The sequence below is a fragment of the Bacillus sp. MM09(2025) genome, assembly GCF_050496725.1.
In the GTDB taxonomy this organism is placed as follows: domain Bacteria; phylum Bacillota; class Bacilli; order Bacillales; family Bacillaceae; genus Bacillus; species Bacillus pumilus.
Map to the genome: position 1 here is coordinate 1 of NZ_JBNWEN010000003.1, position 115343 is coordinate 115343.

Annotated in this window: 120 protein-coding genes, 1 pseudogene and 1 other annotated feature (1 of these 122 running past the window's edge); of the genes and pseudogenes, 100 read left to right on the forward strand and 21 right to left on the reverse strand. The window is 40.9% G+C overall.

The features are described from left to right. The 5 genes and pseudogenes from ACQYAC_RS04125 to ACQYAC_RS04145 all read left to right on the forward strand — a co-directional run. Positions 1-227 (forward strand): annotated as a pseudogene (locus ACQYAC_RS04125) (dTDP-glucose 4,6-dehydratase); the annotation flags it as partial. Positions 228-268: 41 nt separating this feature from the next. Continuing rightward, on the forward strand, positions 269-1168 hold the full coding sequence (gene rfbD, locus ACQYAC_RS04130) for a dTDP-4-dehydrorhamnose reductase (RefSeq protein ID WP_429942789.1): 900 nt from the start codon (positions 269-271) through the stop codon (positions 1166-1168). Further along, complete coding sequence (locus tag ACQYAC_RS04135) at positions 1131-2069, forward strand: ABC transporter ATP-binding protein (RefSeq protein ID WP_429942790.1); 939 nt, start codon at positions 1131-1133, stop codon at positions 2067-2069. Before rfbD ends, ACQYAC_RS04135 begins: the two co-directional genes overlap by 38 nt. 19 nt (positions 2070-2088) lie before the next feature. Then, entirely contained in the window at positions 2089-3255 is a 1167-nt protein-coding gene (locus ACQYAC_RS04140; RefSeq protein ID WP_429942791.1) for an ABC transporter permease, read from the forward strand. Next, positions 3248-4369 (forward strand): ABC transporter permease, encoded by a 1122-nt coding sequence (locus ACQYAC_RS04145; RefSeq protein ID WP_429942792.1) that lies wholly within the window; start codon positions 3248-3250, stop codon positions 4367-4369. The genes ACQYAC_RS04140 and ACQYAC_RS04145 overlap by 8 nt, the downstream gene beginning before the upstream one ends. Before the next feature lie 132 nt (positions 4370-4501). Here the strand turns inward: ACQYAC_RS04145 and ACQYAC_RS04150 are convergent, their stop codons facing one another. Next, positions 4502-5395 carry a LysR family transcriptional regulator gene (locus ACQYAC_RS04150; protein WP_429942793.1) on the reverse strand — a complete coding sequence of 298 codons (894 nt, stop codon included), beginning with the start codon at positions 5393-5395 and terminating at the stop codon, positions 4502-4504. A gap of 138 nt (positions 5396-5533) precedes the next feature. Here ACQYAC_RS04150 and ACQYAC_RS04155 point away from each other — a divergent pair, with 138 nt between their 5' ends. The 6 genes from ACQYAC_RS04155 to ACQYAC_RS04180 all read left to right on the forward strand — a co-directional run bounded on the left by ACQYAC_RS04155 (position 5534) and on the right by ACQYAC_RS04180 (position 12691). Next, on the forward strand, positions 5534-6985 hold the full coding sequence (locus ACQYAC_RS04155) for an alanine/glycine:cation symporter family protein (RefSeq protein ID WP_429942794.1): 1452 nt from the start codon (positions 5534-5536) through the stop codon (positions 6983-6985). Then, entirely contained in the window at positions 6982-8145 is a 1164-nt protein-coding gene (locus ACQYAC_RS04160) for an iron-containing alcohol dehydrogenase (RefSeq protein WP_429942795.1), read from the forward strand. The genes ACQYAC_RS04155 and ACQYAC_RS04160 overlap by 4 nt, the downstream gene beginning before the upstream one ends. Positions 8146-8278: 133 nt before the next feature. Further along, positions 8279-9028, forward strand: a complete 750-nt coding sequence (locus ACQYAC_RS04165) for an SDR family oxidoreductase (RefSeq protein ID WP_429942796.1) — start codon at positions 8279-8281, stop codon at positions 9026-9028. Positions 9029-9400: 372 nt separating this feature from the next. Then, on the forward strand, positions 9401-10621 hold the full coding sequence (locus tag ACQYAC_RS04170; protein ID WP_426971612.1) for an MFS transporter: 1221 nt from the start codon (positions 9401-9403) through the stop codon (positions 10619-10621). Positions 10622-10691: 70 nt separating this feature from the next. Continuing rightward, the gene (locus ACQYAC_RS04175; RefSeq protein WP_058014595.1) at positions 10692-11732 is read left to right on the forward strand and encodes a 2,3-butanediol dehydrogenase; all 1041 of its coding nucleotides are present in this window, start codon (positions 10692-10694) and stop codon (positions 11730-11732) included. 128 nt (positions 11733-11860) lie between these two features. Next, positions 11861-12691 (forward strand): manganese catalase family protein, encoded by an 831-nt coding sequence (locus ACQYAC_RS04180; RefSeq protein WP_058014596.1) that lies wholly within the window; start codon positions 11861-11863, stop codon positions 12689-12691. A 36-nt stretch (positions 12692-12727) separates the two neighbouring features. Here the strand turns inward: ACQYAC_RS04180 and ACQYAC_RS04185 are convergent, their stop codons facing one another. Genes ACQYAC_RS04185 through ACQYAC_RS04200 form a run of 4 tightly spaced genes read right to left on the reverse strand, consistent with a single transcriptional unit; the run spans position 12728 to position 15770 of the window. Continuing rightward, positions 12728-13441 carry an amino acid ABC transporter permease gene (locus ACQYAC_RS04185; protein WP_268496821.1) on the reverse strand — a complete coding sequence of 238 codons (714 nt, stop codon included), beginning with the start codon at positions 13439-13441 and terminating at the stop codon, positions 12728-12730. Positions 13442-13453: 12 nt separating this feature from the next. Then, complete coding sequence (locus ACQYAC_RS04190) at positions 13454-14152, reverse strand: amino acid ABC transporter permease (RefSeq protein WP_058014598.1); 699 nt, start codon at positions 14150-14152, stop codon at positions 13454-13456. Further along, the gene (locus ACQYAC_RS04195; RefSeq protein ID WP_058014599.1) at positions 14149-15009 is read right to left on the reverse strand and encodes an amino acid ABC transporter substrate-binding protein; all 861 of its coding nucleotides are present in this window, start codon (positions 15007-15009) and stop codon (positions 14149-14151) included. The genes ACQYAC_RS04190 and ACQYAC_RS04195 overlap by 4 nt, the downstream gene beginning before the upstream one ends. Further along, positions 15006-15770, reverse strand: a complete 765-nt coding sequence (locus ACQYAC_RS04200) for an amino acid ABC transporter ATP-binding protein (protein WP_429942797.1) — start codon at positions 15768-15770, stop codon at positions 15006-15008. Before ACQYAC_RS04200 ends, ACQYAC_RS04195 begins: the two co-directional genes overlap by 4 nt. Before the next feature lie 144 nt (positions 15771-15914). On the opposite strand from ACQYAC_RS04200, the gene ACQYAC_RS04205 reads away from it, so the two are divergent. From ACQYAC_RS04205 to ACQYAC_RS04250, 10 genes are all read left to right on the forward strand, one after another. Then, positions 15915-17078, forward strand: a complete 1164-nt coding sequence (locus tag ACQYAC_RS04205) for an acyl-CoA dehydrogenase family protein (RefSeq protein WP_323641142.1) — start codon at positions 15915-15917, stop codon at positions 17076-17078. 126 nt (positions 17079-17204) lie between these two features. Continuing rightward, positions 17205-17993, forward strand: a complete 789-nt coding sequence (blaBPU, locus tag ACQYAC_RS04210) for a BPU family class D beta-lactamase (protein WP_429942798.1) — start codon at positions 17205-17207, stop codon at positions 17991-17993. A 168-nt stretch (positions 17994-18161) separates the two neighbouring features. Next, complete coding sequence (locus tag ACQYAC_RS04215; RefSeq protein ID WP_429942799.1) at positions 18162-25166, forward strand: DNRLRE domain-containing protein; 7005 nt, start codon at positions 18162-18164, stop codon at positions 25164-25166. A 13-nt stretch (positions 25167-25179) separates the two neighbouring features. Then, on the forward strand, positions 25180-25572 hold the full coding sequence (locus ACQYAC_RS04220; protein ID WP_429942800.1) for a YxiG family protein: 393 nt from the start codon (positions 25180-25182) through the stop codon (positions 25570-25572). A 476-nt stretch (positions 25573-26048) separates the two neighbouring features. Further along, complete coding sequence (locus tag ACQYAC_RS04225; protein ID WP_429942801.1) at positions 26049-26426, forward strand: hypothetical protein; 378 nt, start codon at positions 26049-26051, stop codon at positions 26424-26426. Positions 26427-26479: 53 nt separating this feature from the next. Next, on the forward strand, positions 26480-27349 hold the full coding sequence (locus tag ACQYAC_RS04230) for an alpha/beta hydrolase (protein ID WP_429942802.1): 870 nt from the start codon (positions 26480-26482) through the stop codon (positions 27347-27349). Between the two features lie 76 nt (positions 27350-27425). Next, positions 27426-27782, forward strand: a complete 357-nt coding sequence (locus ACQYAC_RS04235; protein WP_029708013.1) for a winged helix-turn-helix transcriptional regulator — start codon at positions 27426-27428, stop codon at positions 27780-27782. A gap of 338 nt (positions 27783-28120) precedes the next feature. After that, a complete protein-coding gene (hxlA, locus tag ACQYAC_RS04240; RefSeq protein ID WP_003216301.1) occupies positions 28121-28753 on the forward strand; it encodes a 3-hexulose-6-phosphate synthase in 633 nt (210 codons plus the stop codon). Further along, positions 28750-29307: a 6-phospho-3-hexuloisomerase gene (gene hxlB, locus ACQYAC_RS04245; RefSeq protein ID WP_429942803.1), complete on the forward strand. Its 558-nt coding sequence runs from the start codon at positions 28750-28752 to the stop codon at positions 29305-29307. The genes hxlA and hxlB overlap by 4 nt, the downstream gene beginning before the upstream one ends. 140 nt (positions 29308-29447) lie before the next feature. Next, positions 29448-30173: a DsbA family oxidoreductase gene (locus ACQYAC_RS04250; RefSeq protein WP_061408689.1), complete on the forward strand. Its 726-nt coding sequence runs from the start codon at positions 29448-29450 to the stop codon at positions 30171-30173. Positions 30174-30206: 33 nt separating this feature from the next. Here ACQYAC_RS04250 and ACQYAC_RS04255 read toward each other — a convergent pair whose 3' ends face one another. Next, positions 30207-31307: a substrate-binding domain-containing protein gene (locus ACQYAC_RS04255; RefSeq protein WP_429942804.1), complete on the reverse strand. Its 1101-nt coding sequence runs from the start codon at positions 31305-31307 to the stop codon at positions 30207-30209. 273 nt (positions 31308-31580) lie between these two features. Between ACQYAC_RS04255 and ACQYAC_RS04260 the strand changes: the two genes are divergently transcribed. From ACQYAC_RS04260 to ACQYAC_RS04275, 4 genes are all read left to right on the forward strand, one after another. After that, positions 31581-33206 (forward strand): xylulokinase, encoded by a 1626-nt coding sequence (locus ACQYAC_RS04260; RefSeq protein WP_429942805.1) that lies wholly within the window; start codon positions 31581-31583, stop codon positions 33204-33206. Beyond that, the gene (locus tag ACQYAC_RS04265) at positions 33200-33904 is read left to right on the forward strand and encodes an L-ribulose-5-phosphate 4-epimerase (RefSeq protein ID WP_429942806.1); all 705 of its coding nucleotides are present in this window, start codon (positions 33200-33202) and stop codon (positions 33902-33904) included. The genes ACQYAC_RS04260 and ACQYAC_RS04265 overlap by 7 nt, the downstream gene beginning before the upstream one ends. Before the next feature lie 17 nt (positions 33905-33921). Then, positions 33922-35343 carry an L-arabinose isomerase gene (araA, locus tag ACQYAC_RS04270; protein ID WP_429942807.1) on the forward strand — a complete coding sequence of 474 codons (1422 nt, stop codon included), beginning with the start codon at positions 33922-33924 and terminating at the stop codon, positions 35341-35343. Positions 35344-35424: 81 nt separating this feature from the next. Further along, positions 35425-36765, forward strand: coding sequence for a sugar porter family MFS transporter (locus ACQYAC_RS04275; protein ID WP_061408677.1), 1341 nt, complete (start codon positions 35425-35427; stop codon positions 36763-36765). 35 nt (positions 36766-36800) lie between these two features. Here the strand turns inward: ACQYAC_RS04275 and ACQYAC_RS04280 are convergent, their stop codons facing one another. After that, the gene (locus ACQYAC_RS04280) at positions 36801-37013 is read right to left on the reverse strand and encodes a hypothetical protein (RefSeq protein ID WP_044139544.1); all 213 of its coding nucleotides are present in this window, start codon (positions 37011-37013) and stop codon (positions 36801-36803) included. Positions 37014-37235: 222 nt separating this feature from the next. Between ACQYAC_RS04280 and ACQYAC_RS04285 the strand changes: the two genes are divergently transcribed. From ACQYAC_RS04285 to ACQYAC_RS04305, 5 genes are all read left to right on the forward strand, one after another. Next, a complete protein-coding gene (locus tag ACQYAC_RS04285; RefSeq protein ID WP_044139542.1) occupies positions 37236-37529 on the forward strand; it encodes a CotD family spore coat protein in 294 nt (97 codons plus the stop codon). Positions 37530-37629: 100 nt separating this feature from the next. Beyond that, the gene (locus tag ACQYAC_RS04290; protein WP_429942808.1) at positions 37630-38151 is read left to right on the forward strand and encodes an N-acetyltransferase family protein; all 522 of its coding nucleotides are present in this window, start codon (positions 37630-37632) and stop codon (positions 38149-38151) included. A 16-nt stretch (positions 38152-38167) separates the two neighbouring features. Then, positions 38168-38722: a delta-aminolevulinic acid dehydratase gene (locus ACQYAC_RS04295; RefSeq protein WP_429942809.1), complete on the forward strand. Its 555-nt coding sequence runs from the start codon at positions 38168-38170 to the stop codon at positions 38720-38722. Positions 38723-38881: 159 nt separating this feature from the next. After that, positions 38882-40294 carry a polysaccharide deacetylase family protein gene (locus tag ACQYAC_RS04300; RefSeq protein WP_429942810.1) on the forward strand — a complete coding sequence of 471 codons (1413 nt, stop codon included), beginning with the start codon at positions 38882-38884 and terminating at the stop codon, positions 40292-40294. Between the two features lie 93 nt (positions 40295-40387). Further along, on the forward strand, positions 40388-40579 hold the full coding sequence (locus tag ACQYAC_RS04305) for a hypothetical protein (protein WP_003217441.1): 192 nt from the start codon (positions 40388-40390) through the stop codon (positions 40577-40579). Positions 40580-40626: 47 nt separating this feature from the next. Here the strand turns inward: ACQYAC_RS04305 and ACQYAC_RS04310 are convergent, their stop codons facing one another. Continuing rightward, entirely contained in the window at positions 40627-40758 is a 132-nt protein-coding gene (locus ACQYAC_RS04310) for a hypothetical protein (protein WP_260850340.1), read from the reverse strand. 151 nt (positions 40759-40909) lie between these two features. Here ACQYAC_RS04310 and ACQYAC_RS04315 point away from each other — a divergent pair, with 151 nt between their 5' ends. The 3 genes from ACQYAC_RS04315 to ACQYAC_RS04325 are packed head-to-tail and all read left to right on the forward strand — an operon-like array spanning position 40910 to position 42090. After that, positions 40910-41335 carry an NUDIX hydrolase gene (locus ACQYAC_RS04315; RefSeq protein WP_429942811.1) on the forward strand — a complete coding sequence of 142 codons (426 nt, stop codon included), beginning with the start codon at positions 40910-40912 and terminating at the stop codon, positions 41333-41335. Positions 41336-41367: 32 nt separating this feature from the next. After that, complete coding sequence (locus ACQYAC_RS04320; protein WP_429942812.1) at positions 41368-41784, forward strand: hypothetical protein; 417 nt, start codon at positions 41368-41370, stop codon at positions 41782-41784. A gap of 15 nt (positions 41785-41799) precedes the next feature. Further along, complete coding sequence (locus ACQYAC_RS04325) at positions 41800-42090, forward strand: DUF3986 family protein (protein WP_429942813.1); 291 nt, start codon at positions 41800-41802, stop codon at positions 42088-42090. Between the two features lie 117 nt (positions 42091-42207). On the opposite strand, the gene sigK is transcribed toward ACQYAC_RS04325, so the two are convergent. Then, positions 42208-42936 carry an RNA polymerase sporulation sigma factor SigK gene (gene sigK / locus ACQYAC_RS04330; RefSeq protein WP_058014952.1) on the reverse strand — a complete coding sequence of 243 codons (729 nt, stop codon included), beginning with the start codon at positions 42934-42936 and terminating at the stop codon, positions 42208-42210. A 231-nt stretch (positions 42937-43167) separates the two neighbouring features. Between sigK and ACQYAC_RS04335 the strand changes: the two genes are divergently transcribed. The 4 genes from ACQYAC_RS04335 to ACQYAC_RS04350 all read left to right on the forward strand — a co-directional run bounded on the left by ACQYAC_RS04335 (position 43168) and on the right by ACQYAC_RS04350 (position 46246). Beyond that, the gene (locus tag ACQYAC_RS04335) at positions 43168-44289 is read left to right on the forward strand and encodes an aspartate phosphatase (protein ID WP_429942814.1); all 1122 of its coding nucleotides are present in this window, start codon (positions 43168-43170) and stop codon (positions 44287-44289) included. 175 nt (positions 44290-44464) lie between these two features. After that, entirely contained in the window at positions 44465-45205 is a 741-nt protein-coding gene (locus ACQYAC_RS04340; RefSeq protein WP_180310489.1) for a polysaccharide deacetylase family protein, read from the forward strand. Between the two features lie 84 nt (positions 45206-45289). Continuing rightward, complete coding sequence (locus ACQYAC_RS04345; RefSeq protein ID WP_429942815.1) at positions 45290-46018, forward strand: SGNH/GDSL hydrolase family protein; 729 nt, start codon at positions 45290-45292, stop codon at positions 46016-46018. Between the two features lie 78 nt (positions 46019-46096). Continuing rightward, complete coding sequence (locus tag ACQYAC_RS04350) at positions 46097-46246, forward strand: hypothetical protein (protein WP_003217499.1); 150 nt, start codon at positions 46097-46099, stop codon at positions 46244-46246. A 135-nt stretch (positions 46247-46381) separates the two neighbouring features. Here ACQYAC_RS04350 and ACQYAC_RS04355 read toward each other — a convergent pair whose 3' ends face one another. Further along, positions 46382-46522, reverse strand: a complete 141-nt coding sequence (locus tag ACQYAC_RS04355) for a sporulation histidine kinase inhibitor Sda (protein WP_003217327.1) — start codon at positions 46520-46522, stop codon at positions 46382-46384. Between the two features lie 362 nt (positions 46523-46884). Here ACQYAC_RS04355 and ACQYAC_RS04360 point away from each other — a divergent pair, with 362 nt between their 5' ends. The 8 genes from ACQYAC_RS04360 to ACQYAC_RS04395 are packed head-to-tail and all read left to right on the forward strand — an operon-like array spanning position 46885 to position 51902. After that, a complete protein-coding gene (locus tag ACQYAC_RS04360) occupies positions 46885-47406 on the forward strand; it encodes a YqeG family HAD IIIA-type phosphatase (protein WP_044139602.1) in 522 nt (173 codons plus the stop codon). A 2-nt stretch (positions 47407-47408) separates the two neighbouring features. Further along, positions 47409-48509 carry a ribosome biogenesis GTPase YqeH gene (gene yqeH / locus ACQYAC_RS04365; protein ID WP_065098458.1) on the forward strand — a complete coding sequence of 367 codons (1101 nt, stop codon included), beginning with the start codon at positions 47409-47411 and terminating at the stop codon, positions 48507-48509. Positions 48510-48530: 21 nt separating this feature from the next. Further along, positions 48531-49373: a shikimate dehydrogenase gene (gene aroE / locus ACQYAC_RS04370; protein ID WP_058014627.1), complete on the forward strand. Its 843-nt coding sequence runs from the start codon at positions 48531-48533 to the stop codon at positions 49371-49373. Continuing rightward, positions 49367-49657: a ribosome assembly RNA-binding protein YhbY gene (gene yhbY, locus ACQYAC_RS04375; protein WP_034661378.1), complete on the forward strand. Its 291-nt coding sequence runs from the start codon at positions 49367-49369 to the stop codon at positions 49655-49657. The genes aroE and yhbY overlap by 7 nt, the downstream gene beginning before the upstream one ends. A 13-nt stretch (positions 49658-49670) precedes the next feature. Further along, a complete protein-coding gene (locus tag ACQYAC_RS04380; protein ID WP_429942816.1) occupies positions 49671-50240 on the forward strand; it encodes a nicotinate-nucleotide adenylyltransferase in 570 nt (189 codons plus the stop codon). Beyond that, the gene (gene yqeK, locus ACQYAC_RS04385) at positions 50230-50793 is read left to right on the forward strand and encodes a bis(5'-nucleosyl)-tetraphosphatase (symmetrical) YqeK (protein ID WP_429942817.1); all 564 of its coding nucleotides are present in this window, start codon (positions 50230-50232) and stop codon (positions 50791-50793) included. Before ACQYAC_RS04380 ends, yqeK begins: the two co-directional genes overlap by 11 nt. A 12-nt stretch (positions 50794-50805) precedes the next feature. After that, entirely contained in the window at positions 50806-51162 is a 357-nt protein-coding gene (rsfS, locus tag ACQYAC_RS04390; protein ID WP_003217467.1) for a ribosome silencing factor, read from the forward strand. Then, the gene (locus tag ACQYAC_RS04395; RefSeq protein WP_429942818.1) at positions 51159-51902 is read left to right on the forward strand and encodes a class I SAM-dependent DNA methyltransferase; all 744 of its coding nucleotides are present in this window, start codon (positions 51159-51161) and stop codon (positions 51900-51902) included. The genes rsfS and ACQYAC_RS04395 overlap by 4 nt, the downstream gene beginning before the upstream one ends. Before the next feature lie 48 nt (positions 51903-51950). Here ACQYAC_RS04395 and comER read toward each other — a convergent pair whose 3' ends face one another. Then, complete coding sequence (gene comER / locus ACQYAC_RS04400) at positions 51951-52799, reverse strand: late competence protein ComER (RefSeq protein ID WP_429942819.1); 849 nt, start codon at positions 52797-52799, stop codon at positions 51951-51953. Between the two features lie 90 nt (positions 52800-52889). Here comER and ACQYAC_RS04405 point away from each other — a divergent pair, with 90 nt between their 5' ends. From ACQYAC_RS04405 to ACQYAC_RS04415, 3 genes are all read left to right on the forward strand, one after another. Then, positions 52890-53519 carry a helix-hairpin-helix domain-containing protein gene (locus ACQYAC_RS04405; RefSeq protein WP_429942820.1) on the forward strand — a complete coding sequence of 210 codons (630 nt, stop codon included), beginning with the start codon at positions 52890-52892 and terminating at the stop codon, positions 53517-53519. 65 nt (positions 53520-53584) lie between these two features. After that, entirely contained in the window at positions 53585-54154 is a 570-nt protein-coding gene (locus tag ACQYAC_RS04410) for a ComE operon protein 2 (protein WP_058014632.1), read from the forward strand. Beyond that, on the forward strand, positions 54147-56474 hold the full coding sequence (locus ACQYAC_RS04415; protein WP_429942939.1) for a DNA internalization-related competence protein ComEC/Rec2: 2328 nt from the start codon (positions 54147-54149) through the stop codon (positions 56472-56474). The genes ACQYAC_RS04410 and ACQYAC_RS04415 overlap by 8 nt, the downstream gene beginning before the upstream one ends. Before the next feature lie 39 nt (positions 56475-56513). Here ACQYAC_RS04415 and ACQYAC_RS04420 read toward each other — a convergent pair whose 3' ends face one another. Beyond that, positions 56514-56648 carry a YqzM family protein gene (locus ACQYAC_RS04420; RefSeq protein ID WP_012010638.1) on the reverse strand — a complete coding sequence of 45 codons (135 nt, stop codon included), beginning with the start codon at positions 56646-56648 and terminating at the stop codon, positions 56514-56516. A gap of 236 nt (positions 56649-56884) precedes the next feature. On the opposite strand from ACQYAC_RS04420, the gene holA reads away from it, so the two are divergent. Then, positions 56885-57904, forward strand: coding sequence for a DNA polymerase III subunit delta (holA, locus tag ACQYAC_RS04425; protein ID WP_180310497.1), 1020 nt, complete (start codon positions 56885-56887; stop codon positions 57902-57904). Between the two features lie 132 nt (positions 57905-58036). On the opposite strand, the gene rpsT is transcribed toward holA, so the two are convergent. Further along, entirely contained in the window at positions 58037-58303 is a 267-nt protein-coding gene (rpsT, locus tag ACQYAC_RS04430; protein WP_003217506.1) for a 30S ribosomal protein S20, read from the reverse strand. 198 nt (positions 58304-58501) lie between these two features. Here rpsT and gpr point away from each other — a divergent pair, with 198 nt between their 5' ends. The 12 genes from gpr to mtaB all read left to right on the forward strand — a co-directional run bounded on the left by gpr (position 58502) and on the right by mtaB (position 72475). Continuing rightward, positions 58502-59617 carry a GPR endopeptidase gene (gpr, locus tag ACQYAC_RS04435; protein WP_058014635.1) on the forward strand — a complete coding sequence of 372 codons (1116 nt, stop codon included), beginning with the start codon at positions 58502-58504 and terminating at the stop codon, positions 59615-59617. Positions 59618-59683: 66 nt separating this feature from the next. After that, positions 59684-60892 carry a stage II sporulation protein P gene (locus ACQYAC_RS04440; RefSeq protein WP_034661367.1) on the forward strand — a complete coding sequence of 403 codons (1209 nt, stop codon included), beginning with the start codon at positions 59684-59686 and terminating at the stop codon, positions 60890-60892. 14 nt (positions 60893-60906) lie between these two features. Next, positions 60907-61239 (forward strand): YqxA family protein, encoded by a 333-nt coding sequence (locus ACQYAC_RS04445; RefSeq protein WP_061408632.1) that lies wholly within the window; start codon positions 60907-60909, stop codon positions 61237-61239. A gap of 131 nt (positions 61240-61370) precedes the next feature. Beyond that, positions 61371-63209, forward strand: coding sequence for a translation elongation factor 4 (lepA, locus tag ACQYAC_RS04450; protein ID WP_169056957.1), 1839 nt, complete (start codon positions 61371-61373; stop codon positions 63207-63209). 117 nt (positions 63210-63326) lie between these two features. Next, positions 63327-64466: a radical SAM family heme chaperone HemW gene (gene hemW, locus ACQYAC_RS04455; protein ID WP_429942821.1), complete on the forward strand. Its 1140-nt coding sequence runs from the start codon at positions 63327-63329 to the stop codon at positions 64464-64466. 81 nt (positions 64467-64547) lie between these two features. After that, a complete protein-coding gene (gene hrcA / locus ACQYAC_RS04460; RefSeq protein ID WP_003217350.1) occupies positions 64548-65579 on the forward strand; it encodes a heat-inducible transcriptional repressor HrcA in 1032 nt (343 codons plus the stop codon). Positions 65580-65642: 63 nt separating this feature from the next. Next, positions 65643-66200 carry a nucleotide exchange factor GrpE gene (gene grpE, locus ACQYAC_RS04465; RefSeq protein ID WP_012010630.1) on the forward strand — a complete coding sequence of 186 codons (558 nt, stop codon included), beginning with the start codon at positions 65643-65645 and terminating at the stop codon, positions 66198-66200. A gap of 24 nt (positions 66201-66224) precedes the next feature. Beyond that, positions 66225-68066 (forward strand): molecular chaperone DnaK, encoded by a 1842-nt coding sequence (dnaK, locus tag ACQYAC_RS04470; RefSeq protein WP_012010629.1) that lies wholly within the window; start codon positions 66225-66227, stop codon positions 68064-68066. A gap of 165 nt (positions 68067-68231) precedes the next feature. Continuing rightward, positions 68232-69365, forward strand: a complete 1134-nt coding sequence (gene dnaJ, locus ACQYAC_RS04475; RefSeq protein WP_429942822.1) for a molecular chaperone DnaJ — start codon at positions 68232-68234, stop codon at positions 69363-69365. Between the two features lie 22 nt (positions 69366-69387). Next, positions 69388-70323, forward strand: coding sequence for a 50S ribosomal protein L11 methyltransferase (prmA, locus tag ACQYAC_RS04480; RefSeq protein ID WP_003217481.1), 936 nt, complete (start codon positions 69388-69390; stop codon positions 70321-70323). A 23-nt stretch (positions 70324-70346) separates the two neighbouring features. After that, complete coding sequence (locus ACQYAC_RS04485; protein WP_429942823.1) at positions 70347-71117, forward strand: 16S rRNA (uracil(1498)-N(3))-methyltransferase; 771 nt, start codon at positions 70347-70349, stop codon at positions 71115-71117. After that, positions 71117-72475, forward strand: a complete 1359-nt coding sequence (mtaB, locus tag ACQYAC_RS04490) for a tRNA (N(6)-L-threonylcarbamoyladenosine(37)-C(2))-methylthiotransferase MtaB (protein ID WP_429942940.1) — start codon at positions 71117-71119, stop codon at positions 72473-72475. Before ACQYAC_RS04485 ends, mtaB begins: the two co-directional genes overlap by 1 nt. Positions 72476-72515: 40 nt before the next feature. Here the strand turns inward: mtaB and ACQYAC_RS04495 are convergent, their stop codons facing one another. Next, the gene (locus ACQYAC_RS04495) at positions 72516-73445 is read right to left on the reverse strand and encodes a Na/Pi symporter (protein WP_180310500.1); all 930 of its coding nucleotides are present in this window, start codon (positions 73443-73445) and stop codon (positions 72516-72518) included. Between the two features lie 182 nt (positions 73446-73627). On the opposite strand from ACQYAC_RS04495, the gene rpsU reads away from it, so the two are divergent. The 25 genes from rpsU (at position 73628) to ACQYAC_RS04620 (ending at position 96969) form a co-directional block, all read left to right on the forward strand. Further along, positions 73628-73801 (forward strand): 30S ribosomal protein S21, encoded by a 174-nt coding sequence (rpsU, locus tag ACQYAC_RS04500; protein WP_003152957.1) that lies wholly within the window; start codon positions 73628-73630, stop codon positions 73799-73801. Positions 73802-73815: 14 nt separating this feature from the next. Beyond that, on the forward strand, positions 73816-74265 hold the full coding sequence (locus tag ACQYAC_RS04505; RefSeq protein ID WP_058014642.1) for a GatB/YqeY domain-containing protein: 450 nt from the start codon (positions 73816-73818) through the stop codon (positions 74263-74265). A 141-nt stretch (positions 74266-74406) separates the two neighbouring features. Beyond that, positions 74407-75720: an NfeD family protein gene (locus tag ACQYAC_RS04510; RefSeq protein WP_429942824.1), complete on the forward strand. Its 1314-nt coding sequence runs from the start codon at positions 74407-74409 to the stop codon at positions 75718-75720. 26 nt (positions 75721-75746) lie between these two features. Continuing rightward, positions 75747-76739 (forward strand): flotillin-like protein FloA, encoded by a 993-nt coding sequence (gene floA, locus ACQYAC_RS04515; RefSeq protein ID WP_034661354.1) that lies wholly within the window; start codon positions 75747-75749, stop codon positions 76737-76739. 31 nt (positions 76740-76770) lie between these two features. Beyond that, positions 76771-77268, forward strand: a complete 498-nt coding sequence (locus ACQYAC_RS04520) for a hypothetical protein (RefSeq protein ID WP_429942825.1) — start codon at positions 76771-76773, stop codon at positions 77266-77268. Positions 77269-77478: 210 nt separating this feature from the next. Continuing rightward, positions 77479-77760, forward strand: a complete 282-nt coding sequence (gene yqfC / locus ACQYAC_RS04525) for a sporulation protein YqfC (protein WP_012010618.1) — start codon at positions 77479-77481, stop codon at positions 77758-77760. A gap of 18 nt (positions 77761-77778) precedes the next feature. After that, the gene (gene yqfD, locus ACQYAC_RS04530; RefSeq protein WP_058014645.1) at positions 77779-78969 is read left to right on the forward strand and encodes a sporulation protein YqfD; all 1191 of its coding nucleotides are present in this window, start codon (positions 77779-77781) and stop codon (positions 78967-78969) included. Positions 78970-78972: 3 nt separating this feature from the next. Beyond that, on the forward strand, positions 78973-79932 hold the full coding sequence (locus ACQYAC_RS04535) for a PhoH family protein (protein ID WP_003217430.1): 960 nt from the start codon (positions 78973-78975) through the stop codon (positions 79930-79932). 114 nt (positions 79933-80046) lie between these two features. Continuing rightward, on the forward strand, positions 80047-82158 hold the full coding sequence (locus ACQYAC_RS04540) for an HD family phosphohydrolase (RefSeq protein WP_429942941.1): 2112 nt from the start codon (positions 80047-80049) through the stop codon (positions 82156-82158). Then, positions 82159-82638, forward strand: coding sequence for an rRNA maturation RNase YbeY (ybeY, locus tag ACQYAC_RS04545; RefSeq protein ID WP_061408615.1), 480 nt, complete (start codon positions 82159-82161; stop codon positions 82636-82638). Continuing rightward, positions 82616-83002 carry a diacylglycerol kinase family protein gene (locus ACQYAC_RS04550; RefSeq protein WP_044139413.1) on the forward strand — a complete coding sequence of 129 codons (387 nt, stop codon included), beginning with the start codon at positions 82616-82618 and terminating at the stop codon, positions 83000-83002. The genes ybeY and ACQYAC_RS04550 overlap by 23 nt, the downstream gene beginning before the upstream one ends. Before the next feature lie 113 nt (positions 83003-83115). Then, the gene (locus tag ACQYAC_RS04555) at positions 83116-83514 is read left to right on the forward strand and encodes a cytidine deaminase (RefSeq protein WP_003217296.1); all 399 of its coding nucleotides are present in this window, start codon (positions 83116-83118) and stop codon (positions 83512-83514) included. Beyond that, the gene (gene era, locus ACQYAC_RS04560; RefSeq protein ID WP_058014648.1) at positions 83507-84412 is read left to right on the forward strand and encodes a GTPase Era; all 906 of its coding nucleotides are present in this window, start codon (positions 83507-83509) and stop codon (positions 84410-84412) included. The genes ACQYAC_RS04555 and era overlap by 8 nt, the downstream gene beginning before the upstream one ends. Before the next feature lie 148 nt (positions 84413-84560). After that, positions 84561-84704, forward strand: coding sequence for a YqzL family protein (locus ACQYAC_RS04565; RefSeq protein ID WP_003217288.1), 144 nt, complete (start codon positions 84561-84563; stop codon positions 84702-84704). A 35-nt stretch (positions 84705-84739) separates the two neighbouring features. Next, the gene (recO, locus tag ACQYAC_RS04570) at positions 84740-85510 is read left to right on the forward strand and encodes a DNA repair protein RecO (protein WP_034661344.1); all 771 of its coding nucleotides are present in this window, start codon (positions 84740-84742) and stop codon (positions 85508-85510) included. 39 nt (positions 85511-85549) lie between these two features. After that, positions 85550-85727 (forward strand) — a binding site (T-box leader). Positions 85728-85839: 112 nt separating this feature from the next. Continuing rightward, a complete protein-coding gene (gene glyQ / locus ACQYAC_RS04575) occupies positions 85840-86727 on the forward strand; it encodes a glycine--tRNA ligase subunit alpha (RefSeq protein WP_012010611.1) in 888 nt (295 codons plus the stop codon). After that, a complete protein-coding gene (gene glyS, locus ACQYAC_RS04580) occupies positions 86720-88765 on the forward strand; it encodes a glycine--tRNA ligase subunit beta (RefSeq protein ID WP_429942826.1) in 2046 nt (681 codons plus the stop codon). Before glyQ ends, glyS begins: the two co-directional genes overlap by 8 nt. Positions 88766-88932: 167 nt before the next feature. Further along, positions 88933-89571 carry a helix-turn-helix transcriptional regulator gene (locus ACQYAC_RS04585; RefSeq protein WP_024423017.1) on the forward strand — a complete coding sequence of 213 codons (639 nt, stop codon included), beginning with the start codon at positions 88933-88935 and terminating at the stop codon, positions 89569-89571. Between the two features lie 25 nt (positions 89572-89596). Next, the gene (locus ACQYAC_RS04590; RefSeq protein ID WP_008342399.1) at positions 89597-90418 is read left to right on the forward strand and encodes a pyruvate, water dikinase regulatory protein; all 822 of its coding nucleotides are present in this window, start codon (positions 89597-89599) and stop codon (positions 90416-90418) included. Positions 90419-90679: 261 nt separating this feature from the next. Then, entirely contained in the window at positions 90680-91180 is a 501-nt protein-coding gene (locus tag ACQYAC_RS04595; protein ID WP_060596665.1) for a YaiI/YqxD family protein, read from the forward strand. Positions 91181-91213: 33 nt separating this feature from the next. After that, positions 91214-93043, forward strand: a complete 1830-nt coding sequence (gene dnaG / locus ACQYAC_RS04600; protein WP_429942827.1) for a DNA primase — start codon at positions 91214-91216, stop codon at positions 93041-93043. A 201-nt stretch (positions 93044-93244) separates the two neighbouring features. After that, on the forward strand, positions 93245-94366 hold the full coding sequence (rpoD, locus tag ACQYAC_RS04605; protein WP_061408609.1) for an RNA polymerase sigma factor RpoD: 1122 nt from the start codon (positions 93245-93247) through the stop codon (positions 94364-94366). A gap of 303 nt (positions 94367-94669) precedes the next feature. After that, positions 94670-95029: a cytochrome c550 gene (gene cccA, locus ACQYAC_RS04610; RefSeq protein ID WP_058014653.1), complete on the forward strand. Its 360-nt coding sequence runs from the start codon at positions 94670-94672 to the stop codon at positions 95027-95029. A 109-nt stretch (positions 95030-95138) separates the two neighbouring features. Further along, positions 95139-95855, forward strand: a complete 717-nt coding sequence (locus ACQYAC_RS04615; protein WP_429942828.1) for a tRNA (adenine(22)-N(1))-methyltransferase — start codon at positions 95139-95141, stop codon at positions 95853-95855. Further along, complete coding sequence (locus ACQYAC_RS04620; RefSeq protein WP_061408604.1) at positions 95848-96969, forward strand: Nif3-like dinuclear metal center hexameric protein; 1122 nt, start codon at positions 95848-95850, stop codon at positions 96967-96969. The genes ACQYAC_RS04615 and ACQYAC_RS04620 overlap by 8 nt, the downstream gene beginning before the upstream one ends. A 38-nt stretch (positions 96970-97007) precedes the next feature. Here the strand turns inward: ACQYAC_RS04620 and ACQYAC_RS04625 are convergent, their stop codons facing one another. Next, on the reverse strand, positions 97008-97952 hold the full coding sequence (locus ACQYAC_RS04625) for a 4-hydroxy-3-methylbut-2-enyl diphosphate reductase (RefSeq protein ID WP_058014656.1): 945 nt from the start codon (positions 97950-97952) through the stop codon (positions 97008-97010). Positions 97953-98110: 158 nt separating this feature from the next. After that, the gene (gene vrrA / locus ACQYAC_RS04630; RefSeq protein ID WP_429942829.1) at positions 98111-98809 is read right to left on the reverse strand and encodes a VrrA/YqfQ family protein; all 699 of its coding nucleotides are present in this window, start codon (positions 98807-98809) and stop codon (positions 98111-98113) included. 155 nt (positions 98810-98964) lie between these two features. Here vrrA and ACQYAC_RS04635 point away from each other — a divergent pair, with 155 nt between their 5' ends. Beyond that, the gene (locus tag ACQYAC_RS04635) at positions 98965-100284 is read left to right on the forward strand and encodes a DEAD/DEAH box helicase (protein WP_058014658.1); all 1320 of its coding nucleotides are present in this window, start codon (positions 98965-98967) and stop codon (positions 100282-100284) included. Positions 100285-100293: 9 nt separating this feature from the next. Further along, positions 100294-101187, forward strand: coding sequence for a deoxyribonuclease IV (locus tag ACQYAC_RS04640; protein WP_429942830.1), 894 nt, complete (start codon positions 100294-100296; stop codon positions 101185-101187). Positions 101188-101234: 47 nt separating this feature from the next. Here ACQYAC_RS04640 and ACQYAC_RS04645 read toward each other — a convergent pair whose 3' ends face one another. Beyond that, positions 101235-101489: a DUF2624 domain-containing protein gene (locus ACQYAC_RS04645; protein ID WP_044139399.1), complete on the reverse strand. Its 255-nt coding sequence runs from the start codon at positions 101487-101489 to the stop codon at positions 101235-101237. Between the two features lie 140 nt (positions 101490-101629). Here ACQYAC_RS04645 and ACQYAC_RS04650 point away from each other — a divergent pair, with 140 nt between their 5' ends. The 5 genes from ACQYAC_RS04650 (at position 101630) to ACQYAC_RS04670 (ending at position 105738) form a co-directional block, all read left to right on the forward strand. Continuing rightward, entirely contained in the window at positions 101630-102511 is an 882-nt protein-coding gene (locus ACQYAC_RS04650) for a YitT family protein (RefSeq protein ID WP_058014660.1), read from the forward strand. 135 nt (positions 102512-102646) lie between these two features. Further along, on the forward strand, positions 102647-103423 hold the full coding sequence (locus ACQYAC_RS04655; RefSeq protein ID WP_061408593.1) for a metal ABC transporter ATP-binding protein: 777 nt from the start codon (positions 102647-102649) through the stop codon (positions 103421-103423). Beyond that, on the forward strand, positions 103423-104283 hold the full coding sequence (locus ACQYAC_RS04660; RefSeq protein ID WP_003217436.1) for a metal ABC transporter permease: 861 nt from the start codon (positions 103423-103425) through the stop codon (positions 104281-104283). The genes ACQYAC_RS04655 and ACQYAC_RS04660 overlap by 1 nt, the downstream gene beginning before the upstream one ends. Next, positions 104261-104689: a Fur family transcriptional regulator gene (locus ACQYAC_RS04665; protein ID WP_169056975.1), complete on the forward strand. Its 429-nt coding sequence runs from the start codon at positions 104261-104263 to the stop codon at positions 104687-104689. The genes ACQYAC_RS04660 and ACQYAC_RS04665 overlap by 23 nt, the downstream gene beginning before the upstream one ends. A gap of 131 nt (positions 104690-104820) precedes the next feature. Next, entirely contained in the window at positions 104821-105738 is a 918-nt protein-coding gene (locus ACQYAC_RS04670) for an ROK family protein (protein WP_268466086.1), read from the forward strand. 18 nt (positions 105739-105756) lie between these two features. Here the strand turns inward: ACQYAC_RS04670 and ACQYAC_RS04675 are convergent, their stop codons facing one another. Next, positions 105757-106335, reverse strand: a complete 579-nt coding sequence (locus ACQYAC_RS04675; protein WP_061408584.1) for a 5' nucleotidase, NT5C type — start codon at positions 106333-106335, stop codon at positions 105757-105759. Positions 106336-106474: 139 nt separating this feature from the next. Here ACQYAC_RS04675 and ACQYAC_RS04680 point away from each other — a divergent pair, with 139 nt between their 5' ends. Continuing rightward, positions 106475-106837 (forward strand): DUF308 domain-containing protein, encoded by a 363-nt coding sequence (locus tag ACQYAC_RS04680; protein WP_003217474.1) that lies wholly within the window; start codon positions 106475-106477, stop codon positions 106835-106837. A 43-nt stretch (positions 106838-106880) separates the two neighbouring features. Here the strand turns inward: ACQYAC_RS04680 and ispG are convergent, their stop codons facing one another. Both ispG and ACQYAC_RS04690 read right to left on the reverse strand, forming a co-directional pair. Beyond that, complete coding sequence (gene ispG / locus ACQYAC_RS04685) at positions 106881-107993, reverse strand: flavodoxin-dependent (E)-4-hydroxy-3-methylbut-2-enyl-diphosphate synthase (protein WP_003217392.1); 1113 nt, start codon at positions 107991-107993, stop codon at positions 106881-106883. Between the two features lie 105 nt (positions 107994-108098). Next, the gene (locus tag ACQYAC_RS04690; protein WP_034661318.1) at positions 108099-108401 is read right to left on the reverse strand and encodes a hypothetical protein; all 303 of its coding nucleotides are present in this window, start codon (positions 108399-108401) and stop codon (positions 108099-108101) included. Positions 108402-108591: 190 nt separating this feature from the next. Here ACQYAC_RS04690 and ACQYAC_RS04695 point away from each other — a divergent pair, with 190 nt between their 5' ends. Continuing rightward, complete coding sequence (locus ACQYAC_RS04695) at positions 108592-109137, forward strand: GNAT family N-acetyltransferase (protein ID WP_058014665.1); 546 nt, start codon at positions 108592-108594, stop codon at positions 109135-109137. Positions 109138-109192: 55 nt separating this feature from the next. Here ACQYAC_RS04695 and ACQYAC_RS04700 read toward each other — a convergent pair whose 3' ends face one another. Next, entirely contained in the window at positions 109193-109963 is a 771-nt protein-coding gene (locus ACQYAC_RS04700; protein ID WP_003217320.1) for a DUF1189 domain-containing protein, read from the reverse strand. A 143-nt stretch (positions 109964-110106) separates the two neighbouring features. On the opposite strand from ACQYAC_RS04700, the gene ACQYAC_RS04705 reads away from it, so the two are divergent. The 5 genes from ACQYAC_RS04705 to ACQYAC_RS04725 form a co-directional block, all read left to right on the forward strand. Continuing rightward, a complete protein-coding gene (locus ACQYAC_RS04705) occupies positions 110107-110592 on the forward strand; it encodes a DUF456 domain-containing protein (protein WP_003217408.1) in 486 nt (161 codons plus the stop codon). 187 nt (positions 110593-110779) lie between these two features. Then, the gene (sodA, locus tag ACQYAC_RS04710; RefSeq protein WP_003217313.1) at positions 110780-111388 is read left to right on the forward strand and encodes a superoxide dismutase SodA; all 609 of its coding nucleotides are present in this window, start codon (positions 110780-110782) and stop codon (positions 111386-111388) included. Between the two features lie 122 nt (positions 111389-111510). Further along, entirely contained in the window at positions 111511-112797 is a 1287-nt protein-coding gene (locus ACQYAC_RS04715) for an MFS transporter (RefSeq protein WP_058014667.1), read from the forward strand. Positions 112798-112919: 122 nt separating this feature from the next. Beyond that, positions 112920-115055, forward strand: coding sequence for a peptidoglycan D,D-transpeptidase FtsI family protein (locus ACQYAC_RS04720; protein WP_429942831.1), 2136 nt, complete (start codon positions 112920-112922; stop codon positions 115053-115055). A gap of 214 nt (positions 115056-115269) precedes the next feature. Then, positions 115270-115343 carry the beginning of a phosphate ABC transporter substrate-binding protein gene (locus tag ACQYAC_RS04725; RefSeq protein WP_034661310.1) on the forward strand. Its footprint extends 844 nt past the window's final position, so only the first 74 of its 918 coding nucleotides appear in the window; it begins with the start codon at positions 115270-115272; its stop codon lies off the right edge, out of view.

The following is a 115343-nucleotide window of genomic DNA, read 5'->3' on the forward strand; positions in this document are numbered from 1 at the left end:
CGGATTTAAACAATGAAAAAAGTAATATTGATATCGTAAAAACTATTTTAGAAATTTTAGAAGAGCCCATTGATAAGATTGAATTCATACCAGATAGACTAGGGCATGATAGACGCTATGCCTTAGATAATTCAAAAATACAAAATGAACTTCAATGGGCTCCATCTTATTCCTTCTATGATTCTTTGAAAAAGACTGTGATGTGGTATGCGAATAATCACAATTAAGATTAACCGACACTTAAATAAAATTTAAGAAAGGTATGACAATGAGAATTCTTTTAATAGGATCAGATGGATCGTTAGGTAGTGAGCTTCTAAGACAATTAAAATTAAACAAACTAAATACTGTTTATCCTTTTAATAAAAAAAAACTTGATATCACTCTAAAAGAAGAAATAGTTAAGGTCTTTAATAAGGTGAAGCCACAAATTGTTATCAACTGCGCAGCGTATACAGATGTTGAAAAAGCTGAAGTTGAACCAGCAAAAGCAATACTTGTTAATGGGACATCTACAAAGTATCTTGCTGAAGCCACTGATAAAATAGGCGCAATTTTTGTACACTTTAGTACAGATTATGTTTTCAATGGAGAGCAAAACATTCCATATACTGAAAAAAATAAACCCAACCCCCTTAATGTTTATGGAGAATCTAAAAGGTTAGGAGAAAAATATATAGAGGAATCAACAACACGTTATTTTATAATTCGTACTTCTTGGCTTTTTGGAAGGGGCGAAAAAAAAAATTTTGTAGATAAGATACTGGATCTTTCTGAAATTCAAAAAGATATTCCTGTAATTACTGATCAAATTGGATCTCCTACATATACAGTGGACCTTGCTTCCGCTACATTGGACCTCATATTAACAAATCATTTTGGGATATATCATATTGTTAATAAAGGTATAGCTTCGAGATATACTTTTGCACAAGAAATACTGAGGCATTCAAAAAGAAACGTATCACAAATCTCAAAAGTAGATTCAAAATCATACCCAAATTCTGCCGAAAGACCAAAATTTTCTGCACTGGATAGTCTGCTGTTTTCGAATGTAATCGGTTATGAATTACCTAGTTGGCGTGTTGGGCTTTTGCAATACTTAAAAGAAAGAAGGAGTGGTGAGACATTTGTTAGAAGTCAATCAAGTAGTAAAAAACTATGGTGATAAACAAATATTAAAAGAAATAAGTTTCAAAGTTGAAAAAGGAGATTCATTCGGCTTTTTAGGGCCAAATGGAGCAGGTAAATCTACTTTAATTAGTATTATCACAGGGCTCTACCAACCAACAGATGGCTACGTATTAATCGAAGGGTATGATATGAACAGGCAACAAAAAAAAGCACAACAAATGATTGGAATTGTTCCGCAAGAAATAGCGTTATACCTCAATATGACGGCAAAAGAAAATTTAATCTTTTGGGGTAGAATGTATGGATTGAAAGGAAAAATTTTAAAAAAAAGAGTGAGAGAAACTCTCCAAATAATAGGACTTGAAGAGCGTGCAAACGATAAAGTCAAGCTTTTCTCTGGTGGGATGAAAAGAAGAGTAAATATCGGTTGTGCTATTTTACATAAGCCAAAAATTTTAATTATGGATGAACCAACAGTTGGAATAGATCCTCAATCAAGAAATCATATTTTAGAAACAGTCAAAAGGTTAAACCAAGATGGAATGACTATTGTTTATACGAGTCACTATATGGAAGAGGTCGAATACTTATGTGACAAAATTGGAATCATTGATCAAGGATCACTTATTGCACTAGGGACAATTGCTGAACTAAGTAAGCTTGTTGAAGAACAAAGAGAAATAATTTTAACGATTAAAAATAATAAAGCAGATATTGAAAAAGTGTGTAATTATATTCGAGAAAGCTATCCTTCTAAAGATTTTAATGTCGATGGTCAAAAATTTAGAATATCAGATCAAAAACCTCAAGAATTTATTAGTAAGTTAATTCAAGTATTAACAGATATGAAAGTGGAAATTATTTCAGCAGAAGTTGTAGAACCAAATTTAGAAAATGTATTCTTATATTTAACAGGTAAGAAATTACGAGACTAGACCGAATAGAGGTGAACACATGAGCATCTGGGTTGTACTAAAAGATCTATTATTGTTTTTTAGAGATAAGAAAAGCTTTTTTACACTTTTTTTTATGCCTATCATATTAATTGCTATTTTAGGTGCAGCATTTGGAGATAACATGAAGAAAGATAGTGAAGTCAAGATCAATTCATTTCGAGTAGGAATAACAGATCAAGATAAGTCCGCTACAAGTAAAATGTTTCTTTCAACATTGTCTAAGAGTGAACTCAGTGACATATTTGAGGTGAAGGTCACCTCGAAAAATCAATTAGAGAAAGATTTAAATAGTAGAGACATTACAATGGGCATAATCATAAAGCCGAATTTTGAAAAAAGCCTATTAAATCTTGATCATGTGCAATTGAATATTTTGAAAGGACCTAATTCAAATTTACAGGAAATGGTTCTACAAAATGTGATTTTGCAGTTCTTTCAAAATTACCATATGAATCGTATTCTGGTGCCGTTGAATCAAGGTAAACAAGTGGAAATCGTGTCTGATCAACTGAAAAAAGAGCTAGTGATCGAGAGGAATATTCATAACAACAGCCAGCCGATTACATCCTTCCAATACTATGCAGGCGGGATGGGTGTGCTTTTTTTATTAATGACTGTTGTTTTTCTAGTTGGAAGTATGATAGAGGAAAAAGAGGAAGATGTTTATAAAAGGCTGATTGTATCAAAATTAAGTAATACTAGTTACATCGTCGGGAAGTTATTGGGTATTGTTTTGATGAGTATGATTCAACTAACAGTCATTATTTTATTTACTAGCTTTGTCTTTAAGGTGAACTGGGGAGAGCCTTTTACTGTTGCTATGATCGGATGTAGTTTTATTTTAAATGCTGCGGGTTTCGGGGTGCTGATTGGTTCTTTTATCAATAGAGAAAAAACGTTTAACAGTGTGGGGATTTTAGGAACACAAGTGTTAGCTGCTTTAGGTGGGAGTATGGTGCCCTTATACTTATTCCCACAATGGATGATTGATATCAGCTTTTTTTTACCTAATTCTCTTGCACTTCAAATGTTTTTGAAAAGTATGGCAGGTGCTAATTTTAGTGAAATTCAAAGTGGATTATTACTTAGCTGTGGGATGGGACTTGCTTTCTTCATCATTGCTTTATTAAGAATGTCTTTTGAAAGGAAGCATCGTTATGCATAAAATATCAGCCATTATTGCTTTAAAGCTAAAAGAAACATTAAAGTCCCCATTGACCCTTATTTTTTTATTTGTTATGCCAATTGTATTTAGTTTTATCTTTGGAAGTACCACATCTGATACAAAGAAACCTACAGTTGCTTTTATTCAAGAGCCCAGCCAAGGTAAACTTGATCAAGAAATTTTTCAAATTCTCGAAAAAAACACCAAATTTCTCTGGGTAAAGGCAACTGAAAGCGACGCAAAAGATTTAGTATCAGAAGAAAAGGTCATTGCGTCTGTGAAAGTCGCAAAGCCATTAAAGTCCCATCTAAAAGAAAATAGAGAGATTTTTAATGTGACAGTATATAAGAAAACTGAGGAATATGCAGTCTTATCTCCCTATTTAAAAGAGACAGCGGCCATCATTTATCAAATCAATCAGGGTGTGAAAGAGCAGAAAAGTGTTTCTCTCACCAATGCTTTGAACAAGTTAAATGAATCTGGCACCATTTCATTGGTTGAAAAAAATCAAGAGGGTGAGACAAGCCAGCAACCAAATTTAATACCGCTTGGCTTTACTATTATGTTTATGATGTTTGCGATTTCAAGCTCTGTGTCATCCATTCATTTAGAGTATAAAGATTATACATGGCAAAGATTGCTTTCGAGTCCAATCCATAAAATATCTGTGTTATTGGGGTATTTCATAGCTTATTTTCTTCTTGGATGGATACAACTGGGTGTCCTTCTGACCATCTTATCAATATTCTTCAATGTATACTTAGGAAACTTTATGCTTATTTTAGTATTTGGTTCATTTGTTATAGGGCTTGTTGTGAGTTTAGGTTTTATGATTGCAACCTTATCTCATACAAAAAAGCAAGCTGAAGTATTTAGTGCAATTATCATTGTGGGAACTTGCATGCTAGGGGGTATTTATTGGCCATTAGATATCGTTCCAGACATTATGAAGAAAATTTCGTTGGCTATACCCCAAACATGGATGATGTCTGGTTTTGGTGAGATGATGAGCGGTACTGTCAATTACTCAATCTTATTATTAGACATAGCAATTTTAGCTGCGTTTACGATTGTTTTTATGGTGATTGGTTTGAAAAATATACGATCCTATTAATCTCTTTGCATGAAATTACTTTTATCATTTAGAAAGCTTAAGCCCTCTATATAGCTATAGAGGGTTTTTATATACAATAACTCTTCAGTATTTTGGAGGCGGGGCAATGAAAGAAATAGAAAAATGCTGATATTACCCGTTTAGAAGGATATAATCCTCTGTTAAATCAACAAATGCCTTTAAAGCAGGGGACATCCATTTGTTTTTATGCCAAAACAGTTGAATTTTCGTTGAGAAACAAGGTTCCATCCAATTGATTTTGATGATATTGCCTTCTGAAACTTCTCTTTTCACAGAAATTTCAGGAAGTACAGCGATTCCTAAGCCTGCCATTACACATTTTTTTATGGCTTCTACATCTGCTAATTCTAGTTTACTTCGCGGTTTTGCTCCCGCCTGTGTTAATGAATGTTCAAAGGCGTAGCGATAATCACAGTCTTCCGTTAACAACAATCTTTGCTCGTTCAAATCAATTGGATATACTTTTTGTTTTTTGCTCAAAGGATTTGTTGGGCAGCATACAATGGCCATCGGTTCATCTTTTAATTCTTTTACAAGTAAATGCGAGGATACTACAGGATTCATGGATAATAAGGCGACATCAATTTGTCCTTCTAGTAATAGATTTAAAACATCTTTTTCCGCTATTCCTGGGCGGAAGATCAGTTCGACTTTTGGATACTTTGTTTGAAAGTCCGTTAAAATGTGAGGAAGCCGGTAGGTGCATTGTGTTTCAGATGCACATATTCTCAAAATGCCGCTTGGCTCATTCATCCCGCCAACAGCCTCTAATGCTTCCCCTGTTAAACCTAAAATTTTATCCGTATAATGTTGAAATTGTTTGCCAGCTTCTGTTAAGATCACCCTTTTTCCAAGCCTTTCAAATAGAGGGGTTCCTAGCTCTTCTTCCAATGCCACAATATTTGCTGTGATGCTAGATTGAGCATAACCAAGCATTTGTGCAGTTTTTGTAAAGTTTAATACTTTTGATGCTGTTTGGAACATCATTAGTTGTTTGATCTCCAACTTCAAGCCTCCCTAAATCGGATGAGCCGATTGATATCATCAGAAAACCTCTATAGATTGATCATAACATTTTTACTATCATAAAAGTAAGCGCTTGCAAGTTATGTTATTTCAAATATTCAGATTCACAAAGGGGAGATGGCTTTGTTTGAAATGATTGTCAATTCAGTGAATGACTTTTTATGGACATATATTTTAGTGGTTATGTTATTAGGCATAGGAATCTACTTTACGGTGAGAATGAAATTCATGCAAATTGTTTTACTAAAAGAGGTCTTTCGTTCTATTTTTGAAAAAGCTTCCAAAACAAAAGAGAATAGGAATGAAATTTCCTCTTTGCAAGCTTTTTTTATTGGAGCTGCTACAAGAATTGGTACTGGAAATATGGCAGGCGTTGCGATTGCTATCACTGTTGGTGGTCCTGGAGCTATTTTCTGGATGTGGTTTGCAGCCGTTTTAGGAGGAGCCTCTGCATTTGTCGAAAGTACACTGGCTCAAATTTATAAGGTGAGAACAAGTGACGGTTTTAAAGGAGGTCCTGGTTACTATATTCAAAAGCAATTCGGATTGAAATGGCCAAGCAGGATTTTTGCTTTTTCTGTCATTCTTAGTTTCGGCTTAATTTTTAATGCAGTACAAACGAATACAATTACAAATGCCTTTCAGTATTCATTTGGTATTAGTCCGATTGGCATAGGTCTATTTGTCACCATTTTAACGGCTTTCATCATTTTTGGTGGAGTCAAGCGAATTGCTAACGTCACTCAAATCGTTGTTCCAGTGATGTCAGTGTTTTATATTATCTTAGCATTCTATGTGATTGTCACAAATATCACTGATGTACCCGCAGCATTAGCAAGTATTATGAAGAGTGCATTTGGATTAGAGCAAATCGTTGGAGGCGGGATTGGTGCTGCGATAATGAACGGTGTCAAACGTGGGCTTTTTTCAAATGAAGCAGGAATGGGAAGTGCCCCAAACGCCGCTGCTGCCGCCAATGTTTCGCATCCAGTAAAACAAGGGTTTGTTCAATTATTAGGTGTGTTTTTTGACACATTAGTTGTTTGCAGCTGTACAGCCTTTATTATTATGCTATCGACAGTAGAAACAACGGGTGAATTATCTGGTATCGAAATTACCCAAGCTGCGATGGCACAGCATTTTGGATCTTGGGCGAGTATCTTTTTAGCATTTGCTATATTTACTTTTGCTTTTAGTTCTATTGTAGGTGGCTACTATTATGGTGAAGCCAATATCGGTTTTATTCATAACAGTGCAACAGCGTTATTGGTGTACCGAATCATGGTATTAATGATGATGATGTTTGGCGCTGTTGCCAACTTACAAATCGTTTGGACTTTGGCGGATTTGTCAATGGCCATCATGGCAATCGTCAATTTGATTGCAATAGCTATCCTAGGAAAATATGCTTTTGCCGCTTTGGATGATTACATGCAACAAAGGCTGTTAGGCAAAAATCCTGTTTTTTATGCATCTAGCATTCCAGGTTTAAAAGAAATAGAGTGGTGGGGAGCAGAAAAACTAACGGCTCACTCAACAAATTTACATGAAGGAGTAGAAAAATCATGATGAATTTTGAATATCATTGCCAAACAAACATAATGATGGGGATTGGTCAGTCAAAAGAAATTGGATCTATAGTAGAGGATCTTGTTTTGCCGGGTGCCACAGTGATGATTGTGACAGATTCTGGTGTGAGAAACGCAGGGCTAGTTCAGCCAATTGAAGTGTATTTGCAGGAAGCCGGTTATTCTGTTTTTATATTTGATCAAGTATCTCCAAACCCTAGAGATAATGAATGTCTAGCTGGTGCAGAGCTCTTTAGAAAAGAACAAGCATCAGCGGTCATTGCGATTGGTGGCGGAAGTCCAATGGATACAGCGAAAGCGATTGCTTTATTAGGGCCAAATGGCGGCATTCCTGAAGATTATATATCAGGGAAGAAGGCGTATGCTAATCTATCTCCATTAATTTGTATCCCAACAACGGCTGGTACTGGTTCTGAGGTGACCCGTTCATCTGTCATTACGTTCGCTGCTTCCCATAAAAAAATCACATTAAAACATGCCTTGCTTCGGCCAACCATTGCGATTTTAGATCCGGCTCTTACATTGACGGTGCCAAAAAGCATAACAGCCGCAACAGGTGTAGATGCATTGGTACATGCTATTGAAGGCTATTCATGTAAAGTAACAAATCCAATTTCGAAAGCAATGGGTGCAAGTGCAATGGAGACAATTGTGAAATACTTACCCAAGGCATACGAGAATGGATCTGATCTAGAAGCGAGATATAAAATGCAGGAAGGTAGTTTACTAGCCGGTTTATGCTTCGGTTCAGCCGATGTCGCAGCCGTTCATTGCTTAGCAGAAGCACTTGGCAGTCTTTATGATACACCTCATGGTATCGCAAACGCGGTATTTTTGCCTTATGTCATGCAATTCAATGCAGTTGAAAACAAGGTACTGCACGCAGAGCTTGCCAAAATAATGAGCTTTGCAGATAAAACGGATTCAGATGATGTGGCGATTCAAAAATTAATTGATGGCATGTATACTTTCACAAAAAATTTAGGTATTCCAGCACTAAAAGATCTATCTTATGTAAAAGAAGAGGATTTTGAAAAAATGGCTGAATTAGCAGAACAAAACGGCTCTACATCAAGCAATGTTCGTACTGTTACGAAAGCCGACTACTTAGACATTTTAAAGGCTGCTTTTGATCAATGAATTCCAAAGAAACACCCTCCTATGACACGATCACTTGGAGGGTGTTCTTTTATGTTTCATGTGGCTAGGTATCGCTTATATAAGAGTGGTATGATAGACGACAACATCTGATAGAGAAAGGATTGGATAAACGATGAACTTTCACAATAAAACGGTCGTCATCACAGGCGCAGCCAATGGAATTGGTGAAATGATCGCATGGGGCTATGCAAAAGAAGGAGCGCGAGTGGTGCTTGCAGATATAGATGAAGAGAAGGGGAAGCGCTTGGAGGAAGAGCTGAAAAAAGAATCGTTAGAAGCTTATTTTAAGAAAACAGATGTGACGCAAGATAAGGATATTCAACACTTAATGTCGTTTGCGGCGGAGCGCTGTAAAACGATTGATATTCTCATTAATAATGCTGGTGTCATGTGCACAGTATCGCCTTATGAATTAACGGTCGATGATTGGGATCGTGTGTTACAGACGAACCTAAGAGGAACTTTTTTATGTGCAAGAGAAGCAGCACGTTATATAAAAGAGAATCCAAAAGGCGGTTCTATTGTGAACATTTCATCCACCCGAGCGACCATGTCAGAGCCAAATACAGAAGCATATGCTGCATCAAAAGGCGGAATATCGACGCTGACTCATGCCTTAGCGGCTTCTTTTAGTCCGGATCATATCACGGTGAATAGCATTTCACCTGGATGGATTGAAACGAAGGATGAGGAGAATCTTCGAGAGATTGACCACAAGCAGCATCTTTCCAATCGAGTGGGCACGCCAAAGGATATTGTGAAGGCTTGCTTTTATTTAACCGATGAGGAGAATCAATTTGTGACCGGCACAGATTTAGTCGTTGATGGCGGCATGACCAGAAAGATGATCTATGCTGATTAACTCGAAAAAAACATTGACGCTTTGATCAAGGCGCAGTACAATATGTAACAATTCAGCTGAAGATCGTGATGAAATAAAGACATGGCGCTCATAGAGAAGAGTACATCATGAGCCGTCCCGCACAGAGAACTCCGTGAAGCTGAGAAGGAGCCGGGCAGCATGATGGAACCAAACCTCTTAGCTCTGCACCGGATTCCTTCGGATGGTGGTGCAGCGACATTCTCCCGTTACAGAGATGGGTTCATGATGACCTGCTAAGGTTCATCTGGCAACAGATGAATAAACTGAGGTGGCAACGCGGAGTAAATCCCGTCCTCAAGACAGAAATGTCTTGGGGGCGGGATTTTTTTATGACAAATAGGGGGAAAAGTGATGAAAAAACATTGGCGGGATATGAGTTTGCTGCTTGGAGCTATCGGAATTGCAAATATAGGAGAATGGATTTATATGATTGCTCTCCATCTGCTCATTTTTCAAGAAACGGGCTCTGTGCTGGCTGTAACAGCTGTCTATATGCTGAGACCGGCTGCGGCTCTTTTGACAAACAGCTGGTCTGGCAGTTTGATTGACAGGCTGAATCAGCGGAAAGTGATGATCAGCTTAGATATTAGCCGGGCTATCTTGATCGCATGTATACCCTTTGCGTTATTTTCAGGACATCTGCTTACCCTGTATGTAATGGTGTTCCTCATTCAAATGGCACAAGCGATGTTTCATCCAGCTTCGATGGTCTATATGACAGCATTGATCCCAGCAGATAACCGAAAAAGGTTTAATGCCATTCGCTCATTATTACAATCGGGTGGATTTTTACTTGGACCCGCTGCAGCAGGTCTGCTTTTTTTAATAGGTACACCTGTTTTTTCCATTTATATAAATGCGATCTGCCTGTTGGTATCTGCTCTGTTCACGATGTGTTTACCGAATTTGCTCAAACAAGATGCTGTCCAAAATGGTTTTACCTTTTCAATGTTAAAAGAGGATGCGAAGCTTGTTCTTCGGTTTAGTTTGACATCACGCCAAATGATGGCGGTGTATTTATTATTTAGTGCCGCTATCACGGTACTTCCTACTGCCATTGACTCTCTTGAAACAGCCTTTGCAAAAGAAGTGCTGCTGCTAACTGATACACAATATGGTCTTCTTGTTAGTATAGCTGGGGCAGGCATTATCGCAGGCGCAAGTCTCAATTCGGTCATTGTGGAGAAGCTGCCTGTTTCGATCATGCTCGGGATTGGCAGTTTATTTGTTGCATGTGGCTATCTCATTTATGCTTTTTCCAGCACATTGTTTGCAGCTGCTGTTGGATTTTTTATACTAGCATTCTTTTTAGCATTTGCGAACACAGGTTTTATGACTTTTTATCAAACGAATATCCCGGTAGAGGTGATGGGGAGGGTAGCCAGTTTTTATGCTTTGGTTGAAGCCATTCTGACGATCATGCTGACAGGGGTCTCTGGTGGACTTGCACATGTTTTATCAATCCGAACCTCTGTTATCATCGGGTGTCTATGTATGCTTATTGTCTGTTTATTGCTATGTTTTGTCATCTTTCGTCCATTGAATGTCAAAAAGATAGTGCATCTTACTTAGAAAATTAAAAAAATTATGTTATGATTATTTAAGTAAGTTAATGAAATTGATGAGAAAAGGAGTCTTACACATGAAAGCACTACGCTGGCACGATCAAAAGGACATTCGACTAGAGGAAATTGATGAACCAAAAGTTGCTCCAGGAAAAGTGAAACTTAAAGTGAAATGGTGCGGCATTTGTGGTAGTGATTTACATGAATATCTAGGAGGACCTATCTTCATTCCAGTGAATGAACCTCATCCACTGACAAAAGAAAAAGCCCCTATTACACTGGGACATGAATTTTCTGGTGAGGTTGTTGAAGTAGGAGAAGACGTCAGCAATTACAAAGTAGGCGACCGAGTGGTTGTTGAGCCTATTTTTGCAACTCACGGACACCAAGGTGCTTACAACTTAGATGAAAACATGGGCTTTTTAGGACTTGCCGGAGGCGGCGGTGGATTCTCTGAATATGTATCTGTCGATGAAGAATTACTTCATTTATTACCAGACGAAATTTCATATGAGCAAGGGGCACTTGTAGAGCCTTCAGCAGTTGCTTTATATGCGGTTCGTTCTAGTAAAGTACAAGCTGGCGATACAGCGGCAGTGTTTGGTTGCGGACCAATTGGCTTGCTTGTTATTGAAGCATTAAAAGCAGCTGGTGCTACTGATATTTACGCAGTAGAATTATCTAAAGAACGCCAAGAAAAAGCGAAAGAGCTTGGAGCGATCATTGTTGATCCTTCTCAATATGAAGATGTGGTTCAAGAAATTGCACGCCGTACAAACGGTGGCGTCGATGTTTCTTTTGAAGTGACAGGTGTACCTGTTGTATTGAAACAAGCAATCCAATCAACTAGAATTTCAGGTGAAACAGTCATTGTGAGTATTTGGGAAAAAGGCGCAGAAATTCTGCCAAATGACATTGTCATTAAAGAACGTACAGTCAAAGGAATTATCGGCTACAGAGACGTATTCCCATCTGTATTAAACTTAATGAGAAAAGGCTATTTCTCTGCTGATACGCTCGTCACAAAGAAAATCAAGTTGGACGATGTGATTGAAGAGGGTTTCCATGCATTAATCAATGAAAAAGATCAAGTGAAAATTCTAGTGAGTGCTGAATAAGTAGGATGATAAAGAGAATGGCAGAGGCCATTCTCTTTTTTTATGCACATGATTGCTCCTTTTCATAAAGAGGCATGCGGTTGAATAGTGATAAATGAAAAGATGTTTTTGATAAGGGAGATGACATCATGTTTTATCACATCAAAGAACTGCAATATGAAGCAAAGCCCTCAAAGCCTGATCCAGTTTATGCAAAAAAATTGCAGGAGGTATTAGGCGGTCAATATGGTGAGATCAGCGTCATGATGCAATATTTATTTCAAGGCTTTAATTGTCGAGCAGATCAAAAATACAGAGATTTATTGTTTGACATAGGGACAGAGGAAATTGGTCATGTGGAAATGCTTGCGACGATGATCGCTCGTTTACTAGATAAAGCACCTGTTAAAGAACAAGAACAGGCGTATGAAAGTGATCCAGCACTTGCAGCAGTTATGGGCGGAATGAATCCTCAGCATGCAATTGTTGCCGGTTTAGGAGCCATGGCAGCGGATAGTCAAGGATATCCGTGGAATGCTAAGTATATCATTGCAAGCGGAAATTTAATGGCTGATTTTAGAGCCAATTTAAATGCAGAATCACAAGGGAGACTTCAGGTCACAAGGCTCTACGAAATGACCGATGATCGAGGCGTGAAGGATATGCTTTCTTTTCTTATTGCTCGAGATACATATCATCAAAATATGTGGATTGCGGCGATTAAAGAATTAGAAGAACGAGAAGGGGATGTCGTCGTACCAACCACCTTTCCGCGCTCACTAGAAAAACAGCAAGTATCCTATGATCTGTTTAACTTCTCAAGAGGGGAAGCAAGTAAGGAAGGCAGATGGGCACATGGCCGAAGCATGGATGGAAAAGGGGAGTTTAGATATATTTCTGCACCAGTCGTGTTTGGTTCTGCACCAAAACTAAAACCCGCACCAAAGGAACTGTTTAACACACCGAAAAAAGGCGAATAAAAAAAGTCGATCAGGATTTGAGCCTGACCGGCTTTTTTAACGTCCGAGAGATCTTCCGTACACACTGACACGTTTCTCTAACAAGGCAAAAGCGAGTTCAAAGAAAATGCTCAGCAGCCAATAGATCATAGCAGAGACGAGATACGTTTCTAAAAACTGATAGCCGTCGTTCGCAATGATTCGGGAAATCCCCATGATTTCAAGTACTCCAATCGTAAACGAAAGAGAGGTGGCTTTTAATAGCTGAATGAGCTGATTGCCTAAGTTCGGCAGGGCTACCACAAATGCCTGCGGCAAAATAATGCGCATCATCGCTTGGCGTGTTGTCATCCCCACAATTTTTGCTGCTTCAAGCTGCCCTTTGTCTACCGCAAGAAGTGCACTCCGAACAACCTCTGTTAAATGGGCAGCTGAATGGAGGCTGAATGTAATAAGAGCAACAGCTAATGGGGAGACCATGTCTGGATGAAAGGTCAGCCCGAATGTACCGCTCATTTTGGTTAGAACAAAAGGAAGTCCATAAAAGAAAGCGAACAACTGAACAATAAGAGGCGTTCCTCTAAAAAAGGAGACATAGAGCGTCACAAGCTGTCTGAGTAAAGGAATGCGGAAGAGACGAATGAAAGCAAAAACAGATCCAATCATCAGACTTACAGCCATGGAAACGAGTGCAATCAATAAAGTAAAAGGAACGCCTTTTAAAATATGAGGTACTTGGTCAATCGCAAATGGAATATCGATGGTTTGCATCAAATCGCCTCCTTAACGTGACAGGCTGGTGCGGCCTTTTACAAATTTTCTTTCAAGCAGCATGGTGATCAGTTCAATACTCATGCAAATAAGCCAATACACAATCGCAATGATCACATACACCTCAAACATACCGATTCCGTAGTTATTTCCTAAAATGATCTTTACCTGTCCCATCATATCAATGAGTCCGATTGTAAAGGCAATTGCTGTGTCTTTCACAAGATCAATGGTGTAATTTCCGAGGTTCGGCAGTGCAATGAGAAAGGCCTGCGGGATAATGATCCTGATCAATGCCTGTGTATCTGTCATCCCAACAATGTAGGCGGCCTCCAGCTGATCCTTCCCGACAGATGAATACGCACTGCGAAAAACTTCAGATAAATAAGCGCCCGTATGTAAAGAAAACGTCATCATCACAAATAACACACGATCCCAATGATTGATTTGAATCCCTGCCACAAGCAAAAGCTGAGGCAGTCCAAAATAAATCAAGAAAAGCTGAACAATTAAAGGCGTACTCCGTGTAAAAGATAAATAAATAACAGCCAATTGCTTCAGCACTGGGATTTGTTTAATACGAATACATGCAAATAGCAAGCCGATGATGATGGCAAAAAACAATGACACGATAATCATGAGAAAAGTAAGTGGCAGGCGTTCAATCACCTGTAAAAAAATGCCCAGCCAATCTCCAGCTGTAAACGTCATGACGCTTCCTTCCTTTCTTCATTTTGATCGCCTTGCTCTGAGATGTCATCAATATCTTGAAAGAAATCAACCCCAAACCACTTTTTCGCCAGTTTAGGCAGTGTTCCATCATCAATCATCTCTTGTGTGATCCGGTCCAAATCTTTTGCAAGTTTCTTCTCGCTTGGCTGTAAGACAAGATAGATAGGCTCCTTTGACACAATGCCTCCAACTTTGACCTTTAGATTTAAATGCTTTTGAATGGTATCAAAGGTTGAAATGTTCATAAATGCTGCATCTGACCGTCCACTTTCAACGCGCTTTAAGTTAAGCTCATTTGAAGGGCTCTCAATAGTCGTCAGCGGAATATCCGGATCATGTTCTTTATTATATTGATTTAAAATCGAACGCAAGCCTCCGCTAGGGCTGACAGGAGCCAGCTTTTTAGATGTCATATCATCAAGCGATCGAATCTCCTTGTCTGATTCATTCACAATTAAACCTGTCATCGAATAGCCATACGGAACCTTAGGGTAAAGGAAACGCTTTTCACGTTCAGGATTACTAAAAAACCAATTAGCCGCCATTTCAAACTTCCCTGCGCCTACACCAATTAAATTCGATTCTTCCTCGCCAAAAATGTAATCAAAATGTACGTGAGGAAGCCTCTTTTCCACTTCATTTAAATAATCAATATTATAGCCAATTGGTTCGTTTCGGTCATTTGTTGCTAAAAAGGGTGGATTGACCTCTGCACTTAGTGCGACTTTTACAATTTTTCTACCATCATCTGTCGTGGTTTTCACACTGCTGCAGCCCATCAGAAAAAGAAATAACAGAAAGACACCGGACATCATGAATGCTGTTCTTTGCTTCATTTGTCTTTCTCCGATTCTTGCCACATGCCGCGATGAATTCTTGATAAAAATTGTTTCGTTCGTTCATGTTGTGGCTTCAATAGGACGTCTTCCGGTGAGCCTTTTTCAACGATTTCGCCATCTGCCATAAAGATCACCGTATCCGCCACGTCCTTTGCAAAAGAAATTTCATGCGTCACAATGACCATTGTCATCCCTTGGCTCGCAATATCTTTGATCATTTCAAGAATTTCTCCTACCATCTCTGGGTCCAGTGCCGACGTAGGTTCATCAAACAAGAGCACTGAAGGATTCATCGCAAGAGCGCGGGCTATGCCAATTCGCTGCTGCTGACCACCAGATAATTCACTCGGAAATGCATCCTTTTTATGAAGCAGTCCAATCCGCGTTAAAAATTGCTCTCCGACCTTTTCTGCTTCTTTTTTAGACATGTTTTGAGACACGATCAATCCTTCTGTAATATTTTCAAGTGTTCGTTTATTCTGAAACAAGTGATAATGCTGAAACACCATGGAAGATTGCTGTCTGAGTTTTAGCAGATCTTTTTTATGATATCGTTCAAATTGAATCGTGGCTTCACCAACTGTCAGCTCTCCTTTGTCTGGAATATCAAGGCTATTTAAGCTGCGAAGAAGTGTAGTTTTTCCTGATCCGCTCGGTCCAATAATGGCGACCACTTCACCTTCTTGTACGGTGAAATCAATGCCTTTTAACACATGGGTTGACCCATAGGATTTATGTAGATTAGTAGCTGAAATCATAAAAGCATCACGTTCCTTTGACATATGTACTTAATATTGATAAAATTTAACACATTAAATCCTATAAGTAAAGTGTGTTTTATTTATTCCGATTGGAAAAATCAGATATGATAGATTGTGAGAAACAGAGGAGTTGGATACGTTTTGTCTAAAGCATTATTTGTCGATACCGATTTTCAAAAAACATGGCTCAATCAGCTGGAATCTCTTCGTGAAACGATCGAACAAGCGGCAAAAGAACATGATGAAGGCGCTTATTTTCCTGAAAAAAATATTGAATCATTAGTAGAGATGGGCTATACGACGTTGTCTCTTCCTGCTGAATACGGAGGCGGAGGTCAATCTGTGAAGGATATGGTTCTGTTTCAAGAAACGCTCGGCAGTATGGACGGAGCGACTGCCTTATCTATCGGCTGGCATCAAGGGGTTGTAGGCGAAATCTTCGAAAAGAAACAATGGAATGAGCAGCAGCTGCAATTCTTTGCGAAAGAAGTGAAGAAGGGCGCCCTTGTCAACCGTGCTGTGAGCGAGGCGCAGACAGGCAGTCCAACAAGAGGCGGGAAGCCTGGGACAACAGCCACTAGATCAGGTAATGAGTGGATCATCAATGGACGTAAAATTTTCACAACGATGTCACCAGCACTTACATACTTTTTAGTCGGCGTATGGATTGAAGAAAAAGAGGCAATGGGCTTCTTCTTAATTCATCGCGAGACAGAAGGTGTTTCAATAGAAGAAACGTGGAATGTTGTGGGGATGAGAGGAACTGAAAGTCATGATTTAATTTTAGATCAGGTGAAGGTTTCAGATGACATGCTTGTTGAGGTGCAAAAAGGGCCGCGTGGTGGTACGCTAAATCCTTGGATTGCACATATTCCATCCTGCTATTTAGGCATTGCGCAAGCAGCAAGAGATTATGCTGTTCAATATGCCATCACCCATTCACCGAACAGCATCAACGGCACAATTAGTGACCTGCCAAATGTCCAAACGCTGATTGGTGAAATCGACTTACTATTAAAGCAAGCACGCCACGTCATCTACTCAACGACCACATTGTATGAAAAGCCAGAAAAAAGAGAGCTGTTAATTAATGAATTTGGTGCTGTGAAGCATACCGTCGTTAATCATAGTTTGCAAGTTGTCGATAAAGCTATGCGTTTAGTCGGTGCGAAAAGCTTAAGCCTAGATTGTCCACTGCAGCGTTACTATCGAGATATTCGTGCTGGGCTCCATAACCCGCCAATGGACGATATGACGATATCAAAAATGGCGAAACAGGCCATTCAAGAGAAAAAAGAGAGCTAATATACAGCAAAAAGCCGGATATAAACCGGCTTTTTTTATTTGAAAGAAAAGAGGACAAGCGTACCTTATGTCCCATCGCTTAAGCATGCTACAATCATGGGAATCATGAGAAAAGGAGCGATTGTTTTGAAGAAAAAGTATATAAAATGGCTGTTTTCTGGCATCATGCTGATGGCACTTTGTATCAGCCAGCCTTCATCAACTGAAGCAAGATCACCAGCGTGGTCAGTAGATGAATTCTTTAAAAATCGGGAAGGAACGTTTGTGGTTCAAGAAGTAAAAGAAAAGTCCTCTTGGGTGTATAACAAAAAAAGAGCGAAAGAGCGCTTTGCACCTCAATCGACATTTAAGGTAGCAAATGCCTTAATCGGACTCCAAACAGGCGAAGTGAGAGATGAATACGACATCAAATATTGGGATGGTGTAAAAAGAGAGATTGACAGCTGGAATAGAGATCATACATTAGGCTCTGGCATGAGAGATTCAGTCGTCTGGTACTATCAAGCCATGGCACGTGACATTGGAGAAGAACGTATGAATCATTGGGTGAAAGCCATTCATTATGGGAACGAAGACATATCTGGCGGAATCGATCAATTTTGGTTAAGCAGCACCCTGCGAATTTCTCCTATCGAACAAGTTCGTTTCCTCAAACAGCTATATGAAGAGACTCTTCCATTTGACCTAAAGAACATGAGAACAGTTAAACGAATGATGGTACAAGAAGAAGAGAAACACGCTACCCTATACGGAAAAACAGGCTCGGGATCAGGTATCGGCTGGTACGTAGGCTTTATCAAACATGAAAATAAAACCTACATTTTCGCCACAAATATCGAAGGCACCGGCATAGAAGCAAAAGACATCACCTATCGCATTTTGAAAAAATATCATTTGATGGAAGCATCCGTTTAGGGTGCTTTTTTATATGCTAAAAAGGGGAAATATTGATAAGTTGATGATATATGGGTTAGTTTGAAAGAATGATATATTTATAGAAATATATTGAAGTATCATTTCAAATGTATTATTATATATGGCGTAATGTTACAAATGTTACAAATATATGATAAGGAGATTAATATGAACCTAAAAAGAAAAGTAAATTGGAAAAGAAATATTGCAGCTCTTCTATCCTTTGTGATGCTTATATCAATGTTACCTTCTGACATTTTTGCAGAAGAACATGTAGAAAATACAAAACCAAGTCATAACAGCTTAGAAACATTCGACAATTCAAAAGTCCTAGAAATGGCAGGAATTGACGAAGATGAAATTGGAAAAGACGGAGAAGTTCTTTCAGAAAGAACAGAAAACAGCAAGCTTTTTTATGAAGGAGAGGGTGTATTTACACAAGAGGTTTATCCTGATCCTATTCATATTAAAGAGGCTCCAGATGCTGAGTGGGAGGACATCTCTCCAGAATTAAAGACGATCTCGAAAAAAGAAATAGAAACAGAAAATGCGAAATTAGAAACTACTTTTCAAAAGCAAATGAAACAAGGACTATATGCGACATTTGAACACAAGAAGCATCAAATTGAATTTTCAATTTTAAAAGCTTCAGGGAAAAACAAATCAGAAATCAATTCCAAAGATACCTCTGCACAATTTAAAGAGAACACCAACGAGCTTACATATGAAGAGGTATTTCCAAATATAGATTTACGATCATTCACCTTTAATGAAAACATCAAGGAAGATATTGTACTCAATCAATATGATGGCTACAATTCATTTACATTTAAAATAAAGACAGATCTAACTGGGGAAATTGAGGAAGACGGTTCTATTACATTTTACGATCAGAAAAAACGGACCATTTTTCAAGTCCCGAAACCGTTTATGACTGATTCTAATTTAGATGAAAAGTCAGGTGAAGTGGCTCGCTCAGAAGATGTGAGCTTTAAATTAGAAAAAGAAGACGATGGCTATTTACTTCATGTGACAGCAGATGAAAAATGGCTCAAAGATCCTGAACGAGTTTATCCTGTGTCTATCGATCCTTCGACTTCTTTATCTGTATCAGCAGACACATTTATCATGAGTAAGTACCCAACAACAAATTATTCATCCTCTACGCAAAAATGGGACGCTAAACTTAAAAGTTATGTACTCAAAACAGGTTATTACGATAAAACAACTGGTACAAACTATGCGTTCATGAAGTTTAACTCATTCAAACCGATTCAACATATGAATGTAACGAAAGCGACGCTCAAAACGTATGTTGCTCATTCATATTACGGGACGAAGGCTACTGGTCTTTGGCTGGATACAGTGAATGCCAACTATGATCATACAAAACTAACGTGGAACAATAAACCAAGCTCCAAAAACATCGGCAAAGCCAATGTATATAAAGGACAATGGGCGAGCTATGATGTGACATCAACCATCAAAGCTTGGGATAGCGGAACAGCTAACTATGGTTTTAAATTACATGCAAATGGAAATGGGCAAGACCATTGGAAAAAAATAATCTCATCAACAAACTCTACCAATAAACCAGTCATTGAAGTAACGTATACCATTCCACAGGCAAATGCACCAACTGTAAAAGGTTTTAGTAATGGAAATGGGACAGGTTACTTAAACTTAAGTTGGAAAAAGGTGTCTGGCGCAAAAGGTTACAAAGTGTGGCTATACAACGGAAAAGAATATGAAGCCATTTCAGTTGGAAATGTAGCATCATGGAGTACAAAAGGGAAGAATATTTGGCCGACAGCGAGCGAGATTGCAGCTAAGAAATATAAACTTCATTTAGACGGAAAAGGGGGGACAGAATTAGCAGTTGATCCTTCCCCAGTTTACAAAAACTCAGGCGGCAATTATGCGACAAGTAAAAATTATTGGGTAGCTGTAAGTGCGATTTTTGACCAAGGTGAAGGCGCAATGTCAGCAAAAGTAAAACCTGTCGTGCCAAATGTAGCTAGAGCGAAAGCACCTAGTACAAAAGGCTTCAATAATAACAACGCAACAGGTTACTTTGATCTTTCTTGGAATTCAGTATCCGGTGCGACCGGTTATAAAATACAAATGTTTAATGGGAAAAACTATGAGACATTGGATCTCGGGAATCAAACATCCTGGTCAACAAAAGGGAAAAAAGTATGGCCGACAGCTGCTGAGATCAAAGCAGGTAAATATGCATTGCACCTCCAAGATGGAAAAGGGGCGGAGCTTCCAATTCATCCTGGTGCGACTTACAAAAATGCTGGAGGAGATGGGGCTCAAAAACATTATTCCTTCAGAGTGATTGCCTATAATAAAGATGGAGAAGCCATTGCTTCACCGCCAGCTGGACCAACTTTACCTGATTTATCTAGACCGAAAGCTTTATCTGGATATGCTTATACCAATACAAAAGAGAGCCAAACGGGTTATATCAATCTACATTGGGATAAGGTAAAAAATGCAAAAGGATATAAAGTTAATATCTATAATGGTAAGACGTATCAAACATTTGATGTTGGCGATGTCGATCATTGGACAACACAAAACAAGAACATTTGGCCGACTCCTACTGAAGTTAAAAGTGGGAAATATGTGCTTCATACAGATGGTAAGGGCGGGGAATTAGCGCTAGACCCATCACCAGTATATGAAAATGCGAATGGAAATTATAAAGGACGCAAGAACTACTCCTTTACTCTTTCCGCCTACGATGCAAATGGAGAAACCATTCCGACACCAGCCTTTAACCCGACATTCCATGAAGGTGCCGAATTCCTTGGAACAGAGGATTACTGGTCGATTATTGATATACCAGACGGCCAGCTAAATGGTGCAACTGGTAATGTGATTGTCAGTGAAGAAGAAATGTCGATTGATGGAAGAGGACCAGGAATTGGAATTGGTCGAACGTACAACAGTTTAGATGCAGCTGACCACCTGTTTGGTCAAGGGTGGTACGCAGATGTAGAAACGAGTATCACGCCAACAAAAGAAGGTGCCATCTATCTTGATGAAGATGCCACAACTCATGTTTTTACAAAAAAAGCAGATGGTACGTATCAACCACCAACAGGTATTTTTCTTGAATTAACGGAATCAAAAGATGAATACATGTTAAAAACGAAGGATCAAACCTTTGCGCACTTTAGTAAAAATGGTGGGAAGATCACCAAGGTTGTAGATGGACATAAAAATACAACGACATACAAATATAACGAAAACAATCAGCTCACTTCAATGGAAGATGCATCTGGCCGAAAAATATCAATCGATTATGATGAAGATGGTCATATCATTTCGGTTCAAGGACCAAAAGGGAAAAAGCTTTCATATGAGTATGATGCAGGTTTACTAACGAAAGTCATTGATTCAGATGGAACAAGTATCTCATATGAATACGATAAAGAAGGCAGATTGATTAAACAATTCTCTCAAAACAGTACAAAAGATCAGCCTGTTTTTACAGAATATCAATATGAAAATCATCGTTTAGTCAAGGCAATTAATGCAAAAAAAGAAACCTTTGAGTATGCATATGATTTGTCTAAAAAGACACTCATGCTAACGCAGCCAAACGGGCGAAAAATACAGTATACGTATAACGAAGCAGCCAATCCAATTCAAGTTGTAGATGATGCGGAAGGGCTTAAAATCACCACTAAAACGAAATATGAAGGCAACCAAATCGTAGAAGAAACTGACCCAAATGATGTAGAGAAAGGAAAAGCTACAGAAAGCTATTCGTATGACAAAAATGGCAACGTCATTCAGGCGAAAGATGCTTATGGGACAGAAACCTACGAGTATAACAAAAATAATGATGTCACTAAAGTGAAAGATACAGAAGGAGATATTACAGATATCGCCTATGATGGATTAGATGCTGTATCTGAAACGGATCAAAGTGGAAATATGTCTTCAGCAAGTATTTATGACTCGTACGGAAATTTGGTACAAACGAGTAAAGAACTTGCTGCAGGTGCGAGTATATTAAAAAATGGCAGTTTTGAAGATACGCTAACTGGCTGGAAGCTTACAGCATCTAAGGATGACGGGAAATTAGCGCAAACAGCTGGGAAAAGTGGTGTGTTATCTGGCGGCCGGGTATTAGAGATCAGTTCACAATCGACAACTGAAGGAACCGAACTTGGCTATTCTTCAGCTACTCAAGAAGTAATACTAGAGCCAAATACGACGTATACACTGAGTGGAAAAATAAAGACAGAGTTAACGAAAGCAAGAGCATTTTTTAACATCGATTTAAGAGATACAAACAACAAGCGAATTCAATGGATCAGCAACGGCTACAGCACATTATCAGGCAACAACGATTGGACAAAACGCCAAGTCACGTTTACGACGCCATCTCATGCAGGCAAAGCTGTGATCTATATGGAAGTGGATCATCGAGATAAGGCTGGAAAAGGAAAAGCCTGGTTCGATGAGATTCAGCTAGAAAAAGGCGAAGTTTCATCAAGTTATAATCCAGTCAAAAATAATTCCTTTACGGATAAAACAACAAGCTGGAGCGGGTCAGGTGGTTCATTAGATAATGAAGAAGGCTTTAACGATGACGTTTCGTTAAAAATGACCAGAACATCTTCATCTCAAGCGAATGCCATCTATAAACAATCTGTACCAATTGAACAAAGTGCAAATGATCAATCTGTGTATTCCACATTGACTGGGATGTCTAAGGCTGAAAAGGTCAAAGCCTCAAATGAAAATGATTACTCACTTCAAGCGTCCGTTACGTATACAGATGGCACAACAGGAACGTTTAATGCGAAATTCCCAACCGGTACACAGGAGTGGAACCGAGCGGCGGTTGTCATACCAAAAACAAAACCATTGAAAAAAGTCGACGTTCAGATTGTTTTCCAAAAAAGCGCGACTGGAACGGTTTGGTTTGATGATATCCGTCTAGTAGAAGGTAGTCTTTTAACGAGAACCACTTACGACGAAAAAGGGAACTATGCAGTTAAAGAAGAGGATGAGCTTGGTTACTCATCTCAATCTGTCTTCGACGAAACAGGCAAAAAACTTTCTGAAACCGATGCGAAAGGCGAAAAAACAACATTCGAATATGACCAGGCTGACCAGCTGAAGAAAATCACTTTATCTAACGGGACATCCATTGTGAGAACGTATGATAAAGAGGGCAATGAACAGTCGAAAACCATTCGTGCAGAGTCAGATCAGACGTATCAGTTTGAATACGACCTGATGGGCAAATTGACAAAAACCATTGATCCATTAGGGAATGTGTTAAAAAGTGAATATGATGCAAATAGCAACTTAATCAAAACCATTTCTGCTAATGGACATGAAGTGTCTCTCACGTATGATGGAACAGACCGAGTGAAATCCAAGTCATACAATGGGACAGAAAAATATCACTTTAGCTATGATAAAAACGGAAACGAAACAACGGTTGTCAACAAAGAACAAAACACAACCAAAAACAGAACGTTCGACCAACAAAACCGCATCACAAAGTTAACAGAGCGTGGCAGCAGCCAAACTTGGACGTATCCAGCCGATTCAGACAAACTGAAATCCTTTGAGTGGACACACGGAAATCAAAAAGGGACGAACCAATTCAGTTACAATAAGCTTGATCAAATGACGCAGATGAAGGATTCGAATTCTACGTATTCGTTTGATTATGATGAAAATGGAAATGTTCAGTCCTTTATTACAGGTAACGGCAGTGGTGCTAGCTTTGCTTATGATGAGCGCAACTTAATCAATGATTTGCACATTGGAACAAGCCAAGGCACGACGATCTTAAACGAAGCTTACGAATATGATCAAAATGGAAACAGAATAACGGTTGATCAAGGAAGCAACGGGAAGATTCGTTATGAATATGGAAAATTAGATCAATTGATCAAAGAAACTCATCCAGATGGCACGGTTATTGAGTACACATATGATGGGTTTGGAAACAGAAAAACCGTCACGGCTGAAAAAAATGGCACTAAAAAAACAATCAACGCATCATTCAACATCATGAACCAACTGACAAAGGTAAATGATGAGACTTTAACTTATGACAAAAATGGCAATCGAACGTCTGACGGGCAATTCCTTTATGAATGGGATGCAGAAGATAATATTACGGCCATCAAGAAAAAAGGGGAAGACAAGCCATTTGTCACTTACAAATATGATGAGCGTGGATACAGAATTCAAAAAACAGTGAATGGAGAAGTCACCAATTACTTTTATGACGGCGACAGCCTGAATGTTTTATACGAAACAGATCAAGACAATGAGGTCACCAAAGCATACACATACGGTGACAGTGGACAACTCCTTGCCTTCACGCAAAGTGGAAATAAGTATTTCTATCACTACAATGCACACGGAGATGTCATAGCCATCACAAATAGTGCAGGAAAAATCGTCGCCGAGTACGAATATGATACATGGGGCGTTCCAACAAAGGTAAAAGAAGATGAAGAAGTAAAAGGAAACCCATATCGCTATGCTGGTTACCGCTTCGACGAAGAAACAGGACTTTACTATTTAATTGCACGCTACTATGAACCGAGAAACGGCGTATTCTTGTCACTAGATCCATATCCAGGAGATGATGGAGGAGCACTAGATCAAAACGGGTATATTTATGGAAATAATAATCCAGTCATGAATGTTGATCCAGATGGTCATTGGGTATGGATGCTAGCTGGAGGAGCTATTGGAGGAGTTTCTAGTTATAAAGCTGCTAAAGCCAGAGGTGCAAAAGGATGGAAGTTAGTAGGTGCTACAGTTATTGGAGTAGCTGGAGGAGCTATCGGAGGAGGGGCTCTACGAATTGGCAGTTCTCTATATAAAGCCGGGAAACTATCTAAAACCTATTGGAATGCTAAAAAAGTTGCTAAAGCGAAAAATGGGAGTATAAAAAGAGCAAAAAATAAAAAAGGATGGGTAGTAACGACTAAAAAGCATACAGTAAGATTAATGGGAAGGAATTCTGGTGAAAGAAAAAAACCTTATTACAGAATGAGTCATAAAACGAAGGGAGCTATGAATAAAAAGGGGGAATTCAGTGGACTTAGAGAACATACTCATATTAAATTGAAATGGCGCTCATATAAAAATATAAATAAGAGAATACGTTAGGAGAGTGAATGAGTTGTTTAGTAGTGTAGAAAAATGGATCGATTATCTAGATGGGGGTTGTAATGTACTTGGAGTCACATTTGATTTGTTTCATAAAGAATTAGTACTGAGCGTAAAAGTATCAGAATTAAATAAAGTTACTCAACATGAAATACGATTTATGAATGTGGCAAGTCTTTATTATAATGGGGGTGAAGGTAATTATAGATTTGAAGAATTGATAGAAGAAGAGATGAATTGGCAGATTTTTGAATGCAGTTACCACCCTAATGGAATAGGGAACCTTAAAAATGAACTTCTTGAAGAATTTGATTCAAATGCAAATTTTCTATTTGACATAAATTGTATGCTGATCGCGATAGAATCCAAAAAAGCATGTTTCGACTCACAGGAATTTATTTGCTAATAAAATAGTAATTAAAAGGGTAGCTTTAGGTAAGTAAAGCTACCCTTTTTAAAATGAAGAGAATATTTCTGGAAATCTATAAATATTAATATAAATTAGACTCTGATTAAATACGATTATCCTTTTTTAAGAAGGTTTAAACAAACTTCACATCGGAAACAGAAACCCTATTAAAGTTATTAAACAATGTTATCAATACATATTTCAGTCCGCTTATCCAGATGATATCGTCTCTTTTGAAGAAGATACTGTTATATGGTCCGATAATTTTATTTATTGCACTTGTTGCGGGGAGCTCGAGTCTTGTGATCGATCATAAACGAATACCGAAAAAACAGTTAAACTTTCTGCGTCAGTCATTTGAAGAGCATTGTCCTCAAATCGTTTAATTTTTATTACATGCCTATATCCAGTACCATGAAGAAACAAGAAAACGAATCATTGTACTTATACAATAACCTCTTGGAGGACAAATGATGACATGGTTTTTAAATGAAAAAATCCAGAAACAAATCCCTGATTTCAATATCAACCATCTAAAGCAAATCAATGAATTTCATTACTTTAAAGAGTATAATGAACATTACGACTTGATCAACTGTATTGTTCTGCACATCCCATATGAATCCCCGAATCTACAAGCAGACATTCATCTGAAATTCACCAACGTTTCTTCTGTTCAAATCAAAGATTTGGAGTTAACAAACGATTCCTATCTTTTTTTGAACATTCAACTTTTGGATAGAGGCTGGGAATATTTGAATTACTTTGTCGAAGATTATGAAGAACAGTATTTTTCTTTTTATTGTGAAACGGTTCAAGTCATACAAGTCGTATCAAATGAATCGGGCTAGTCTCTCTACATATGTGCGAATCATGCTTCTCCATCCCAACATAGAAAGGTGCAATGACATTGAATCGAATGATGAAATGGCTTTTATTTGCGGCAGTCATCGCTGGCTTATTGGTATGCGCATTCTTTGTGTTCCGTTTCAACCAGCCTAAGCCGACGACGAACATCCATTATGCAGACACACAAAACAAACAGCAAACACTGGATATATATATGCCAAAGGGAAAAGATGAAGACAAAAAGAAGAAGCATCCCGTCATGATCTATCTCCATGGCGGCGGCTGGACAGGCGGCGATAAGAATAGAGTCGCTTCAAAGGCTGATTATTTTACCGGTCAAGGGTATGTGTTTGTTTCAATGAATTACAGGCTTCATCCTGATGCCAACTACGAGCAGATGGCAGATGATACGGCAAACGCCATTAAGTGGGTGAAGGATCATGCGTATGAATATCAAATCGATTCATCAAAAATCAATGTCATGGGTCACTCAGCGGGCGGTCATTTGACGGCGCTGGTTGCCACAGATTCAACCTACTTAAAACGTGTGGGGCTGTCGCCAAAAACGATCAATTCCATTGTTGTTCTAGACGGACCGTTAAACCTCAATCAATTTATACAAGCCATCCCATCGTACAAAAAAGTCTTTGGCAAACAAGAGGAGAATTGGACAAAGGCATCACCTGTCACTTATATGAATCAAAAGAATGTACCTCCAGTCTATTTGGTTACAGGCTGGGAAAATCCTGAGGTGTACCGATTTGCAGAAAAACTGAATCATGATAAAGGCTCTCGGTTTGTTTTTCGGGTTCATTCGCTGAGCCACAGTGACTTGAATAAATGGTTTGGATCAGACAGGGCGCCAAAAGAAGCGCAAGATATGACAAAGGCTGTGATGGCTTTTGTCAAAAAACAAAATCAATAACGAAGACCGTATGTTAGGCAATCCATTTTGCCGCAGTATATGATAAAGGGTAAATGGTTTGTAATGAAAGGAGTGTATGTTGTTGTCATCACGTATGGAAAATAAAGTGTTCAATTGCGAAAAAGAGCTGACGCTGAATATTATCGGCGGTAAGTGGAAAATGCTGATTTTATGGCACCTTGGCAGAGAAGGGACAAAACGGTTTGGTGAGCTAAAGTCGTTAATGCCTGGGATTACGCAAAGAATGCTTGTCAATCAGCTAAGAGAATTAGAGGAAGATCACATTGTGCATCGGGAGGTTTATCCTGTCGTTCCGCCAAAGGTTGAGTATTCACTCACAGAACTAGGAGAAAGCTTAATGCCGATTTTAGAAGCGATGTATGATTGGGGAAAACAGTATCTCGACAGCAATTTTTTAAAGGATGATAAATAGAAAGATGACCGATGTAGACAAAGAGCTAAAATCACTTTATTTTAGCTCTTTGTCTTTTTTTTAGCGTGACTTGAAAACCTTTGCAGTCTAGGAAGGCCGAGTACCGGAGCGGCATCAGAACACAGACATGACACCGAATGCGAGGGTTTGTGCGCTCGCTGACATACTGGTCGAAAAGACAGTGTCTTTTTTGTAACCATATGCGAAAAAGTATAGTATGTAAAAAAAAAGTGCGTACTTGGATTGCTTCCATCCTGTTGTTATACTCATTTCATCGTGCAAGAAGCCCTATCCACGGAGCTCTTGAAGATGAAATGAAAAAATAGGAGTGAGCGTTCATGAAATTACAATTAGCATTAGATTTAGTGAATATACCAGAAGCGATTGAGCTGATTAAAGAAGTAGAAGGATCGATCGATGTAGTCGAAATTGGAACACCTGTTGTGATCAACGAAGGCTTGCGTGCCGTTAAAGAAGTCAAACAGGCATTTCCAAACTTACGTGTACTCGCCGATCTGAAAATAATGGATGCGGCCGGTTATGAAGTACAGCAGGCATCTGAAGCTGGAGCAGATATCGTGACCATTCTTGCAGCGGCAGAAGATATGTCCATTCAAGGAGCCGTGAAAGAAGCGAAAGCAAGAGGGAAACAGATTTTAGTGGATATGATTGGTATCAAAGATATCGCTGGCCGGGCAAAAGAGCTGGATGAACTTGGAGTCGATTATATTTGTGTGCACACGGGCTATGATCTGCAAGCGGTTGGTCAAAACTCATTTGCTGACCTTATGACCATTAAACAAGTCGTTAAACAAGCGAAAACAGCGATTGCAGGCGGAATTAAGCTTGATACGTTACCTGAAGTCGTGAAATTAAATCCTGATTTGATTATTGTCGGCGGTGGTATCGCAAGCCAGGACAATAAAGCAGAAGTGGCCGCACAAATGAAGCAGCTGATCGCACAATCATGAAAACCAGTGACTATGTGAAAGCCATTTTGAATGAGCTTTCTGAGCACTCGCCCGCTATTCAAGACGAACAAGCAGAGCGGCTTGTCTCAAGCATTTTAGCTGTAAGAAAGGTCTTTGTGGCAGGGGCTGGCAGGTCTGGTTTGATGGGAAAATCATTTACCATGAGACTCACGCATATTGGCGTCAAGGCGTATGTGATCGGTGAAACCAATACACCTTCTTTTACAGAAGAAGATCTCTTGATTGTCGGGAGCGGCTCTGGCCGTACAGAGACTTTGCTTGTCCTTGCAAAAAAGGCAAAAGCAATTGGCGGAAAAGTGGCAGCTTTTACGCTTTCTGCTCAGTCACCTCTAGCTGATCTATCGGATGAAGTCATCTTACTGTCAGGTGCGCCGAAGGATCAACAGGAAGGAAGCCATCATACCATTCAGCCAATGGGCTCGCTATTTGAGCAGTCGCTTCTTCTGACATACGATGCGGTTATTTTGCGGCTAATGGAAATGAAAAAGCTCGACACACAGACAATGTATGGTCACCATGCAAATTTAGAATAGTCATTTTCAAAGCCTCTCCTTTCTTAAAAGGAGAGGCTTTTTCATTTCAATCAAGATCAGAATCTTGACATAACCGATTTGATGTAACTATAATTGTTACATCGTTAAAGAAAAAGCGTAAACACGAAAGGAAGATGAACATGAAAGTGCAAATCTGGTCAGATATCGCCTGTCCTTTTTGTTATATAGGAAAAAAACAACTAGAAACAGCGCTAGAACAATTCCCTCAAAAGGAACAGGTAGAAATCGAGTTTAAAAGCTTTGAGCTTGATCCACATGCACCTGCTGAGGTCAATTATGATGTCCATGATATGCTCGTCAAAAAATATGGGATGAGCCGCAGCCAGGCCATGGCGATGAATGAGCAGGTGAAGCAGGCCGGCAAAGAGAAAGGAATCGATTTTCAATTTGATCCACTCGTGTTGACAAATACCTTTGATGCCCATCGATTGGCGCAATATGCTGGTCAAATGGGGAAAGGCGATTTCGTCATGGCAGAGCTGTTTCAAGCATACTTTACAGATGGAAAGCATGTTGGTGATCGTCAAACCCTTTTAGACATTGCAGAAAAAGCAGGTCTTGATTTGCAGGAAGTACAGCAAATTTTAGGCGGCGAAGAGTTTGCCGATCATGTCCGAAAAGACGAACAAGAAGCGAGACAGCTTGGTATCAATGCTGTTCCGTTTTTCTTGATCAATGACAAGTATTCAGTGGCAGGTGCACAGCCAGCCGATACGTTCCTGCGTGCACTTGAAACGGCTTGGACAGAAGAAGCAGCTCAAGCTGATAAAGCGGCTTCTAATTCATTTGAAGCGGCATGTGCAGATGGCGTATGCGCAGTGCCTACTCCTAAAGAAGAGATCTAATCATATAAAAAATGAGCCTCTTGCGGCAAGGGCTCATTTTTTTCTTGCATGTATTTGTTTGATCGTTTCTCCTGGAACCAATTCAGGTTCATAAAAGGTTTGATGAGGGAGATTTTTCTTCCCTTGCACCTTTTTAATCATCCAGTCTGCTGCATCCCGGCCCATTTGCTCCTGAGGGTGCGTCAGTGTTGTCAGCTTCACATGGGCATTTTTCTGGGCAATATATGAATTATCCTGTCCAATAATGGAGAGATCCTCTGGAATGGACAGCCCGATGTCACTGCATACATTGGCAACCTCTAATCCAACCTCATCGTTATAGCAAACAAGGGCAGTCAGCTCATGCTGATGCATTAATAAGAAAGTTTTAATATCATCCCCCAAATGTTGCTTCGATTCTGTATCGAAAAAGAGGACGTGCTCAGGCAGAAAATTAAGCTTCGCTTCACCGAGCGCTTGAATATAGCCTTTCATTCGGTACTTTCCCTGTAAATCATCTGTTTTTGAAATGAGCCCAATTTGCTGATGCCCCGAGGTAATCAGCTCTTTTGTGGCTAAATAACTGGACTTCACATCATCCAAACAGAGAAAAGGAACCTCTAACTGCTCATAATAAGCATTGATCATAATGAGCGGTACATCCTGTTCTTTAAAAGATAAATAGTACGAGATGTTTGGATTATATAAATTACTTTTCGTTGGCTCGACAATGAGTCCGTCCACACCAAAGGACAGCATCATTTCGAGCGCTTTTTTCTCCTGTTCTACATCATTATTTGTACTCGCCAGTAACAAAGAATAGTTCTCTTCGTTTAATCGGCTTTCAATGCCTCGAATGATGGAAGGGAAAATGTAATCGGATATGTATGTCGTGATAACCCCAATCGTTTTCATATGCGCATGTCCCGCAGGCTTTGTTTGATATTGATTGGTCACAAATGTGCCTGAACCCTTCTCACTTCGCAAAAAACCTTCGCTCGACAATTCTAAGATGGCTTTTCGAACTGTATGCCTGCTCACTTGATACATCTCCTGCAGGCTTGATTCAGTTGGAATACGTTCCCCGATCCGGTAATCTCCTGTAAGTATTTTGCTTTTTATATCATCGATAATGATCTGGTACTTCTTTTTCATCGTTTCACTTCTTTCTCAGTTGATCATCTACTCGGATTGAGAAGAAATTGTATGGACATATTTTAACATGGTTGTCGAATCAAAAACAGGCGCTTTCCCTTTCTGACGTCCCAGCTTTAGAAAAGTGCAGGTTTTTGTCGTATTGTGTATGTACAACTATATTTATTATTGACATATGTACGTACAAATATTATATTGTGAATGTGCACAGAGAATCAATGAATCTAGAAAATTAAAATTGAAACCGCTATCAATCATGGAGGTGAACGCAGAATGAATCATGAAGAGACGACCAAAGCCTTAAAAGAAGGACGGACATCTTTAGGGATTGAATTTGGTTCAACAAGAATTAAAGCTACCTTAATAGATGAAGCGTTTCAGCCAATTGCCCAAGGTGCATTTGAATGGGAAAGTTCTCTTCAGGAAGGTATTTGGACGTACAACTTAATTGATATCATTACAGGTCTTCAAGTAGCGTACCGAGAGATGAAAGAGCAAGTCGAGCAAAGGTATGGCGTGACCATTCAAACCATTGGCTCAATTGGGGTATCAGCGATGATGCATGGCTATGTGGCATGTGATCATACAGGAGAGGTCCTCGTTCCATTTCGCACATGGCGGAATGCAACAACCATAGAGGCGAGTCAAAAACTGACGGATGTTTTCCAATTCCATATTCCAGAAAGATGGAGCATTGCCCATTTGTATCAAGCCATATTAGAAGAGGAAAAACATCTTTCCCGTTTAGAATATATGACCACCCTATCAGGATACATTCACTGGCTGTTAACAGGAAAGCAGGCCATTGGCATTGGGGATGCGTCAGGTATGTTCCCAATTGACGAACAAACGAAAGATTACAATGAAGAAATGCTCCATCAATTTGAAGACTTGATCGCAGAAAAAGGCTATCCGTGGAAGCTTCGTCATCTTCTGCCGCGTGTTTATTTAGCAGGTGAGGAGGCTGGCGTGTTAACGGCAGCAGGAGCAGCCATTTTAGATCAAGGCAAACATTTGCGGCCAGGCATTCCATTTTGCCCCCCGGAAGGTGACGCCGGAACGGGAATGGTGGCAACAAACAGTGTAGAAAAACGAACAGGGAACATTTCAGTTGGGACATCTGTTTTTGCCATGATTGTGCTAGAGCAGGAGCTAAAGGGTGTATATCCAGAAGTGGATATGGTCACAACGCCGGACGGACTGCCAGTCGCAATGGTTCATGCGAACAACTGTACAAGTGACTTAAATGCTTGGATGAATATCTTCAGAGAGGCATTTGACGCATTGGGTATGCAAGTAGCATCAGAAAAGGTGTACGAAGCTTTATTGCAGCAGGCGTTAGAAGCAGATCCAGATGGCGGCGGACTCTTAAGCTATGGCTATTATTCTGGTGAAAATATTACAAGACTGCCAGAAGGAAGACCTCTTTTTGTCAGATCAGCTGAAAGCCGCTTTAATCTGGCTAACTTCATGCGTACCCATCTTTTTTCTGCTTTTGGCGCAATGAAAATAGGGATGGATCGCTTAAAAGAACAAGAACATGTTGTGATTGATCGTTTATTAGCACATGGAGGGTTATTTAAAACACCGCTCGTTGGTCAAAAAATGGTGGCGGCAGCGCTTAATACACCTGTATCAGTCGTTTCCACTGCGGGAGAAGGCGGTGCGTTTGGAATGGCTGTCCTCGCTTCCTATATGATCCATCATCAAAAGCAAACATTGGCTGAATTTCTCACGCATCAAGTGTTTGCCCATACATCAGAAGAACTGATAGAACCCGATCCGCTTGATGTCAAAGGCTTTGGCGAATTTTTAAAGCGCTATCAAGACGGCCTTCCGATTGAAGAGGCGGCAGTAGCACATCTGATGCCAAAGAAAGGAGTGACAACCGTATGCTAGAACGCTTAAAAGAAGAAGTATACGAAGCCAATTTAGATTTACCAAAATACGGACTTGTGAAATTCACATGGGGCAATGTCAGCGCGTGTGATCGTGACAGCGGTCTATTTGTTATTAAGCCTAGCGGGATAGCGTATGATCAATTATCACCGAAAGACATGGTTGTGGTCGATTTTGACGGTGAAGTAGTGGAAGGGGAATACAGCCCTTCATCAGATACAGCAACACATGCTGTCCTTTACAAACACTTTGAGGAAATTGGCGGTATTTCACATAGCCATTCCATGTGGGCAACCGTTTGGGCACAGGCAGGTCTCGATTTACAGGCAATGGGCACAACACATGCCGATACATTTTACGGCGCTGTTCCGTGTGCTCGATTTCTGACAGAAGAAGAAGTCAATCGCGGTTATGAGGTAGAAACGGGCCGGCTGATCATCGAAACGTTTGAGAAAAGAAACCTAGATGTGATGGCGGTGCCGGGTGTTTTGCTTCAAGGCCACGGCCCATTTACGTGGGGGAAAGATGCAAAAAGTGCGGTCACAAACAGTGTGATTTTAGATGAAGTCGCCAAAATGAATTTATTCGCAAAGCAATTAAATGAATACGCGGAGCCTCTTCCGCAGCGAATTTTAGATAAACATTACTTAAGAAAACACGGCGAACATGCGTATTACGGACAAAAACCTTCAAGATAAAGAAAAGAGGGATACCTATGTTAACAAGTCAACATAAAGAATGCTGGTTTATTGTCGGATCACAGCATTTATACGGAGATGAAGCACTACAGAAAGTAAAAGCAGATGCACAAAAAATGACAGATGCCTTAAATGAGAGCGGTTTACTTCCTTATCCAGTGATCTTGCAGGAGCTAGCTGTCAGCGCGGATCAAATCACAAAGCTGATGAAAGAGGTCAATTATCGTGATGAGGTTGTCGGCGTCATGACGTGGATGCATACATTTTCACCGGCAAAAATGTGGATACGCGGGACCAATCTTTTGCAGAAGCCTCTTTTGCATCTTGTCACACAGTATCATGAAAAGATTCCGTGGGACACGATCGACATGGACTATATGAATCTTCATCAATCGGCACACGGAGACAGAGAATATGGCTATATCAATGCACGTCTAAATAAACAAAATCAAATTGTTGCCGGTCATTGGTCTAAGCCGGATGTGCAGCAGCAAATCGCTGATTGGATGGACGTGGCAGCTGCCTATCATGAAAGCTTTCAGATTAAAGTGGCTAGGTTTGGTGACAACATGCGCCACGTGGCTGTCACAGAAGGTGATAAAATCGAAGCCCAGATTCAGTTAGGGTGGACCGTTGATTACTTTGGTATAGGCGATCTTGTCAAATATGTGAATGCAGTAGAAGAAGCAGAGGTAGATGCATTATTTGCAGAGTATTTAACGCAATATGATGTGGATTATGGGACGTATTCAGTTGAAGAATGGGAAAAAAGTGTGAAGGTGCAAGCGCGCTATGAAATCGCTATCAAACGCTTTTTAGATGAAGGCGGGTACAATGCCTTTACGACAAACTTTGAAGATTTACATGGAATGAAACAGCTGCCAGGACTTGCGGTACAGCGGCTAATGGCAAAGGGATATGGCTTTGCGGGTGAAGGCGATTGGAAAACGGCTGCGCTGGACCGGTTATTAAAAGTGATGAGTCATCATCAATCCACTGGTTTTATGGAGGACTACACGTATGAAATGACCTCTGGACAGGAAGCAGTGCTGCAATCTCATATGTTAGAAGTAGATCCGGCGCTCGCCCATACGAAACCTGTCATTGTCGTATCTCCGCTTGGAATCGGAAACAGGGAGGATCCAGCTCGTCTTGTGTTTGATGGAAAAGCAGGGGAAGGTGTTGTTGTTTCTATTGCTGACTTTGGGACTCATTTCAAATGGCTCATACAAGAAGTCGAAGCCTTTGAGCCGGAGGAAGTAGCACCTCATTTACCGGTTGCACGTGTTCTTTGGAAAATCAAGCCGAATTTTCAGGATGGCGTCAAAGCGTGGATTAAGCAAGGCGGGGGTCATCATACAGTCGTATCCCTCAATTTAACGGTTGATCAAATTGTTCATTTTGCAAAGCTTGTGAGTGCAGAATATGTGGTTTTATAGAAGGGTGAAAGGTCTTCTACTGATTACAGTAGAAGCACGGGATGAAATGAAAGCGGTTAATTAAGTGAGGGGGTCATCCACTTGGAGAAAAAAGTGTCAAGCAAATTTATTTTCTTTTTCGGGTCCTTTGCAGGCATCTTATTCGGATATGATATTGGGATTATTGCAGGGGCAGAAGGGCATATTCAGCAAGAATTTCAGCTCAGCCCATTATGGCTTGGAATTGTCGTCTCTTCATTAATGGGCGGGGCGATCATCGGCTCCATTTTAAGCGGTCTCTTAGGGGATAAATTTGGCCGCAGAAAGCTTATTTTGGTCTCATCTGTTATCTTTTTTGTCGGAGCGATCGGATCAGCTATCGCACCAGAAGAGATTTCACTAACCATTGCACGTATCTTTTTAGGAACAGCCGTTGGTACAGCCTCATCTTTGGTGCCGGCATACATGTCTGAAATTGCTCCTGCTAAAATTCGCGGGAAATTGTCCGGGCTCAATCAGCTCATGATCGTGAGCGGACTATTGCTGAGCTATATTGTCGCATTTGTGTTTGAACCTATTCCAGACAGCTGGCGCTGGATGCTCGGTAGTGCCGCTTTATTTGCCATCGTGCTTTATATTGGTATGCTGAAGCTTCCTGAATCTCCGAGATATTTAATTAAACACGGAATGGCTCATAAAGCACGGGAAGTATTAGGATCACTGCGCTCTTCTCATGAGGAAATCGAAGCAGAGATGCAGGAAATTTTAGAAGTCGCAAAAGAAGAACGCTCTGGTATTCGCGAGTTGTTTCAAAAGAAATTTAGAATGGCTCTTTTCATCGGGGTTGGGATGGCGACCCTTCAGCAAATTCAAGGGGCGAACTCTATTGTGTATTATGCAACGAGTATTGCTCGAAATGTAGGGCTTGCACCTCAGGTTGCCGCAGGTTTTACAGTCATTGTCGGTGTCATTTTTGTCGTCACCACCGTGATCTTTTTACAATTTGTTGACCGGTTCGACCGCCGAACGATTCTCACTGTAGGGGGAACGGGCATGGCCCTTTCTTTCTTTGCACCAGCCGCATTAGGTGCACTTGGCGTTAGTGAAGGGATTTTAAACTGGGTAACATTGATTTCACTTTGCTGCTTTATCTTGTGCTACGCCTTCTCATGGGCACCAATCACTTGGATCATCATCGGCGAAATCTTCCCGCTTTCTGTCAGAGGTATCGGCGCAGGTATTTCATCTGCCTTTAACTGGACGGGATCGTTAGCCGTTGGACTCGTGTTCCCTATCCTGGCAGACAAATTCAGCTTCGGGGTCATTTTCTCCTCATTTGGTGTCATCTGCTTAATCGGACTATTGTTCACCCGCTTTGTACTAGTGGAAACAAAAGGAAGAAGCTTAGAACAAATCGAAACCGATATGGCAGCACGAGTATAAAGAGAACCCTCTATCCCATGTGGATAGAGGGTTTTTTACTCAAGCGTCTGTTTTAGCTCATCTGGCAATAAATCAATCAATTGATCATAAGAAGATAAATCCAGCACTTCAAGCAGTGCATAGTATTTCGCATAAACCTCACTCAGCTGATCAGGATGATTCGTTTCATATCGATTCAAATGCATTTGAGTCAGTTCAAGTGCAATGTCTAGCTTATTTCGTTCGATTGGTTGTGTCGTATTGATCAAATCGTTCACCTCGTGTTTGATGATGAGTGGGAAGGCTATGGGGCACATTTTCTTCTATCACAAAATATCATTTGTATAATATGTTAAAATCACCCTTTTGTAAAGAAAGAGAATACGAGATGAATAGCGGAATTTTTAAAAAATAGACAAGCATCTAATCACGAATGGCGTCTCTTACATACGATAGAGTGTAAGTGAAAGACAAATTGAAGGGGTGTTGAGATGAGCCGGAATCGATTAGATGATTTTTTCTTTGGACCTCGCAGAGGAAACCATGGAGGAGATGAAACGGTTGTTTTCCCCACACGTCAAATTGTCAACACAAGAACGAATGAACAAACCATCAGAAAAATTCATCCAACTCATATCACAAACGTCAACAAAAACATCAAAAGAATTGAAAACTACTATCCTGTCACTGAGTCGACTCATAACGAGTATATCGTGAAAGAATACGATTGCGGCAGTGATATCAAAAACCCTTGCTGCCGTCCAGTGAAACGCTGTAAGTGGTAATGGAGGGGGCATCCTTTTAGGGGATGCCTTTTTATTTTCAGGAGAAACATTTTGATCAAAATCTCCTTTCAAGATAAAATTGGACGTATTAATCATTCTGTTGGGGGGCGATGTTCTGAATATTCGATTGTTAACACCAGATGATGCTGAAGAATATGCCGCATTGAGACTAGAAGCACTGCGATTACATCCTGAGGGCTTTGCGATGAGTTATGAAGAAGAGCAAATCGGTACAATAGAAAAATACGCAGCTCGTTTTGCTTCTGTACAATTGATGTGGACCTTTGGCGCCTTTGATCAAGGGAAACTTGTGGGCATGGTCACGCTCATCCAAGAAAATTTGCAGAAATTAAAGCACCGAGCGAATGTAGCAGCGATGTATGTAACGGCGGGTGCCCGCGGAAAAGGAGTAGGCAAGGCCTTGATGACAGAAGTTCTTTCATTCGCCGGAGAACGACATGACATCGAGCAAATGTATTTATCAGTCGTGACGACCAATCACTCAGCCAAACGCCTGTATCGCTCTATTGGATTTGAGTCATACGCACTTGAAGAAAAAGCACTAAAATGGCCTGATTATACATATGCAGATGAGGAAAAAATGGTTTTATTTTTAGCATAATCTGGAGGGGATAAAAGTGGATCAACAGACGATGCGCATTATGTTAGCAGCAGGACCAAATAGTGAGCTGGAATCTTTTGCGCTGCGTGCAGCACTTGAAAACTTCGGTGTGAAAGTCGATATGCAATGGATCGGAAGACCAAATGACCTGATCCATGTGTTATCTGGAAAAAATAGAGGAGAAATCGATTACATTCTTTTATCGTTTCATGGGGAAGAAGGAGCATTTCTCATGCCGGAATTAGGGGAAGATGTATATGAAGATGGGGAGCCTAGAGGAGCTGCTTTTGGAGTGGATGAAATCAAGCGATATGCTTCGTTAGAAGGGGTTCACGTTATTTCTACAGGCTGCACACTAGGTGAGAAAAAACTAGCGGATGCCTTTTTAGAAGCAGGTGCCATGTCCTATGTAGCGCCGGATGATTACATTGATGGGAATGCGGCATTCATCTTTGTATTGACTATGCTTTATGAGCGATTGAACAATACAAAGACGCTTAGAGCGGCTTTTGATCGAGCGAGTTCGATTGATGAAGAAACGAAATTATTTCAACTATATATGCAAAAATAATGTTAGGGCTGAGAAATCAAGCCCTTTTTCTATTCCTCTTTTAAAATGTGTCTAAAATGTGACGAGTTTGTTTTTTGAAAACTAAATGGGGTTCACGCAAAGTCTATCCTACAAACACACGTCATCAAGGCATGACGCCATCACGAGAGGGGAATTATTGTGTCAATGAAATGGAAGATTAGTCTCGTCCTATGCGGACTTGCAATCATCATCGGAATTGCTGCGTTTTATCATAATCAGCAGGCAAGCGGGACGGAGAAGAAGAAAGTAGAACAAGATGCGAGCTATAAAGAAGTGGAAATAGTCACCCTCGTGAATGACGGGAGATACATGAGATATGCTGTCAACTATCCGGTGTTTCATCAAGAAAAGCTAGATCAAGAGATGAAAAGATTTGCTGAAACAGCGCTAGATAAATTCAAAACATCATTCAGTGAAGCAAACGATGTCGATGAAGATCATCGATACGAATTAAACATAGATTACGAGATTACTCATTATGCCAAGCAAACCGCTGCGATAAAATTCAATACATATGAATTGAAAGGCGGAGTAAAAGGCGCACATCAAACGAAGTTGTTCAATTTTGATTTCAAGAAACAGCATTTTTTATCAATAGATGATCTATTTTTATCAAAGAAAGAAGATCTGCAAAAACTGTCTCAAATGACATTTAATGAATTAAAAAAAGATCGCTCTCTTGCTGAAAATGAGCATTTGCTCAAACATGGAACGTCTCCTGCAGCAGAGCATTATCAGTATTTTGCCATCAAAGATCGTTTTATAGAATTCTACTTTCCAGCAGGGCAAATCGCACCAAGCGAACAAGGGCCTCAAGTGCTGGCGATTAAAAAAACGCTGCTTAAAGGAATGTTAAAGCCTGAATACATTCATAAAGAAAAGAACAAAAATGAGAAAAAAGAACCGATCTCAAAAAGAAAGCTCGTCAAACTGCCAAAACAAGCAACATTCAACCCGAGTCAAAAAGCTATTGCCCTGACATTTGATGATGGACCAAATCCATCCACGACCTCAAAAATTTTAAAAGCCTTAAAAGAAAACAAAGGACATGCGACATTTTTTGTATTAGGAAACAGGGTTCAATATTACCCTGATATGCTAGGTGAAATCAGAAAGGGTGGGAATGAAATCGGAAATCATTCCTATAGCCATCCTTTACTCACAAGACTTCCATTAAAACAAGCCGTCAAACAAGTGGAAGAGACCCAGCAAATCATTGAAAAAGCGAGCGGTTTCACACCGACTCACTTTAGACCGCCATATGGAGGAACAAACGGGCAAATTAACGCGGCTGTCAACATGAAAGTCACGCTTTGGGACGTAGATCCAGAAGACTGGAAATATCGCAACAGCCAGTACGTTGCCAACTACATTCTCACACATGCATCTAGCGGAGAAACTGTTTTAATGCACGACATCTACGACACCTCGGCAAACGCAGCTGTCACGATTATCAAGGAATTAACCAAACAAGGATATCAATTATTGACAGTGTCAGAGCTTGAGCAGTGGAAGGAAGCGCGGGCGAAGAAAGGTGAATTGAATACGTAATGATCATGCGAATCTTAGTGGATTCGCATTTTTTAAATCCAATTATGAAAATAAAGGAAATGATGTTAGAGTTGTAGAAAGGGAGGGCTTCGAATGGTATTGATGAGGTTGATCAGCCTATATATGCTGACAGCGTTTTGTTTGGGTTTTATCGTCAACTATGTACCTGGTTTGATGCTGCCCATTTATATTCTTGCGATGATCGGGCTCATTTTATGTCTCGTTCATATTGCGCTGCATTATATTCGTCGAATCAGATATATGTTGCTTCATGAGAAACGGTAAGAATAATGGCTTACTCTAAAAAACCTCTCTCTAAAAGAGTGAGGTTTTTATTTTTTCGGTTTTTGCTGTTCTAACAGTTGTATAATTTTCTCGTTTGATTCTTTCATTTGTCTTAATAAAGAAACGATATTCCCTGTAAACCCAATGAGGACAATAAGTAAAATGATGATGATCCACATGCTGTGGCCTCCAATCTGCTCACGAAAGCTGTTTGCTTTCTTATCCATTCTCTTGTATCAAGGATACCGTATAATGAATGTATTGAAATGAACAGTTCGTGCTATTTATTGGATAATTGATGAGAAAAGAGAATGATTGAGGGGGATTCATTTGAAAAGAGTAGACGTAGTATCAGCTATTATGAATGATGAGGCAGAAAATATTTTAATGGTCAAAAACGTAAAGGGATATTGGGGGCTTCCTGGTGGTGCTGTAGAAAAAGGCGAACAACTGCATCAAGCCGTGATCCGTGAGGTGAAAGAAGAGACAGGGTATATTTGCAAAGTAAATGAACTTCATTCGGTTCGAGAAGCATTCTTTCAAGACAAAAAGCATCATGCACTGATGATCACCTTCTTTGCTGAAATCACCGGAGGACAAATGAGTATTCTCGATCCGGATCATGATATTGAAGAAGTAAAATGGGTCAGCAAGCAAACTTTTCAAAAGCTAAACCCAAAGCTATATCACTTGCTGAAATTAAACGAAGAACCACAAGCTTTTTATAAATTTGAAGGAAATAGAACAGTTGGATAACAAATTGATATAGGCATGAAGGAGAGATATGGATGTTTTTGTACTACGGTCCTACAGGCGATCCAGTCGAAAATCCGGGCGAAGAATTCTTGAAAAAGATCTTCTTTCAAGAGGGTGAACAGTATTGGAAACAAGGAAACGGGGAATCTTCCATTGAGATAGAGGAAGATTGGGAAAGTGAAAGTCTAGTTTTCTTTTATACTGAACCGTATGGGTTCTTGATCATGAGGTATCCGAATTTTTTAGTCCCTTTTAAAAAGATAGAACAAATAGAAACAATTGAACATGATGTTGCGGGATCGCCATTGTATGTGCCGTCGTGTAGCTTCATCAATCGTGATCAAGCTTATCAAATCGTTCACCATTTTTTGCTGACAAAAAAGGTTCCTGATTTTGTTGAATGGGTCGAGTTGAGGGATATTGATTTTCAGCATGATAAGAAAAGTTAAGGGAGTAAAATGAAAGTGTGTACAGATGAAAGAGTACATAGGTTAGACGATACTATGCATTTACATGTAGGATATTACGAACATGGTTTTGATTATGAAGGCGTGTTTTTTAAGAGTTTAGAGACAGGAAGATGGCTATTGTTTTTTGATCAAAAAAGTGATGGTATAACGCTTTTGAAGGAATATGAGCAGTGGGATGATCTAGGGCTATTGATTGGAGAATATCTGATTGAAGATGATCTAATTGAGGAGGAAGGTCATAAGCTTTTTGAACGTTTTTTAAAAGAAAACATCATGGTGAAATAAATGAGGATAAAACATGACATAGCTTTCTTTTGTATATATGAGCTAAATGATGATGATAAAATAAAAACAGACCCAACAAGGTCTGTTTTTTTAATAGAAGTTGGGAAAAGTTTATTTTCACTTCCCCTTCTCCCGCTTCCGTTTCTCCTTCTCCGCCCGGTAAAACTCATGAAACATCTTCATCAGCGCCCGCTTCTCAATCCGGGACACATAGCTCCGCGATATTCCGAGCTCCTTGGCTATTTCCCGCTGCGTTTTTTCTTTCTTTAAATCAAGGCCGAACCGGCCGACGATCACTTCTTTTTCCCGGCCGTCGAGAATGTCGATATACTCTTTTACTTTTTCAAGCTCCATGTTGAGCTGAATCGTATCAATCACATCTTCATTTTCGGATTTTAAGACATCAATTAAAGAAATTTCATTGCCTTCTTTATCCTGACCAATGGGGTCATGCAAGGAGACATCCTTTTTTGTCTTTTTGAGCGCGCGTAAATGCATCAGGATTTCATTTTCAATACACCGCGCGGCATACGTTGCCAGCTTTGTTCCTTTTCCAGAGGAATAGCTTTCGATGGCTTTAATGAGTCCGATCGTCCCGATGGAGATGAGGTCTTCTGCGTCTTCCCCGGTATTTTCAAATTTCTTGACAATATGGGCGACGAGCCGAAGGTTATGTTCAATCAGCATATTTCTCGCGTGTTCATCGCCCTCTGCCATAAGGGCTAAGTATTTTTTTTCATCATCTCCCGAAAGGGGCTGTGGAAAGGCATTGTTTTTGACATAGGACACTAAGAACACCAATTCTTTGACCATCAATCCCATCGCTGTAAATACTCCTGCCACGATTTTCACCTCCACCATGTTTAGGCCACTGCCTATATCCTCAAATGTATGTGAAGGGGGGATTGTCTGTGTCTGTACGATGAAAAAATCATCTTTTTCGAAAAAAACGGGCTTCTGTTCGTCTTGTTTTGCTTCCCTTCTCATATGTTTGCGGTTTCTTTGCGGTGCTTGGCGGTCAAGAAGCGTGCTAAAATATGTAATATTAGACCGAAAAGGAAGGGGTTTTTTCGGAACATGGGGAAGGTTCTTTCTTCACATGTAGGTATGAAAATTAATGAATGGTATCGAATGATACGGCAGTTCAGTGTTCCAGATGCGGAAATCCTAAAAGCAGAAGTAGAAGCGGAAATTGAACGGATGGAAGAGGACCAGCATTTACTGATTTATTATCAGCTCATGTGTTTTCGGCACCAGATCATGCTTGACTATATACACCCTTCAAAATATCAACCTTTCTCAGTATCTAATCTTGTCGATAAAATCGAAAACTCCAATCATGAGTTATCTGATATGCTGCATTATTACCATGCATTTTTTCGTGGCATGCATGAGTTTAGTCAAAAAGAATATTTAGAAGCCGTCAAATATTACCGAGTGGCAGAAAAACAGCTGTCTATGGTATTTGATGATATTGAGCAGGCTGAATTTCATTTTAAAGTAGCGGAAGCCTACTATATTATGAAGCAAACGCATGTCTCGATGCATCATATTTTAAAGGCGCTGGAAATATACGATCAGCATGATGCTTATTCTATTCGCATCATTCAGTGCCTGTTTGTGATCTCAGGAAACTATCAAGATTTAAAACGAAAAGACCGAGCACTGCCTCATTTAAAAAAGGCAAAACAGCTCGCATCACAAATTGATCACCCGCGGATATACAGTTCAGCGCTTTATAATTTAGGGAAATGTTATGGGGAGCTGGGCTACCTTGAGGAAGCAGAACGCTATTTAACAGAATCGGCTAATATTGCCTGTAAAGAGCAGCTTCCCACGCTTCCGCATACGCTCTATACGCTGGCAAAACTGCTTTTTAGACAAAATGAACAAGTAGCAGCATGCCGCATATTAGAGGAGGGAAAATTAGCTGCAAAGAAGCATGAAGACCAGCTGTTCTGTCATATGTTTGAGTATCTAGATGCTTTATATGTTCAAGAAATGAATGAAGAACAACTGCAAAAAACCATTGATTATTTGGAAAAACTTAGCCTATACTCTTATATAGAGGATATCTCACTAGAAATTGCGACAGCCTTAGAAGCCTCTCAACAATACCAGAAGTCCAACCAGTATTATCGGAAATTATTATGGGCTCAAAATCAAATCCAAGAAGGAGAGTGTCTGTATGAATTCTAAGCAACGTTCGACAGTTGAAGAGAGAAACCAAACGTGAAACAAAAAGCGGGCCTGATGGCCAGCTTTTTTTTATGTAAAAAAGAAGCCAGAGATGCGGATCGTGACCTTGAATGTTGAATGATTCATTAAAAAGCGGGCAATTTAATCTGTAAGAATGTTCTGTGGAGGCGGTCAAGTGAGAGGGTTGCATGTCTTGATGTGTATATTAATGCTATGCACGTTTGTTCCTAATAAAATAGAAGCTCGAACATTAAAAAGAATCGACCTAGAAAAAACAGGACGAGCTTTTTGGGACATGAGACAGGAACGAAAAAAGATTGCACTGACCTTTGATGATGGACCTCATCCAGTGTACACGAATCAAGTATTAGATGTGCTGAAGGAGCATCAAGTGAATGCCAGCTTTTTTGCTATAGGCAGCCGGATTCATACATATCCAGAGATTGCGAAACGAATCGTAGGCGAGGGAAATGAGCTTGGCAACCACACGATGAATCATACGTATTTTGACCTGTTATCATCAAAGGAGATCAAGCAGGAGCTAAAAGAATCAGCGGCTCATATCGCTTCACTCCAGCCAGGAGGGCCCTTATTATTTCGCCCTCCTGGCGGCCGCTTGACGATGAAATCTTTCCGCATTTTGTCAAAACAAGGATATGATGTGGTCATGTGGTCCTTTACGCAAGATCCGAAGGACTGGTCAAGACCAGGCTCACGCAAAATAGCAAGCCGGATTATTGATCACATTCAAGGCGGCGATATCATTCTTTTGCATGATGGCGGGGGAAACCGGAAGCAGACGGTCGAAGCACTGAAACAAGTGATACCTGAATTAAAGGATCGAGGCTATGAATTTGTCAAAGTGAGCGAACTGCTGCATCATGACAAAGCGTATGTACCTGTTCAACTGCACTAGGAAGTATTCGTCAAAAACAGTCATTCATTGAAACCAAAAGTCTTGTCGTTTACTATATGAAGAGGGCTTTTGGAGGTGAATGTTGTGAAGAAATATGTTGTCCTTTTCATCCTGCTTTGTGTCGTTGCTGGGTGTTCAAAGCCAGAACAAGAAAGTGTCATTGCATTTGGCGACAGCAATACAAAGGGATCAAACTGGGACTTTCGAGATTATCCAACATCTGAAAAATGGGTGAATCTCATGAAAAACGTCGAGCGCGGTCAAATTCAAGTGAAGAACGCAGGGATTGGCGGGCAGACGACTGAAGATGCGAAGCTTCGCTTTGAGCAGGATATTTTAAAGCAGAAACCAACTTACGTCCTCATCATGTTCGGTACGAATGATGCGGCGATTTTAGACGGGAAACATCCCCGAGTGACGAAAAAAAGATTTAAAGAAAATATAACCTACTTCATTTCTGAAAGTAGAAAAGCAGGTATTACCCCGATTCTCATGACGTGCGTTCCTGTTGTAGAAGGCGGAAAAAAGGGCTTGTATTATTACTCTAGGTATAAGTCATCTTATTTTACTGAGAGAGGCGGGGCAAGAGCTTGGCAAAATTCCTATAATGACATCACGAGAGAACTAGCCAAGGATCAGCAAGTACCGCTTGTCGACAACTGGAAAGCGTTCATCCGAGAAGCAGGCGAAGATAGTGACAATGCGCTGATTCAATCAGGTTTGATCGACCCTTCTGGCAATCATATGACGCCAAAAGGGGCAAGAATCATTTATAACGAAATCAAAGAGCGTGATGTCATTAAACATTTTTAAATGATGGCCATCTGCCTAAACAAGACCATCCATCCAGCATAGTCTAACAGTATATCTTCCTAGAAGGAGGTAACTGATATGTGGGGATGCCCTTATCCTTACCCTGCGTGTTCGCCTTATCCAGCTCAAGGAGCAGGAATCGGTTACGCTTTTCTTGTTGTGTTCCTTGTGGTCATTTTGGTCGTAGGTGGAGGGTTATGGTTTTGGAATGAACAGCCTTGCAAATAAGACACCTCTTCTTTGTTAAGAAGGGGTGTTTTTTACGGAAAATAGTAGTAAGCCTATAGCGCAAGTGATATAATATCAGTCACCTGAGTTTAAAAAAGGAGAGTGCTCGGGAGGCATGGTTCCTGTGATATGGAATTAAGAGGAAACAGAGAGCATATGCCCGAGCGAACGTCTTTTCATTTCTGTCTCAATTAATTCAATGAAGTCGCGATTTAAGTTCATTTCATTTGCTTTATAGTACGATTCTATAAGTAAATCATCTGACAGCTTTTTCATACTAGAAACCCATATGATGGGAAAAACACCTCCCCTGAAAAAGTTGGCATAAAACTTGAGGAAAAGACATATCATCATAGGTTGATCGAATGTCTCTGAAGTACCTTTAATCTACCATGAATGGGAAACAAGAACAATCGTTCTGTTATCCACATGGTGAAGTGGATAACTTGTGGGTAGAGTGTTTATAATTGAATGAAAGCGTGATGGAATATAGGTGGATAATGTGTGTAAAATTATCCACACCTGTTGAAGGTCCTCATCATATGTCGAAAACTTTTTCATTGTATTCGATAGACAGACAAATTGTGATTTGATTCGACACAATCGCTGAAAAACCAATGGAAGAAAGGGTGCAAATTGTGCTAAAGAAGTATTTCTTACCGGATGAATTTGTGAAAAGCATTTTCCACATTTCACCGCAAAAACTAAAAGAACGAAATGTAAAAGGAATTATTACCGATTTAGATAACACACTAGTAGAATGGGATCGTCCAAGTGCGACGCCCCGCTTAATTGAATGGTTTCAAGAAATGAAGGATCACGGGATACAAGTGACGATTGTATCGAACAATAATGAAAAAAGGGTCAAGCTTTTTTCTGAACCCGTTCATATCCCGTTTATTTATAAAGCGAAAAAGCCGATGGGAAGAGCTTTTAATAAGGCTGTCGCTGATATGCAATTGAAAAAAGAAGATGTGGTGGTCATTGGGGATCAGCTTATGACCGATGTTCTAGGCGGGAATCGTCACGGCTTCCATACGATTTTGGTCGTCCCTGTTGCTGCCTCAGACGGATTTTTCACTAAATTTAACAGGCAGATTGAACGCAGAATTTTAGGAGCCTTAAAGCGTAAGGGCCACATTCAGTGGGAGGAAGAGTAATAATGGAAAAGGTTGTTTGTATTGGCTGCGGTGTAGCCATTCAGACGGAAGATAAAGATCAATTAGGATATGCGCCGGCAGCATCTCTATTGAAAGAAGATGTGATCTGTCAGCGCTGTTTTAGGTTAAAGAACTACAATGAAATACAAGATGTTTCTTTAACGGAAGACGACTTTTTAAATATATTGCACAGCATCGGAGAGACAGATTCTCTGATTGTCAAGGTCGTTGATATTTTTGACTTTAACGGAAGCTGGATAAATGGGCTGAGTCGTATTGTCGGTGGTAACCCGATTTTACTCGTCGGCAACAAAGTAGATATTTTACCGAAATCCGTGAAAAAAGATCGTTTGATTCATTGGATGAAACGGGAAGCGAAAGAAAACGGATTGAACCCGATCGATGTGTTCTTAATCAGTGCAAGCAGAGGTCAGGGCGTACCTGAGGTGATGGAAGCGATCGATCATTATCGCGAGGGAAGAAATGTCTATGTCGTCGGCTGTACGAATGTTGGGAAATCTACATTTATCAATCGAATCATCAAAGAAGTATCTGGCGAAGAGAACGTGATTACCACATCACAATATCCAGGTACAACACTTGATGCCATTGAGATCCCGCTTGATGATGGATCTGCTCTATTTGATACGCCGGGCATTATCAATCGTCATCAGATGGCGCACTATGTCAGCAAAAATGACTTGAAGATCTTAACGCCGAAAAAAGAATTGAAACCGAGAACGTTCCAATTAAATGAAGCACAAACGCTTTATTTTGGCGGGCTTGCTCGATTTGATTATGTAAAAGGCGGCAGAACGTCATTTGTCTGCTATATGCCAAATGAGCTGAACATACACAGAACAAAGTTAGAGAACGCAGATGATTTATATGAAAAACATGCAGGGGAACTGCTATCACCGCCATCAAAAGAGGGGATGGAAGATTTTCCAGCACTCGTTCCGCATACCTTTACCATTGATCAGCCCAAAATGGATATCGTTTTCTCAGGCTTAGGATGGATCACGGCAAATGATGCAGGTAAGCAAATTAAAGTCTATGCGCCAAAAGGCGTGCATGTGTTTATGAGACGTTCGTTAATATAATTGTTCAGAGGGGGAGAGACCTTGAAACCTTTATACGGAGTAATCGGTAACCCTGTTGGCCATTCAATGTCTCCAGATATTCATAATGCAGCATTAAAGGATGCTGGAATTGATGGACATTATCACGGTTTTCAAGTAGAAAATGATGACCTGAAAGATGCGATTAGCGGTATGAAAGCCTTAGGAATCAGCGGCTTTAACGTCACTGTTCCGCACAAGGTAGACATCATGCAGTACCTAGACAAAATTGATGTCACAGCTGAACGCCTGCGTGCCGTCAATACGGTGCGGCTCGAAGGAGGTCAGCTCGTTGGATACAACACAGATGGAGAGGGCTTTCTTCATTCATTGCTTGAAGCCTTAGATCAGCCATTATCAGAGCTTTCATTTCTTCTAATTGGTGCTGGAGGAGCGGCAAGAGCAATTTATACGACAATTGCTGGCTATGCACCGAAAAGCTTTGATATCACCAACCGCACCATTGAAAAAGCTGAGGCTTTAATTGAAAGTGCAGATGGGAACATCACTTCTAGTGCCATTACATTAAAGACGGCGGAAGAGCAGCTTGGGGAATATGATGTCATCATCCATACAACCTCTATTGGTATGCACCCGAATGTTGAAGAAACCCCGATTTCTTTAGCAAACGCAAAAAAAACAGCGGTCGTTTGTGATATTGTGTATAATCCAATAGAAACAAAACTGCTCAGAGAAGCAGCCGGGTTAGGTTTGAAAACAGTAGATGGTGTCGGCATGTTTGTTGGACAAGCAGCTAGAGCCTTTGAACTATGGACAGGCATCACGCCTGACGTAAGAAAAATGAAGTCAATTGTGATACAGAAATTAGGAGGAACACCATGTTAAAAGGGAAACAAAAACGTTTTTTACGTGCAAAAGCACATCATTTATCGCCTATTTTTCAAGTAGGAAAAGGCGGGGTAAATGACAATATGATCAAGCAAATTTCCGAGGCGCTTGAAGTAAGAGAACTGTTAAAGGTCAGCGTATTACAAAACTGCGACGAGGACAAAACGGAAGTTGCGAAAGCACTTGTCAAAGGTGCAAAAGCTGAACTTGTTCAAACGATCGGAAATGTGATTGTCCTTTATAAAGAATCGAAGGAAAATAAACAAATTAAGCTGCCGTAAAGGTGGATGTGATATGAAAAAAATAGGGTTGTTCGGCGGTACGTTTGATCCTCCTCATAATGGGCATTTACTGATGGCAAATGAGGTGCGTTTTCAAGTAGGGCTTGATGAAATTTGGTTTATCCCAAATCACAAGCCTCCTCATAAAACAGACCGGAAACGAGCAGATAGTCGTCACCGGGTGAAAATGGTGGAAGCGGCGATCCAGTCAAATCCACATTTTCGATTGAAGCTCATTGAAATGGAGCGAGAGGGTCCATCTTATACAGTAGATACGGTGGAGCTTTTAAAGAAGCGTCACCCTGAAGATGAGTTCTTTTTTATGATTGGAGCGGACATGGTCGAGTATTTGCCAAAATGGCATCGGATTGATGATTTGCTTCAGATGATTACTTTTATTGGGATGAAAAGACCGGGTTATACCGGAAATACGACATATCCTCTTTTATTTGCAGATGTTCCAGCTTTTGATGTATCATCGACATTGATTAGGCAGCGAATCTTGCAGGAAAAACCTGTCGATTATTTGATACCGAAACCTGTTGAGCGTTATATAAAGGAGCATCACTTATATGAATCGTGAAGAAGCATTGAACTGTGTCAAAGAGCAGTTAACAGAGCATAGATATACACATACACTCGGGGTTATGGAGACAGCTATTTCATTAGCGGAACGGTTCGGTGCAGATGTGAAAAAAGCAGAAATCGCCGCTATTTTTCATGATTATGCGAAATTTAGACCAAAGGATGAAATGAAGGGGATTATCCAAAAGGAGCAGATGAACCCTCTATTGCTGGAATATTCGCCCGAGCTTTGGCATGCCCCGGTCGGTGCCTATTTGGTTAAAAAGGAAGTAGCTATTAACGACCAAGACATTTTAACGGCTATTGAATTTCATACATCAGGCAGACCAAACATGACATTACTTGAAAAGGTCATTTATGTCGCTGATTATATCGAACCAGGACGTCATTTCCCTGGTGTTGAAGAGGTAAGAGAGTTAGCAGAGCAAGATCTAGATAGCGCACTGATTCAATCACTAAAAAACACGATCAGCTTTTTATTGAAAAAGAACCAGCCAGTCTATCCAGATACGCTTGCGACTTACAACTCACTTGTGCATAAGAACAATTAAGGAGGAATTTGGATGGATTCATCATCAATTTTAAACGTCGCGGCAGGAGCATGCGATGATAAACGGGCGGAGGATATTATTGCCCTTAATATGCAAGGAATTTCACTTGTTGCCGATTATTTTCTCATTTGTCACGGGAACTCTGATAAACAAGTTCAGGCCATTGCAAGAGAGGTAAAACATCTTGCAGAGGAAAGTGGAATTGAAGTGAAGAAGATGGAGGGCTTTGATGAAGCAAGATGGGTATTGATTGATCTTGGTGATGTCATAGCTCATGTGTTCCACAAAGAAGAAAGAGGATACTACAACCTAGAGAAGCTATGGGGAGATGCGCCGAGAGAAACGCTTTCACTTGGCATTAACTCATGATTTATCAAGGGTTTGCAGGTGTATATGACGAGCTCATGACACATGCACCTTATGATGAATGGGTTCAGTGGATCCAGCAGAATATCAAACCGAATGCTGCCATTATTGATGTTGGCTGTGGAACTGGAGAGATTTCTCTTCGGTTAGCTGAAAAGGGTCATGCAGTCACAGGAATTGACCTCAGTGAAGAAATGCTGGCTTTCGCGCAGCAAAAAGCACAGGCGAAAAAGCAGTCCATTCAATTTTTACATCAAGATATGAGAGAGCTGACGGGTTTTGAGCAATTCTTTCAAGCGGCGGTTATATGCTGTGATTCCTTGAATTACTTAAAAAACGAAAATGATGTCAAAAAAACCTTTAAAAACATGTTTCAGCTTTTAGAGGCAGATGGGGTTTTACTCTTTGATGTTCATACTCCTTATAAAATGGATAAGGTATTCCCAGGTTCGACTTATGCCGATCAAGATGAAGAGATCAGCTATATTTGGCAGAGTGGTAAAGGGGATGACATGTATTCGGTCATTCACGATTTAAGCTTTTTTGTAAAGGACGGAGACGTGTATCAGCGTTATGATGAGACACATGAACAGCGTACATTTCCATTTGAGACGTATGCGGCGTTCCTTGAGTCCGCTGGCTTTGAACAAATAGACGTGACTGCTGATTTTACAAATGAAGCGCCCGGGGAATTCGCCGAAAGATATTTCATTTCAGCTAAGAAACCAAAAACCATCGTTTAATGGAACGATGGTTTTTTAAAATCCTTTTTTCGCTTGTTGCAGAGTTGATTAATTTCTGTGATCATCAGTAAACACACTTGGCGGGTATTGATGCGCAACTGCTTCAAGATCTTCATCGAATTTTTCATGTGTGTTTTGAAAAAGGCGGTGAAACATATCTTGAACACCTGCTTCAAGTGCTTTAATCCCTTCACCAGTGACGCCGCCTTTTACACACACTTTGTCTTGCAGTGTCGGAAGGGTATAGACTCTTTTTTCGATCAAACGGCCAAGCCCTACAAGCATATCTTCTGATAAGGAGGTGGCTTCTTCTTTAGAAATATCCGTTTCTTCAACGGCTGCTTCAATCATTTTCTGAACGAGGAAGCTGATAAAGGCAGGACCGCAGCTGACGATATCTGACGCCGCTCTTGTAATCGAATGATGAATTTCGATAGGTGTTGAAATGCAGGAAGCTAATTGTCTTAACGCTGTTTTCGTTGTGACATTACATGACGATCCAAATGTTAAAAGTGACGCTCCTGATAAAGCGCGGTTCGTAATGCTTGGAATCAGCCTGGCTGTTTGACAAGGAACGACATCCTGAAGCTGCTCAGGATGAACCGGACTTGTGATGATGACAATGGTTTGCTGCTCTGTTAAGAGAGGGCTCACTTCCTTTAACAGAGGATAAATATCAAGCGGTTTGACACAAACAAAGATAAAATCTTTATTCGTGATAGCTCCTGTAAGCTGTTTCGTAACTTCAAGATCTGGGTGGTTCTTTTTTATATTGAACGCTTTTTCAATGGTCCGGTTTGTGATGGTGATGGATGAGGGATTGACTGCCTTTGATTCAATAAATGCCTCAGTAAGTATGGTACCCATGTTTCCTGTACCGATTATCCCGATATTCAAACGTTCTCCCTCCTTAGGCGCATAGGATCTGTTATCTTCTAAACAGTATGTTGAGCAATAGAAAAATATGATTGAAAGAAGCGTGAGCACTTGAAGCGATTCATTCCATTGAAAAAATACAGTCTTTATATCGGAGCTGGGCTCATGGGCGCGATCATCATCACTTTCTTCCTTTTGGTAGGAAATAAGGGGGGCACTAGAGAGCCAAGTGTATTGAAGGGCGATCAAGACAAACAAGTCACATTAGAAGACAAACAAGAAAAGACCGATAATGAATCATCCTCCATTTTTGTGGAGGTCAAAGGGGCTGTAAAAAAGCCAGGTGTTTATACGTTTCAGCCTGATGCGCGGGTAGAAGAAGCCATTCGAAGGGCAGGAGGCTTTACTAGTAAAGCAGACACGATTGAAATTAATCAAGCAGCAAAATTAGAAGACAGTATGATGATTTATGTCCGGAAGCAGGGAGAAGCAGAGAGAGACACACAAACAGCAGGTGCAAGCGTTCTATCAGGTAATGAAAAGAATCAAGGTGTCAATGTCAATCAGGCTGATGCGGCGGAATTGCAAACCATTAATGGAATAGGGCCAGCTAAAGCAGAAGCCATCATTACGTACAGAGAGGAACACGGAGAATTTCAACAAATTGAAGATTTGCGGAACATTTCAGGTTTTGGGGAGAAGACCATTGAACGGCTGAAAAATGAATTGACCGTTAAGTAGAATTGACGGTATAGAAGGAAGGCATGTACACTTAATACCAACCATCATTCTGGAGGGATCAGCTCGTGGAAAGAATTTCATGGAATCAATATTTTATGGCACAAAGCCATTTGCTTGCTTTACGAAGCACCTGTGAGCGGTTAGCTGTTGGGGCGACCATCGTCAGAGACAAGCGTATCATTGCGGGAGGATATAATGGCTCAATTGCTGGTGATGTCCATTGTGCAGATGTGGGATGCTATGTCATTGATCATCACTGCGTTCGCACCATCCATGCGGAAATGAATGCTATTTTACAATGTGCCAAATTTGGTGCACCTACATCCGATGCTGAAATATATGTCACACATTTTCCTTGTTTGCAGTGCTGTAAAGCCATTATTCAAGCAGGTATTCGAACCGTATACTATGCAAAGGATTATAAAAATCACCCATACGCCATTGATTTATTTGAGCAGGCAGGTGTTCAAACGGAACAAGTTGAACTTGATGAAATGATCATCGACTTAAAAAATCAAGAAAAATTAGCCTTTGTTGCAGATCTAATTGGCAAACTAAGTGAATCAGGACTTAGTGAATCAGAAATTCGCGATATGCATGAGAAGGCGAATCAATTATTTACTTCGTATGTTTAATTATTTGCCGTTTGGGGCAATTTCAGCAGCTGTTGGAATTGCTCTGGCTGCATATCATCTTCATATGTATTTCCTTCTCTTTCTTCTCATCATCTTCCTTCTCAGTCTACTGAAAAAAATTCCCAAACTCTTTCTCATGATCAGCCTATGTGGAGCTGTCTATATTCTTATTTTTATGGTTCATGAGTCTTTTGAAAAAGATCAACCTGTTCAAGAAAAACTCTTTTCCGGCTCCGTTGTGATTGAAACGATTCCGAAAACAGATGGCAATCGTTTTTCGGCGACTGTGTCAACAGAAGATGAGCGTCTAGCCGCTTTCTATACCATTCAAACAGAGCGTGAAAAAGAGGCGCTAAAAGATATAGAGCCAGGTATGAGCTGTCATATGACAGGTGATGTTCGACGACCTAAACACGCAACCATTCCTAACGGGTTTCAATACGATCAATTTCTAAAATCAAAAGGCATTCGCGCTATTTTCTTACCGCAGTCAATCAAAGGCTGTACAAAAAATGATCGTCCTTCCTATTTTCTTCAAAAGATGAGGCAAAAGGGCTTAAAATTCTTAGAAGATCATGTACCGAAAAACTCTGTAGGTATTGTACAGGCTCTTATTTTTGGAGAACGAGAATTGATAGATTCTGACACACTAAGAGACTATCAAATGCTCGGCATTATTCATCTGTTAGCGATCTCAGGACTCCATGTGCAAACGCTTCTTGCCTGTTTATTTTGGTGTCTGCTTCGTGCCGGTGTGACTAGAGAGACAGCACGTCTTCTTCTATTATGCTTTCTTCCAGTTTATGCTTGTTTGACAGGTGCTGCACCATCAGTTTTAAGAGCTTGCCTTATGGCAGGAATCTATTTAGTGATGACAAGCCTGCCAAAAGAAATGAAACAGTCCTCTGCTGTCGTATTAAGCGCAGCGTTTTTATTCTTATTAGCGATTCATCCTCTATATCTATTCGATATCGGATTTCAGCTTTCATTCGTGGTGACGTTTTTTATTTTGTTATCGACCAGAATCCTATCACAAGCGAAAAGCGCAGTGATGCAGTTATTCCTGATCTCATTTGTTGCACAGCTTGCCTCGCTTCCTGTTCTTTTATATCATTTTCAGCTATTTTCTTTGCTGAGCATCCCATTGAATATGATATTTGTGCCTTTTTATACGACAGTTGTCCTGCCTCTGTCCTTACTCTTTTTTCTTTTGTCTATCATTTATCTTCCGCTTGGGCTAGCGTTGTTCCAGCTGCTTGATTCGGTCATCCAGCTAAGTCATCAGTTGTCAGCACATATGGCAGTTTTTGATGGGTTCAACTTAATTTTTATGAAATCGACTTGGTGGCATATTCTGCTTGAAGTGAGTGCTATTGTTTTTCTGCTATTTATGATGGAGTGCAAAATGTCCGTTAAATCCTATGCCGTGCCGATTCTATTACTCATTGGTGTCTTGAGTGCACACTATTTCACCCCGAATTTTCTCCAAAAAGGAGAGGTCACGATGCTGGATGTCGGACAAGGGGATAGTCTGTTTATTCAGCTCCCTTACCGAAAGGGACATCTACTTGTGGACACAGGTGGCAGACTTTCTTTTGATGATGAACCATGGAAAAAAAGACGTAAAGTATCTACGATCGGTGATCAAACGCTAATCCCGTTTTTCCATTCAAAAGGTATAGCAAAACTTGATGTGTTGATTCTCACGCATGCAGATCAAGACCACATGGGAGAAGCGGTTCATTTAATCAAGCGAAATAAAGTAAAGCGGCTGGCTATACCAAAAGGTTTTGCCCGAAGTCCAGAGGATGCAAAACTGTTAAAAGAAGCCGCTGAAAAAGGGATTATGATTGTTGAATTAGAAAGAGGAGATCAGCTCCAAGTTGGAGAGCACACATTTGAGGTTCTCCACCCTTCGAAACACCGGGTGACAAGTAAGAACAATGATTCACTTGTTCTAGCTTTTACTCTTGGTGGGAAAAGGTTTCTGTTCACTGGAGATCTTGAACATGAAGGGGAACGAGACATTATGGAAGCCTACCCTCACCTGCGAGCAGATATCTTAAAGGTTGGGCATCATGGGAGCAAAGGGTCAACAAGTGAGGAGTGGCTTCGGCATCTAGAGCCGTCGCATGCACTCATTTCGGCTGGTGAACGCAATCGTTATCAGCATCCTCATCAGGATGTCTTGAAAAAACTCATGGATCATCAAACGAAGGTGTACCGTACAGATCGAGACGGGAGTGTGACATATGAATTTCTTGAGGAGAAAGGAACGTTTTACACGCATCCTCCATATGATATCTTACAAAATCAATAAAAAAACTGCCAAAACGGCAGTCATGTAGCATTCATGAAGTTAAGATCCAACGAGGTGTATAATGGTGGCCAAAATAAACATTGAGGCGAAAAATCCGAATGTGACGATAAAACCAACGGCTGAGTCGGTCACATCATTCCGCTTGCTTTGAACATTTTTTTCAAATTCATTCATTTTCATCCCTCCTGGCTAATTTTAGTATACTTGAACTCATTTGGAATTGCTAGAAGGTAAAGTAACCGTTTTCCATTTTCATGATCATTTTATGAATATCGTCTGTGGCAAGCTGACCCGGGAGCTTGCACCAGACGTTTACTATAAATGAGGAGGCGGTACTTTCAGCTTCCTCTTTACTAATGTCTTCGCACACTTTAGGATAGAGGAGGAAGTGAAAGAGAGGGATTCAATTTATGGTCTTTGAGGTTTGGAACAATTTAAAAAGAGGGGATATCCATCCCGTTTATTGCTTATATGGAAAAGAAACGTATTTACTGCAAGAAACAGCAGCTAAATTAAGACAAACTGTAGTAGATGAGGAGACAAAGGATTTTAATTACTCCGTCTTTGATATGGAAGAGGTACCGCTTGAACAGGCTGTGACAGATGCAGAAACCTTTCCGTTCATGGGAGAAAGGCGTCTTGTTGTGATTAAGAACCCTTATTTTCTTACAGCGGAAAAGAAAAAGGAGAAGATTGAGCATGAGCTTTCTCTGTTAGAAGCGTATTTAGAAAAGCCGGCGCCTTATACCATTCTCGTCTTATTGGCACCATATGAAAAGCTGGATGAACGGAAGAAAATCACCAAATTGCTAAAAAAGAAAGCGGCTATGGTTGAGGCAAAAGAGTTAAACCCAAAAGAAACAACGGATTTCACCATTACACTGGTGAAAACAGAAGGAAAGTCGATTTCCTCTGAAGCAGCTGAGCAGCTTGTGATGCTGTGCGGAGGGAGCCTATCCTCATTGTTTCAAGAGGTCAGGAAGCTCAGTACATATATTGGAGAACGAGAAGAAATTGAATTAGCGGATGTTAATCAGCTTGTTGCAAGAAGCTTAGAGCAGAATATTTTTGAATTAATTAACCAAATTGTCAACAGACGCCGCTCTCAGGCCATGCAGATGTTTTATGATTTGCTGAAACAAAATGAGGAACCCATTAAAATATTAGCGCTTATATCCACTCAATTTCGTTTGATTTTGCAGACAAAGTATTTCGCTCAGCAAGGATATGGGCAAAAACAAATTGCTTCAAATCTAAAAGTTCACCCATTCCGCGTCAAACTTGCTATGGATCAGGCAAGACTGTTTACAGAAGAAGAGCTCAAGCAGATTGTCAAAGAGCTGTCAACGATCGATTATGAAATGAAAACCGGTAAAAAGGACAAGCAGCTATTGCTAGAATTGTTTCTGCTTCGCCTATTAGGCGCTTGAACATACAAAAACGACCTTCTAAAAAGAAGGTCGTTTTTGTAGATGTATAATTGCCAGTCTGTCCTAATGGCTGAGCCGGTCAGGACGGACGTACAGTTAAACAGTTGCCTCATTACTGAGGCGTTGCAAGCATTATGCAGAAAGTCCGTTTACTTGTTTAGCAAGTCTTGACTTGTAACGCGCAGCTGCGTTTTTGTGTACAAGACCAGTTTTAACGGCTTTGTCAATGCGTTTTGCAGCAGAAGAAAGAGCAGCTTTTGCTTGCTCAGCATCGTTGTTAGCTACAGAAACTTCAACTTGTTTAATCGCAGTACGCATCGCAGACTTGATTGTCACGTTGTGTGCACGGCGTTCGTTATTCGTTTTTGTACGTTTGATCGCTGATTTAATATTTGGCATGTGTTTCACCTCCTAAGATACAACCTAAACACAATTGTCTTAAGGTTAAATCTTCACAATAGAACAAGTTGTATTCTATCAAACACACCTTTAGAATGCAATATAAATGTAAAGTATTTTTCATTGATGAAGCGCTCGAATGTTTCTTTCAAGAGATGGAAAGACTACTGTTAATTACTTGGTGGAAGGAGTCTTTTTATGGAGAAACAGAAACTTGATTTAAGTGCTTATCAAATTCGGACAGACCTGGCTGTTGAAACAAAAGAGATACTAGAACAAGAGAACGATCCGAATGTCGTCAAAAAGGACGGAATTCAAGGGATTGTCGAAAAGGAAAAAGAGGAGCACGGCATCCGTATACGCACGGTGGAGATCACGAAAGAAGGGGAGGCGCTGACCAGTAAAAAGGCAGGAACATACTTGACACTTGAGGCGCAGGGCATTCGGGAGAAAGATTCTGAGATGCAGGAAAAAGTTGTCGAAGTCTTTGCCCATCATTTTGCTCAGTTTTTAAAAGACCGAGGCATTCAGAGTGATGCGAGCTGTCTTGTAGTAGGACTAGGAAACTGGAATGTCACGCCAGATGCGCTAGGTCCGCTCACGGTTGAAAGTCTGCTTGTGACCCGGCATCTTTTTGAATTGCAGCCGGAAAATGTACAGGAAGGCTACCGCCCAGTGTCCTCTTTATCACCGGGAGTGATGGGACTGACCGGTATTGAAACAAGCGACATAATTCAAGGTGTCATCGAGAGGTCCAAACCCGATTTTGTCATTGCAATCGATGCCCTTGCTGCTCGTGCAGTAGAACGGGTAAATACGACGATTCAAATCTCTGATACAGGCATCCATCCCGGTTCAGGTGTAGGGAATAAGCGAAAAGAATTAAGCAAAGAAACGTTGGGAATTCCAGTGATTGCGATTGGCGTTCCGACAGTCGTAGATGCAGTCACCATTGCAAGTGACACAATTGATTATGTCTTAAAGCATTTTGGTAGAGAACTGAAAGATGACCGGCCGTCCCGCTCTCTTGTGCCGGCTGGTTTGACGTTTGGGAAGAAAAAAGTACTAAACGAAGAAGACTTACCAGATGAGGAAACGCGTCAATCATTCTTAGGTATCGTAGGAACTCTTCCAGAAGAAGAGAAACGGCAGCTGATCCATGAAGTGCTTGCGCCGCTAGGGCAAAATTTAATGGTCACGCCTAAGGAAGTGGATACATTCATTGATGATATGGCAAACGTGCTCGCCAATGGATTGAACACAGCGCTTCATCAAAAAATCTCTCAAGATAACAAGGGTTCTTATAATCATTAATCGGTTCTACTTTCTCTAGCTCGCTCATAGTGTAATTACTAGAAAGCGTGCTGGAGGGAGTAAATCATGAAAAAAAGACCCCGCCGTCCTCGACAGTTGGTCGTTGCGATTAATGGAACGAAAGTAGTCAAAAGCATTTTCTTATTTATAGCCTCGCTTGTTGTAGTATTTGTGATGTCAGGGGCGCTGACATCTTTAAAGCCGGAGCTGAGGCCACAAGCCTCGCTATATGGTGTAGCAGATGAGCTTTCCGGGGCTTTTTTTGCCACATTAATGGGCATGGAAAATCAATATTTCGCCTCAGCCGTCCCGAAAGATCAAAAAGGGTTTCATTTCTCTGGACTGTCACTCAAGCTTGCGACCAGTATCAATTTAGAAGACCCGCGTAGTTTTCTAGGGAGAGAACTCCCGGGCTTTGAACATTTTGATACAAAAATCATTTTAGCGGGTGAAGGCACAGATTATACCAACATGCCAATGGAATCGCCGCCGCCAAGTGAAGTCATCCAAGATGAAAAAGAAGCAAATTTGGCAGAGCTGGACAAGCTCGACAAAGATGTGCCGAAAAAGCCTGCGAAAGAGCCGGACCGGTCGACAGGAAAACGAAAAGCAGTGTACATTTACCACACACATAATACGGAATCATATTTACCATTTTTAAAAGGAGAAACGAATCCAAACAATGCACGGCACTCAAAAGTGAATGTCACCCTTGTCGGCGACATGTTCGGAAAGGCGCTTGATCAGCAAGGAATCGGGAATACGGTCGACAAAACAGAAGTTGAAAAACGGCTTCTGCAAAAAGGACTAAAGTATCCCCAGTCTTATAATGAATCAAGACTGGTCGTAAAAGAAGCCTTAGCGAAAAATGATGATCTCGAATATTTAATCGATATCCACCGTGACTCAAGAAGAAAGAAAGACACCACTGTCGAGATCAAAGGAAAGAAATATGCGAGAATTGCGTTTGTTGTGGGGAAGAAGAATCAAAGCTATGAGAAAAACCTCAAGCTTGCGACGGAGTTCCACCATTTGATGGAGAAAAAATATAAAGGGCTCAGTGTCGGTGTGTTTGCCAAAGGCGAAATTGGTGATAATGGAATTTATAATCAAGATTTATCCGACAAAGCCCTTCTTTTAGAATTTGGCGGAGTGGATAATAATATGGAAGAATTGAAAAATGCATCCAATGCAGCAGCTGATGTCTTCAGCGACATTTTCTGGGACGCGGAAAAGGTAAACGGCAAAGCAAAGGATGAGAAAAAACGCTCTTAAGGTGGTGACGGTGCATGGGATCATTTATTGGAAAAACCATTATTTTAGGACTGGTCTTGCTATTTGGCGTCTTTTTAGGAATGCAGCAGGCAAATAATGGAATGCTGCAAATGAAGGGTTACCATGACCCGCAATTAAAAGGCGCTTTCTCCATCCAAATGAACGATGACGAAGAACGAGAAGCCTCTATCTTAGGAACAGCTGTTACAGAAAAGGATCTTGCCGAAAAACAAAAGCAGCTTGAGGAAATAGAGAGCTTTAATGCCTTCTCCAAGGCAGGGAAGGCGTTGTCTGATGGCATGACACATGCAGCTCGTTCTCTTTATGATTGGGTGAATGGGAAATAAACAAATCAACACCATATGACTAAAGCCGCTAATCAATGAGCGGCTTTTCTTGATTTCGATTGAATCTTTACAGCCCTATTGATATAATCTAACCTAGCGCAACCCGCGTTTTATAGTAGGAGTGATAGATTGTGACAGATAAAGAAAAACGATTAGAACGGCAATCAAGAATTCGAAATTTCTCCATTATCGCCCATATTGACCACGGGAAATCCACATTGGCCGACCGTATTTTAGAAAAAACAGCGGCGATTACGCAGCGAGAAATGAAAGAACAATTACTTGATTCCATGGACTTAGAGCGTGAACGCGGCATAACAATTAAATTAAACTCTGTCCAGCTGAAATATAAGGCGAAGGATGGAGAAGAATATATTATGCACCTGATTGATACACCAGGGCATGTCGACTTCACCTATGAGGTATCTCGAAGCCTTGCTGCCTGTGAAGGTGCGATTCTCGTAGTAGATGCAGCACAAGGAATTGAAGCACAGACACTTGCGAACGTTTATTTAGCTCTTGATAACAACTTAGAAATTCTTCCGATTATCAATAAAATCGATCTACCAAGTGCAGAGCCTGAGCGTGTAAGAGGAGAAATTGAAGATGTCATCGGGTTGGATGCATCTGAAGCTGTTCTCACCTCTGCTAAGGCGGGTATTGGGATCGAAGATATTTTAGAACAAATCGTCGAAAAGGTGCCAGCACCTGCTGGAGACCCAGAAGCACCGCTTCAAGCTCTTATATTTGATTCTCTCTACGATGCGTATCGCGGCGTTATTGCGTACATACGAATTGTGGAAGGGACCGTCAGACCAGGTCAGAAAATCAAAATGATGGCGACGGGCAAAGAATTTGAAGTACTTGAAGTCGGCGTATTCACACCAAAAGCCATGCCGACAGATGAACTCACTGTTGGAGATGTTGGCTACTTAACAGCAGCGATTAAAAATGTCGGCGATACACGTGTGGGGGATACGATCACAAGTGCGGTGAACCCAGCGAAAGAAGCACTGCCAGGATACAGAAAGCTGAACCCAATGGTTTACTGCGGTCTTTATCCAATTGACACAGCGAAATATAACGATTTACGTGAAGCACTAGAAAAGCTTGAATTAAATGATTCTTCACTTCAATATGAGGCAGAGACGTCCCAAGCACTTGGCTTCGGTTTCCGCTGCGGCTTTCTTGGAATGCTTCATATGGAAATCATCCAAGAACGGATTGAACGTGAATTTAAAATCGATCTCATTACGACAGCACCAAGTGTTATTTACGATGTGTATATGACAGACGGAGAAAAAATCATCGTCGATAACCCGTCCAATCTGCCTGATCCGCAAAAGATTGAGAAAATTGAAGAACCATACGTGAAGGCAACAATGATGGTACCGAATGATTATGTAGGTTCTGTCATGGAGCTTTGCCAAGGGAAGCGCGGACATTTCATTGATATGCAATACCTTGATGCAAACCGAGTGAGCATTGTGTACGAAATTCCTTTGGCGGAGATCGTGTATGAATTCTTTGATATGCTCAAGTCCAATACAAAAGGCTATGCGTCCTTTGACTATGAGCTGATTGGCTATCGCCCATCTACTCTAGTGAAAATGGACATCATGCTGAATGGCGAAAAAATCGATGCTCTTTCCTTTATTGTTCACCGCGATTACGCCTATGAACGAGGCAAGATCATCGTAGAAAAGCTGAAAGAACTTATTCCGCGCCAGCATTTTGAAGTACCAGTTCAAGCAGCGATTGGACAAAAAATCGTGGCTCGCTCTACCATTAAAGCGATGCGTAAAAACGTACTTGCTAAATGTTATGGTGGAGACATTTCCCGAAAAAGAAAGCTTCTTGAGAAGCAAAAAGAAGGGAAAAAGCGCATGAAACAAGTGGGCTCTGTTGAAGTCCCGCAAGAAGCATTTATGGCTGTGCTGAAGATGGATGACAGCACACCGAAAAAATAACATCCTACTCAAGGCAACCTGCTTTACAATGTCAGCCTTGGCGTTTATAGTCGAAAACAAACAAAGGTGCCGCAGCGATAAACTGCGGCTCTTTACCTGTAAAGAAGGTGTCATCAAATGAAAGCAGCATACATTCACATTCCATTTTGTGAGCACATTTGCCACTATTGTGATTTCAATAAATTTTTCATTAAAACGCAGCCAGTCGATGAATACTTAGCGGCTCTTGAAAAAGAGATGCAGCACACGATCGAGCAAAAGGGTGAGCAAGAACTAAAGACGATCTTTATTGGCGGGGGGACTCCGACATCATTGACCGTCAGCCAGCTAGACCAGCTCATGAACAGCATCCACCTTGTGTTAAAACCGTCAAAAAACTTGGTTGAATTTGCAGTGGAAGCGAACCCAGATGAATTATCACTCGAGAAGCTGCATGTGTTAAAAGAAGCCGGTGTCAATCGGTTAAGCTTTGGCGTCCAAACCTTTGAAGATGATTTGCTCAAAAAAATCGGACGAGTTCATCAAAAGAAAGATGTTCTCACATCTTTCGAACGAGCAAGAGATGTTGGATTTGACAACATTAGCCTTGACCTCATGTTTGGCTTGCCGCATCAAGAAAAGCATCATGTTATGAATTCACTTGAGACAGCTTTCTCTTTAGGAGCAGAGCATTATTCTGTCTACTCACTGATTGTGGAGCCGAAAACGGTGTTTTACAACTTAATGCAAAAAGGAAAACTGCATTTACCGCCGCAAGAACGTGAGGCTGAAATGTATGAGGTTGTGATGGATGAAATGGAGCGCCATGGATTACATCAATACGAAATCAGTAATTACGCCAAACCTGGTTTTGAAAGCCAGCATAACCTGACCTATTGGAGCAATGAAGACTACTTCGGTTTCGGTGCAGGGGCACACGGGTATGTAGATGGCATCCGAAATGTGAACGCAGGACCAGTGAAGCACTACTTGGAACTGATTGAGCAAACTGGGTTCCCGTATAAAGAAACTCATCAAGTCACAAAAGCAGAGCAGATAGAAGAAGAATTGTTTTTAGGCCTTCGAAAAATCGAAGGGGTGAAAAGTGCCGACTTCCAAGCCAAATATGGTGCTTCACCAGAAGCTCTTTTTCCCTCAGTCCTTGAAGAATTAGCAGAAAAAGGTCTCATTGTAAAAGATGACATTGGAATTCGTTTAACAAGAAAAGGAAAATTGTTAGGAAATGAAGTATTTCAAGCGTTTCTCGGTGAGTTATAATTGACATTTTAATTTGAGTTTGGTAATTTTGTTTATACAATTAGCACTCGTTGAAAGAGAGTGCTAACAGGGGTGATGATGATGTTAACAAATCGTCAGCTTTTGATTCTGCAAGTCATCATTAATGACTTTATTCGTTCGGCGCAGCCAGTTGGGTCAAGGACTCTTTCTAAAAAAGAGGACATCACATTCAGCTCTGCGACGATTAGAAACGAAATGGCTGATTTGGAGGAACTTGGTTTTATCGAAAAGACCCATTCTTCATCAGGAAGAATTCCTTCAGAAAAAGGATATCGTTATTATGTAGATCATTTGCTCTCTCCGCGAAAACTGTCGTCTAAAGAGCTTGTGCTTATCCAGTCGGCTTTTCAGGAGAAAATTTTTGAGCTGGAAAAAACAGTTCAAAAATCGGCGGAAATTTTATCAGATCTCACAAACTATACATCGATCGTGCTTGGTCCAAAGCTGAGTGAAAATCGATTAAAGCAAATTCAGCTTGTCCCCGTTCAGCCAAACAAAGCAGTAGCGATCATGATTACAGACAGCGGACATGTTGAAAACAAAACCATTACCTTCTCTGAGCATCTCGATGTCTCCGATATTGAGAAGCTGATGAATATTTTGAATAGCCGCTTAGCTGGCGTTCCAATGGACCAGTTGAAGGACAGGATGTATAAAGAAGTGGTCATGCTTCTGCGCACACATTTAAAAGATTATGATCACATTTTAGATGCGCTAGGCAACACATTTACATCGACACAAAACGAATCAAAACTTTTCTTTGGCGGGAAGATTAATATGTTGAATCAGCCTGAATTTCATGACATCGACCGCATTCGCTCACTCATGATGCTGATTGAGCAAAAGAATGATGTCATGCAGCTGTTTCATCCAAATCAGCAAGGAATCACCATTAAAATCGGTTCAGAAAACAATTTGGAAGCAATGGAGAACTGCAGTCTGATCACAGCGACTTATTCGATTGATCAAAAATCACTCGGCTCCATTGCCGTCATCGGACCAACCCGCATGGATTACGGGCGAGTCGTTAGTCTTTTGCATCATGTATCAAAAGACTTGTCAAACGCACTTTCCAATTTGTATGATGAGTAGGGTGATAAAAGGCAGGGGCACAGCCCCTTTGTATTCTTGAATCTTTTGAGGGAGGTGAACACAATGTCAGAAGAAAAACAGACACCTGAGCAAGAAGCAGAGGTTGAAGCACAAGAAGAAGCAGTTCAAGCAGATACTGAGGAAGTAACACAGGATGAACAGTCTGCCTTCCAAGAGAAAATCGATGAATTGCAGCAGCTTCTAGATGAAAAAGAAAACAAGATTCTGCGTGTTCAAGCAGATTTTGAAAACTATAAACGCCGTGCTCGAACTGAAGTGGAGACCGTGCAAAAATATCGTTCTCAACATGTTGTCAGCGATCTTCTCCCAGCTCTTGACAACTTTGAAAGAGCGCTTGGAATTGATCCAGACAATGAGCAGGCGAAAAGTTTGTTAGAAGGAATGCAAATGGTTTACCGCCAGCTGGTAGAAGCGTTGAAAAATGAAGGCGTTGAACCAATTGAAGCTGTCGGCAAAGAGTTCGATCCAAACCTTCATCAAGCCGTCATGCAAGTTGAAGATGAAAACTTCGATTCAAATATCGTAGTAGAAGAATTGCAAAAGGGCTATAAACTCAAAGACCGAGTTATTCGTCCATCAATGGTAAAAGTAAATCAATAACTACATAATGGGAGGTCATCGATTATGAGTAAAATCATTGGGATTGACTTAGGAACAACAAACTCATGTGTTGCAGTACTTGAAGGCGGAGAGCCAAAAGTCATTGCAAACGCTGAAGGAGCACGTACAACACCATCTGTTGTCGCTTTTAAAAATGGAGAGCGCCAAGTTGGTGAAGTAGCGAAACGCCAATCAATTACAAACCCGAACACAATCATGTCTGTTAAAAGACATATGGGTACAGATTATAAAGTAGAAGTTGAAGGCAAGAACTACACGCCGCAGGAAATCTCTGCAATCATTCTTCAACATCTTAAATCTTACGCTGAAGGTTACCTTGGCGAAGAAGTAACAAAAGCTGTTATCACAGTTCCTGCTTACTTCAACGATGCAGAACGTCAAGCTACAAAAGATGCTGGTAAAATTGCTGGTCTTGAAGTAGAACGTATCATCAACGAACCAACAGCAGCTGCACTTGCTTATGGTTTAGATAAAACAGATGAAGATCAAACGATTCTTGTATATGACCTTGGCGGTGGTACATTTGACGTATCAGTCCTTGAGCTTGGAGACGGCGTCTTTGAAGTACGCTCAACTGCTGGGGACAACCGTCTAGGTGGAGACGATTTTGACCAAGTGATCATTGATCACTTAGTGGCTGAATTCAAAAAAGAAAATGGCATTGACCTATCAAAAGATAAAATGGCGCTTCAGCGTTTAAAAGATGCTGCTGAAAAAGCGAAAAAAGATCTTTCTGGTGTATCTTCTACACAAATCTCACTGCCATTTATCACAGCTGGAGATGCAGGTCCTCTTCACCTAGAATTAACGCTAACGCGTGCTAAATTCGAAGAGCTTTCTGCAGACCTTGTAGAGCGTACAATGACACCTGTACGTCAATCTTTGAAAGATGCTGGTTTATCTGCTAGCGAGATTGATAAAGTCATCCTTGTTGGTGGATCAACTCGTATTCCTGCAGTACAAGAAGCAATCAAAAAAGAAACAGGCAAAGAGCCTCATAAAGGTGTAAACCCTGATGAAGTGGTTGCTCTTGGTGCGGCGATCCAAGGTGGAGTCATCACAGGAGATGTCAAAGACGTTGTTCTTCTTGACGTAACACCACTTTCTTTAGGAATTGAAACAATGGGCGGCGTATTCACAAAGCTGATTGAACGTAATACAACAATTCCAACAAGTAAATCTCAAGTATTCTCAACGGCTGCTGACAACCAAACAGCGGTAGACATCCATGTCCTGCAAGGTGAGCGCCCAATGGCAGCAGACAACAAAACATTAGGTCGTTTCCAATTGACTGACATTCCGCCAGCACCACGCGGCGTACCACAAATCGAAGTATCTTTTGATATTGATAAAAACGGTATTGTCAACGTACGTGCGAAAGATATGGGTACAGGCAAAGAGCAAAACATCACAATCAAATCTTCTTCAGGTCTTTCTGATGATGAGATCGAAAAAATGGTCAAAGAAGCAGAAGAAAATGCTGAAGCAGATGCGAAGAAAAAAGAAGAAATCGAAGTGCGCAATGAAGCAGATCAATTAGTGTTTACAACTGAAAAAACATTAAAAGATCTAGAAGGCAAAATCGATGAAGAGCAAGTGAAAAAAGCAAATGACGCGAAAGATGCACTAAAAGCTGCGATCGAAAAAGGCGAGCTTGAAGACATCAAAGCGAAAAAAGATGAGCTGCAAACAATCGTTCAAGAACTAACGACAAAGCTCTATGAAGAAGCTGCAAAGCAAGCACAAGCTCAGCAAGAAGGCGGCGCTGAAGGTGCTCAAAAAGCAGATGACAATGTAGTGGATGCAGAATACGAAGAAGTAAACGACGATCAAGAGAAAAAATAATCACCTTTACTTTTGAAAAAGACTGCTGAAACGTACTCGTCAGAAAGTCAAAGTCAGGATCTCTTGGCTTTGACTTTTTTTCTTTCCAACGATGAAAGCAATTGAAAAAGGTCAAATCAAAATGATACAATCGTATTTATGTGAGAAAATCGGGAGTGTGAAGAGATGAGTAAGCGTGATTACTATGAAGTGCTTGGCGTGAGTAAGAGCGCCTCAAAAGACGAGATCAAAAAGGCATACCGCAAGCTTTCAAAAAAGTATCACCCTGATATTAATAAAGAAGCTGGCTCAGATGAGAAATTCAAAGAAGTAAAAGAAGCCTATGAAACCCTTTCTGACGATCAAAAACGTTCGCAGTATGATCAGTTCGGTCATACGGATCCAAACCAAGGCTTTGGCGGCGGCGGTTTTGGCGGGGGAGGAGACTTTGGCGGCTTCGGCGGCTTTGATGACATCTTCTCTAGTATTTTTGGCGGCGGAGCCAGAAGAAGAGATCCAAATGCACCGCGTCAAGGAGCAGACTTGCAATATACAATGACGCTTTCATTTGAAGAAGCAGCATTTGGGAAAGAAGCAACGATTGAAATTCCTCGTGAGGAATCATGTGAAACGTGTCATGGATCAGGGGCAAAGCCTGGAACAGATGCGAAGACTTGTTCACATTGCGGCGGCTCTGGTCAATTAAATGTTGAGCAGTCAACTCCGTTTGGTAAAGTGGTCAACCGCAGAGTATGTAACTACTGTAGCGGAATAGGAAAACAAATCGATCACAAATGTTCTACATGCGGCGGCTCTGGTAAAGTGCGTAAGCGTAAGAAAATCAATGTGACGATCCCAGCTGGTGTTGACGATGGTCAGCAGCTCAGAGTGTCTGGTCAAGGGGAGCCAGGTGTAAATGGAGGACCTCCAGGCGATTTATTTGTTGTGTTCCATGTGCGCTCGCATGAATTCTTCGAGCGTGACGGAGATGACATTTACTGCGAAATGCCGCTAACCTTTGCACAGGCTGCATTAGGTGACGAAATTGAAGTGCCGACATTACACGGTAAAGTAAAATTGAAAGTCCCTGCTGGCACGCAAACTGGCACGAAATTTAGACTCAAAGGAAAAGGTGTGAAAAATGTACGCGGCTATGGTCAAGGCGATCAGCATATCGTTGTACGAGTCGTCACACCAACAAATTTAACGGACAATCAAAAAGATATTATTAGAAAATTTGCTGAAGTGAGCGGAAATAAACCGGACGAACAAGAAATGAGCTTCTTCGATAAGGTAAAACGCGCATTTAAAGGCGAGTAAGACGGATAAGGAGTTGGTAGTATTGAAGTGGTCAGAAATTAGCGTCCATACAACAAATGAAGCGGTGGAACCAATCACCAATATTTTGCATGAAGCAGGTGCGAGTGGTGTCGTGATTGAGGACCCGCTTGATTTAGTCAAGGAACGTGAAAATGTATACGGTGAGATCTACCAGCTCGATCCGAATGACTATCCTGAAGAAGGGGTCATCGTCAAAGCCTATCTTCCAATGAACAGCTTTTTAATGGAAACGGTAGATGAGATCAAAGAAGCCATCAACAATCTTCTTCTATACGATATTGACCTAGGAAGAAATACGCTGTCTATCTGTGAAGTAAATGAAGAAGAATGGGCCACCGCATGGAAGAAATACTATCACCCTGTGAAAATCTCTGAAAAATTCACCATCGTTCCAACATGGGAAGAATATACTCCGGTTCATTCTGATGAACTGATTATTGAAATGGACCCAGGAATGGCATTTGGAACAGGGACACATCCAACAACCGTTCTGTGTATTCAGGCGCTTGAGCGCTATGTGAAGGAAAACGATACGGTGATTGATGTTGGAACAGGCTCTGGGATTTTAAGTGTGGCAGCAGCGATGGTTGGTGCAAAGGACATTCAAGCCTTTGATCTCGACACCGTTGCGGTTGAAAGTGCGAAGCAAAACATCGAGCTAAATGGTGTAAGCGAACAAGTGACGGTCAAGCAAAATAACTTACTTGATGGGATTTCAGGTGAACGTGATGTGATCGTCGCCAACATTCTCGCAGAAGTGATTTTGCGCTTTACAGATCAAGCTTATGATTTATTGAAGAAAGATGGCTATTTCATTACATCAGGCATCATTGGACAAAAGAAATTACAAGTCAAAACAGCATTAGAAGAGGCAGGTTTTGACATAGTTGAAGTGCTGTCAATGGAAGATTGGGTCAGCATTATAGCGAAAAAATAAAGCGAGTAGGTGTCAAGACACGTATGCAACGATATTTTATCGACCTCACGAAAGAAGAAGTGATCGCAAAGGGATCTATCGTCATAAATGGTGAAGATGTACATCACCTTTCCAACGTCATGCGCATGAAAGCAGGGCAGGAAATCCTTTGCTTAACGATAGACGGCTTTGAAGCGCTCAGTAAAATTGATACAATAACAAAGGAAGAAGTCATTTGTCACCTTGAAGGCTGGACAAATAAGGACAGAGAGCTTCCGGTAAGGGTAACAATTGCGAGCGGACTCCCAAAAGGAGATAAGCTTGAGCTGATTATCCAAAAAGGCACAGAGCTTGGCGCAAGTTCATTTATCCCGTTTCAAGCGGCTCGTTCTATTACAAAACTTGACCAAAAGAAGTCACATAAAAAACGAGAACGCTGGGAGAAAATTGCGAAAGAGGCAGCTGAGCAGTCCTACCGGAATATCATTCCTCATGTTTATCCAGTATCAACGTTTAAAGAGCTGACTCAATTAGCTGGTGAATTCGATAAATGTGTCGTTGCATACGAAGAATCATCGAAAGAAGGAGAGCAAAGCCGCTTTCAAACTGTGCTCCAACAGATGAAAGGCGGACAAACCTTGCTAGTGGTTTTTGGCCCTGAAGGCGGTTTGGCAGAAAAGGAGATTGAAGCGCTTGAAACGCTTGGTGCAGTCATTTGCGGGCTCGGACCACGCATTTTAAGAACGGAAACAGCTCCTCTTTACGCGCTTTCTGCTATATCTTATCAAACAGAGTTATTAAGAGGTGAATCATGATGGGAACAGTAGCGTTCCATACACTTGGCTGTAAGGTCAATCACTATGAAACAGAAGCGATCTGGCAGCTGTTTAAAGAAGCAGGCTATGAAAGAAAAGAGTACGAATCAAAAGCAGACGTATATGTCATTAATACATGTACGGTCACGAATACAGGCGATAAAAAAAGCCGCCAAGTCATTAGAAGAGCCGTTCGTCATAACCCGGATGGTGTCATTTGTGTAACAGGCTGTTATGCGCAAACATCTCCAGCAGAAATCATGGCGATTCCTGGTGTTGATATTGTCGTGGGAACACAAGACAGACATAAATTGCTCGGTTACATTGAAGAATATCGCAGAGAAAGACAGCCGATTAATGGGGTTGGCAATATCATGAAGGCACGTGTGTTTGAAGAACTCGATGTTCCTGCTTTTACAGACAGAACACGTGCGTCATTAAAAATCCAAGAAGGCTGTAACAATTTCTGTACATTCTGCATTATTCCTTGGGCTCGCGGACTTCTTCGTTCTCGTGATCCAGAAGAGGTCATCAACCAAGCGCAGCAGCTTGTGGATGCCGGCTATAAAGAAATTGTATTAACAGGTATTCACACAGGCGGATACGGAGAAGACTTAAAGGATTATAACTTTGCAAAGCTTCTGAAAGAATTAGATGCACGTGTCAATGGCTTAAAACGAATTCGTATTTCATCTATCGAAGCAAGTCAAATTACAGATGAAGTGATAGAAGTGCTTGATCAGTCAGATAAGATTGTCAGACATCTTCATATCCCGCTTCAATCTGGCTCTAATACAGTGCTGAAAAGAATGCGCCGTAAATATACGATGGAATTCTTTGCAGAGCGTTTAACAAAGCTGAAAAAAGCATTGCCAGGTCTTGCTGTCACCTCTGATGTGATTGTAGGATTCCCTGGAGAAACAGAAGAAGAGTTTTTGGAAACATACAATTTTGTCAAAGACCATCAATTCTCTGAACTGCACGTATTCCCTTACAGTAAACGTACGGGTACGCCAGCTGCAAGAATGGATGATCAAGTGGATGAAAATGTGAAAAACGAACGTGTCCACCGCTTGATCGCTCTTTCTGACCAGCTTGCGAAAGAATACGCATCAGCTTATGAAGGAGATGTCCTAGAGATTATTCCGGAAGAATCCTTCAAAGAACAAGAAGGAAAGCACAATCTTTATGTGGGCTATACAGATAACTATATGAAGGTTGTTTTTGAAGGAACAGAGGACATGATCGGCCGTTTGGTCAAAGTGAAAATCACGAAAGCGGGTTATCCTTATAACGAAGGACAATTCGTTCGTATAAGCGATGAAGTACAAACAGACAAAGTGAGAATGACCTCATAATCAATAAAACACCGGCTGCCAAAAGGGTAAGCCGGTGTTTTTATTTTGATTGATTCGGTAAAAGACATATAATCAATGTGTGAAATGGACGGATGAATGGGAAGAAAAGCAAAGAGCTTGCCACATTAAACAGCAGGCTGAAGTGCGCAATTTGCTGAGCTGGAGCGTTTGCAAGAAGGGCGACAAATTCTGTCATCATGGCGAGAAATGGGAGACATAAAAGTACTCCGAGCACATTAAACAAAACGTGGGCATAAGCCGTTTGACGTGCTGCATAGCCGCCAGATATGGCAGCCATAACGGCTGTAATACATGTCCCGATATTGGATCCTAACACAAAGCTGATGCCTTCCTGAAGCCCAACCGTTCCTTCATTCATAAAGCCCATTAAAATGCCGATACAGACGGAGCTCGAATGAACAATTGCTGTGAAAATAGTACCCGAAAGCAGCGCCGTCCAGTCAGAATGCTGCATCATTTCGAGAAAGCGCAATGTCTCAGGCTGACTTGTCATCATACCTGCAATTTTAGAAAAGCCTTGAATACAAAAAAAGATCATCCCGAGTCCAAATATACTTTTTCCTGCATGCCGAAAAGATTTTCTGCCTAACATCATACATATGAGACCAGCTAGGATCAAGACCCACATGAAAACATCCATTTTAATGGCGATAAATTCTGTTGTAAACGTGGAGCCAATATTGGTACCAAGAATCATTGGAATGGATTTTTTAAAAGAGAGAATGCCTGTACTGACAAAGCCGATCACGATGACCATAAACGCCGAACTGCTTTGGAGAATCCCTGTAAAAATAATGCTGACTAAGAATGCTTTAACTGGGTGATCTGTAAAGAGAAGAAGTGATTTCTCAATACGAGACGACGCAAGCGCCATTAATCCTTTTCTCAGCAAACCCATTGACCATAAAAAAATGAAAATAAGTGCACAAAAATAAATGATCGCCATCATAGAAAAGTCCTCCTCTTACCAATGAATATATGGACTTGTCTACCTGCTCATGACGAAAATATATTTCCAAATCACTTAGTTGACCTCACACTAGGCTTATATTATAATATCTAGGTACATGTTTCGCATGTATATCTTTTTTTAATGCAGTCGATTGGTGTATTCGGAGGGAGGGAAAGAGAATGTCAAAAACGGTCGTTAGAAAAAACGAATCGCTTGAAGATGCTCTTCGTCGCTTTAAACGCAGTGTATCCAAAACTGGAACATTGCAAGAAGCAAGAAAGCGTGAATTTTATGAAAAGCCTAGCGTAAAGCGCAAGAAAAAGTCTGAAGCTGCTAGAAAACGTAAATTCTAAAGAGGGTGGATTTTATGAGTCTTCTTGAGCAATTAAATTCTGATATGAAGCTTTTTATGAAAAACCGTGAGAAAGACAAGCTTGTTGTCATTCGGATGGTAAAGGCTTCACTCCAAAATGAAGCAATTAAGCTTAAGAAAGACAGTTTGACCGGCGATGAGGAACTAACCGTCCTTTCCCGCGAGATTAAGCAACGTAAAGACTCCCTCCATGAATTTTCGAAAGCTAATCGCTTAGATTTAGTAGATAAAGTTCAAAAAGAGATTGACATCTTAGACGTTTATTTACCTGAACAGTTTTCTGAAGAAGAACTGCAAACGATCGTGAAAGAGACGATCGCTGAAACAGGCGCTTCATCGAAGGCTGATATGGGTAAAGTTATGAGCGCTATTATGCCAAAAGTAAAAGGTAAAGCTGATGGAGCTGTCATTAACAGATTTGTCAGCGAGCAGCTGTCTCAATAAAAAAGTATCCTTCTATTGTTAGAAGGGTACTTTTTTTATACCCTCATCAATCTGTCATATAAAAATGAAACCTATGATACATTTGTAACGTATGTAAAGGAACGGTAAAATGGAAGATAGAGAGGAGGGATCACCAAATAGATGAAAAAAATAAAAATTTCTATTGCTCTCTTCAGCTGTTTTATAATATGCTTATTATTAGGGGTTCAATTGACCGCGAAATCAGCAGATCAGAAAGTTCATGTTATCCCAATTGAAGATACAGTAGAAAAAGGACTTTCTCAATTTATTGAGCGATCATTTGAGCAGGCAAAGTCCGAACGAGCGAAACATATCATTCTAGACATCAATACACCAGGTGGCGCAGTCGATGCGGCGCTTGAGATCGCAGATACCATTCGTGCGTCTGATATCCCTGTGACAGCGTTTGTGAATCATAGAGCGCTTTCAGCAGGGGCTTTCCTTGCGCTAAATGCCGACCAAATCTATATGACCCCAAATGGAAAGATGGGGGCTGCTGCGATCATTGACGGAGAAGGCAATGCTGCCGATCAAAAATCTGAATCGCTATGGCTTGCTGAAATGAGTGACGCTGCCGAAAAGCAGGGGCGTGATCCAAAGTATGCACTTGCAATGGCAGATGTAAATATAGACGCAAAAGAAGCTGGTGCACCAAAAGGAGAATTGCTTACCTTCAATACAGACCGTGCCCTTCAATTCGGTTATGCAGAAGGGGAAGCGAAAAATATGGATGACTTGCTTCAGAAGCTGAATTTAGCAGACGCTTCTATTCAATACGATGAAGTGAGCTTTGCTGAAAAGGTTGCGCGCTTTTTCACGCACCCAATTGTCATTCCAATCCTTTTATCCATCGCAAGCTTAGGGTTAATCGTTGAGCTTTATTCACCCGGCTTTGGAGTTCCGGGTACCATGGGAGTGACAGCGCTTCTTCTATTCTTTTATGGTCATCTCGTGGCAGGTTTTGCAGGTTATGAGACGTTGTTCCTGTTTTTAGCAGGGTTATTGCTCTTGATCCTGGAATTGTTTTTGCCGGGGGGAATCGTAGGTGTCATTGGACTGATCTGTGTGGTTGTCAGCTTATTTTTAGCAGCTGGAAGCTTTACAGAAATGGCGATTTCCATCTTGATTGCCACTGCTGTTTCAATCATAGCAGTTATTATATTGACAAAGGTGTTGGGGAAACGTATGAAATTTTTTAAAAAATTCATTTTAACCGATTCAACCAATAAAGAAAGTGGTTATGTCTCAAATGAAACAAGAGAGGATCTTGTTGGACAGATCGCTGTTACATTAACAGCGCTTCGCCCATCTGGGACGGCTGTACTTGGAGATGAGCGCATTGATGTTGTGTCAGAAGGTGCATTCATCGATAAGGATGAAAAAGTAAAAATTGTGAAAGCGGAAGGCTCACGCATTGTCGTGAGGAAAGTATAGATAACTGATTTTATAGGAGGAATAAAATGGATCCATCTACTTTACTATTATTTGTGATTATCGCAGCAGGTCTGATCGTTCTATCGATCTTCTTCACCTTTGTACCGGTGATGCTGTGGATTTCTGCCCTAGCGGCTGGCGTAAGAGTGAGCATTTTTACACTTGTAGGAATGAGACTTCGCCGCGTTATTCCAAACCGAGTGGTCAATCCGCTCATCAAAGCACATAAAGCAGGTCTTGATGTGACGATTAACCAATTAGAAAGTCACTACCTTGCAGGTGGTAACGTTGACCGTGTTGTAAATGCATTGATCGCGGCTCAACGTGCGAATATCGAATTGAACTTTGCACGCTGTGCAGCGATCGACCTAGCAGGCCGTGACGTACTTGAAGCTGTACAAATGAGTGTAAACCCTAAAGTCATTGAAACACCATTTATCTCTGGTGTGGCAATGGACGGGATTGAAGTAAAAGCAAAAGCACGTATTACAGTTCGTGCAAACATCGAACGACTTGTCGGTGGTGCAGGGGAAGAAACAATCATTGCTCGTGTAGGTGAAGGGATTGTCTCTACAATTGGTTCATCAAATAATCATAAAAAGGTTCTAGAAAACCCAGATATGATTTCTCAAACGGTTCTTGGTAAAGGATTAGATTCAGGTACTGCGTTTGAAATTCTCTCGATTGATATCGCAGATGTGGATATCGGTAAGAACATCGGGGCAATTCTGCAAACAGACCAAGCAGAAGCAGATAAAAACATTGCACAGGCAAAAGCAGAAGAACGCCGCGCAATGGCTGTTGCCCAGGAGCAAGAAATGCGTGCAAGAGTTGAAGAAATGCGCGCGAAAGTCGTAGAAGCAGAGGCTGAAGTACCACTTGCCATGGCTGAAGCATTACGTGAAGGTAATATTGGAGTCATGGACTACATGAACATTAAGAATATCGATGCTGATACGGACATGAGAGATTCATTTGGTAAAATGACAAAAGGTCCATCTGATAATGAAAACAAATAAGCATCCTCTCACGCTTTAAGGAGGGAGCCCAATGGACATTCTATTTGAAAATCCGTTACTAATTGCGATTATCATCGGTATTATCTCTGCTGTATTTGGAAAAATCGGCAAACAAGAGGAGAAGGAACAAAACAACCGGCAACATAAGCCGGCTCCTCAGAATAAGCCTATGTCTCAAAAGAAAGCAGAACAAACGAGCCCAAACCCGGTCAAAACAGACCAGTTGGACGATTTCGGCGATGTACATGATCATGGCGGGATGAAGAAGCAAGGATCACAGTCCTTACAGGATCGTTATACCGCTACACTAGCTGAAATGGAAGAAAGAAAAAGCGAGCTGAATAAAGAGTTCCAATCTCTTGAAAGGCAGCTGACCAAGCCCAAAGCTTCTGCTGCGGAAATGAAGCCGCACGTCATTGACAAGCTTAATCAAAATACTGTTGTTCAAGGCATGCTTCTTGGAGAAGTATTTGGAGAGCCGCGCGCGAAAAAGCCGCACAGAACGATGAAACGGCCATATAACAGATAAACAAAAAAGTCCCTTTATATAAAAAGGGACTTTTTTTATTTGACCTGATGGAGACCTCTCGCAGTGAAAAATGATGAAATGGCCGTTTTGCGGGATTCATTAGCATGATCTGAACCGCTGAGGAATAAGATGACATAGAGGCTTTCTCATCAGTCTCACCATCTTTCAGTTTGATCTCATACACATGAGGTGGGAAGGGGTTCTTATTGAATGGGAAAAAGAAAAAATCGACTTAAAGCATGGCTGACAAGAACACTTGAAATCCCTCCAGACGTCATGATGGATCTTCCCCGTATTACGATGGTTGGCAGACTCCACATTTACATAGAGAACCATAAAGGGCTTTTGCTTTTCAGTGATCAAGAGGTAAGGTTGATGCTCAAACAAGGACAATGCATTATTTCAGGGAAAGATTTTGTGATTAAAACGATTTTGCCAGAAGAGATCTTATTAGAAGGGAAAATCGATGAGGTCCGTTATATTGATTCTTAACTGACGGAGGGGAGAAGTGTGAAGAATAAATGGTTTGCCTATTTTATTGGCAGAGTGGAAGTGGAGATCAAGGGAAGCGGCATTGAGCGGCTCATCAATGAGTGCACGAGACAGGGGATCACAATGTTTCAAGTGAGCCGCCGTCAAGACAGCGTGCGCTTATTTATTCGCTTATCAGATGTACATGCCTTCAGAAAAGTACAAAGACATTATGAGGTAACATGTTCATTTCATCAAAGGAAGGGATTTCCATTCCTTCTCCTATGGTCAAGAAAGAATATTGGGTTTACCTTTGGGATTGTGTTTTTTCTAGTGACGATATTGGCGCTTTCAAACATGGTGTGGAAGATAGATATTAAAGGAGCCAATCCAGAAACTGAACATCAGATGAGAAAACATTTAGACGAGATTGGGGTGCAAAAAGGCCGTTTTCAGTTTCTAATGGGAACACCTGAAAAAATTCAAAAATCACTGACCGCCAATATTCAAAGCATTACATGGGTTGGCGTTGAACTAAACGGTACAACATTTCAAATGAAAGTTGTGGAAAAAAATGAGCCTGAGAAAGAGAAATATACGAGTCCTCAGCATATTGTGGCTAAGAAGAAGGCGGTCATCACAAGAATGTATGTGGAAAAAGGGGAGCCGCTTGCCGCAGTTGATGAACATGTGAAGAAAGGACAAATGCTCGTCTCAGGCCTCATCGGCAGTGAAGACAAGCAAAAAACGGTCGGTGCTAAAGCGAAAATTTATGGAGAAACGTGGTACCGTTCTGAAGTTTCTGTCCCTCTTCGAACATCTTTTGATGTCTTTACGGGTAAAATGAAGACAAAGCACAAGCTCTCCGCATTTGGAGGTTCAATGCCATTTTGGGGCTTTTCCTTTAAAAAGGATGATTTTAAGCAGCCAAAAATCGAAACAGAAGTTCACCCACTCCATTTCTTACAGTTCCAGCTCCCATTTTCCTATGAAAAAGAAACGACACGCGAAAGTGAAAAAATTAACCGGACATACACAAATAAAGAAGCGGTTCAAGCAGGGATTAAAATGGGTAAAAAAGAATTAGAAGAGAAGCTAGGTCAAACAGGAGAGGTGAAAAGTGAAAAAGTTTTGCACGAGACAACAGGGAATGGTAAAGTTAAGTTAATCATCCTTTACCAAGTAATAGAAGATATTGTTCAACCAACACCTATTGTTCAGGGAGACTAGAGAATGACAGAACATTTACTTGAAATTCAACAAAAATTAGATAGCCCAAACGAAGCGATTGCTTTATTTGGAAATCAAGATGCTTATCTGAAACTGATGGAAAACGAGCTGAATGTCTCCATTATTACGCGCGGAGAAAAAGTGTATGTTTCTGGACAGGAAGCATCAAGAGAAACAGCGAGCCGTCTGATGACATCTCTCTTACATCTCATCCGAAAAGGAATTGAGATTTCTGAACGGGATGTCGTATATGCCATCAAAATGGCGCAAAAAGACAAGCTCAATTATTTTGAAAATATGTATGAAGATGAAATTACGAAAAATGCTAAAGGAAAGTCAATCAGGGTAAAAACCATTGGCCAGCGGGAATATGCTGCGGCGATGAAAAAAGATGACTTGGTCTTTGGAATTGGACCAGCTGGAACAGGGAAAACGTATTTGGCAGTCGTCAACGCGGTACATGCACTGAAAAATGGACATGTGAAACGAATTATCTTGACAAGGCCAGCTGTTGAAGCAGGAGAAAGTCTTGGTTTTTTACCAGGTGATCTAAAGGAAAAAGTAGATCCTTATTTAAGACCACTATATGATGCCTTGCATGATGTGCTTGGCAGTGATCATACAGAACGTTTAATTGAGCGTGGTGTGATTGAAATAGCGCCTCTTGCCTATATGAGAGGACGGACACTCGATGATGCATTTGTTATTTTAGATGAAGCGCAGAATACAACGCCCGCCCAAATGAAAATGTTTTTGACGAGACTTGGGTTTGGCTCTAAAATGGTCATTACAGGAGATATTACACAGATTGACCTGCCGAAGGGCATGCAGTCTGGCCTTGCAGCTGCAAAGGACATGCTTGCAGAGATCAAGGGCATCTCATTTATTGAGCTAGACCAGACAGATGTGGTCAGACACCCCCTTGTGGCAAAGATCATCGGAGCATACGAAAAGCAAAAATGACCTTAGTGACCCGATCGTCTACATCGGGTCATTTTGTTTCGATCGTGGTTTAAAGTAAAAAAGGAGGTACTTTCCTTGAGAAAGAATCAGAAAGACAGTAAGCGCAAAAGACTGCTGTCTAAAAAAGAACCTCAGAAAATGGAGCGCTCACGTTATTTAAATGTATTGCTATACGCTGGTTTAGCAGCCATTCTATTCGTGGTGCTCTTCTTCCATGTAAAGCCTGAATCGCTCGACTTAGATTTGTTTTCAGTGAGCGAACAGACCATCTATTCTCCATCAACCGTTGATGATCAAGAAGCGACAGAAGAAAAGAAGCAAGAAGCAACAGATCAAGTAGAGGATCAATATACACTCAAAAAAGCGTATTCTGACAATCGTGTTGACCTCATCTCCTCCCTTTTTGAAGCCATTAAAGAAGAGAAGAAAGCAGCTGATGAAAAAGAAAATCCACCATCAGATAAAGAAATGGTCAAGCGTGTCAAAGAAAAACTCACATCAGATATGCAGGAGGCTGTATCAGACCAATCTATTAAAGCACTGCTTCAGGCAAGTGACGAAAATCTCTCTTTTAATAAGGATTCCATCATCACAGTGGTGAATTCACTGATGAGTAAAGAAATCACAGCAGCGAAATTACAAGAAGAGAAAAAACAAGTGAAAACAGAGCTTGAAAATAACTCAATTCCATCCAAATACTTAAATGCAGCGAAAGAAATCGGTGAATTTGCGATCATTCCAAACTATGTATTTGATCCAGTGGCGACAGAGAAGAAAAGACAAGAAGCCGCAGATAATATTCAGCCGGTTCAGATTAAGCAAGGGCAAATCTTAGTCGAAGAAGGAGAACTTATTGACCGAGAAGTGTATCGTAAATTAGAACTGACAGGGCTCTTAAACAGCTCCAATTTGATTAAGCCTGTAAGCGGTCTTATGATATTGATAGGCCTGTTCTTAGCAGCGATTATTCATTCACTTGAATCGAGGAAAAAATCGCTTGTTCATAAGAATAAGTCGTTGCTGCTCTACTCGCTCATTTTTACCATTATTTTAGTTATCATGGAAGTATTCAGTCTCTTCCAGGAAACAAAGTATACGACAATAGGTTATGTGGTGCCAGTGGCACTTGGCACGATGCTGATCAAGCTCCTTATCAATGAGCGGCTGGCGATCTTCTCTGGCCTTGTATTTGCTCTTTGCGGCAGTATGATGTTTAATCAAGGAGTAACCGGCGTCTTTAACTATGTGATCTGCGCTTATTACCTTGTGAGCGGGATGGCGGGCATTTTATTTTTGAGAAAGCATAATGCACGTTCAAAAATATTGCAGGCAGGGCTTTGGGTCGCTTTGGTGAATGTCCTTGTGGTTCTATCCATTACGCTGATTCAAAACTCCTCACCATCAGGGCTTGAAATCGGTGTAAACCTTATGATGGCGATTGTGTCAGGGTTTGCATCATCTATTTTGGTCATTGGGTTAATGCCTGTGTTTGAGAGTATGTTCGGTATTCTTTCAACAATGAAGCTGATTGAACTATCAAACCCAAATCATCCGCTGCTTAAAAAGATTTTAACAGAGACACCAGGTACATATCATCATAGTGTCATGGTGGCAAATTTAGCGGATGCGGCATGTGAAGCAGTCGGAGCAAACGGTCTTTTAGCAAGGGTTGGCGCTTATTATCATGACATTGGCAAAACGAAAAGGCCGCAATACTTTATTGAAAACCAAATGAATATTGATAATCCGCATGACAAACTTTCCCCTCAGCTAAGTAAAAATATCATTATTGCCCATACGACAGATGGAGCTGATATGCTGAGAGAAAAGAAGTTTCCCGAAGAGCTTGTCGATATTGCTGAACAGCATCACGGCAAGTCACTGTTAAAGTTCTTTTACTATAAGGCAAAAGAGCGTGATGATCAGGTGACAGAAGAAGAATTCCGTTATCCTGGACCAAAACCGCAATCAAAAGAAGCGGCGATTATTTCTGTAGCGGACAGCGTGGAAGCAGCGGTACGATCGATGCATAATCCAAATCCAGAGCGGATCGAAAAGCTCGTCAAAGGCATTATTTCCGATAAAATGCAGGATGGGCAATTCAGCGAATGTGATCTGACATTTAAAGAGTTAAATATTATTAGTCAAACGATTTGTACAACATTAAAGGGGATTTTCCATTCTCGGATTGAATATCCAGATGCCCCGAAGCAGAAGGTGAAGTAAATGACATTGTTAATCGATTTAATAGATGAAACAGGACAAGTAACAAAAGAACAGCTTGAAGAAGTGGAAAAGCTTCTTCAATTCGCTGCTGATGCCCTTGAGGTCAAAGATCAAGCGGAGGTATCAGTGACGATCGTCTCAAATGAAGAGATTCATCAAATTAATAAAGAATACCGCGGAAAAGACGCACCGACAGATGTGATCTCCTTTGCACTTGAGGAAGAAGGAGAAGGGGAAATTGAAATCATTGGTGCTGATGATATTCCGCCTGTACTCGGTGACATCATCATTAGCGTGGACCGTACAAAAGAACAGGCAGAGGAATACGGACATTCTTTTATGAGAGAACTTGGATTTCTCACCATTCATGGGTTCCTTCATTTACTCGGGTTTGATCATATGACAGAGGAAGATGAAAAAGAAATGTTCGCCAAACAGACAAAGATCTTGGATGATTATGGCCTTTCAAGATCTTCGTAAGAAGAGAAGGCCGCTTGCCCGTTTTTTTCGGAGTTTTTATTATGCATTTAGAGGAATATGGCGAACTTTCTTGAATGAACGGAATTTTCGATTTCACACAGTCGCAGCCATCATCGTGGTGATCTGCGGCTTTTGGTTTCACATTGAACCATTCGAATGGATGATCGTATTGCTTTTGTGCGGGGGGATGTTTGCGCTTGAACTTGTCAATACAGCCATTGAACATACAGTGGACCTTATGACAGAAGAGAGGCACCCACTTGCTGAGAAAGCGAAAGACGCCGCAGCAGGCGCTGTTTGCGTTTACGCCGCGATTTCGGTTATGATTGGGTTGATCATCTTCTTACCGAAGATCATGCAATAGAACAATATTACTATTTATTAACATTTTTAGAAATGGGCGTGAAAATGTCACGTGAATTATGTAAAATATAAATGTGACAGTGGTACCATTTCTTCTGAAAGTGGGAACTAGGAATGAACAAACAAGAGTTGATTTCAGAAGCAGTTAAAGCAAGAGATTTTGCATATGTACCCTATTCGAAATTCAAAGTCGGTGCAGCATTGTTGTCGAATGATGGAAAAGTGTATGGCGGCTGCAACATTGAAAATGCAGCATATGGTATGTGTAATTGTGCGGAAAGAACAGCACTTTTTAAAGCCTATTCAGAAGGCATCACATCGTTTCAAATGCTAGCGGTAGTAGCTGATACAGACCGGCCTGTTTCGCCGTGCGGCGCATGCAGACAGGTTATTTCAGAGCTATGTGCACCTGACATGCCAGTGATTCTAACGAACTTAAAAGGACAAATATACGAAACAACAGTAAACGAACTATTGCCAGGCGCATTTTCACCGGAGGATTTAAATGACTAACGAAAGCTTCAAATCAGGATTTGTATCAATTATTGGTAGACCAAATGTAGGAAAATCAACCTTTCTTAATCGTGTGATTGGACAAAAGATCGCCATCATGAGTGATAAGCCCCAAACAACGCGAAACAAAGTGCAAGGTGTCTTAACAACAAACACGTCACAAACGATCTTTATCGATACACCAGGGATTCATAAACCTAAGCATAAGCTTGGTGATTTTATGATGAAAGTGGCTCAAAATACACTGAAGGAAGTCGACCTGATCTTGTTTATGATCAATGCAAAGGAAGGCTATGGCAAGGGTGATGAATTCATCATTGAACGACTCAAGCAAACATCTACACCAGTATTCCTAGTTGTCAATAAAATCGACCAAATTCATCCAGATGAGCTGTTCCTTTTAATTGATGAATACCGCACACGTTATCCATTTAAGGAAATTGTGCCAATTTCAGCTCTTGAAGGAAACAACATTGACACGCTTCTTCAGCAGATTGAAGGTTATCTTCCTGAGGGCCCGCAATTTTATCCAGCGGATCAAGTAACAGATCATCCAGAGCGGTTTATTATTTCTGAATTAATTCGTGAAAAAGTGCTGCATTTAACGAGAGAAGAGATCCCGCACAGCATTGCAGTTGCGATCGAATCCATTAAGCCAGATGAAAATGGCAAGATCCATGTGGCGGCGACCATTGTCGTAGAACGTGATTCACAAAAAGGGATTGTCATTGGTAAACGAGGCAGCTTATTAAAAGAAGTGGGACAAAAAGCGCGCAGAGATATTGAAGCTCTTCTCGGTTCAAAAGTGTATCTGGAGCTTTGGGTAAAGGTTCAGAAGGACTGGCGTAATAAATCCACTCACCTTCGTGACTTCGGATTTAGAGACGACGAATATTAAAAAATCGCTGCTGTTGTCATAAAACCTGACAATGGTGCGGTTCGATTAGTAAAAATTGTTTATCATGAAATGGAGGTAGTCTGGTCAAGATAAAATTAATATGTTGGATGTAGCGTTGCTGCTTCTAATAAAGAAAGGTGGGGTTTTTATGTTGAATTTTACATGGAACGTATTTTCACAAACAGGAAGCGTTGACACGTATCTGCTTTTCAAAGAGTTAGAAAAGGAGAACCTGGAAAGACCCGATGTACTTGAAGAAGAGATAGCACGATTTGATTTTCCAATCTTATAATTCTTGACCCCCTCCAATGCTCGGAGTGTAGACAAATGCTCATTAAAAGTGAAGGAATCGTCCTTAGAACAACAGATTATGGCGAAACAAACAAAATTGTCACGCTGCTCACTAGAGAACATGGGAAAATTGGTGTGATGGCAAGAGGCGCGAAAAAATCAAACAGCCGCCTGTCAGCCATAAGCCAGCCGTTTTTATACGGAACCTTCCTGATCCAATCATCAACAGGACTTGGAACGCTCCAGCAAGGCGAAATGATTGAAAGTATGCGAACCATTCGGGAGGATTTATTCTTGACCGCATATGCCGCATATATGACAGAGTTACTCGATAAAGGCACAGAAGAAAAAAAGCCAAACCCTTATTTGTTTGAGCTCTTGCTTCAATCTCTGCGTCATCTGAATGAAGGCACAGATGCTGATATTATCTTATTTATCGTAGAGGTCAAAATGTTATCAGTGATGGGAATGAAGCCCGAACTGGATCAATGTGTCCACTGTGGTCAAAAAGAAGGGCAGTTTCATTTCTCGATTAGAGACAACGGCTTTATTTGCCAAAATTGCTTTTCTAAAGATCCGTATAAACTGCCCTTATCCCCAGCAGCTGCAAGGCTGCTCCGTTTATTTCATTATTTTGATTTATCAAGGCTCGGTCAGGTGGATGTGAAACCGCAGACGAAACAAGAAATTCGTCAAGTGCTCGATCACTACTATGAAGAGTATTCAGGCCTTTATTTGAAATCAAAAAAATTCATGAATCAGATGGAATCCATGAAAAAGCTCATGGGCGGGGAAAACAAAAGTTGACATCTTCCATGACTTTTTGTAAGATCATCTAAGATAAAATATGTTGCATTGACAGAAAGAAGTACTTGCGCAGAACCCATAAAAGCGACCTTAGGGCGGTGTGAGCTAAGGATGGAGGCGTAACGAAAGGCATTCTTGAGCAACGTAAAACAAAGCGGCTGGTTGCTACGATACCAGCAAATAGGGTGGAACCGCGGGAAAAACTCTCGTCCCTATGTTTGCAAGGAGCCTTGCGAGCATAGAGACGGGAGTTTTTGTGTTCTTTTGCGAGGTTCTAGACCCACCCGCCATACATAGCGGATGGTGTAGAAAAGATGGAGGTGCGATCATTGAATATTCAAGACATGATTTTGACGCTGCAAAAGCATTGGTCAAATGAAGGCTGCGTATTAATGCAGGCGTATGACACAGAAAAAGGTGCCGGAACGATGAGTCCATACACGTTCCTCAGAAGCATTGGTCCAGAGCCATGGAAGGTAGCGTATGTAGAGCCTTCAAGACGCCCGGCTGATGGCAGATATGGAGAAAACCCAAATAGATTGTATCAGCATCATCAATTCCAAGTAATCATTAAGCCGTCACCTGACAATATTCAAGAACTGTATCTTGAATCATTGAAAGCGCTTGGTATTGACCCGCTGAAACATGATATTCGTTTTGTCGAAGACAATTGGGAAAACCCATCTCTTGGCTGTGCAGGACTTGGCTGGGAAGTATGGCTTGATGGAATGGAAATCACCCAATTCACGTATTTCCAGCAAGTCGGCGGCTTAGAATGTAAGCCTGTTTCCGTTGAAATCACATACGGTATTGAACGTCTTGCTTCCTACATTCAGGACAAAGAAAATGTCTTCGATCTTGAATGGACTGACGGATTTACGGTCAGAGATTTATTCTTAATGGCTGAATATGAGCACTCTGTTTATACATTTGAAACATCTAATACTGACATGCTGTTTGAGCTATTTACGACTTATGAGAAGGAAGCGCATAGCCAAATGGACAAAGGGCTTGTTCACCCAGCATACGATTACGTACTGAAATGCTCTCATACGTTTAACTTGCTTGATGCAAAGGGCGCAATTTCTGTTACTGAGCGAACTGGATATATCGGAAGAGTGCGCCAGTTAGCAAGAAAAGTTGCCAAAACCTATTATGAAGAACGAGAAAAATTGGGATTCCCTATGCTAAAAGAGGAGGCGGCTTCTCATGAATAAACAAGATGTATTACTCGAAATCGGCTTAGAAGAGATGCCGGCTCGTTTCATGCCAGAAAGCACAAAGCAGCTAGGTGAAAAAGTAAAAGCGTGGTTTGAAGCGCAAAACATTTCATTTGAAGATGCTGCTCTATTTAACTCACCAAGACGTCTTGCTGTACTTGTGAAAGGTGTCGCAGAAAAACAAGAAGACATCAAAGAAGAAGCAAAAGGTCCGGCTAAAAAGATCGCGCAAGATTCGGAAGGCAATTGGACAAAAGCAGCGGAAGGTTTTGCCCGCGGACAAGGTGCTTCAACAGATGATCTCTATTTTAAAGAGATCAAAGGAGTGGATTATGTCCATGTCCAGAAGTTTCAAGAAGGAAAGCAAGTTAAAGACCTTCTGCCAGCATTAGGTGAGATCGCTGCTTCATTAAGTTTTCCAAAGAACATGAGATGGGGAAGTAAAGATTTACGCTACATCCGTCCGATTAAATGGATTGTTTGTTTATTTGGAGAGGAGATTGTACCAGTTGACATTGCTGGGGTGAAAAGCGGCCGTGAGACAAGAGGACACCGTTTCCTTGGTAAGGCAGCTACCATCGACTCTCCTGCTTCTTATGAGCAAACGTTGCGCGATCAATTTGTCATTGCAGATTCAGATAAAAGAAAACAATCCATTACCGAGCAGCTAAATGCTCTATCTTCTGAAAAAGGCTGGGTGATTCCTGTTGATCCTGAGCTTCTAGAAGAGGTCAACAATCTTGTAGAATACCCAACGGTACTATCTGGTTCCTTTGAAGAAGAATTCCTTGCATTGCCGGAGGAAGTTTTGGTAACCACAATGAAAGAGCATCAGCGCTATTTCCCTGTGAAAAATGAGCAAGGAGAATTATTGCCTCACTTTATTACGGTGAGAAACGGAAACAGTGAGGCGCTTGAAAATGTCGCAAGAGGGAACGAAAAAGTCCTTCGTGCGCGTTTATCAGATGCTGCCTTCTTCTATAAAGAAGACGAAAAACTAGTCATTGAAGACAATATTAAGAAGCTTGATAAGGTTGTATTCCATGAGAAACTTGGCACAATTGGCGACAAGCTAAAGAGAGTGACAGACATTGCGACGCGTCTAGCGGCACATGTCGGTGCAGATGACGAAACGACAGAGCGTGTGGCAAGAGCCGCCAGTATTTCGAAGTTTGACCTTGTGACTCAAATGGTCTATGAATTCCCAGAATTACAAGGAATCATGGGCGAGAAATATGCAAAAGCACTTGGTGAACATGAAGAAGTGGCTAAAAGCATCAACGAGCACTATATGCCGCGCTTTGCCGGTGATGAGGCGCCTTCCACTTTAATTGGTGCGATTGTGGCAGTAGCCGATAAGCTGGATTCTATTTGTTCCTTCTTCTCAATTGATGTCATTCCAACGGGCTCTCAAGATCCTTATGGACTAAGAAGACAAGCGAGCGGTATCGTTCAAATTCTGCTTGATCGTCATTGGAACATTTCATTCAAAGAGCTTTTGGCACTTGCTCAAGTAGAAGCCGCACATGAAACTGCTCTCATTGAATTTTTAACATACCGTTTAAAATATGTCCTCCAAGCAGAGCATATCCGTCATGATGTTGTCGATGCAGTACTGGATGTTGAAAATATTGAACCTTATGCAGTTGTGAAAAAAGCAGCTGTTCTTGAAGAGAGTGTGAAACAAGAAAGCTTCAAAGAAACAGCAGAAGCATTAGGACGCGTCATTTCAATCAGTAAAAAAGGAGAAGACGCAGAGATTCAGCCTGAGCTGTTTGAAAATGAGCACGAGCAAAAGCTCTATGAGGCGTATCAGCAAGTAGAGACAGCTGTCAATGAACATGAAGCAGCAGGGCAATACAGTGCAGCGCTTGAGGCACTTGATACGTTAAAAACACCGATTGTTCATTATTTCGATCACACAATGGTTCATGCAGATGATGAAAAGCTGAAGCGAAATCGTTTGGCACAAATGGTGAAACTAGCTAAAGTCATTCAATCATTTGCGAATATGAACAATTTAATTGTAAAATAAATACCTAAGAACGGTTGCCTTTTTTTGAAGGGCAATCGTTTTTTACTCATTTAATTCACGGTTTTTGAGTGGATTTTTGTTTCATTCGGACAAAGATGCGCTATAATATGATGAGTTATGAAAATGATATACATAAAGTAAAGATTCGCTCTCTCTATTTAAAGGTGGTGAGTACAATCGAGTTAAATAAACGGCAAGAGCAGATTTTACAGATTGTCAAAGAGAATGGTCCGATCACTGGAGAGCATATCGCCGATCGGCTGAACTTAACGAGGGCGACCCTCAGACCGGACTTAGCCATATTAACGATGTCAGGCTTTTTAGAAGCAAGACCAAGGGTCGGCTACTTTTTCACAGGAAAAACAGGCACGCAGCTTTTAGCAGATAAGCTGAAAAAACTTCAAGTGAAAGATTTTCAATCCATTCCAGTGGTGATACATGAGAATGTTTCAGTTTATGATGCGATTTGTACGATGTTTTTAGAGGATGTGGGCACATTATTCGTTGTGGACGATCACTCTATTTTAACAGGCGTGTTGTCAAGGAAGGATCTTCTTCGCGCGAGTATTGGAAAACAGGAGCTTCCATCGATTCCTGTCCATATCATTATGACAAGAATGCCGAACATCACCGTTTGCCGCAAGGAAGATTTCATTATGGATGTGGCGAAGCACTTGATTGAAAAGCAGATAGACGCACTTCCTGTTATAAAAGATACGGATAAAGGCTTTGAAGTGGTCGGCAGAATTACAAAAACAAACATGACGAAAATACTTGTTAGCTTATCGGAGAACGAAATAATCTAATTTCAGAAGACTGCGAGGGGATGTTATGAGTAATCGCGTAATTTTTGTGGTATCAGATTCAGTAGGAGAAACGGCAGAGCTCGTAGTCAAAGCGGCACTTAGCCAATTTGATGGCGGCTCATCAGACCATTCAAATATTAGAAGAATCCCATATGTAGAGGATGTCGGTACGATTAAAGAAGTCATTTCACTGGCGAAAGCAGATAACGGAATCGTCTGCTTTACTCTTGTTGTGCCAGAAATGCGCCAATTCTTAATCGAAGAGGCAGAAGCAAACGGAGTTGTTTATTATGACATCATCGGACCACTGATCGACAAAATGGAGACTGCTTATGGAAATGAAGCGAAACATGAGCCGGGGCGTGTACGTCAATTAGATGAGGACTATTTTAAGAAGGTTGAAGCCATTGAGTTCGCAGTGAAGTATGATGACGGCAGAGACCCAAGAGGCATTCTAAAGGCTGATATTGTGCTCATCGGTGTATCACGTACATCTAAGACACCACTATCTCAATACTTGGCGCATAAACGGCTGAAGGTAGCGAACGTTCCAATTGTTCCTGAAGTAGATCCGCCAGAGGAGTTATTTTCAGTTGATCCAAAGAAATGCATCGGTCTGAAAATCAGTCCAGACAAACTAAATCATATTCGTAAAGAGCGTTTGAAATCTCTAGGTTTAAATGATCGCGCCATTTATGCGAACATTGAACGGATTAAAGAAGAGCTAGAGTATTTTGAAAAAGTGGTGGACCGCATTAACTGTCAAGTTGTTGATGTATCGAATAAAGCAGTTGAAGAAACGGCAAATGTTATTCATCAAATGCTGACCAAAAGAGGTTCCGAATAAACTCAGGATGCTCCTCCTGGGTTTTTCCTATGGTGGGAAACGGGTAAACAAAAACAATGGCATATTTGCTGTATTTGTATTATAATAAAAAATTGTGATAAAATGATTGATTTTAGGTTTAAGTTAAGTCAAGAACGAATAAACTAATATTGGCAGAAGTCAAGTGATTCTGAACATAACTTTTCGACAAAATGAGTTGTACTGTTGTTAGCTATATGGGGGAAAAGTATGGTCTTTTTGCTTCTCTAAAGCAGGAATAAGGTGGAGGGATGGAGAATTAGTCACCTGAATGAACATAAACAAGAGAGGACGATTTATGTCGATGCAGATGCTTGTCCTGTAAAAGACGAAATCCTTTCTGTCGCATCTCAATTTCAAGTACCTGTGACGTTCATTGCTTCATATGAGCATTTTCAAACCAAAAGATCTCCACTTGAAGATTGGCGGTTTGTAGATACACATAAGGAAGCAGCGGATTTAGTCATTGCGAACTCAGCTGCCGCGCATGATATTGTCGTCACCCAAGACATTGGTCTTGCCTCCTTACTGCTTCCAAGACAGGTCATTGTCCTGTCTGAAAGAGGACGGATGTACACGAACGAAACAATTGATTTTGATTTGGAACGCAGGCATGTTTCCAGTAAACAGCGAAGAAAAGGTGTATACGGAAAAGGTCCCAAAAAGCTTTTAGAAGAGGATAAAAAGCGATTTATTGCGCAACTTCAAAAAATCCTGTCGAATCATGAAGGATTTTTGAATTAAAAGGCGAATAATGTACGACGGAGTGTTATTAGGATGAGCAAACGTATACCAGATGAACTTTTGGAGCAAATCCAAAAAAACGCAGACATTGTCGAAGTGATTGGAGAATACGTACAGCTTAGAAAGCAAGGTCGAAATTACTTCGGTCTTTGTCCATTCCATGGTGAAAATACTCCTTCATTCTCTGTTTCAGCAGATAAGCAAATCTTCCATTGTTTTGGCTGTGGTGCAGGAGGTAATGTATTTTCGTTCCTCAGACAAATGGAAGGCTACTCATTTATTGAAGCCGTTTCACATGTTGCTGATAAGTACCATATTGATTTGCCTGATCATGTAGCAAATGCTCAGATCAGCTCCTCACAGCAAGAGGACACTGCAGATCATAAGATGATTGAAGCGCATGAGCTTCTTAAGAAATTTTACCACCATTTGCTGGTAAATACAAAGGAAGGTCAAAACGCACTCGATTATTTACGGGCGAGAGGCTTTACAGATGAAACAATTGCCAAGTTTGAGATCGGATATGCTCTTGACTCTTGGGATTTCGTGACCAAGTTTTTAGAAAAACGAGGGTTTGATCCTGCGATGATGGAGAAAGCCGGTCTTTTGATTCAACGTGAAAACGGAACAGGCTTTTTTGACCGCTTTAGGGATCGTGTGATGTTTCCCATTCATGATCATCATGGGACAGTCGTCGCTTTTTCCGGAAGATCGCTTGGTGATCAGCAGCCTAAATATATGAATAGTCCTGAAACGCCACTTTTTCATAAAAGTAAGCTGCTTTATCACTTTCATGACGCGCGTATGCATATTCGAAAACGCGAACGAGCGGTTCTTTTCGAAGGATTTGCTGACGTCATCTCAGCTGTCACATCAGGTGTCGGCGAAAGTGTTGCAACAATGGGTACGTCTCTAACAGAAGAGCACGTAAAACTTCTCAGACGGAACGTAGAAGAGATCATTCTTTGCTATGACTCTGATACGGCCGGTTATGAAGCCACCATGAAAGCATCAGATTTGCTTGGAAAAAGAGGATGTAAAGTTCGCGTTGCCATGATACCAGATGGACTTGATCCAGATGATTACATTTGTAAATATGGCGGCGAGAAATTTAGGAATGACATCATAGATGCAAGTGTGACATTAATGACTTTTAAGATGAACTTTTTCCGTAGGGGAAAGAATTTATCTGATGAAGGAGACCGGCTTACTTATATGAAGCAAGTACTCCGAGAAATTAGCCGGTTAAACGGTTCCTTGGAACAAGAGATTTACATGAAACAGCTTGCTGGAGAGTTCTCGATCTCACTTGATTCATTAAAGGAACAACTGGACCTGTTTGAAAAACAGCAGCGTCAAGAAGCCAAAAGCACGCAGGAAGAAAGCGGGCTTGAAAAACGGCGTGCACATCTGTCAACACAGGTACGGAGAAAGCGTCTGCGGCCAGCGTATGAAAATGCAGAGCGAATGCTGCTTGCTCATATGGTAAAAAGCGATGACGTGATCCGCAAAGTACTGGACAGAGTAGGGATTGAATTTAATATAGATTCTCACAGGGCGCTGGCCACGTACATTTATGCTTTGTATGAAGAAGGCAAAGAACCAACGCCGCAGCACCTGATGAACCGTATAGAAGATGATGTCATCAATCAGCTTCTGACGGATATATTCATGATTCAAGTTGGAGACGAACTAAGTGAAGCTGAATTAAGTGATTATGTAAAGAAAGTGTTGAATCATCGGAATTTGTCAATGATAAAGGAAAAAGAACTAGAACGTGCAGAAGCGGAGAGGCAAAAAGATTTCTTCAAAGCGGCAACACTTGCAAAAGAAATTATTCAGTTGAACCGTTCGCTGAAGTAATACGTCTAATATTTATGACAAGACTTACGGCTGGCAATGAATCCTTTACGGGAGGAGCATAAGACCGCAAGCATCTTGCCTTCATCATTATTTATTTTATTCCTATTTGCTCATCTGTTTGATAAAGAGAGAAAAGCAGGGCGGAAGCAAATCGCAAGTTACTTTAGAATTCGTTGCAAGCTTTGGAAGGAGGGATCCATAATGGCTGATAAACAAGCCCACGAAACCGAAACTGAACTAACCTTTGAACAGGTGAGAGATAAGCTCACTGAAACGGGTAAAAAACGGGGCGTTTTAACATACGAAGAAATTGCAGAGCGTATGTCTAGCTTTGAAATTGAATCAGACCAAATGGATGAATACTATGAATACTTAGGCGAACAGGGTGTAGAGCTCATTAGTGAAAACGAAGAGACAGAAGACCCAAATGTTCAGCAGCTGGCTAAAGCGGAAGAAGAATTTGACCTGAATGATTTAAGCGTACCACCAGGTGTCAAAATTAATGATCCTGTTCGTATGTACTTAAAAGAAATCGGACGCGTCAATTTGTTATCTGCTAAAGAAGAAATTTCGTATGCTCAAAAGATCGAAGAAGGCGATGAGGAATCAAAAAGAAGATTAGCGGAAGCAAACCTTCGTCTCGTTGTCAGCATCGCGAAACGATACGTCGGTCGTGGTATGCTGTTCCTAGACTTGATTCAAGAAGGAAACATGGGTCTTATGAAGGCAGTTGAGAAGTTTGATTATCGAAAAGGATACAAATTCTCAACATATGCGACTTGGTGGATTAGACAGGCGATCACGCGTGCGATTGCCGATCAGGCAAGAACAATCAGGATCCCGGTTCATATGGTGGAAACCATTAATAAATTAATCCGTGTTCAAAGACAGCTTCTGCAAGACCTAGGCAGAGAACCAACGCCAGAGGAAATTGCTGAAGACATGGATTTAACGCCAGAAAAGGTTAGAGAAATTCTTAAAATTGCGCAAGAGCCTGTATCTTTAGAAACACCTATTGGTGAAGAAGATGACTCGCACCTTGGTGATTTTATTGAAGACCAAGAGGCGACATCTCCATCTGACCATGCTGCATACGAATTGTTAAAAGAGCAGCTTGAAGATGTATTAGACACACTAACGGACCGTGAAGAAAATGTACTAAGACTACGTTTCGGACTAGATGACGGAAGAACACGTACGTTAGAAGAGGTTGGAAAGGTGTTCGGCGTCACAAGAGAGCGTATCCGCCAAATTGAAGCGAAAGCTCTGCGTAAATTAAGACACCCAAGCAGAAGTAAACGATTAAAAGACTTCTTAGAGTAGAAACTGGACGGATCTTGAAAGAGATCCGTTCTTTCTTCATCAAAAATGAAAACGCTTTTTTCAATCTGATTATATTTTACTGAATAAATAATGAATTTGCAACGTTCTTAGAGAAAAGATGTATAAAAAATACATCAAAATGTGCTGAAGGCTTCATTTCTCATCTTTGCATCATTTTTGTCTAATCTGTGAACTTGACCAAAGTTTTGTATCATAATTCGTTTACTTTTTGTAAAATTAAAGTAGAATTAGAATTGTTTGTATAGTCTTAAAGGGGTTTTCACAAAGGGGAGGATGAAAGAAATGAAACGGAATCCACTTATACCATTCTTATTGATTGCCATTTTAGGTATTGGACTCACTTTTTTCTTATCAATGAAGGGGTTGAAAGATGAAGACAAAATCGCCTCTGGAGGCGAGGAGCAAAAGCAAGAAGAAACAGCAAATGCGACGCCGGAAGAATTGTATAAACAGAACTGTATTAGCTGTCATGGGGAAAACTATGAAGGCGGTGCTGGTCCTGCATTAAAAGGTGTTGGCGACAAGCTTGAAGTAGCAGACATCAAGAAGAAAATTCAAGAAGGCGGCAATGGGATGCCAGGCGGGCTGATTCCGAATGAAAAGCTTGATGAAATGTCAGAATGGGTATCCAAAATTAAATAATGTTACGCAAAAAGCTCTTTTTGATCAGAAGAGCTTTTTTCATTTGAAAACGACTTTTAATTTATATAAGATAGACAAGAATGAACATTAAAGAAAAGTAGTGATACGTATGAATGAAATGAATTTATCAAAACGATTAAAAAGAGTCGCAGACTTTTTACCACAAGAGGCTGTCTTTGCTGATATCGGCTCAGATCATGCCTATTTGCCGTGTTATGCGATCCTGCATCAAAAAGCAGTAAAAGCAATTGCTGGTGAAATTACAGAAGGTCCGCTTCAATCAGCGAAGCAGCAAGTACATAGACTTGAATTAGATGACCAGATCTCGGTCAGAAAAGGAAATGGCCTTGAAGTCATTGAAAAGGGCGAAGTGAATGCTGTAACGATTGCAGGTATGGGCGGAGCACTCATCGCAAGCATTTTAAATGACGGCAAGCATAAGCTTACAGGCCTTGAAAGGCTCATTCTTCAGCCAAATATCCATGCTCACCACATTCGTTTATGGCTCTATCAAGAGGAGTATGAAATGATAGATGAAGTTATTTTAGAAGAGGATGGCAAAATATACGAAATCATCATCGCTGAAAAAGGCGACAAAGATAAAGCCTATGAAGGGATGTCAATTGAAACAGGCATGCTAGTTGGGCCGTTTCTTGCGAAAGAGCAAAATGATGTCTTCCGGCGCAAGTGGATGCAAGAGCTTCAGCATATGGAGAAGATAGAAAGTCAAATCCAGCAGGCAGCGCAAACAGAAGAGAACAACGATCGCCTTGAAGAGCTGCATGTGAAAATAAAGATTCTTAAGGAGGTTTTGACTGTTGGCTAAAACAGTAAACGGACATGAAATCATCCAATTATTTGAACAATTTTCACCAAAGGCATATGCCATGGAAGGTGACAAAATTGGTCTTCAGATCGGGACATTAAATAAAAAAGTAACCAATGTTATGATCACTTTGGATGTATTAGAGAATGTAGTAGATGAGGCGATCGAGCGAAAAGTGGATCTCATTATTGCTCACCATCCGCCGATTTTTCGTCCATTAAAACATGTAGCGACAGATCAGCCGGCTGGACGGATCATTGAGAAATGCATCAAACATGATATTGCAGTATATGTGGCACATACGAATTTAGATGTGGCTGACGGAGGAGTTAATGATTTGCTTGCTGAGGCTCTAGAGCTTGAAGAAACAAGTGTGCTAGTGCCGACATATGAAGATCCAATCAAACAGCTTGCCCTCTATGTCCCGCAGGAATTTGAAGAAGCCATCCGTACGGCTTTAGGAAATGCGGGTGCCGGCCATATTGGCAACTATAGCCATTGTATGTTTTCAAATGAAGGGACAGGCAGCTTTTTGCCATCAGAAGATGCGGATCCGTTTATTGGTGAGACCGGTCAATTGGAATTTGTGAAAGAAGTGCGAATTGAAACCATTTTCCCGGCAAGTATTGAAAAACAAGTCATTCGTGAAATGATCAAGGCACATCCTTATGAAGAAGTCGCCTATAGTGTACACACGACAGATCTTCCTCCTATTCAAAAAGGTCTTGGCCGTATAGGGGAGCTAAGAGAGCCAATGACCCTTGGAGACTTTACACGATTTGTGAAGACAAAGCTCGATGTAAATGGTGCTCGCTTTGTAGGTGATCAAGACGCTGTTGTGAAAAAAGTAGCTGTGCTTGGCGGAGACGGAAATAAATACATTCATCAAGCGAAAAGAATGGGTGCTGATGTGTATGTGACAGGGGATCTTTATTTCCATGTCGCCCATGATGCCATGATGCTCGGGCTGAATGTAGTGGACCCAGGGCATTATGCAGAAAAGATTATGAAAGAGGGCGTAAAGGCAAAGCTTCAATCGCTATGTTCAGATAAAAAGTATGATGTACAGCTCTTTGTTTCTGAATCGAACACAAATCCATTTCAATTTATGTAAACAAAAAAACGTCAGAGCTTCTATGCTCTGACGTTTTTTTATTTCTTTGTTTTCACGCGCGGTAGTATTTTCGAAAGAGGAACCGACCGTTCAATCTTCCAAGTTGATTCATCATCCGGTTCGTAGTTTTCTAAGAAACGGATCACTTCCTTTGTAATAGGTGTCGGTGTAGAAGCGCCAGCAGTAATGGCAACGGTTTTGACGCCTTGCAGCCACTCCAGCTTGAGTTCACTTAGGTCACCAATACGGTAAGCCTGCGTTCCGGCAATCTCCATTGACACTTGTGCCAGACGGTTGGAGTTATTACTTTTTGGATCTCCGACAACAATGGTAAGGTCGGCTTGGCCAGCTTGCTGAGATACAGCTTCCTGACGTACTTGTGTCGCAAGACAAATTTCTTGGTGGTACTCGACGTGAGGATATTTCTCTTTTATGAGCTCCATCAGATCGTGGACATCCCACTGAGACATCGTTGTCTGATTGGTGATAAGCAATTTATCTGATGTTAAATCGAGCGCCTCAATGTCCGCTTCTGATTCGACAAGATGCACCTTGTCAGGGGCTACTCCGACAGCTCCCTCTGGCTCAGGATGACCTTTTTTTCCGATATAAATAATGTCATATCCATCGGCTGTTTTCTCTGAAATGAGTTCATGTGTTTTCGTTACATCGGGACAGGTTGCATCTATGGCGACAAGGCCTTTTTCTTCTGCAATTTGACGAACCTCAGGTGAAACGCCGTGAGCAGTGAAAATGACTGTTCCGCTTTCAACCTGCTTTAAAATGTCCAAGCGGTTTGGGCCGTCCAGTGTGTAGATCCCATCTTCTTCGAAGGCATCTGTCACGTGTTTGTTGTGCACAATCATACCTAATATATAAATTGGGCGTGGCAAGTTTTTATCAAGTGCGGCATTTTTAGCAATGACCATTGCATCTACAACGCCATAGCAATAGCCACGCGGCGAAATTTTAATTACATTCATTTATTCGTCCTCCTGTAGGGAAGTGCTGCTAGAGAAGAACAATATAAAAAGCCGTGAAAAAACGGCTTTTTATCATTCTCTAGCTTCCATTATAGCCAAAGTAAGCGTATATATCAAAGATTGTTATACGCAGGGGACATTTCGCCATTAAAAGATCACTAGACATATAGTTTTGGAACAGAGCTGCCAGGTCTTTTTTTCGGTTTCACTTCAGGAGCAGGTGATGTGTGAGGAGCTGTTTTTTTGACGAGGATGTCTTCTGGTTCTTCGGTTTCTTCTATTTCATCATCTCCTGATGCAACCTCTTTTTGCACTTCTGTTTCCTCGCCGATTTCTTTAGGTTCTTCATCTGTACTAGTTTCATCATCATCCGCACTGCCAAGCTGGCTATATAGCTTAATCATCGCAGGCAGATTTCTGACTAAAGGACCGTATTGCTGAATCATTGGCGTAAATTGCTGCGCCATACCGAGCACCTTTTGAACATTTCCCAACATGCTTGAGAGGGTTGCAGGATTTGCGAAGCTCTGGATTCCTTGTAAACCCGCACCACCTCCAGAGACTCCTGCTCCCCCTGCGCCAGGAAGAAATTTAGCGAGCATGCCTTTCATTCCTGCTCCGCCGCCTAGTGCACGGCTTTCGCCTCCTGGAATTCCGCCTATTCCGCGTACACCGCCTCCCTGTACAGACGGGGAGCGAGGCATCATTTGCTGAAATTGATTGCCTTGCCCTTGAAAAGTCTGTTCGATAGGAGCCTGCTGCCTCCTTTGAAAAATTCCGGGCTGTCCGCCATTTCCAAGATGCCGGCGTGAGGGACGGTGCGGCTGAAAATCGCCCATAGGCCTTTGCCCTAACATACTTGTACCTCCCTTACTGCATTCTCTTTCTCTTCATAGGTTATGCAACAAAGCATCAATTGGTTTCCTTTAAGAAAAGCGGACATGGTTTTTTTGCTGAAAATCAGCTATAATGAGGAGATGAGCAAAAAGGCATTGCCTTAAGGAGTGAAAACATGAACGAAACAAAATTTACGACATATGAATTAAAGTCTTTTATTATAGATGCTATTCATGAACTTGGCTTTTATGAGCCAACTGATATTCAAAAAAGAATCATCCCTGCTGTGTTAAAGGGAGAAAGCGTGATTGGTCAATCACAAACAGGAACAGGAAAAACCCACGCGTACTTATTGCCGCTTATTCATTCAATTGATCCAAGCAAAGAGCACGTACAAGTCGTGATTACTGCACCTACAAGAGAATTAGCTAATCAAATTTTCAAAGAAGCCCAAACAATTTTAAAAAATGCTTCTCCAGAAGAAGAGATTAAAGCGAAGCTTTACATTGGCGGAACGGACAAGCAAAAATCCATTCAAAAGCTAAAAAACCAGCCGCATTTGGTTGTCGGTACACCTGGACGTATTGCTGACCTCATTCATGAGCAGGCGCTGAACGTTTACAAAGCGACATCTCTTGTCATTGATGAAGCGGATTTAATGCTGGATATGGGATTTTTAGAAGATGTGGACCGTATTGGCTCACAAATGCCAGAACAGCTGCAAATGCTTGTGTTCTCAGCAACGATTCCAGAAAAACTAAAGCCGTTCCTGAAAAAATATATGGACAATCCCAAATATGCCCATGTTGAACCAAAACGAATTACAGCTGAAAACATTCAGCATATTTTAGTTCCATCTAAACAGCGTGACAAGCTGAAATTGCTTCATGAAATGGTGACGAATGTACAGCCTTATTTAGGCATCATTTTTGCCAATACAAAAACAACCGTTGATGAAATCGCATCATTCCTACAAGAAAAAGGAATGAAGGTTGGGGTGCTTCATGGCGGATTAACACCGCGCGAACGTAAAAAAGTGATGAAGCAAATTGATGATTTAGAGTTCACTTATATAGTGGCATCAGATCTTGCAGCCCGCGGAATCGACATCAAAGGCATCAGCCATGTGATCAACTATGAACTACCATCTGATCTTGATTTTTATGTTCACCGTGTTGGGAGAACAGCTCGAGCTGGTTCATCTGGAATTGCGATGACGATTTATGAGCTTGCTGATGAGGATGCACTCATTCAGATCGAGAAAATGGGCGTTGTGTTTGAAAACAAAACCATTGTTCATGGCGAATGGCGAGATGCAGATGACCGCTTGAAGCGTCAAAGACGTAAAAAAGCACCTAATGAAATTGAAGAAAAAGCAAAGCGTCTTGTGAGAAAACCGAAAGCCGTCAAACCTGGATATAAAAAGAAAATGACACGTGAGATGGACAAAATCAAAAGACAGGAACGTAGAAAGTCAAAGCGTAATGGAAAGTAGGGGGAAACATTGTTGAAGATTGGTTCACATGTATCCATGAGCGGAAAACATATGCTTCTTGCAGCGAGTCAAGAGGCTGCCTCTTATGGTTCGAATACGTTTATGATTTATACAGGTGCACCTCAAAATACGCGCCGTAAAAAAATTGAAGATCTCAATATTGAAGCTGGACAAGCGCATATGAAAGAGCATGGTATGACAGATATCGTCGTACATGCACCGTATATTATTAATATTGGGAATACCGTCAATCCAGCGACCTTTGAGCTTGGTGTGGACTTCCTTCGCTCTGAGATTGAACGTACAGAAGCGCTAGGTGCGAGGCAGATTGTTCTCCACCCAGGTGCACATGTCGGAGCAGGACCAGAAGCAGGAATCCAAAAAATCATTGAAGGTTTAAACGAAGTCATCATAAAAGGGCAAAAGGTTCAAATTGCACTTGAAACAATGGCTGGCAAAGGTTCAGAGTGCGGAAGAAGCTTTGAAGAGCTTGCCCAAATTATCGACGGAGTGACACATAACGAAGCACTTTCTGTCTGCTTTGATACGTGTCACACACACGATGCTGGTTATCCGATTGTGACTGACTTTGATGGGGTGTTAGAAGAATTTGATCGAATCGTTGGTATTGACCGAATCAAGGTTCTTCATATTAATGACAGTAAAAACGTACAAGGCGCAAGAAAAGACCGACATGAAAATATCGGCTTTGGAGAAATTGGCTTCGATGCACTGAACAATATTGTGCATCATCCGCAGCTTCAAGATGTGCCAAAAATCTTAGAAACGCCTTATGTAGGTGAAGATAAAAAGAACAAAAAACCACCTTACAAATTCGAAATTGCGATGCTAAAAGAAAAGCAATTTGACGAAGGCTTACTAGATAAAATTAAAGATCAGTAAAAAGCATACAACATCATGAGGTGCCGCTAAATGCGGCCCTTTTTTTCTTAACTTGTAAACTGATTAAACAGATCATTGACAGTCTGAGCCGTCTGTTTAGATGTAATTGCTTCTACTTGCTTAAGAAGCCGGCTACGCTCTGCATCATTAAAAATATTGACGTTTTTCCCATTCATGAGTTTGGCCACCTCAGCAGCTTGGTTTGACGTTAAACTGACGCCATACTGTTTCGCATACCTTAACAGATCATTTGCTGTGATCTGATTGAGCCGCTGCAGGACAATTTTTTGAATTAAAATCAATTCCATTCCTCCCCTCTGTAACAATGTATGGGCGAAAACGGAAAATGTGCAAAAAATTTTATTTTACCCTGTGAAATGATAAAATAGTAAAGTGAATAAAATGTTCATTGAAAATTTAACATGTGTAGAAGGGAGAACGTATGGCAAATAGTAAACAGCATAGAAAGGAATCAGTGCCTCATTTTATATTTAGAATTTTCCTAATTCTAGTAGGCGCTACATGCGCAGCAGTCAGCATTGAATTATTTTTAGTGCCAAACAATATTATCGATGGAGGCATCATCGGCATTTCGCTTATTTTGGATTATCTCTTTACAGATAACCCATTCATCAATTTTGCGACGATTGTTGTCATTTTAAATATTCCATTTATGATATCAGGATACAAACATATTGGGAAAACGTTTCTTATTTCCACTGTGATTGGGATTGTCAGCTTAGCCGTCATAGAATCTTCACTCCATCATGTAGAGGCATTTACCAATCAGCCGATCTTAGCTACTGTATTTGGCGGGCTATTACTTGGTTTTGGTGTTGGACTTGTCATCCGTAATGGAGGCTCAATGGATGGAACAGAGATCTTAGGCATTCTGCTAACGAAAAAAATTCCTTTTTCCGTCGGTGAGTTTGTCATGATCGTCAATGTGTTCATTTTTATTTGGGCAGGCTTTGTCTTCGGACCAGAGCAGGCTATGTATTCTGTCATGACATATTATTTGGCAATGAAAACAATTGATGCTGTCATTCAAGGGCTTGATGAAACAAAAGCTGTCATTATCGTATCAGATTATTATGATGAAATTTCAGATGCGATTCTTCATCGACTTGGCAGGGGAACGACAAAGCTGAGAGGGAAAGGCGGTTATACAGATGAAGAAAAAGATGTCATCTACGCCGTTGTCACAAGACTTGAAATTACAAAGCTAAAATCCATTGTATTTGAAATTGATAGTCAAGCATTTATTACAATTATGGATACGCATGAAACAAAAGGCGGTAAGTTCAAAACAGCCATTCATTAGCTTTTATTTTACTTTTTAATCTTTCTTTTATATAATGAAATGTATGTATGGACAGAGAAAATGGCAAAAGCCATTTTCTTTTTGTTGTATAAATCGTAATCATTCTTTTTATATTGATTAAAGGTGGAAAGATTCATGGCAAAGCCAATTATTGAAATGAAGGACATTTCGTACTCGTATGGACAGCGAAATGTCATAGATCACATTCATTTAACAGTAGAGGAAGGGAACTTTCTAGCACTTGTTGGACCGAATGGATCTGGTAAAACAACCTTATTAAAATGCCTGCTTGGACTCATTAAACCACAGCAAGGCGAATTAAAACTATTTGGCACGCCTGCTTCTAAATTTAGAGACTGGGATCAAATTGGATTTGTTTCTCAAAAGGCGAATAGTTTTAATACAGGTTTCCCTGCTTCTGTTTACGAAGTCGTCGCAAGTGGATTGACGGCGAAAATAGGATTATTTAAACGAATGAGCAAGCAGGACAAATGGCAAGTTGAGGATGCCATTCGCTCAGTTGGGATACAAGATTTGAAGCATCAAAACATTGGGGAACTTTCAGGCGGTCAGCAGCAGCGTGCTTTTATTGCACGTGCGCTCGTCAGTCAGCCGAAACTGCTCATTTTAGATGAACCAACGGTTGGCGTAGACCAGCGGACAGTAGAAAGCTTTTATCAGCTGTTAGAAACATTGAACAAAGAAAAAGGAATGTCTTTAATTCTCGTCACACACGACGTGGGCACTGTTTCTGATAAAGTCACCCATGTGGCTTGCTTAAATCAGACACTTCATTTCCACGGAGATGCGGAAACGTTTGATTCAATGGATGATCAAGCGTTATCCCAATTTTACGGACATGACATTCAAGTGATTCATCACGATCATCACCATCATGGGGGACATGAATAATGCTATTTCCATTTTTTCATTATGAATTTTTACAAAATGCGTTTATCGCAGGAATGCTGATTGGTTTTATTGCGCCCTTGCTTGGTGTATTTATCGTCGTGAGAAGGCTCTCGCTGATTGCAGATGCCCTCAGTCACGTATCACTTGCCGGTATTGCAGCTAGTTTATTCCTTGATAAAAAGTTTGGCCTCTTGACAGGGGTGAGCCCGCTGTACTTAGGGATGGCGTTTTCTGTTGCCGGTTCGTTATTTATTGAACGCCTGCGTTCTGTGTATAAGCATTATCAGGAGCTGGCGATACCTATTATTTTATCAGGCGGTATTGGGATTTCCGTCATCTTCATTTCACTAGCGAATGGCTTTAATACAGATTTGTTTAGTTATTTGTTCGGAAGTGTCAGTGCGGTGTCGAGATTAGATCTTTGGATTGTTGTTGGGATCTCACTCGTTGTTGTGTTAGTTGTCGTGCTTTTATATAAAGAATTATTTTTACTTTCTTTTGATGAAGAGCATGCAAAGGCTTCTGGTATTTCAGCGAAATGGATTCATTTTATTTTTATCTTAGTTGTCGCACTTGTCATTGCGGCGTCGATGCGTATCGTAGGTACACTGCTTGTCTCTGCGCTCATGACACTTCCTGTTGCGGCAAGTATCCGCATTGCCAAAGGATTCAAACAGGCGATCTTCCTTTCAATCTTGTTCGGTGAATTGTCTGTATTGGCGGGATTGATCTTAAGCTATTATCTAGATTTAGCACCAGGCGGAACCATTGTGATGCTGTCCATTTTGATTTTAATCGGATGTATTTTTATTGGAAAATTCAAAAGGGGGAATCATCATGAACGTACAAGAAGCGCTTGATTTATTAAAGGAAAAAGGCTACAAGTATACAAGCAAACGTGAAGACATGCTTCAACTGTTTTCTGATTCTGATAAATATTTGACTGCTAAAAATGTGCTGACGTCACTAAGTGAAGACTACCCGGGTCTTAGCTTTGATACGATTTATCGTAACCTGTCGCTATATGAAGACTTAGGTATATTGGAAACAACGGAATTGTCAGGGGAGAAGCTTTTTCGTTTTAAATGCTCATTTTCTCATCACCATCATCATTTTATTTGTCTGACATGCGGTAAAACAAAGGAGATCGATGCCTGCCCTATGGACAAGTTAGACGCCGATCTAGAGGATTATCACATTAGCGGACATAAATTCGAAATATACGGAACGTGTCCTTCCTGCGAACCGAAGGAAGTTCATTCATAAGACAGCCAGCCGCAGAGCTGGCTGTTTCTTTTATCTTTTTGAAAACGTTTTACAAAGGACGGCTGTTTCATTAAAATGAGAACAGGGTACTGAAGTAATTTGTGTCTTTTGGAGTAAGGGGAGGGGCAAAAATGGCGTATTATGTCGTGTTTGATGTAGGTGGGACGAGAACAAAACATGGTTTAATGGATCAGGATGGGGAACTTGTTACGAGTGGTGACTATGAAACGAACTGCCGGCAGCTTGAACCGTTTTTAGAAGCGATGGCGGATGTGGTCAAGCAATATCAGAGAACGTCGGATGTCAGCGGAATCGCGATTAGTCTTCCGGGCTTTGTGGACAGTGAAACAGGTTATACAGAATTTGCAGGAGCCATCATCGCCTTAAATGGTCAAAATGTAAAAACACTTTTAGAAGAGAAAACATCGCTTCGTGTGGAAGTGGAAAATGATGCGAACTGTGCAGCTCTTGCAGAAAAATATAGTGGTCATGCGAAAGAGTGTGACAGCTTTATTTGTATGACGCTTGGCACAGGTGTTGGGGGTGGTATTTTCGCTGGCGGTCAGCTTGTGCGCGGGGCTTCCTTTCGCGGCGGTGAATTTGGCATGATGCTGACAGAGACAGAAAATGGACAATTCACAACACTCAACAGCAGTGCTTCAACAGCTGGTTTAATTCGCAGCTATAAAGAAAAGCAAGGAATTCCGCAAAGTACGCAAATAGACGGTCAAGACATATTTGAAAAAGCAAAGCATGATCCATCCATTGAAAAGCTGGTGGATCAGTGGTACAAGCGAATCGCCATTGGCATTTACAATGTAGCAACTGTCCTTAATCCAGAGAAAATTCTCATTGGCGGGGGCGTTAGTGCCAGACCAGATTTGCTATCAAACATTGAGAAACATTTACATACACTGCATGCGTGGAAGAACATTCAGGTGAAGCTGGAAACGTGCTACTACTTGAATCAGGCAGGCATGAAGGGAGCACTGTACCATTTTCTCATGAAAGAAGGGCAGTTTGTTCCATCAAAAAAGCCGATACATTAGAGTATCGGCTTTTCTGTATTAATAAGCAGTTTCCAAACGCTGCTCGTATTGTTTAATCCAGTGAGACGCTTCCTGCCAGTTGTTGACGCGTATAATCCTGTCATCAATAGGCATTTGATTATATGGAGAGTTAAAAAGAATAACCGGGATGTCAGCCTCTTTTGCAATCATGGTGGCATTCCCATGATGATCCTCGAAAAACACATCAATCTTGTGCTTTTGAACAGCTTCGAGCTTATGATGACCGCCAACCAGCTCAATGTCATCATAGTGCACGTGATGTTTGTGAAACCACTCGTAGGTGATATCCGCATGATGCTGCCTTCTTGCTGTAATATAGATCAGCCTATGTTGATGTTTCATTTGATCAAGAATCTCTTTTGCATCCTTAGCAGGCTGTGCCTGTTTATATATAAGAGGCTCGTGCTGATTCATCCAGCCCCAAAACTCTTCTTGAGAAATATTTAAAAGCTTCGTCAAATCATATTCTGTCATATCATCTAGTGTCATGGCACATTGGAACGACTCATTTAAATAGGGAACAAAGGTGTCCTGTGCCGTCACTGTGCCATCTATATCAATTCCTAAACGTAACATGCCCACACTCCTCATTTTTATACTCTTAAAGTGTAACATAATCAATTCACAATTCCAGCAAGTTTTAGCAAACATGAAACAGACATTTTTGCTCATACTAAAAAAGCTCCTTTCTATTAACCAAAAGGGGGAATTGATCATGGAAAGAGACGAAGATTTCAGAAGAAATGATCGTGAAATCGATACACACTTTAGTAATGATGATGGCTATCTAGAGGAAACAGCTGCTGAAATTGCAGAGCCATATCAGGCTTCAAGAGATCGAGTAGACAGACGAGAACGTGACCAAGTAGGTGACGATTCAGGCAGTAAGGGGATAGGCTATACAGCACTCGCGATTGCGATTATCTCGTTATTTGTCTTGCCAGTGCTATTAGGAGTAGCGGCAATCGTCGTTGGTTATATTGCAAGAAGAAAAGGAGCACATGCGCTTGGCGCATGGTCAATCGGGATCGGAATTGTTTCCGTCATCCTTGGCATTTTTATCACCCCGTTCTTTTAACAAGAACAGAAAAACGCCTGACAGTGACGTCAGGCGTTTTTTGTTATGCGTTGGCTTTTGCTTTTTCAGCTTCCATTTTTGCATAATGCTCTTCAGCAATTTTATCGATTTCTTTTTTCAGTTCTTCGACCATTGTTTCTTCGGGCACTTTACGAACAATTTCACCTTTACGGAACAATAGGCCTTCGCCTCTAGCGCCGGCAATTCCGATATCAGCTTCACGCGCTTCACCTGGACCATTTACAGCACAGCCAAGAACAGCTACTTTAATCGGTGCTTTAATCGTGGAGATATATTCCTCAACTTCATTTGCAATGCTAATGAGGTCAATTTCGATTCGGCCACAAGTTGGGCAAGAGATCAGTGTTGCTGCATTTGCTGCAAGACCAAATGATTTCAACAGTTCACGTGCTACTTTTACTTCCTCAACTGGATCAGCACTTAATGAGATGCGGAGTGTGTTCCCAATTCCCATATTCAAGATAGCGCCGAGACCAGCTGCACTTTTGACCGTACCTGCAAATAATGTACCTGATTCTGTAATCCCAAGGTGAAGAGGGTAGTCAAATGCTTTTGCAGCTTTTTCGTACGCCTCAATCGCTAGGTTGACATCAGATGCTTTCATGCTGACGATGATATCATGAAAATCTAGATCTTCTAGAATTTTAATGTGGTGCAGTGCACTTTCGACCATACCATCTGCTGTTGGATAGCCGTATTTATCAAGAATTTTTTTCTCTAATGAACCAGCGTTTACCCCAATACGGATTGGAATGCCTTTTTCTTTTGCTGCTTTTACAACCGCTTCGACTTTTTCTCGTCTTCCGATGTTTCCTGGGTTGATTCGAATTTTGTCTGCACCTGCTTCAATCGCTTTCAGTGCAAGCTTGTAGTCAAAATGAATATCGACAACTAGCGGGATGTTGATCTGTTTTTTTATGTCTGCAATCGCATTTGCTGCACGCTCGTCTGGGCATGCGACACGCACGATTTGACAGCCTGCTTCTTCAAGACGCTTAATTTCAGCTACTGTCGCTTCGACATCATGTGTTTTGGTTGTTGCCATACTTTGAATGACAACCTCATTATTTCCACCTATAGTTAAAGGTCCCACTTTGACGGGACGCGTTTTAGTACGATGTGTGACTTCACTCACTTGTCAATCGCTCCTTAGTGTACAAGCAATCATTTGCCATGTACGTCTTGTTTTACAGTTCATATTGTAACAGTCTCTTTGTATGAATGACAAGGAATTAACGTTTTATCTCTTATAGACCGGAAACTTATATGTGCTGCCTGCCCGAATTTCGTTTGCTTTGACGCCTTGATTCAGCTCTTCAAAATCTTCAATGACTTCATCAAGAGGCTTACTTGTATGGACGATAGAGACGACGGTTTCACCTTGTTTCACCGTGACCTTCTTATATGCTTTTTTCTCAGGCGTTTGAAAGGCATTGGCAGGAACAGCTGGACCTTCTTCAACGGGAATGGTGCCATTTTTTAAATCAAAAAAGATAATAAAGAGGACAAACAAACTGATTAGCAAAAAAATAATACGCCGCATTTCACTCACCGCTTTTAAGAGTTTACTTCAGTCTATGCATGTCCCGAAATGATAGAACCAACATGAGGAAAAAAGCTGGAAAGGGAGGTTCTAGTTCGTTCTAGTGAGTCTCGCATTGAATTTACGCTCGGCGGTGCTTTTTCAAGCTTCTATCACGATTATGATAAAATAAAAACAGGGGGGAGAGTTTATGAAGAAAATCAGTCAGCAGATCTATGTGAGAGCGCTAGCAGAAGAAGATGCACAATCACTACTTACACTTGAGCTTGAGAATCGCTCCTATTTTCAGCAATTTACACCTTTGGTCAAAGATGATTTTTTCACGTTACCTCGTCAAATTGAACGAATTCAGCGCAGTGTGAAAAAATGCGCACAGGATGAAGCCTACATGCACGGTATTTTCTTAAATGAAACAGATGCCTTAATTGGGACAATCTCATTAAGTTCTGTTGAAAGAGGTCCGATAGAAGGAGCTTGGCTAGGGTATGTACTTGATGAAAAGCATGGCGGGAAAGGGTATATGACAGAAGCCATTCGGTTAATCATCGATTATGCCTTTGAAGAGCTGCACCTGCATCGTATTGAAGCTGGAGTAAAGCCGAGTAATATAGGTTCCATTCGTGTGCTTGAAAAGTCAGGTTTTGAAAATGAGGGACTTAATCGTAAAAAAGTAAAGATTAATGACGTATGGGAAGATCATTATTTGTTTGCGATCATTCATCCGGATGAATCATAGGGCATGCACATACATAAAAAGCTCCTCCAAGTTGGGGGAGCTTTCGTATACTAAATTAATTTTTGACAAGTGGTTTATGTTTAGCGGGTATTTCCTTTACGACAAGGTATAAGAAGATAAAGTTAATGACCCAATTTAATAAAAATGAATTCGCAACAGGTGTGTTTAATGCACTCATGATGGCGAAAAAGACGGTTGTTAATGTGAGTGAGTAAGCAGAGAGCTTCCATAGCATTTGGAAGGACAGCTCTTTTTGCTGCATGCGTTTAATAAATGTACCGAGCATCGCAAGGAAAGTTGCGCTAATGAACATGAGAGCCGCAGTTGATAGATATAGCAGCACGCAGATAACTGGGATAATAATCGCTTGATTCTGATTTGTAACGCGGGCAAGTTCGTCTTTTGTCAGCGTCCCACCAAGCAGCTGATACGGGATATCTGTCATTTGCCCATCAATGGCAATCACTGCTTTTTCTTTTAATAATGCGATGGCTGTTTGCTTTGATTCAAGCTCACTTGCTTTTATTTTTTCAGCTGGATCAAAAATGATCGTAATGCCGTTTTCTTCTTTTTCTATCGGTTCACTTTGATCCGCTTGAAGCTTTCCTTTTTCGATTGAGAAATCAGGTAAATCTTTTTTGATCACATGCTGAAATCCTGACATCGCATTCGAGATCTCTTGACTCATGTGGTAACCCTGAGGAACTGCTGCGATAATCGAAAGGATAAAAATGAATAAAATCGCTTTGCCAATCCCTGTAAACCGTGCTTTAGCAATATCTTTTGGTGAATAAATGCCTTTTAACAAAAGTTTAAATACGTTCAATCAATTCACTTCCTACATTCTTTTCTATTTCTCATATTGTATCAATGTCTATCTAACAAGTACAAGTATGGCCTTCATTGCTGGTTAAGATAGAGGGAATGAGGCATAATGTATACAGCAAATAAAAAGGAGGCGGCTGTGACTTGGATGTGTTGTATTGGATTCTCATTATTTGTGCATTTATCATTGCATTTGTTGGACTTGTTTATCCAATTATCCCTAGCGTGGTTTTTATGGTTCTCGGATTTATTCTATATGGTTTCTTTTTCAGCTTCGAGCCGCTGACACTGACGTTTTGGCTCATTCAAGCCGTATTTACCGCAGTATTATTTGCGGCAGATTATGTCTCGAATCTTATTGGGGTCAAGCGTTTTGGCGGCAGCCGTGCAGCTATTTGGGGAAGCACCATCGGGTTATTAGTCGGTCCTTTTGTCATTCCGATTGCAGGAATTATCATTGGTCCATTTATCGGAAGTGTTATTGCAGAGCTCCTTGTTCATCAAAAAGATGTGAAGACAAGTGTGAAAGTAGGATTAGGCTCATTAATCGGATTTATATCAGGTGTATTTGCCAAAGGATTGATCCAAGCGCTGATGCTGGGCATCTTTTTATTTTATGTCCTTCGATAAATAGAAAAAGGGCGTTTAAAACTTTTTCTAAAGGGCTAAATACAAAATAAACACTGAAATGTTTCAGATCATGAGCAATAACGTTGAAACAAGCCAATTCTTTTGATACTCTTTGAGTAGGGTGAATTGCTTGCTTATGAATTAAGGAAGCATTTCAGTACATACATTTCTAAGGAGGAATTTAACCATGGCTTTTAAACTTCCAGAATTACCATATGCTTACGATGCATTAGAACCACATATCGACAAGGAAACAATGACGATTCACCACACAAAACACCACAACACATACGTAACAAACTTAAACAAAGCAATCGAAGGTGTATCAGCTCTTGAAGATCAATCAATCGAAGAGCTAGTGGCTAACCTAAACTCTGTACCTGAAAACGTTCGTACAGCTGTACGTAACAATGGCGGAGGACATGCTAACCACTCATTATTCTGGACGCTTCTTTCACCAAACGGTGGCGGTGCACCAACTGGTGAACTTGCAGATGCAATCGAAAAAGAATTAGGCGGATTTGAAAAATTCAAATCTGATTTCGCTGCAGCAGCTGCAGGACGCTTTGGTTCTGGTTGGGCATGGCTTGTTGTGAACAATGGCAAACTTGAAATCACAAGCACACCAAACCAAGATTCTCCTTTAACTGAAGGAAAAACACCAATTCTAGGACTTGACGTTTGGGAGCATGCTTACTACCTAAACTACCAAAACCGTCGTCCTGATTACATTTCAGCTTTCTGGAATGTTGTGAACTGGGATGAAGTAGCTCGCCTTTACAGCGAAGCTAAATAAATCATTTGACTTGAAAAGACCTGCTCTTTAGTGAAGCAGGTCTTTTTATATTTTCCCTCCTTTTTTTACATATCTGCCTTTTGATGAGACAGACTATTGTGTAGAAAAGGAGAATGAAATATATGAGCAGATTAAAGAAAATGTTCGGGGACATGGATGTTACAAGAGATTTAATGCTCCTCCTCACGATTGGCGGATTATATGCACTTGCCATTGCGCTTTCAAATACGTTTGTAAACGTGTATTTATGGAAACAGTCTGGGAAATTTACGGATCTTGCGATTTACAATCTGGCTATTGTTGTGCTTCAGCCCATTACATTTTTATTCGCAGGCCGGCTCGCTAAAAAAATAGACCGGGCGTTTGTTCTTCGTTTCGGCGTTATCTTCTTAGCCGCTTTTTACTTAATTGTCTTAATAGCAGGAGAACAAGCGGCCGCGCGGCTTGTTTTATTAGGGAGTGTCCTTGGGATCGGTTATGGTTTTTACTGGCTTGCTTTTAACGTACTTACCTTTGAGATCACCGAGCCTGAAACAAGAGATTTCTTTAATGGGTTTCTCGGTGTGCTGTCATCTACAGCTGGCATGATCGGTCCTCTTATTGCAGGGATTGTCATATCTCAATTAACGGATGATACAGGCTATACGGTGATTTTCACGTTATCGCTTTTTTTGTTCTCACTTGCGGTTGTAATGAGCTTTTTCCTCAAGAGAAGGCAGTCCAAAGGGAAATTTATCATCAAGCAAATATGGAAAGAACGCCATGCCGACGAGAATTGGCGTAAGATTACAACAGCTCACTTTTTTCAAGGGCTTCGTGAAGGGGTCTTTGTCTTCTTAATTAGTGTCTTTGTGTTTATCGCAACAAACAGTGAGCTTGCTCTCGGGACATTTGGTTTAGTGAACTCAGGTGTTGCCTTTTTCGCTTATTTTTTCGCTACACGTTTGATTAAGAAAAAGTGGCGTAAGAAAGCCATCATGCTTGGCGGGCTGATTTTATACGGCGCCTTGTTCTTAATCGTCTTTCACTTGTCCTATGTATCACTTCTCATGTATGCGGTAGCCATCGCGATAGGATATCCGCTTCTGCTTGTTCCATATGTATCCTTAACATACGATGTCATCGGCCATGCAAGGTATGCAAGGAAGGCCCGAATTGAATATATTGTGGTCAGAGAGCTGTTTTTAAATGCAGGCCGTATTTGTTCTATTGTATTGTTTCTACTGTCTGTCACTTTACTTGGTGATGAGCTCGGGATACCTGCATCTCTTGTTGTGCTTGGAGCGGGGCATACCCTCATTTATTTCTTTGTAAAAGATATTCATTTGAAAGAAAAAACTGCTGATATGAAAGAGGCAGACGGTCAAAAGCCAGTTTCTCAGACGAACCTTATTAAGGGAGAAAGGTAAAATTTCTTACCAATGGAACATCAAATTTCTAGATAAATAATAGAAAAACCGCTAAAATGATGATGGCACCTTTTATACACAAAAAGGGGTGCCATTTCTTTCTTGATAGAAAAGGTGATGTGATGAGAAACAAGAAAAACAAAAAAGACGCGAAGGAAGGGCGCAAAACACTTCCACTCCGGCTGAATTTACTATTTTTAGCTGCGTTTATTATTTTTACTGGTGTTGTTGTAAGACTCGGATTTGTACAAATTGTCAATGGAGAAGATTATAAAAAGCAGGCAGAAAAACAAGAGGATGTGAATGTCAGCTCATCTGCTCCGCGCGGAAAAATTTACGATCGAAACTATAATACGATTGTCAGCAATAAAGCGCTAAATGCCATTACATATACGAGAACCTCGACGACTTCACAAGAAGAGCGGCTCAAAGTGGCTACAAAATTAGCGGATATGATTCATGTGAGTACGAAAAAAATCACAGATCGGGACAAAAAAGATTTCTGGATTTTAACGCACCCGAACGAAGCGAAAAAGCTTGTTCAAAAGGAATCGGAATTAAAGGGTGACGATAAGGTCGCTGATGATAAATTATATGAGCTTCAGCTGAAACGCATCACGGACAAGGAATTAAATCAACTGACGAAAAAAGACTTACAAGTGCTTGCGATTAAAAGACAAATGGATGCAGGCTATGCACTTACGCCTCAATTCATTAAAAATGAAGATGTAAAACCAAGTGAAATTGCTTACGTCTCTGAGCATTTGGACGAGCTGCCAGGTGTAGATGTCACAACAGACTGGTCGCGCAGCTATCCTTATAAAGGACTGCTCCGCAGTATGCTCGGCAGTGTGTCTTCAAGTGATGAAGGTCTTCCGTCGTCACTGCTTGAACATTATCTATCACTCGGCTACAGCCGAAATGATCGTGTAGGAAAAAGCTATCTTGAATATCAATATGAAGATGTGCTGCAAGGTCAAAAAGAAAAAGAACAAAGTACAACGGATAAAGAAGGCAATGTCACAAGCTCTAAAGTGTTAACAGAAGGAAAGAGCGGGAAAGACCTTGTGCTGACGATTGATATTCAGCTGCAAAAAGCGGTGGAAAAAATCATCGAAAAGAACTTGAAAAGTGCCAAGCAAAGAGGCGGCACAGAACTTCTTGATCGTGCGTTTGTTGTCATGATGGACCCGAGAAATGGGGAAATGCTCTCGATTGCGGGTAAACAGATTACCAATAAGAATGGGACATACAAATTCGATGACTATGCACTAGGATCGATGACATCATCATATGCGATGGGATCAGCAGTAAAAGGGGCAACTGTACTGACAGGTTATAAAACGGGCGTCCTTCACATTGGAAGCACCCAATATGACGAACCGCTCAATATTGCGAATTCACCGCCAAAGAAATCCTATGAAAATATGGGACTCATTAATGATTTAACCGCACTAGAACGTTCATCAAACGTGTATATGTTTAAAACAGCGATTGCAATTGGGAAAGGGGAATATCGTAAGAATCAGCCGCTCCCAATTGATACAAAGGCGTTTGATACGTTCCGTTACAATTTTAGTAAATTTGGTCTTGGAGTGGAGACAGGTATTGACCTGCCAAACGAAGCAACTGGCTATCGTGGAACGTCTACACAATCCGGTCTCTTACTTGACTATGCGATTGGACAATATGACACGTTTACACCGCTGCAAATGGCGCAATACGTTTCAACGATTGCCAATGGCGGCTATCGTTTACGTCCTCAGCTCGTAAAAGAAGTGAGAGAGCCAGATCCGCAAAGAGGCATTGGGGCTGTAACGGAGTCCGTCAAGCCGGATGTACTGAATAAGCTCGATATGACAAGTGATGAGATCAAACGCGTACAGCAAGGATTCAAGCTTGTGATGCAGAACCCAAGAGGGACAGCATATTCGAACTTTGGCAACAAAAAATACAATCCAGCTGGCAAAACAGGGACCGCTCAATCATTCTATGACGGCCCAATTAAAAGCAAGCGCGGCACACCAACGTATAACACCACTCTTGTTGCGTATGCACCTGCTGATAACCCAGAAGTGGCCATTTCCGTTGTTGTACCATGGGTGTATCAAGACTACAATCAGCGCTATCCAATTACAAATGATATCGGTGAACAAGTATTAGACAAATACTTTGAGCTAAAATCAAAACAGGAAAGCAATGATACACAAGCGAAGAACAAAAATAAAATTGAAAATGAAGCAGAAACAAATGACTAGACCTTCTCTAGGTAAAAACGCTCACTTTTTGTGGGCGTTTTTTTACGTTTTCTTCAAAATTTCCGAGATAAATTGACAAAATACATAAAAAATATCGCAAGATCTCTACAAAACTTCGACATTTACAAAACCTTAACATTCCATTTAAACGAAATTAATAAAGAACCTTTAATGTATTACTCGTAGGACAAATTATTCAGGGGGTATTCTTGAAATGAAAAAGAACAAATTATGGCTGCTTACTTTCCTTACGATCGCATTGTTAGCATTCGTCACAGCATGCGGAAA

What these genes read in the sequence shown, in the direction of transcription:
- rfbD (WP_429942789.1), top strand. Translation starts at nt 269, where the DNA reads ATGAGAATTCTTTTAATAGGATCAGATGGATCGTTAGGTAGTGAGCTT.
- ACQYAC_RS04140 (WP_429942791.1), top strand. Translation starts at nt 2,089, where the DNA reads ATGAGCATCTGGGTTGTACTAAAAGATCTATTATTGTTTTTTAGAGAT.
- ACQYAC_RS04145 (WP_429942792.1), top strand. Translation starts at nt 3,248, where the DNA reads ATGCATAAAATATCAGCCATTATTGCTTTAAAGCTAAAAGAAACATTA.
- ACQYAC_RS04155 (WP_429942794.1), top strand. Translation starts at nt 5,534, where the DNA reads ATGGCTTTGTTTGAAATGATTGTCAATTCAGTGAATGACTTTTTATGG.
- ACQYAC_RS04160 (WP_429942795.1), top strand. Translation starts at nt 6,982, where the DNA reads ATGATGAATTTTGAATATCATTGCCAAACAAACATAATGATGGGGATT.
- ACQYAC_RS04165 (WP_429942796.1), top strand. Translation starts at nt 8,279, where the DNA reads ATGAACTTTCACAATAAAACGGTCGTCATCACAGGCGCAGCCAATGGA.
- ACQYAC_RS04170 (WP_426971612.1), top strand. Translation starts at nt 9,401, where the DNA reads ATGAAAAAACATTGGCGGGATATGAGTTTGCTGCTTGGAGCTATCGGA.
- ACQYAC_RS04175 (WP_058014595.1), top strand. Translation starts at nt 10,692, where the DNA reads ATGAAAGCACTACGCTGGCACGATCAAAAGGACATTCGACTAGAGGAA.
- ACQYAC_RS04180 (WP_058014596.1), top strand. Translation starts at nt 11,861, where the DNA reads ATGTTTTATCACATCAAAGAACTGCAATATGAAGCAAAGCCCTCAAAG.
- ACQYAC_RS04185 (WP_268496821.1), bottom strand. Translation starts at nt 13,441, where the DNA reads ATGCAAACCATCGATATTCCATTTGCGATTGACCAAGTACCTCATATT.
- ACQYAC_RS04190 (WP_058014598.1), bottom strand. Translation starts at nt 14,152, where the DNA reads ATGACGTTTACAGCTGGAGATTGGCTGGGCATTTTTTTACAGGTGATT.
- ACQYAC_RS04195 (WP_058014599.1), bottom strand. Translation starts at nt 15,009, where the DNA reads ATGAAGCAAAGAACAGCATTCATGATGTCCGGTGTCTTTCTGTTATTT.
- ACQYAC_RS04200 (WP_429942797.1), bottom strand. Translation starts at nt 15,770, where the DNA reads ATGATTTCAGCTACTAATCTACATAAATCCTATGGGTCAACCCATGTG.
- ACQYAC_RS04215 (WP_429942799.1), top strand. Translation starts at nt 18,162, where the DNA reads ATGAACCTAAAAAGAAAAGTAAATTGGAAAAGAAATATTGCAGCTCTT.
- ACQYAC_RS04225 (WP_429942801.1), top strand. Translation starts at nt 26,049, where the DNA reads ATGACATGGTTTTTAAATGAAAAAATCCAGAAACAAATCCCTGATTTC.
- ACQYAC_RS04230 (WP_429942802.1), top strand. Translation starts at nt 26,480, where the DNA reads ATGACATTGAATCGAATGATGAAATGGCTTTTATTTGCGGCAGTCATC.
- ACQYAC_RS04235 (WP_029708013.1), top strand. Translation starts at nt 27,426, where the DNA reads ATGTTGTTGTCATCACGTATGGAAAATAAAGTGTTCAATTGCGAAAAA.
- hxlA (WP_003216301.1), top strand. Translation starts at nt 28,121, where the DNA reads ATGAAATTACAATTAGCATTAGATTTAGTGAATATACCAGAAGCGATT.
- hxlB (WP_429942803.1), top strand. Translation starts at nt 28,750, where the DNA reads ATGAAAACCAGTGACTATGTGAAAGCCATTTTGAATGAGCTTTCTGAG.
- ACQYAC_RS04250 (WP_061408689.1), top strand. Translation starts at nt 29,448, where the DNA reads ATGAAAGTGCAAATCTGGTCAGATATCGCCTGTCCTTTTTGTTATATA.
- ACQYAC_RS04255 (WP_429942804.1), bottom strand. Translation starts at nt 31,307, where the DNA reads ATGAAAAAGAAGTACCAGATCATTATCGATGATATAAAAAGCAAAATA.
- ACQYAC_RS04260 (WP_429942805.1), top strand. Translation starts at nt 31,581, where the DNA reads ATGAATCATGAAGAGACGACCAAAGCCTTAAAAGAAGGACGGACATCT.
- ACQYAC_RS04265 (WP_429942806.1), top strand. Translation starts at nt 33,200, where the DNA reads ATGCTAGAACGCTTAAAAGAAGAAGTATACGAAGCCAATTTAGATTTA.
- araA (WP_429942807.1), top strand. Translation starts at nt 33,922, where the DNA reads ATGTTAACAAGTCAACATAAAGAATGCTGGTTTATTGTCGGATCACAG.
- ACQYAC_RS04285 (WP_044139542.1), top strand. Translation starts at nt 37,236, where the DNA reads ATGAGCCGGAATCGATTAGATGATTTTTTCTTTGGACCTCGCAGAGGA.
- ACQYAC_RS04305 (WP_003217441.1), top strand. Translation starts at nt 40,388, where the DNA reads ATGGTATTGATGAGGTTGATCAGCCTATATATGCTGACAGCGTTTTGT.
- ACQYAC_RS04310 (WP_260850340.1), bottom strand. Translation starts at nt 40,758, where the DNA reads ATGTGGATCATCATCATTTTACTTATTGTCCTCATTGGGTTTACAGGG.
- ACQYAC_RS04320 (WP_429942812.1), top strand. Translation starts at nt 41,368, where the DNA reads ATGTTTTTGTACTACGGTCCTACAGGCGATCCAGTCGAAAATCCGGGC.
- ACQYAC_RS04335 (WP_429942814.1), top strand. Translation starts at nt 43,168, where the DNA reads ATGGGGAAGGTTCTTTCTTCACATGTAGGTATGAAAATTAATGAATGG.
- ACQYAC_RS04350 (WP_003217499.1), top strand. Translation starts at nt 46,097, where the DNA reads ATGTGGGGATGCCCTTATCCTTACCCTGCGTGTTCGCCTTATCCAGCT.
- ACQYAC_RS04355 (WP_003217327.1), bottom strand. Translation starts at nt 46,522, where the DNA reads ATGAAAAAGCTGTCAGATGATTTACTTATAGAATCGTACTATAAAGCA.
- yqeH (WP_065098458.1), top strand. Translation starts at nt 47,409, where the DNA reads ATGGAAAAGGTTGTTTGTATTGGCTGCGGTGTAGCCATTCAGACGGAA.
- yhbY (WP_034661378.1), top strand. Translation starts at nt 49,367, where the DNA reads ATGTTAAAAGGGAAACAAAAACGTTTTTTACGTGCAAAAGCACATCAT.
- ACQYAC_RS04380 (WP_429942816.1), top strand. Translation starts at nt 49,671, where the DNA reads ATGAAAAAAATAGGGTTGTTCGGCGGTACGTTTGATCCTCCTCATAAT.
- yqeK (WP_429942817.1), top strand. Translation starts at nt 50,230, where the DNA reads ATGAATCGTGAAGAAGCATTGAACTGTGTCAAAGAGCAGTTAACAGAG.
- rsfS (WP_003217467.1), top strand. Translation starts at nt 50,806, where the DNA reads ATGGATTCATCATCAATTTTAAACGTCGCGGCAGGAGCATGCGATGAT.
- ACQYAC_RS04395 (WP_429942818.1), top strand. Translation starts at nt 51,159, where the DNA reads ATGATTTATCAAGGGTTTGCAGGTGTATATGACGAGCTCATGACACAT.
- ACQYAC_RS04415 (WP_429942939.1), top strand. Translation starts at nt 54,147, where the DNA reads ATGTTTAATTATTTGCCGTTTGGGGCAATTTCAGCAGCTGTTGGAATT.
- ACQYAC_RS04420 (WP_012010638.1), bottom strand. Translation starts at nt 56,648, where the DNA reads ATGAATGAATTTGAAAAAAATGTTCAAAGCAAGCGGAATGATGTGACC.
- holA (WP_180310497.1), top strand. Translation starts at nt 56,885, where the DNA reads ATGGTCTTTGAGGTTTGGAACAATTTAAAAAGAGGGGATATCCATCCC.
- rpsT (WP_003217506.1), bottom strand. Translation starts at nt 58,303, where the DNA reads ATGCCAAATATTAAATCAGCGATCAAACGTACAAAAACGAATAACGAA.
- gpr (WP_058014635.1), top strand. Translation starts at nt 58,502, where the DNA reads ATGGAGAAACAGAAACTTGATTTAAGTGCTTATCAAATTCGGACAGAC.
- ACQYAC_RS04440 (WP_034661367.1), top strand. Translation starts at nt 59,684, where the DNA reads ATGAAAAAAAGACCCCGCCGTCCTCGACAGTTGGTCGTTGCGATTAAT.
- ACQYAC_RS04445 (WP_061408632.1), top strand. Translation starts at nt 60,907, where the DNA reads ATGGGATCATTTATTGGAAAAACCATTATTTTAGGACTGGTCTTGCTA.
- hemW (WP_429942821.1), top strand. Translation starts at nt 63,327, where the DNA reads ATGAAAGCAGCATACATTCACATTCCATTTTGTGAGCACATTTGCCAC.
- hrcA (WP_003217350.1), top strand. Translation starts at nt 64,548, where the DNA reads ATGTTAACAAATCGTCAGCTTTTGATTCTGCAAGTCATCATTAATGAC.
- grpE (WP_012010630.1), top strand. Translation starts at nt 65,643, where the DNA reads ATGTCAGAAGAAAAACAGACACCTGAGCAAGAAGCAGAGGTTGAAGCA.
- dnaK (WP_012010629.1), top strand. Translation starts at nt 66,225, where the DNA reads ATGAGTAAAATCATTGGGATTGACTTAGGAACAACAAACTCATGTGTT.
- dnaJ (WP_429942822.1), top strand. Translation starts at nt 68,232, where the DNA reads ATGAGTAAGCGTGATTACTATGAAGTGCTTGGCGTGAGTAAGAGCGCC.
- ACQYAC_RS04485 (WP_429942823.1), top strand. Translation starts at nt 70,347, where the DNA reads ATGCAACGATATTTTATCGACCTCACGAAAGAAGAAGTGATCGCAAAG.
- mtaB (WP_429942940.1), top strand. Translation starts at nt 71,117, where the DNA reads ATGGGAACAGTAGCGTTCCATACACTTGGCTGTAAGGTCAATCACTAT.
- ACQYAC_RS04495 (WP_180310500.1), bottom strand. Translation starts at nt 73,445, where the DNA reads ATGATGGCGATCATTTATTTTTGTGCACTTATTTTCATTTTTTTATGG.
- rpsU (WP_003152957.1), top strand. Translation starts at nt 73,628, where the DNA reads ATGTCAAAAACGGTCGTTAGAAAAAACGAATCGCTTGAAGATGCTCTT.
- ACQYAC_RS04505 (WP_058014642.1), top strand. Translation starts at nt 73,816, where the DNA reads ATGAGTCTTCTTGAGCAATTAAATTCTGATATGAAGCTTTTTATGAAA.
- ACQYAC_RS04510 (WP_429942824.1), top strand. Translation starts at nt 74,407, where the DNA reads ATGAAAAAAATAAAAATTTCTATTGCTCTCTTCAGCTGTTTTATAATA.
- floA (WP_034661354.1), top strand. Translation starts at nt 75,747, where the DNA reads ATGGATCCATCTACTTTACTATTATTTGTGATTATCGCAGCAGGTCTG.
- ACQYAC_RS04520 (WP_429942825.1), top strand. Translation starts at nt 76,771, where the DNA reads ATGGACATTCTATTTGAAAATCCGTTACTAATTGCGATTATCATCGGT.
- yqfC (WP_012010618.1), top strand. Translation starts at nt 77,479, where the DNA reads ATGGGAAAAAGAAAAAATCGACTTAAAGCATGGCTGACAAGAACACTT.
- ACQYAC_RS04535 (WP_003217430.1), top strand. Translation starts at nt 78,973, where the DNA reads ATGACAGAACATTTACTTGAAATTCAACAAAAATTAGATAGCCCAAAC.
- ybeY (WP_061408615.1), top strand. Translation starts at nt 82,159, where the DNA reads ATGACATTGTTAATCGATTTAATAGATGAAACAGGACAAGTAACAAAA.
- ACQYAC_RS04550 (WP_044139413.1), top strand. Translation starts at nt 82,616, where the DNA reads ATGGCCTTTCAAGATCTTCGTAAGAAGAGAAGGCCGCTTGCCCGTTTT.
- ACQYAC_RS04555 (WP_003217296.1), top strand. Translation starts at nt 83,116, where the DNA reads ATGAACAAACAAGAGTTGATTTCAGAAGCAGTTAAAGCAAGAGATTTT.
- era (WP_058014648.1), top strand. Translation starts at nt 83,507, where the DNA reads ATGACTAACGAAAGCTTCAAATCAGGATTTGTATCAATTATTGGTAGA.
- ACQYAC_RS04565 (WP_003217288.1), top strand. Translation starts at nt 84,561, where the DNA reads ATGTTGAATTTTACATGGAACGTATTTTCACAAACAGGAAGCGTTGAC.
- recO (WP_034661344.1), top strand. Translation starts at nt 84,740, where the DNA reads ATGCTCATTAAAAGTGAAGGAATCGTCCTTAGAACAACAGATTATGGC.
- glyS (WP_429942826.1), top strand. Translation starts at nt 86,720, where the DNA reads ATGAATAAACAAGATGTATTACTCGAAATCGGCTTAGAAGAGATGCCG.
- ACQYAC_RS04590 (WP_008342399.1), top strand. Translation starts at nt 89,597, where the DNA reads ATGAGTAATCGCGTAATTTTTGTGGTATCAGATTCAGTAGGAGAAACG.
- dnaG (WP_429942827.1), top strand. Translation starts at nt 91,214, where the DNA reads ATGAGCAAACGTATACCAGATGAACTTTTGGAGCAAATCCAAAAAAAC.
- rpoD (WP_061408609.1), top strand. Translation starts at nt 93,245, where the DNA reads ATGGCTGATAAACAAGCCCACGAAACCGAAACTGAACTAACCTTTGAA.
- cccA (WP_058014653.1), top strand. Translation starts at nt 94,670, where the DNA reads ATGAAACGGAATCCACTTATACCATTCTTATTGATTGCCATTTTAGGT.
- ACQYAC_RS04615 (WP_429942828.1), top strand. Translation starts at nt 95,139, where the DNA reads ATGAATGAAATGAATTTATCAAAACGATTAAAAAGAGTCGCAGACTTT.
- ACQYAC_RS04625 (WP_058014656.1), bottom strand. Translation starts at nt 97,952, where the DNA reads ATGAATGTAATTAAAATTTCGCCGCGTGGCTATTGCTATGGCGTTGTA.
- vrrA (WP_429942829.1), bottom strand. Translation starts at nt 98,809, where the DNA reads ATGTTAGGGCAAAGGCCTATGGGCGATTTTCAGCCGCACCGTCCCTCA.
- ACQYAC_RS04635 (WP_058014658.1), top strand. Translation starts at nt 98,965, where the DNA reads ATGAACGAAACAAAATTTACGACATATGAATTAAAGTCTTTTATTATA.
- ACQYAC_RS04650 (WP_058014660.1), top strand. Translation starts at nt 101,630, where the DNA reads ATGGCAAATAGTAAACAGCATAGAAAGGAATCAGTGCCTCATTTTATA.
- ACQYAC_RS04655 (WP_061408593.1), top strand. Translation starts at nt 102,647, where the DNA reads ATGGCAAAGCCAATTATTGAAATGAAGGACATTTCGTACTCGTATGGA.
- ACQYAC_RS04660 (WP_003217436.1), top strand. Translation starts at nt 103,423, where the DNA reads ATGCTATTTCCATTTTTTCATTATGAATTTTTACAAAATGCGTTTATC.
- ACQYAC_RS04665 (WP_169056975.1), top strand. Translation starts at nt 104,261, where the DNA reads ATGAACGTACAAGAAGCGCTTGATTTATTAAAGGAAAAAGGCTACAAG.
- ACQYAC_RS04670 (WP_268466086.1), top strand. Translation starts at nt 104,821, where the DNA reads ATGGCGTATTATGTCGTGTTTGATGTAGGTGGGACGAGAACAAAACAT.
- ACQYAC_RS04675 (WP_061408584.1), bottom strand. Translation starts at nt 106,335, where the DNA reads ATGTTACGTTTAGGAATTGATATAGATGGCACAGTGACGGCACAGGAC.
- ACQYAC_RS04680 (WP_003217474.1), top strand. Translation starts at nt 106,475, where the DNA reads ATGGAAAGAGACGAAGATTTCAGAAGAAATGATCGTGAAATCGATACA.
- ACQYAC_RS04690 (WP_034661318.1), bottom strand. Translation starts at nt 108,401, where the DNA reads ATGCGGCGTATTATTTTTTTGCTAATCAGTTTGTTTGTCCTCTTTATT.
- ACQYAC_RS04695 (WP_058014665.1), top strand. Translation starts at nt 108,592, where the DNA reads ATGAAGAAAATCAGTCAGCAGATCTATGTGAGAGCGCTAGCAGAAGAA.
- sodA (WP_003217313.1), top strand. Translation starts at nt 110,780, where the DNA reads ATGGCTTTTAAACTTCCAGAATTACCATATGCTTACGATGCATTAGAA.
- ACQYAC_RS04715 (WP_058014667.1), top strand. Translation starts at nt 111,511, where the DNA reads ATGAGCAGATTAAAGAAAATGTTCGGGGACATGGATGTTACAAGAGAT.
- ACQYAC_RS04720 (WP_429942831.1), top strand. Translation starts at nt 112,920, where the DNA reads ATGAGAAACAAGAAAAACAAAAAAGACGCGAAGGAAGGGCGCAAAACA.